82 protein-coding genes and 1 tRNA gene (2 of these 83 running past the window's edge) are annotated in these 115,343 nt (G+C 68.2%); 43 read left to right on the top strand and 40 right to left on the bottom strand.

Annotated elements, in window-relative coordinates:
• From ACQHGV_RS10105 to ACQHGV_RS10085, 5 genes are all read right to left on the bottom strand, one after another.
• On the bottom strand, window positions 1–40 hold the beginning of the coding sequence (locus ACQHGV_RS10105) for a winged helix DNA-binding protein (RefSeq protein WP_183951660.1). The gene continues 422 nt to the left of window position 1, outside the view; the window shows 40 of its 462 coding nt (coding positions 1–40); its start codon is at window positions 38–40; the stop codon falls past the left edge of the window.
• A gap of 84 nt (window positions 41–124) precedes the next feature.
• On the bottom strand, window positions 125–1,312 hold the full coding sequence (locus ACQHGV_RS10100) for an HlyD family efflux transporter periplasmic adaptor subunit (RefSeq protein ID WP_440978098.1): 1,188 nt from the start codon (window positions 1,310–1,312) through the stop codon (window positions 125–127).
• Entirely contained in the window at window positions 1,309–3,459 is a 2,151-nt protein-coding gene (locus tag ACQHGV_RS10095) for a type I secretion system permease/ATPase (RefSeq protein ID WP_440978097.1), read from the bottom strand. The genes ACQHGV_RS10100 and ACQHGV_RS10095 overlap by 4 nt, the downstream gene beginning before the upstream one ends.
• Window positions 3,456–4,709 carry a TolC family protein gene (locus ACQHGV_RS10090; RefSeq protein ID WP_440978096.1) on the bottom strand — a complete coding sequence of 418 codons (1,254 nt, stop codon included), beginning with the start codon at window positions 4,707–4,709 and terminating at the stop codon, window positions 3,456–3,458. The genes ACQHGV_RS10095 and ACQHGV_RS10090 overlap by 4 nt, the downstream gene beginning before the upstream one ends.
• Before the next feature lie 204 nt (window positions 4,710–4,913).
• The gene (locus ACQHGV_RS10085) at window positions 4,914–17,900 is read right to left on the bottom strand and encodes a BapA/Bap/LapF family large adhesin (protein WP_440978095.1); all 12,987 of its coding nucleotides are present in this window, start codon (window positions 17,898–17,900) and stop codon (window positions 4,914–4,916) included.
• A 354-nt stretch (window positions 17,901–18,254) separates the two neighbouring features.
• Here ACQHGV_RS10085 and ACQHGV_RS10080 point away from each other — a divergent pair, with 354 nt between their 5' ends.
• From ACQHGV_RS10080 to ACQHGV_RS10070, 3 genes are all read left to right on the top strand, one after another.
• Entirely contained in the window at window positions 18,255–19,802 is a 1,548-nt protein-coding gene (locus ACQHGV_RS10080; RefSeq protein ID WP_440978094.1) for a L,D-transpeptidase family protein, read from the top strand.
• Between the two features lie 20 nt (window positions 19,803–19,822).
• Window positions 19,823–20,185, top strand: a complete 363-nt coding sequence (locus ACQHGV_RS10075; protein WP_183951654.1) for a hypothetical protein — start codon at window positions 19,823–19,825, stop codon at window positions 20,183–20,185.
• A gap of 297 nt (window positions 20,186–20,482) precedes the next feature.
• Entirely contained in the window at window positions 20,483–22,306 is a 1,824-nt protein-coding gene (locus ACQHGV_RS10070) for a glycoside hydrolase family 35 protein (RefSeq protein WP_440978093.1), read from the top strand.
• 342 nt (window positions 22,307–22,648) lie between these two features.
• On the opposite strand, the gene ACQHGV_RS10065 is transcribed toward ACQHGV_RS10070, so the two are convergent.
• The 11 genes from ACQHGV_RS10065 to ACQHGV_RS10015 all read right to left on the bottom strand — a co-directional run bounded on the left by ACQHGV_RS10065 (window position 22,649) and on the right by ACQHGV_RS10015 (window position 35,484).
• Entirely contained in the window at window positions 22,649–23,593 is a 945-nt protein-coding gene (locus ACQHGV_RS10065; RefSeq protein WP_440978092.1) for an IS5 family transposase, read from the bottom strand.
• Between the two features lie 151 nt (window positions 23,594–23,744).
• Window positions 23,745–25,109 (bottom strand): glycoside hydrolase family 27 protein, encoded by a 1,365-nt coding sequence (locus ACQHGV_RS10060; protein ID WP_440978091.1) that lies wholly within the window; start codon window positions 25,107–25,109, stop codon window positions 23,745–23,747.
• Between the two features lie 70 nt (window positions 25,110–25,179).
• The gene (locus ACQHGV_RS10055) at window positions 25,180–26,223 is read right to left on the bottom strand and encodes a c-type cytochrome (protein WP_440978090.1); all 1,044 of its coding nucleotides are present in this window, start codon (window positions 26,221–26,223) and stop codon (window positions 25,180–25,182) included.
• Complete coding sequence (locus tag ACQHGV_RS10050; RefSeq protein WP_183953085.1) at window positions 26,220–26,798, bottom strand: cytochrome c oxidase assembly protein; 579 nt, start codon at window positions 26,796–26,798, stop codon at window positions 26,220–26,222. Before ACQHGV_RS10050 ends, ACQHGV_RS10055 begins: the two co-directional genes overlap by 4 nt.
• Window positions 26,795–27,172: a hypothetical protein gene (locus ACQHGV_RS10045; protein WP_183953086.1), complete on the bottom strand. Its 378-nt coding sequence runs from the start codon at window positions 27,170–27,172 to the stop codon at window positions 26,795–26,797. The genes ACQHGV_RS10050 and ACQHGV_RS10045 overlap by 4 nt, the downstream gene beginning before the upstream one ends.
• Window positions 27,169–29,679 (bottom strand): cytochrome c oxidase subunit I, encoded by a 2,511-nt coding sequence (ctaD, locus tag ACQHGV_RS10040; RefSeq protein ID WP_440978089.1) that lies wholly within the window; start codon window positions 29,677–29,679, stop codon window positions 27,169–27,171. Before ctaD ends, ACQHGV_RS10045 begins: the two co-directional genes overlap by 4 nt.
• Window positions 29,676–30,644 (bottom strand): cytochrome c oxidase subunit II, encoded by a 969-nt coding sequence (gene coxB, locus ACQHGV_RS10035; RefSeq protein WP_440978088.1) that lies wholly within the window; start codon window positions 30,642–30,644, stop codon window positions 29,676–29,678. The genes ctaD and coxB overlap by 4 nt, the downstream gene beginning before the upstream one ends.
• A gap of 66 nt (window positions 30,645–30,710) precedes the next feature.
• A complete protein-coding gene (locus ACQHGV_RS10030) occupies window positions 30,711–31,235 on the bottom strand; it encodes a TspO/MBR family protein (protein WP_440978087.1) in 525 nt (174 codons plus the stop codon).
• A 71-nt stretch (window positions 31,236–31,306) separates the two neighbouring features.
• Window positions 31,307–32,746: a PepSY-associated TM helix domain-containing protein gene (locus ACQHGV_RS10025; protein WP_440978086.1), complete on the bottom strand. Its 1,440-nt coding sequence runs from the start codon at window positions 32,744–32,746 to the stop codon at window positions 31,307–31,309.
• Window positions 32,747–32,757: 11 nt separating this feature from the next.
• A complete protein-coding gene (locus ACQHGV_RS10020) occupies window positions 32,758–34,944 on the bottom strand; it encodes a TonB-dependent receptor (RefSeq protein WP_440978085.1) in 2,187 nt (728 codons plus the stop codon).
• Window positions 34,945–35,031: 87 nt separating this feature from the next.
• The gene (locus ACQHGV_RS10015) at window positions 35,032–35,484 is read right to left on the bottom strand and encodes a hypothetical protein (RefSeq protein WP_440978084.1); all 453 of its coding nucleotides are present in this window, start codon (window positions 35,482–35,484) and stop codon (window positions 35,032–35,034) included.
• Between the two features lie 146 nt (window positions 35,485–35,630).
• On the opposite strand from ACQHGV_RS10015, the gene ACQHGV_RS10010 reads away from it, so the two are divergent.
• The 3 genes from ACQHGV_RS10010 to ACQHGV_RS10000 all read left to right on the top strand — a co-directional run bounded on the left by ACQHGV_RS10010 (window position 35,631) and on the right by ACQHGV_RS10000 (window position 39,724).
• Window positions 35,631–38,201, top strand: coding sequence for a PAS domain-containing protein (locus ACQHGV_RS10010; protein WP_440978083.1), 2,571 nt, complete (start codon window positions 35,631–35,633; stop codon window positions 38,199–38,201).
• 106 nt (window positions 38,202–38,307) lie between these two features.
• A complete protein-coding gene (locus ACQHGV_RS10005; protein WP_440978082.1) occupies window positions 38,308–38,994 on the top strand; it encodes a hypothetical protein in 687 nt (228 codons plus the stop codon).
• Window positions 38,995–39,025: 31 nt separating this feature from the next.
• Window positions 39,026–39,724, top strand: coding sequence for an HAD family hydrolase (locus tag ACQHGV_RS10000; RefSeq protein WP_409788065.1), 699 nt, complete (start codon window positions 39,026–39,028; stop codon window positions 39,722–39,724).
• Window positions 39,725–40,045: 321 nt separating this feature from the next.
• On the opposite strand, the gene ACQHGV_RS09995 is transcribed toward ACQHGV_RS10000, so the two are convergent.
• Both ACQHGV_RS09995 and ACQHGV_RS09990 read right to left on the bottom strand, forming a co-directional pair.
• A complete protein-coding gene (locus tag ACQHGV_RS09995; RefSeq protein ID WP_440978081.1) occupies window positions 40,046–40,924 on the bottom strand; it encodes a cell wall hydrolase in 879 nt (292 codons plus the stop codon).
• A gap of 109 nt (window positions 40,925–41,033) precedes the next feature.
• On the bottom strand, window positions 41,034–43,466 hold the full coding sequence (locus ACQHGV_RS09990) for a TonB-dependent receptor (RefSeq protein ID WP_440978080.1): 2,433 nt from the start codon (window positions 43,464–43,466) through the stop codon (window positions 41,034–41,036).
• A gap of 184 nt (window positions 43,467–43,650) precedes the next feature.
• Here ACQHGV_RS09990 and ACQHGV_RS09985 point away from each other — a divergent pair, with 184 nt between their 5' ends.
• On the top strand, window positions 43,651–45,330 hold the full coding sequence (locus tag ACQHGV_RS09985) for an alkaline phosphatase D family protein (protein ID WP_440978079.1): 1,680 nt from the start codon (window positions 43,651–43,653) through the stop codon (window positions 45,328–45,330).
• Here the strand turns inward: ACQHGV_RS09985 and ACQHGV_RS09980 are convergent.
• Window positions 45,320–46,102, bottom strand: a complete 783-nt coding sequence (locus tag ACQHGV_RS09980) for an AcvB/VirJ family lysyl-phosphatidylglycerol hydrolase (RefSeq protein WP_440978078.1) — start codon at window positions 46,100–46,102, stop codon at window positions 45,320–45,322. The two genes, ACQHGV_RS09985 and ACQHGV_RS09980, sit on opposite strands and share 11 nt — an antisense overlap.
• A 188-nt stretch (window positions 46,103–46,290) precedes the next feature.
• On the opposite strand from ACQHGV_RS09980, the gene ACQHGV_RS09975 reads away from it, so the two are divergent.
• From ACQHGV_RS09975 to ACQHGV_RS09965, 3 genes are all read left to right on the top strand, one after another.
• Window positions 46,291–49,590 (top strand): glycosyltransferase, encoded by a 3,300-nt coding sequence (locus ACQHGV_RS09975; RefSeq protein ID WP_440978077.1) that lies wholly within the window; start codon window positions 46,291–46,293, stop codon window positions 49,588–49,590.
• Window positions 49,591–49,749: 159 nt separating this feature from the next.
• On the top strand, window positions 49,750–50,088 hold the full coding sequence (locus tag ACQHGV_RS09970) for an IS1/IS1595 family N-terminal zinc-binding domain-containing protein (protein ID WP_440978076.1): 339 nt from the start codon (window positions 49,750–49,752) through the stop codon (window positions 50,086–50,088).
• Entirely contained in the window at window positions 50,085–50,444 is a 360-nt protein-coding gene (locus ACQHGV_RS09965) for an IS1 family transposase (RefSeq protein ID WP_440978075.1), read from the top strand. The genes ACQHGV_RS09970 and ACQHGV_RS09965 overlap by 4 nt, the downstream gene beginning before the upstream one ends.
• Before the next feature lie 73 nt (window positions 50,445–50,517).
• On the opposite strand, the gene ACQHGV_RS09960 is transcribed toward ACQHGV_RS09965, so the two are convergent.
• The 3 genes from ACQHGV_RS09960 to ACQHGV_RS09950 all read right to left on the bottom strand — a co-directional run bounded on the left by ACQHGV_RS09960 (window position 50,518) and on the right by ACQHGV_RS09950 (window position 53,010).
• Complete coding sequence (locus ACQHGV_RS09960) at window positions 50,518–51,783, bottom strand: sensor histidine kinase (protein ID WP_440978074.1); 1,266 nt, start codon at window positions 51,781–51,783, stop codon at window positions 50,518–50,520.
• Window positions 51,784–51,860: 77 nt separating this feature from the next.
• Window positions 51,861–52,550 carry a winged helix-turn-helix domain-containing protein gene (locus ACQHGV_RS09955; RefSeq protein WP_440978073.1) on the bottom strand — a complete coding sequence of 230 codons (690 nt, stop codon included), beginning with the start codon at window positions 52,548–52,550 and terminating at the stop codon, window positions 51,861–51,863.
• Window positions 52,525–53,010 (bottom strand): hypothetical protein, encoded by a 486-nt coding sequence (locus ACQHGV_RS09950; RefSeq protein WP_440978072.1) that lies wholly within the window; start codon window positions 53,008–53,010, stop codon window positions 52,525–52,527. The genes ACQHGV_RS09955 and ACQHGV_RS09950 overlap by 26 nt, the downstream gene beginning before the upstream one ends.
• Window positions 53,011–53,280: 270 nt before the next feature.
• On the opposite strand from ACQHGV_RS09950, the gene mprF reads away from it, so the two are divergent.
• Window positions 53,281–55,863 (top strand): bifunctional lysylphosphatidylglycerol flippase/synthetase MprF, encoded by a 2,583-nt coding sequence (mprF, locus tag ACQHGV_RS09945; protein WP_440978071.1) that lies wholly within the window; start codon window positions 53,281–53,283, stop codon window positions 55,861–55,863.
• Between the two features lie 129 nt (window positions 55,864–55,992).
• Here the strand turns inward: mprF and ACQHGV_RS09940 are convergent, their stop codons facing one another.
• The gene (locus ACQHGV_RS09940; protein ID WP_440978070.1) at window positions 55,993–57,024 is read right to left on the bottom strand and encodes a N(4)-(beta-N-acetylglucosaminyl)-L-asparaginase; all 1,032 of its coding nucleotides are present in this window, start codon (window positions 57,022–57,024) and stop codon (window positions 55,993–55,995) included.
• Window positions 57,025–57,356: 332 nt separating this feature from the next.
• On the opposite strand from ACQHGV_RS09940, the gene ACQHGV_RS09935 reads away from it, so the two are divergent.
• Window positions 57,357–60,458 carry a TonB-dependent receptor plug domain-containing protein gene (locus ACQHGV_RS09935; RefSeq protein ID WP_440978069.1) on the top strand — a complete coding sequence of 1,034 codons (3,102 nt, stop codon included), beginning with the start codon at window positions 57,357–57,359 and terminating at the stop codon, window positions 60,456–60,458.
• A gap of 179 nt (window positions 60,459–60,637) precedes the next feature.
• On the opposite strand, the gene ACQHGV_RS09930 is transcribed toward ACQHGV_RS09935, so the two are convergent.
• From ACQHGV_RS09930 to ACQHGV_RS09920, 3 genes are read right to left on the bottom strand one after another with little or no spacing between them, the layout of a single operon-like run.
• Window positions 60,638–61,579 carry a Gfo/Idh/MocA family protein gene (locus ACQHGV_RS09930; protein ID WP_440978068.1) on the bottom strand — a complete coding sequence of 314 codons (942 nt, stop codon included), beginning with the start codon at window positions 61,577–61,579 and terminating at the stop codon, window positions 60,638–60,640.
• A gap of 5 nt (window positions 61,580–61,584) precedes the next feature.
• On the bottom strand, window positions 61,585–62,214 hold the full coding sequence (locus ACQHGV_RS09925; protein ID WP_440978067.1) for a 2-dehydro-3-deoxy-6-phosphogalactonate aldolase: 630 nt from the start codon (window positions 62,212–62,214) through the stop codon (window positions 61,585–61,587).
• On the bottom strand, window positions 62,211–63,101 hold the full coding sequence (locus ACQHGV_RS09920; protein ID WP_440978066.1) for a 2-dehydro-3-deoxygalactonokinase: 891 nt from the start codon (window positions 63,099–63,101) through the stop codon (window positions 62,211–62,213). The genes ACQHGV_RS09925 and ACQHGV_RS09920 overlap by 4 nt, the downstream gene beginning before the upstream one ends.
• Before the next feature lie 337 nt (window positions 63,102–63,438).
• Here ACQHGV_RS09920 and ACQHGV_RS09915 point away from each other — a divergent pair, with 337 nt between their 5' ends.
• Together ACQHGV_RS09915 and mqo are read left to right on the top strand one after the other, a co-directional pair.
• Complete coding sequence (locus ACQHGV_RS09915) at window positions 63,439–63,582, top strand: hypothetical protein (RefSeq protein WP_183952129.1); 144 nt, start codon at window positions 63,439–63,441, stop codon at window positions 63,580–63,582.
• 70 nt (window positions 63,583–63,652) lie between these two features.
• Window positions 63,653–65,296: a malate dehydrogenase (quinone) gene (mqo, locus tag ACQHGV_RS09910; RefSeq protein ID WP_440978065.1), complete on the top strand. Its 1,644-nt coding sequence runs from the start codon at window positions 63,653–63,655 to the stop codon at window positions 65,294–65,296.
• A gap of 73 nt (window positions 65,297–65,369) precedes the next feature.
• Here the strand turns inward: mqo and ACQHGV_RS09905 are convergent, their stop codons facing one another.
• Window positions 65,370–65,747: a hypothetical protein gene (locus ACQHGV_RS09905; protein WP_409788041.1), complete on the bottom strand. Its 378-nt coding sequence runs from the start codon at window positions 65,745–65,747 to the stop codon at window positions 65,370–65,372.
• A 125-nt stretch (window positions 65,748–65,872) separates the two neighbouring features.
• Between ACQHGV_RS09905 and ACQHGV_RS09900 the strand changes: the two genes are divergently transcribed.
• The 7 genes from ACQHGV_RS09900 (at window position 65,873) to ACQHGV_RS09870 (ending at window position 74,644) form a co-directional block, all read left to right on the top strand.
• The gene (locus ACQHGV_RS09900; protein ID WP_440978064.1) at window positions 65,873–66,835 is read left to right on the top strand and encodes an ArsR/SmtB family transcription factor; all 963 of its coding nucleotides are present in this window, start codon (window positions 65,873–65,875) and stop codon (window positions 66,833–66,835) included.
• Entirely contained in the window at window positions 66,832–67,773 is a 942-nt protein-coding gene (metF, locus tag ACQHGV_RS09895) for a methylenetetrahydrofolate reductase (protein ID WP_440978063.1), read from the top strand. Before ACQHGV_RS09900 ends, metF begins: the two co-directional genes overlap by 4 nt.
• 271 nt (window positions 67,774–68,044) lie before the next feature.
• A complete protein-coding gene (locus tag ACQHGV_RS09890; RefSeq protein WP_440978062.1) occupies window positions 68,045–69,091 on the top strand; it encodes a homocysteine S-methyltransferase family protein in 1,047 nt (348 codons plus the stop codon).
• A 140-nt stretch (window positions 69,092–69,231) separates the two neighbouring features.
• The gene (gene metH / locus ACQHGV_RS09885; protein WP_440978061.1) at window positions 69,232–71,832 is read left to right on the top strand and encodes a methionine synthase; all 2,601 of its coding nucleotides are present in this window, start codon (window positions 69,232–69,234) and stop codon (window positions 71,830–71,832) included.
• A gap of 208 nt (window positions 71,833–72,040) precedes the next feature.
• Entirely contained in the window at window positions 72,041–73,219 is a 1,179-nt protein-coding gene (locus tag ACQHGV_RS09880; protein ID WP_440978060.1) for an EAL domain-containing protein, read from the top strand.
• 91 nt (window positions 73,220–73,310) lie between these two features.
• The gene (gntA, locus tag ACQHGV_RS09875; RefSeq protein ID WP_440980187.1) at window positions 73,311–74,030 is read left to right on the top strand and encodes a guanitoxin biosynthesis heme-dependent pre-guanitoxin N-hydroxylase GntA; all 720 of its coding nucleotides are present in this window, start codon (window positions 73,311–73,313) and stop codon (window positions 74,028–74,030) included.
• The gene (locus ACQHGV_RS09870; protein ID WP_440978059.1) at window positions 74,027–74,644 is read left to right on the top strand and encodes a DUF1989 domain-containing protein; all 618 of its coding nucleotides are present in this window, start codon (window positions 74,027–74,029) and stop codon (window positions 74,642–74,644) included. The genes gntA and ACQHGV_RS09870 overlap by 4 nt, the downstream gene beginning before the upstream one ends.
• Before the next feature lie 111 nt (window positions 74,645–74,755).
• Here the strand turns inward: ACQHGV_RS09870 and ACQHGV_RS09865 are convergent, their stop codons facing one another.
• A complete protein-coding gene (locus tag ACQHGV_RS09865; RefSeq protein WP_440978058.1) occupies window positions 74,756–76,468 on the bottom strand; it encodes an alkaline phosphatase family protein in 1,713 nt (570 codons plus the stop codon).
• Between the two features lie 67 nt (window positions 76,469–76,535).
• Between ACQHGV_RS09865 and ACQHGV_RS09860 the strand changes: the two genes are divergently transcribed.
• From ACQHGV_RS09860 to ACQHGV_RS09845, 4 genes are all read left to right on the top strand, one after another.
• Window positions 76,536–78,560, top strand: coding sequence for a protein-disulfide reductase DsbD family protein (locus ACQHGV_RS09860; protein WP_440978057.1), 2,025 nt, complete (start codon window positions 76,536–76,538; stop codon window positions 78,558–78,560).
• 207 nt (window positions 78,561–78,767) lie between these two features.
• A complete protein-coding gene (locus tag ACQHGV_RS09855) occupies window positions 78,768–80,261 on the top strand; it encodes a circularly permuted type 2 ATP-grasp protein (RefSeq protein ID WP_440978056.1) in 1,494 nt (497 codons plus the stop codon).
• Window positions 80,261–81,196 carry an alpha-E domain-containing protein gene (locus ACQHGV_RS09850; protein ID WP_183952041.1) on the top strand — a complete coding sequence of 312 codons (936 nt, stop codon included), beginning with the start codon at window positions 80,261–80,263 and terminating at the stop codon, window positions 81,194–81,196. The genes ACQHGV_RS09855 and ACQHGV_RS09850 overlap by 1 nt, the downstream gene beginning before the upstream one ends.
• A complete protein-coding gene (locus tag ACQHGV_RS09845) occupies window positions 81,196–81,957 on the top strand; it encodes a transglutaminase family protein (protein ID WP_440978055.1) in 762 nt (253 codons plus the stop codon). Before ACQHGV_RS09850 ends, ACQHGV_RS09845 begins: the two co-directional genes overlap by 1 nt.
• Window positions 81,958–82,132: 175 nt before the next feature.
• On the opposite strand, the gene ACQHGV_RS09840 is transcribed toward ACQHGV_RS09845, so the two are convergent.
• On the bottom strand, window positions 82,133–82,930 hold the full coding sequence (locus ACQHGV_RS09840; protein ID WP_183952043.1) for an arginyltransferase: 798 nt from the start codon (window positions 82,928–82,930) through the stop codon (window positions 82,133–82,135).
• A 146-nt stretch (window positions 82,931–83,076) separates the two neighbouring features.
• A complete protein-coding gene (locus tag ACQHGV_RS09835) occupies window positions 83,077–84,354 on the bottom strand; it encodes a threonine ammonia-lyase (RefSeq protein WP_221211491.1) in 1,278 nt (425 codons plus the stop codon).
• Between the two features lie 387 nt (window positions 84,355–84,741).
• Between ACQHGV_RS09835 and ACQHGV_RS09830 the strand changes: the two genes are divergently transcribed.
• From ACQHGV_RS09830 to ACQHGV_RS09815, 4 genes are all read left to right on the top strand, one after another.
• Window positions 84,742–86,664, top strand: a complete 1,923-nt coding sequence (locus ACQHGV_RS09830; RefSeq protein ID WP_440978054.1) for a potassium transporter Kup — start codon at window positions 84,742–84,744, stop codon at window positions 86,662–86,664.
• Between the two features lie 17 nt (window positions 86,665–86,681).
• On the top strand, window positions 86,682–87,185 hold the full coding sequence (locus tag ACQHGV_RS09825) for a 2'-5' RNA ligase family protein (protein ID WP_440978053.1): 504 nt from the start codon (window positions 86,682–86,684) through the stop codon (window positions 87,183–87,185).
• A 56-nt stretch (window positions 87,186–87,241) separates the two neighbouring features.
• Window positions 87,242–87,318: transfer RNA gene (locus tag ACQHGV_RS09820), tRNA-Met, on the top strand.
• 390 nt (window positions 87,319–87,708) lie between these two features.
• Window positions 87,709–88,860: a GGDEF domain-containing protein gene (locus ACQHGV_RS09815; RefSeq protein ID WP_440978052.1), complete on the top strand. Its 1,152-nt coding sequence runs from the start codon at window positions 87,709–87,711 to the stop codon at window positions 88,858–88,860.
• 27 nt (window positions 88,861–88,887) lie between these two features.
• On the opposite strand, the gene fdhD is transcribed toward ACQHGV_RS09815, so the two are convergent.
• From fdhD to ACQHGV_RS09800, 3 genes are read right to left on the bottom strand one after another with little or no spacing between them, the layout of a single operon-like run.
• Window positions 88,888–89,694 (bottom strand): formate dehydrogenase accessory sulfurtransferase FdhD, encoded by an 807-nt coding sequence (gene fdhD, locus ACQHGV_RS09810; RefSeq protein WP_440978051.1) that lies wholly within the window; start codon window positions 89,692–89,694, stop codon window positions 88,888–88,890.
• A gap of 7 nt (window positions 89,695–89,701) precedes the next feature.
• Window positions 89,702–90,208, bottom strand: coding sequence for a molybdenum cofactor guanylyltransferase (gene mobA / locus ACQHGV_RS09805; RefSeq protein WP_440978050.1), 507 nt, complete (start codon window positions 90,206–90,208; stop codon window positions 89,702–89,704).
• Complete coding sequence (locus ACQHGV_RS09800; protein WP_440978049.1) at window positions 90,205–92,493, bottom strand: FdhF/YdeP family oxidoreductase; 2,289 nt, start codon at window positions 92,491–92,493, stop codon at window positions 90,205–90,207. The genes mobA and ACQHGV_RS09800 overlap by 4 nt, the downstream gene beginning before the upstream one ends.
• Window positions 92,494–92,615: 122 nt before the next feature.
• On the opposite strand from ACQHGV_RS09800, the gene trxB reads away from it, so the two are divergent.
• Entirely contained in the window at window positions 92,616–93,584 is a 969-nt protein-coding gene (gene trxB, locus ACQHGV_RS09795; RefSeq protein ID WP_440978048.1) for a thioredoxin-disulfide reductase, read from the top strand.
• A gap of 224 nt (window positions 93,585–93,808) precedes the next feature.
• Window positions 93,809–94,186 (top strand): hypothetical protein, encoded by a 378-nt coding sequence (locus ACQHGV_RS09790; protein ID WP_440978047.1) that lies wholly within the window; start codon window positions 93,809–93,811, stop codon window positions 94,184–94,186.
• A gap of 183 nt (window positions 94,187–94,369) precedes the next feature.
• Here ACQHGV_RS09790 and ACQHGV_RS09785 read toward each other — a convergent pair whose 3' ends face one another.
• The 6 genes from ACQHGV_RS09785 to ACQHGV_RS09760 form a co-directional block, all read right to left on the bottom strand.
• Window positions 94,370–95,236, bottom strand: a complete 867-nt coding sequence (locus ACQHGV_RS09785) for a manganese catalase family protein (RefSeq protein ID WP_440978046.1) — start codon at window positions 95,234–95,236, stop codon at window positions 94,370–94,372.
• Between the two features lie 28 nt (window positions 95,237–95,264).
• Complete coding sequence (locus ACQHGV_RS09780; RefSeq protein ID WP_440978045.1) at window positions 95,265–95,786, bottom strand: ferritin-like domain-containing protein; 522 nt, start codon at window positions 95,784–95,786, stop codon at window positions 95,265–95,267.
• Between the two features lie 23 nt (window positions 95,787–95,809).
• Entirely contained in the window at window positions 95,810–96,667 is an 858-nt protein-coding gene (locus ACQHGV_RS09775; protein ID WP_440978044.1) for an SDR family oxidoreductase, read from the bottom strand.
• Window positions 96,668–96,743: 76 nt separating this feature from the next.
• Window positions 96,744–97,568, bottom strand: coding sequence for a hydrolase 1, exosortase A system-associated (locus ACQHGV_RS09770; protein ID WP_440978043.1), 825 nt, complete (start codon window positions 97,566–97,568; stop codon window positions 96,744–96,746).
• A complete protein-coding gene (locus ACQHGV_RS09765; RefSeq protein WP_440978042.1) occupies window positions 97,556–98,251 on the bottom strand; it encodes a hypothetical protein in 696 nt (231 codons plus the stop codon). Before ACQHGV_RS09765 ends, ACQHGV_RS09770 begins: the two co-directional genes overlap by 13 nt.
• On the bottom strand, window positions 98,248–98,520 hold the full coding sequence (locus ACQHGV_RS09760) for an acyl carrier protein (RefSeq protein WP_183952055.1): 273 nt from the start codon (window positions 98,518–98,520) through the stop codon (window positions 98,248–98,250). The genes ACQHGV_RS09765 and ACQHGV_RS09760 overlap by 4 nt, the downstream gene beginning before the upstream one ends.
• Window positions 98,521–99,214: 694 nt before the next feature.
• Between ACQHGV_RS09760 and ACQHGV_RS09755 the strand changes: the two genes are divergently transcribed.
• The 12 genes from ACQHGV_RS09755 to ACQHGV_RS09700 all read left to right on the top strand — a co-directional run bounded on the left by ACQHGV_RS09755 (window position 99,215) and on the right by ACQHGV_RS09700 (window position 114,868).
• On the top strand, window positions 99,215–100,714 hold the full coding sequence (locus ACQHGV_RS09755; RefSeq protein WP_440978041.1) for an AMP-binding protein: 1,500 nt from the start codon (window positions 99,215–99,217) through the stop codon (window positions 100,712–100,714).
• Window positions 100,711–101,925 (top strand): pyridoxal-dependent decarboxylase, exosortase A system-associated, encoded by a 1,215-nt coding sequence (locus ACQHGV_RS09750; protein WP_440978040.1) that lies wholly within the window; start codon window positions 100,711–100,713, stop codon window positions 101,923–101,925. Before ACQHGV_RS09755 ends, ACQHGV_RS09750 begins: the two co-directional genes overlap by 4 nt.
• Before the next feature lie 118 nt (window positions 101,926–102,043).
• Window positions 102,044–102,682, top strand: coding sequence for an XrtA/PEP-CTERM system exopolysaccharide export protein (locus tag ACQHGV_RS09745; protein ID WP_409792238.1), 639 nt, complete (start codon window positions 102,044–102,046; stop codon window positions 102,680–102,682).
• 15 nt (window positions 102,683–102,697) lie between these two features.
• Entirely contained in the window at window positions 102,698–104,206 is a 1,509-nt protein-coding gene (locus ACQHGV_RS09740) for an XrtA system polysaccharide chain length determinant (protein ID WP_440978039.1), read from the top strand.
• A gap of 62 nt (window positions 104,207–104,268) precedes the next feature.
• Complete coding sequence (locus ACQHGV_RS09735) at window positions 104,269–105,354, top strand: AAA family ATPase (protein ID WP_440978038.1); 1,086 nt, start codon at window positions 104,269–104,271, stop codon at window positions 105,352–105,354.
• 2 nt (window positions 105,355–105,356) lie between these two features.
• Window positions 105,357–107,057 (top strand): hypothetical protein, encoded by a 1,701-nt coding sequence (locus tag ACQHGV_RS09730; protein WP_440978037.1) that lies wholly within the window; start codon window positions 105,357–105,359, stop codon window positions 107,055–107,057.
• 19 nt (window positions 107,058–107,076) lie between these two features.
• Window positions 107,077–108,435 carry an ExeA family protein gene (locus ACQHGV_RS09725; RefSeq protein ID WP_440978036.1) on the top strand — a complete coding sequence of 453 codons (1,359 nt, stop codon included), beginning with the start codon at window positions 107,077–107,079 and terminating at the stop codon, window positions 108,433–108,435.
• Window positions 108,425–109,291, top strand: a complete 867-nt coding sequence (locus ACQHGV_RS09720; protein ID WP_440978035.1) for an XrtA system polysaccharide deacetylase — start codon at window positions 108,425–108,427, stop codon at window positions 109,289–109,291. The genes ACQHGV_RS09725 and ACQHGV_RS09720 overlap by 11 nt, the downstream gene beginning before the upstream one ends.
• Window positions 109,288–110,325, top strand: coding sequence for a FemAB family XrtA/PEP-CTERM system-associated protein (locus tag ACQHGV_RS09715; protein ID WP_440978034.1), 1,038 nt, complete (start codon window positions 109,288–109,290; stop codon window positions 110,323–110,325). Before ACQHGV_RS09720 ends, ACQHGV_RS09715 begins: the two co-directional genes overlap by 4 nt.
• A complete protein-coding gene (locus tag ACQHGV_RS09710; RefSeq protein WP_440978033.1) occupies window positions 110,322–111,476 on the top strand; it encodes a TIGR03087 family PEP-CTERM/XrtA system glycosyltransferase in 1,155 nt (384 codons plus the stop codon). The genes ACQHGV_RS09715 and ACQHGV_RS09710 overlap by 4 nt, the downstream gene beginning before the upstream one ends.
• A complete protein-coding gene (gene xrtA, locus ACQHGV_RS09705; RefSeq protein ID WP_440978032.1) occupies window positions 111,473–112,978 on the top strand; it encodes an exosortase A in 1,506 nt (501 codons plus the stop codon). The genes ACQHGV_RS09710 and xrtA overlap by 4 nt, the downstream gene beginning before the upstream one ends.
• Window positions 112,979–112,984: 6 nt before the next feature.
• The gene (locus tag ACQHGV_RS09700) at window positions 112,985–114,868 is read left to right on the top strand and encodes an XrtA/PEP-CTERM system amidotransferase (protein ID WP_440978031.1); all 1,884 of its coding nucleotides are present in this window, start codon (window positions 112,985–112,987) and stop codon (window positions 114,866–114,868) included.
• Window positions 114,869–115,285: 417 nt separating this feature from the next.
• Here ACQHGV_RS09700 and ACQHGV_RS09695 read toward each other — a convergent pair whose 3' ends face one another.
• Window positions 115,286–115,343, bottom strand: partial view of an alpha/beta hydrolase gene (locus ACQHGV_RS09695; RefSeq protein WP_440978030.1) — the 3' portion only. The gene runs 929 nt beyond the window's last position; the window shows 58 of its 987 coding nt (coding positions 930–987); its start codon lies off the right edge, out of view; its stop codon occupies window positions 115,286–115,288.

The raw sequence follows: 115,343 nt of genomic DNA, 5'->3' as shown, positions 1-115,343 counted from the left end.
AGGCCGGGGGGAAATAGCGGATGGCGCTACTCTTGGGCATGGGCATGATCCTGTGCTGATGCCGGGGGAAATCCCGGGATGTGGCGTGGGATGGGAGCGGCGTGGGAGTGGGTGAAAGACATTCTCATCGCTCGCGCATCGCTTCGCGTGCGCGGTTGAGCGGTTTCAGGAGATATTGCAGCACGGTCTTGCTGCCGGTGTGGATGTCGGCGGTGGCGATCATGCCGGGCACGATCGGGAAGCGCTTGCCCGCCTTGTTGACCAGCGAGTCCGACCGGGTGCGGATGAAGACGCGGTAATAATAGACGTCCGGATTGACCTCATCGCGGATGGTGTCGGGCGAGATGCTGCTGACCTGCCCCTCCAGCCCGCCATAGATCGCATAGTCGTATGCGGTGATCTTGACGCTGGCGCGCTGGCCGGGGCGGATGAAGGCGATGTCGCGCGGCGACATCCGCGCCTCGACCAGCAGGCGTTCGTCGAGCGGCACGATCTCCATGATCTTGCCATTGGGCGGGATGACGCCGCCGATCGTCGACACCTCGATATTCTTGACCACGCCGCGCACCGGCGAGCGCAGGGTCAGGCGGCTGAGCGTATCAGACCGGCCGCGCACCACGGGCGCCAGCGCCTCGACTTCCTCGCTGACCTTGGCCAGATCCTGCCGCGCCTCGACGATATATTGCGAGCGCAGGTCGGATTTCTTCAGGTCCAGCTCGGCGCGCTGGCGCTTCAGGCGTAGCACCTCGACATTGCTGGCGGCCCCGACCTGGATCAGCGACTCGCCGATGCCGACCTCACGCCCGATCAGCGCCAGCGATTCGTCGATCAGCCCGATCGAGCTGGACAGGCTGCTGCGCCGGGCATTGTAGAGCCGCTGTTGCTCGGCCTTCAGATCGGGGAAGGCGGCGAGTTCGGGGGAGAAGGTGAGGGGCGTACCGTTCACCTCGGCCTGCAACCGCGCCTGTGCGGCCAGCGCGGCACGGTATTTGGCGGCGCTTTCCTCGACGGTCGATCCGGCCTGGGTCGGGTCGAGCTGGGCGAGGATCTGGCCCGGTTTCACGATATCGTCCTGCCGCACCAGCATCTTGGCCAGGATGCCGCCCTCCAGCGATTGCAGCACCTGTTCGCGGCTGGTCGGCACCACCTTGCCGCTGCCCGTCGCGACCTCGTCGAGCGTCGCGAACCAGGCCCAGCCGAGCGCGACGACGAACAGCGCGGTCAGCACCCAGGTCATCCGCTTGGCCGCCAGCAGCGGCGCGCCGCCCTCATCGGCGAAGGGCAGATCGGCGGGGGTGGTCAGCGCGCTCATGCCGCCTGGCTCCGTCCACCACCGCGTAGCGTCTCGAGCGCTGCAGCCTTGGATTTGTCGAGCAGGATCTGGCCGTTGTCGATGACGATGATCCGGTCGACCAGATCGAGGACGCGCATCCGATGGGTGGCGACGACGATGGTGCGATCACGGCTCCAGTCTCGGAAACGGTCGATGAACAGCCGCTCGGAGGTTTCGTCCATCGCCGCCGTCGGCTCGTCGAGCAGCATGACCTGGGGCTGGCGGATCAGCAGCCGGGCGAGCAGCAGCGCCTGTTGCTGGCCACCGGACAGGCCCAGCCCGCCCTCCAGCACGACATGCTCCAGCCCGTCGCGCAGCCGGCGGACGAAGTCGATCGCTCCCACCATGTCGAGCGCGCGGATGATCTCCTCATTGGAGGCCATCGGCGCGCCCATGGTCAGGTTCTCGCGCAAGGTGCCGTGGAACAGCCGGCTGTTCTGGGTCAGCAGGGCGACGTCGCGGCGGACATCGGCGGGGTCGATCTGATGCAGCGTCAGGTCGTCGAGCAGCACCTCGCCCGCCAGCGGCTGGAGCATCCCCGACAGGCCCTGGAGCAGCGTCGACTTGCCCGCGCCGTTGCGGCCCAGCAGCGCGACCTTCTCGCCCGCCGCGATCTCCAGTTGCGGCACGGTCAGCGCGGGCGGGGCGTTGGGATCGGCATAGCCGAACACCGCCGAGCGAAGCGCGAAGCGGCCGCTGACCGAGGGCAGGGGGATGCGATGCTCGGCATCGGGGTTGTCGACCGGCAGGCCCATGATCTGGTCCAGGCTGCCCGCCGCGACCTTGGCATGCTGATAGCGGCCGAGCAGGTGCGACACCTGGCCCATCGGCGCCATCATCCGGCTGGCCAGCATCGAGGTGGCGACCAGCGCGCCGGTCGTGATGTCGCCGGCGATCACCATCGGCGCGCCGACGAAGATCACGGTGGCATAGACCGCATTCTGCACGCTCTGCGCCCAGGTCGACAGGCTGGCGGTCAGGCCGCGCAGCCGCAGCTGCGCCTCGCCCGCCACCGCGTTGCAATGGTTCCACTGGCGCTGGAAGCGTTCCTCGGCCTGCAGCGTCTTGATATCCTCGATCCCCTGCACCGCCTCGACCAGCAGGGCGTTGCGCAGCGAGGTTTCGCGCATCGACTCCGTGGCATGCGCGCGCAACCGGCGCTGGGCGAGCAGGCTGGGCAGCAGCAGGGCGACGAGCGCGACCACCGGCACCAGCGCCAGCGCGCCGCCGATGAAGGCCAGGATGACCAGGAACAGGATGAAGAAGGGCAGGTCGGCGATCGCCGCGACCGTGGTCGAGGTCAGCATATCGCGCACCTGGTCCAGATCGCGGAGCTGCGCGATGAAGGTCCCCGTCGAGGTCGGCCGCGCCCGGTTGCGAACGCGCAGCGCATGGCCGAAGACCCGGTCCGACAGCCGCAGGTCGGCCCGCTTGCCAAGGATGTCGGTTATGCTGACCCGCAACCGCCGTAGCACGAAGTCGAACCCCGTCGCCAGGATCACGCCCAGGAACAGAATGTAGAGCGTCGGCATCGACTGGGCGGGAACCACCCGGTCATACACCTGCATCGAGAACAGCACGCCCGCCAGCCCCAGGCAGTTGGTGACGACCGAGGCGATGGCGACATGGCCATAACCCTTGGCATCCTGCAACAGCAGGGTGCGCAGCCAATGCTGCTCGAAGGGGCGGATATAGCTGTCGACGCGGATGTCGGTCGCCGAGCGGGCGGGACGGGGGACGACGAACAGCCGGGTCTGTTCGACCAGTGCGGATAGCGGGCGCTGCACCGGCGATCCGCCTTCGCCCGCGACCGAGAAGATCGCCTCGCCATCGGCATCGATCGCGGTGATCAGCGCCAGCTCGCCATCGGTCAGGCAGGCGATCACCGGCAGCCGCCAGCTCGTCAGCCGGATCGCGCTGGGCGCGACGAAGCGGACCGACAGGCCGGAGGCGCGGGCGAGCGCGCGGACCCGCGTCTCCTCGTCGCCGCCACCCTGCCAAAGCGTGGTCAGGCGGGCGCGCTGCTCGGCGAAAGGCATGCGGAAATGACGCGCGACCTGGCCGAGCATGTCGATCCAGGCGAAGGGATCGGTCGGCGGGGCGGCGGACAGGGTGGCGGGGTTCACAGCGTCACCCCGCGAATGGTCGTGCCGGTCAGCTTGAAATCGTCGCGCGCGCGCCCCGAATAATAGAGGCAGTCGATCTCCAGCCGGCGCAGGTCGTGCGTCGTGTTGACGCCGTCGAAGCGCGCCTGCTGCAACTCCTGCTCGGCGTTGAGCAGGTCGACCAGCGTGCGCGTGCCCATGTCGAGATATTGCAGACGGTAGAGTTTGCCCGTCTCGATCATATTCTCCTGCCGCTCGGACAGAGTGCCGAGCAGCTCGGTCAGCCCGGCGATCTGCTGCTGCGCCTCGGCCAAGCGCTGGCCGATCTCGACGCGCGCCTGCCGCTCGGCGGCTTCGGCGGCGCGCAGGGCATAATCGGCGCCGCGCACGCGGGCGCGCACCGCGCTGCCCCCGAACACGTCGCTGCTGACGTTCAGCCCGAAATTATAGATGCTGCGGTCGGAAAAGGGCGAGGATATGTCCGCCGCCGCATCGCCCGCCAGCGCCACCGTCGGCAGGCGGTTGGCGCGCGCGCGGCGCTGTTCGGCGGTGGCCTGTTCATATTGCGCCTTGGCGCGCATGATGACGGGGATGTCGGCCCAGTCGACCTGGGCCGCCTGGCGACAGCTGCGCATCAGCCAGTCGGGTACGTCGGGATCGACGATGGGCGCGGTATCGCGACCCAGCAGGAAGGCGAGGCTGGTGGTCCAGCGGCGCTGCTCCGCCTCGATCCGGGTCAGCGAGGCTTGCGCGGCGGCGACGCGCGACTGCGCCTGAAGCGTGTCGGAGCGGGTGGTCGCACCCTTGCCGAAACGTTTTTCGACCAGCGCGCTGATCTCCTGGATGCGCGACAATTGCTCGAGCGCGACGGCACGCAGCGCGGCGTTGCGCTGCACCTCGACGATCGCATAGCCCGTCTCGCGGATCAGCCCGTCGATCGCCAGCAGCATGTCGGCGCGGCCCAGCCGCGTGCCGGCACGGGCATAGTCGACCGCGCTGGCGACCTTGCCGAAATCGAAGAGCATCTGCGAGGCCGAGACCTGCGGCCGGGGACGCCAGATATTGCCCAGCCGGCTGTCATAGCCGCTGCCGACCCCGGCGCTGATGCGGGGGAGGTAGCCCGCGCGCGCCACCGTCACATCCTCGCCGCGCGCATCGAGCGTGGAGGCGGCCTGCACGACCGTGGGGTGCCAGGACAGCACCTCCTGCATCGCGCGTTCCATGGTGACGGGGGCCGAATTACCGCTAACCGGGGTGGCGATCGACGCCATGACGAAAAGGGCGCCGGCGGTTCGCCAAACCCGTTTCCCTCGATCCTGGTAGCGTCCCTGCCGCCGTCCCGTCATCGATCGCCCCGTTAATCCGCTTGGCCGCTACATTCGGCTAAGCCGTTTTATTTCAACAAAATAGGTGCCGAAACGGAGCGGTTTCGGCACCCATAATCAAGTCCGTTTCCGGACCAATGACGGTGATGGTCACATAATATGCATGGTGCTCAACTTCTCCTGATCGGGATCGACCGAAACGGTCAGGTACGACAGGGGGTCGTCCATAATCGGGGCACTTATGCTGGTATCGGTAGCGGCATGGGTGAAGTCCGTATTGTCATTTGCTGTTGCTGATTCCGTTACGGTTTCCTGGTTGTCGAGATAACGGCCCAGCACATCCTCGATGCTGTCGCCCTGTCCTTCCATCAGCGAGAAGGCGAGGCGGGCATCCCCCTGATCGAGCGTTGGTGCGTCCGCCTGGGTCGTGTGGTCCGCCGCCAGCGACAGCGGCACGACATCGGCATCGAGCGTCAGCGAGGCGTCGGCCGACAGCGCGGTGACCGTGGCGGTCGGGAAGACCGGTGCCACGCCGTTGTTGATGTTCACCGCCACATCCAGTCGCGCGGTCGAGAACTGGCCGTCGGGCTGGATCAGCTGATAGGTGAAGCTGTCGATCGGATCGGTCGCCGAATAGGTCACGCCGATCGGGGTATAGGTGTACCCCCCGGTTTCGTTGACGACCAGCTGGCCATGCGCGCCGGTCAGGGTGATCGGCGTCTCCCCGACCTCCTGGAAGCCGGCGGCGGTCAGCACCTTGATGCCGATGAACGGGCTGCCCAGCGTGTCGTTCGCGGTCAACTGGCCGCTGACCGGTGTGGTGACCGGCGGGTTATACTCGTTCAGCCGGGTCACCGTCTCGGCGACATAGACATTGGTGTTGAGCTGGAGCGGCGCGCCGTTCGTGCCGGTGACCGTATAGTTGTAGGTGCCCGAGGCCAGGTTGTTCAGCGTGACGCTGATCCCGCTGCCGATCAGCCCGCCGACCCCGGCGACGGCGGTGCCCGACGCGGTGCCGACCACCGTGCCCGCCGAATTGGTGACGGTGATGGTGTAGCTGGGCAGGACCGCCAGCGCCGATGTGGTGACCGCCGACAGCGTGACGGTCGAGCTGGAATTGGCGTCGACGGTGAAGCTATCATTGACGCGGGTCGTCTGCGCCGACCCGAGCAGCGGCACCGCCGGGGTGGAGAAGAACGAGTCCACCACCGCCGGCCGGTTGACCACGACATTGGTGAAGTTGGCGGTTGCGATAGCGGTGTCGTTCACCGCGATCGGGGCGCCGGTGATGTCCGGGCTGCCGATCGAGATGGTCAGGCGCGCGCTCTCACGCTCGTTATCGCTGGCGTCGAGCAGCGTGTAGGTGAAGCTGTCGACCTTGCCGATCGATGCCGCATTGGCATTGGGGGTGTAGGTGTAGCTGCCATCGCGATCGATGATCAGCGTCCCCCATTGTCCGGTGACCACCGTGTCGTCGACGGTCACCTGCGTCGTCACGCCGTTCAGCGTCACGCTTTCGACCCGGGTCTGCGGGCTGACCACGTCGATCTGGCCGGTGGGGCCGGGATCGGTGATCACGTTGCCGCTGACCGGGGCGGGCACGGCCGAGGCGACATCGGTGAAGTCGGAGTCGACGCCCCGGACGTTCAGGCTGCCGAGCAGGCCGACACCCGCCGTATTGTCGAAGCTGACAAAGGCGCGGTACTGGCCCGGTCCCAGGTCCGCCGTGGCGACCAGGTCGCCGTTGAGCAGCCCGACCTGCAACAGCGAGCTGTTGCCGCCACCATTGACCGCCACCCAGCTGGTGCCGTTGAACCGCTGGATGACGACCGAGTAACCGCTGGCCACGCCGACATTCGCCGTCGCGTCATAGGTGAAGGTCGTTGCCAGCGTATGGCCCGGCTGGACGGTGAACTGGACGTTGGGAACGGCCAGCACCTGGGCGTTGAGGTTGATCAGCCCCAGCGAGACCAAAGCGGTATAGTTGGCGCTGCCGACATTCTGATTGGTCTGGACCGGGTTCAGATCGACCAGCGCGATCGCCGTATTGTCGAAGGCGCTGATGTCGAACGGCGCGGTGACCGCCGTCGAGGGCGACAGATTGCCCGCCGCGTCGCGTGCGCCGACGCCCAGTGCCTGACCCGCCACCTGCGGGCTGGTCAGCGTGACGGCATAGAGGCCGCCCGCCGTCACCGTGCCGGTGCCGATCAGCGTCCCCGCCGCGTTGCGCACCTCGATCCGCGCGCCCGGCTCACCGCTGCCGGTGATGACCGAGCCGGTCGGATCGATGACGGCGGTCGGGGCCGCCGGCGGGGTGATGTCCGGCGCATTGACCGCGACCGTGCCCGAGGCATTGCCCGCCGCATCGGTCTGGCTGAGCGTCAGGACCTGGCCGTTTGCCTGCGGCGTGGTCAGCGTCGCGCTGAAGCTGCCATTGGCGGCGACCACCGCCGTGCCGACCAGCTGGCCCAGCGGGTCGAGGATGCGCACCGTGGCGCCCGCCTCGCCGGTGCCGGTCACGACCGTGCCGGTGCCGTTGACGAAGCCGATCGGCGCCGCCGGCGGGGTGATGTCGGGCGCGCGCACCGCATTGGGCAGCGACGCGTTGCCGGCGGCATCCGCCTGCGTCACCTGCAGCGACTGGCCATTGGCCTGCGGCGTGGTCAGCGTCGCGGTGTAGCTGCCATTGGCGGCGACGACCGTGGTGCCGATCACATTGCCCAGCGGATCGCGGACCGTGACGGTCGCCCCCGCTTCGCCGGTGCCGGTCACCACCGTGCCGAGCCCGTTGATCGTCGAGGTCAGGCCGACCGGCGCGGTGATGTCGGGCGCGGTCGCCTGTCCGATCGGCGAGACATTGCCCGCGACATCGGCCTGGGTCAGCGAGACGATCTGGCCATTGGCCTGGGCCGGGCTGAGCGGCGCGGTGAACGTGCCGTTCGCCGCGACCACCGCCGTGCCCAGCACCGTGCCGTCGGCGGCGCGGATGGTGACCGTCGCGCCCGCCTCACCGGTGCCGGTGATCGAGGTGCCGTTGGTCGCCACGATCCCGACCGGTGCCAGCGGCGCGGTGAGATCGGGGGCGACGACCGTGGCGGGGGCAGAGACATTGCCCGTCGCATCCGCCTGGGTCACGGTCAGCGTCTGGCTGTTCAGCTGCGGCGTGGTCAGGATCGCGGCATAGGTACCGTTGGCCGCGACCACCGTCGTGCCGACGATCGCACCGCCCGCATCGCGGATAGTGACGGTCGCGCCCGCTTCGCCCGCACCCGTCACGAGCGTGCCGGCCGGGTTGATCGCGGCGGTCAGCCCGATCGGTGCGGTAATGTCCGGCGCGGTCGCCTGCGCCACGCCCGAGACGTTGCCCGCCGCATCGGTCTGGGTCAGCGAGACGATCTGGCCGTTCGCCTGCGCCGGGGTAAGGGTGGCGGTGAAGCTGCCATCGCCTGCGACCAGGGCGGTGCCCAGAACCGTGCCGCCCGCGCTGCGGATGGTGACGGTCGCGCCCGGCTCGCCAGTGCCGGTCAGGGTGGTGCCGTTGGCGACGATCGTGCCGACCGGGGCCAGCGGCGCGATCAGATCGGGTGCGGTGACCGGGGCCGGAACCCCGGCATTGCCCGCCCCGTCCGCTTGCGTCGCGGTCAAGGCCTGACCGTTGATCTGCGGCGTGGTCAGCGCGGCGGCATAGGTGCCGTTCGCGGCGACCACCGTCGTGCCCAGCACCGTGCCGGCCGCATCGCGGATGGTCACGGTCGCGCCCGCTTCACCGGTGCCGGTGATCAGCGTACCTGCGCCGTTGATGGCGGCGGTCAGTCCGATCGGGGCGGTGATGTCGGGTGCGAGCGCCTGCGCCACGCCCGAGACATTGCCCGCCGCATCGGTCTGGGTCAGCGAAACGAGCTGGCCGTTGGCCTGTGCCGGCGTCAGCGGGGCGGTGAAGCTGCCGTCGCCAGCGACCACGGCGGTGCCCAGTACCGCGCCGTCGACACCGCGAATGGTGACGGTGGCCCCGGCTTCGCCCGTGCCCGTGATCGTCGTGCCATCGGTCGAGATGGCGCCGACGGGGGCCAGCGGTGCAGTCAGGTCCGGCGCGGTGATCGGGGCGGGGGCCCCGGCATTGCCCGCCGGGTCGGCCTGGGTCGCGGTCAGCGCCTGACCGGCGATCTGCGGCGTATTCAGGACGGCGGCATAGGTGCCGTTCGCCGCGACCACCGCCGTGCCCAGCACCGTGCCGCCGGCATCGCGGATGGTGACGGTCGCGCCCGCCTCACCGGTGCCGGTGACGAGCGTGCCCGCGCCGTTGATCGTGGCGGTCAGCCCGACCGGGATGGTGAAGTCGGGTGCGAGGGCCTGCGCCACGCCCGAGACATTGCCGGCGGCATCGGCTTGGGTCAGCGACAGCAGCTGGCCATTGCCCTGTGCCGGGGTCAGCGTGGCGGTGAAGCTGCTGTCGCCGGCGACCACGGCGGTGCCCAGGATCGTGCCATCGACACCGCGAATGGTGACGGTGGCCCCCGCTTCGCCCGTACCGGTCAGGGTCGTGCCGTCGAGCGACACGGTGCCCGCCGGGGCCAGCGGCGCGGTCAGGTCGGGTGCGGTGACGGCCGCCGGGACCCCGGCATTGCCGGCCGCATCGACCTGGGTGGCACTCAGGATTTCGCCATTGAGCTGCGCCGGGGTCAGGAGTGCGGCATAGGTGCCGGTATCCGCCACGATCGCGGTGCCCAGGATGGTGCCGCCGGCATCGCGGATGGTAACGATCGCCCCGGCCTCACCGGTGCCGGTGACCAGCGTACCCGCGCCGTTGATCGCGGCGGTCAGGCCGACCGGCGCGGTGATGTCGGGCGCGGTCACCTGCGCGATCGGCGAGACATTGCCCGCCGCATCCGCTTGGGCCAGCGTCAGCAGTTCGCCATTGGCCTGCGCCGGGGTCAGGGTCGCGATGAAGCTGCCATCGGCGGCGACCACGGCGGTGCCGATCGCGGTGCCGGTGACATCGCGGATGGTGACGGTCGCGCCGGCCTCACCCGTACCGGTCAGCGTCGTGCCGTCGAGCGACACGATGCCCGCCGGGGCCAGCGGCGCGGTCAGGTCGGGTGCGGTGACGCCCGCGCTCGGCGACGGATTGCCCGCACCGTCCGTCTGGGTGACGGTCAGCGCCTGCCCGTCGATCTGGGCGGGGTTGAGGACGACGGCATAGCTGCCATTGGCCAGCACGGTGGTGGTGCCGATCACCGCGCCGCCGGCGTCGGTGACGGTCAGCGTCGCGCCCGCCTCGCCGGTGCCCGTCACCACCGTGCCGGTCGCGTCGATCGCGGCGGTCGGAAGGGCGGGTGGAGTCAGATCGGGTGCCAGCGCGGTGGCGGGCGGCGAGACATCGCCCTCGGCATCCGTCTGGGTCACACGCACCGTCTCGCCGTTGATCAGCGGGGTGGTCAGGGTCGCGGTATAGCTGCCGTCACCCGCGACCGTGGTGGTGCCGATGATGGCGCCGGTCGCATCGCGGACGGTGATGGTCGTGCCCGCCAGACCGGTGCCGGTCACGCTGGCGCCATCGAGCGCCACCGTCGCGGTCGGCGCACCCGGGGTGTCGTTGGGGACGAGATCGGGTGCGGCGGTGGTGCCGGGCAGCGAGACGTTGCCGGCCGCATCCGCCTGGGTCAGGGTCAGCAGCTGGCCGTTGACCAGCGGTGGGGTGAGGGTAACCGTGAAGCTGCCGTCCGCACCGACCGGCACGGTGGCGATGACGACGCCGACCGGATCGGCGATCGTCACCGTCGCGCCGACCTCGCCCGTGCCGGTCAGGGTCACGCCATCGCCCGAGATGGTCGCCACCGGGGCGGCCGGTGCGGTCTGGTCGAGCGCGGTGACGGTGATGGTGGGCGAGAGGTTGCCCGCCGCATCCGCCTGGCTCACCGACAGAACCTGGCTGTCGAGCTGCGGCGTCGACAGGACCGCCGCATAGGTGCCGTTGGCCGCCACCAGCGCGGTGCCCAGCACCGTGCCGTCGCCTGCGCGCACGGTGATCGTCGCGCCGGCCTCACCGGTGCCGGACACGATGGTCCCGGTCACGTCGAGCGCGGCGACGGGTGCGCCAGGCGCGATGATGTCGGGTGCGGGCGCAGTCGACACGGGCGAGTCGTTGCCGCCCCCATCAGTCAGCGTCGCGCTGAGCGTACCGCCATTGGCCTGGGCCGGGTTGAGCGGGACGGTGAAGCTGCCGTCGCCTGCGACCACGGCGGTGCCGAGCACGGTGCCGGCGGGATCGCGGATGGTGACGGTAGTGCCCGCCTCGCCGCTGCCGCTGACCTCGGTGCCGGTGCCGTTGACGGTGAACAGCGGCGCGTTGGGCGCGGTGATGTCCGGCGCGGTGACCGATGCCGGGAGCGAGGCATTGCCCGCCGCGTCGCTCTGCGTGACGGTCAGCGCTTCGCCATTGGCCTGGGGCGGGTTGATCGCCACCGCATAGTCGCCATTGGCACCCGCCGTGACGGTGCCGATGACGGCGCCGGTGGGATCGCGCACGATGACGGTCGCGCCCGCCTCCGCCTGGCCGCTGACGACCGTGCCGGTGCCGTCGATGCTGGCGGTCGGCGCGGTGGGCAGGGTGATGTCCGGTGCGGTCAGGCCGAGCTGGGGCGAGATATTGCCCGCCGCATCGGTCTGCTCGACGGTCAGGGTCTCGCCATTGACCTGCGCGGTGGCCAGCGGAACGGTGAAGCTGCCATCGGCGGCGACCGTCGCGGTGCCCAGCACGCTGCCATCGGCGGCGCGTACGGTGACGGTCGCGCCTGCCTCACCGGTGCCGGTGACGCTGGCCCCGCCCGCCGCCAGCGCGGCGAGCGGTGCGGTCGGTGCCGTCAGGTCGGGGGCGATCGGGCTGACCGGGGTGGAGGCGTTGCCGGCCGCATCGGCCTGGATCACCTGCAGGACCTCGCCGTTCAGCTGCGCCGGGGTCAGGATGGCGGCATAGCTGCCGTCGCCCGCCACGGTCGCGGTGCCGATGACGTTGCCCGCCGGGTCGCGGATCGTGACGGCCGCACCCGCCTCGCCGGTGCCGGTCATGACGGCGCCGTCGACGCTGACCGTCGCGGTTAGCCCGGTGGGCGCGGTGATGTCGGCCGCGACGACCGCGACGATGGGCGACGTATTGCCCGCCGCGTCGGTCTGCACCAGCGTCAGCGTCTCGCCATTGGCCTGCGGCGTCGCGAGCGGTACCGAGAAGCTGCCATCGGCGGCGACGATCGCGGTGCCCAGGATGGTGCCATCGGCGGCACGCACGGTCACGGTCGCGCCGGCCTCACCCGTGCCGGTCAGCGTCGCGCCGGCATCCACCACGATCCCGGTCGGGGCCGGCGGCGCAGTCAGGTCCGGCGCGGTCAGCGGCACGGGGGCCGAGACATTGCCCGCGGCATCGGCCTGGACGACGCTCAACGCCTCTGCATCGATCTGCGGCGGGGTCAGCGTGACCATGTAGACGCCATTGGCATCGACGGTCGCGGTGCCCAGCGTCGCGCCATTGGCATCGCGGACGGTGACGATCGCACCCTCCTCGCCGGTGCCGGTCACCATGCTGCCATCGCCGCTGATCCCGGCGGTCAGCCCGGTCGGGGCGGTGACATCGGGGGCGACGAGCGTGACGTTCGGCGAGACATTGCCCGCCGCGTCGGCCTGGCTGAACTGCACCGTCTCGCCATTGGCCTGCGCCGGGATCAGCGGCACGGCGAAGCTGCCGTCCGCCGCGACGATGGCGGTGCCCAGCACCGTACCGTCGGGGCTGCGCACCGTGACGGTGGCACCCGCCTCACCCGTGCCCGCCAGCGTCGCGCCGCCGTCGATCACCGATCCGGTGGGGGCGAGCGGGGCGGTCAGGTCGGGCGCCGTCAGCGCCACGGGGGTCGAGACATTGCCGGCCACATCGGCCTGCACGACGCTCAGCGGTTCGGAGTCGATCTGCGGCGGCGTCAGAGTGACGCTATAGGTGCCGTTGGCGGCGACCACCCCCGTGCCCAAGGTCGCGCCGTTCGCATCGCGGACGGTCACGGTCGCACCCGCCTCGCCGGTGCCGGTCACGATGCTGCCATCGCCGCTGATCGCCGCGATCAGCCCGGTGGGGGCGGTGATGTCGGGGGCGGTCAGCGTCGCTTCGGGCGAGGTGTTGCCGCCGCGATCGGTCTGATCGATCGACAGCGTCTCGCCATCCGCCTGCGCCGGGGTCAGCGTCGCGGAGAAGCTGCCGTCCGCCGCGACCACGGCGGTGCCCAGCACCGTGCCGTCGGCGGCGCGGATGGTGACGGTGGCGAAGGGCTCGCCGGTGCCGGTGATGGCCGTGCCGTCGACCGAGACGGTCGCGACCGGCGCGTCGGGGGCGATCACGTCGGGCGCGCCGACCGTGCTCACGGGCGAGATATTGCCCGCCGCATCGGTCTGCGTCGCGCTTAGCGTCTGGCCGTTCACCTGGGGCGGGGTCAGCGTCAGGGTGAAGCTGCTGTCGGCACCGACCACGCCGGTGCCGAGCAGCGTGCCATTGGCATCGACGATCCGGACGGTCGCGCCGGGTTCGCCATTGCCGAACACCGAGGCGCCATCGGCCGCCAGCGTCACGATCGGCGCGGCGGGGGCGGTGATGTCGGGCGCGGTGGCAGTCGCGACCGGCGAGATGTTTCCGGCCGCGTCGGTCTGCGTCGCGGTCAGCGCCTCGCCATTGGCCTGTGCGGGGGTCAGCGTCGCGCTATAACTGCCATCCGCCGCGACGACCGCCGAGCCGAGCAGGGTGCCGTCGGCCGCACGGATCTCGACCGTCGCGCCGGCCTCGCCCGTGCCCGATACGCTCGTGCCGTCGGTCGCGACGGTCAGCGTCGGTGCGCCGGGTGCGATGAGGTCGGGCGTCGCCGCGCTGGTCGCGGGGGATGTGTTGCCAGCGGCATCGGTCTGGGTCACGCTCAGCGGCTGGCCATCGGCCGTACCGGCGGGTAGCGCGACGCTATAGCTGCCATCGGCCGCCACCGTGGCGGTGCCGATCGGCTGGCCATTGGCGTCATTGACCTGAACGGTCGCGCCGGGCTCGCCGGTGCCGGTCAGGGTGGTCCCGTCCGCGCTGACCGTCGCCACCGGAGCGGCAGGCGCGGTCGTATCGGGGGCGGTGACGGTCGTGGCGGGCGAGGCGTTGCCGCCCGCATCGGTCTGGGTGACGGTCAGCGTCTCGCCATTGGCCTGCGCACCGCTCAGCGTCGCGCTGTAGTTGCCGTCGCCCGCCACCGTCGTCGTGCCGAGCAGCGTGCCATCGGCCGCACGGATTTCGAGCGTGGCACCGGGTTCGCCGGTACCGGAGACAGTGATGCCATCGGCACCCAGCGTCGCCGTCGGCGCACCGGGTGCGGCGAGGTCGGGGGTGACCGCATCGGTCGCGGGCGAGACGTTGCCGGCGGCGTCGGCCTGGGTGACGCTCAGCGATTGGCCGGTGGCAGTGCCGGCGGGCAGCGCGATGGTGTAGCTGCCATCGGCGGCCACCGTGGCGGTGCCGATCGGCTGGCCATTGGCATCGGTGACCTGAACGGTCGCGCCCGGCTCGCCGGTGCCGGTCAGAATCGAGCCATCGGCGTTGAGCGTGGCGGTCGGCGCGCCGGGAGCGACGAGATCGGGCGTCGCCGCGCTGGTCGCGGGCGAGACGTTGCCGGCGGCGTCGGTCTGGGTGACGCTCAGCGACTGGCCGGAAGCGGTGCCTGCGGGCAACGCGACGCTGAAGCTGCCATCGGGGCCTGCCGTCGTGGTGGCGACCGGCTGGCCATTGGCGTCGGTCACGCGGATGGTCGCACCGGCCTCACCGGTGCCGGTCAGGGTGGTGCCGTCGGCGCTGACGGTCGCCACGGGTGCATCGGGGGCGGTGGTGTCGTTGGTGACGGCCGTGGTCGGGGGTGAGACATTGCCCGCCGCATCGGTCTGGGTGACGGTCAGCGGACGGCCATCCGCCGTACCCGCAGGCAGCGCGGCGCTATAGCGACCGTCTGCGCCGACGACGGCGGTGCCGACCGGCTGGCCATCGGCATTGGTGACCTGAACGGTCGCTCCGATCTCACCGGTGCCGGTGACGACCGTGCCATCGGCGCTGAGCGCGGCCGTGGGAGCGCCGGGGGCGACAAGGTCAGGAGTAGCTGCGCTGGTGGCGGGCGAGACGTTGCCGGCCGCATCGGCCTGGGTGACGCTCAGCGACTGGCCATCGGCGGTGCCGGCGGGCAGGGTAATGGTAAAGCTGCCATCGGCCGCCACCGTGGCGGTGCCGACTGGCTGGCCGGCGGCATCGGTGACCTGCACCGTGGCACCGGGCTCGCCGGTGCCCGTCAGGGTGGCGCCGTCCGCGCTGACCGTTGCGGCCGGTGCGGCTGGCGCGGTGGTGTCGGCAGCGGTGAGGGTCGTCGCGGGTGAGGCGTTCCCGGCGGCGTCCGTCTGGCCCACGGTCAGCGTCTCGCCATTGGTCTGCGGACTGCTCAGCGTGGTGCTATAGCTGCCATCGGCGGCCACGGTCGCGGTGCCGAGGATGGTGCCATCGGCGGCGCGGACCTGAACGGTCGCACCCGGCTCACCGGTGCCGGTGAGGGTGACGCCATCGGTACCGAGCGTCGCGCTGGGGGCGGCCGGCGCGGCCAAGTCGGGGGTAACGGCGCTGGTCGGAGGCGAGACATTGCCGGCGGCGTCGGCCTGCGTGACCGTCAGCGACTGGCCGGTGGCGGTGCCGGCGGGCAGGGTGATAGTGAAGCTGCCATCCGTGCCGACCGTGGCAGTGCCGATCGGCTGGCCGGCGGCGTCTGTGACCTGCACGGTTGCGCCGGGCTCGCCGGTGCCGGTCAGGGTGGTGCCATCCGCGCTGACCGTCACCACCGGGGCGGCCGGCGGCGTCGTGTCGGGAATGGACGTGTCGGGGGCGGTGATGCTGGTGGCGGGGGAGGCGTTGCCGGCGGCATCGCTCTGCGTGACGGTCAGGGTGCCACCCGCCGTTTGCGGCGTGGTCAGCGGCAGGGTGTAATTGCCCTGTGCATCGACGGTGGCCGTGCCGATGACCTGGCCGGCGGGGTCGCGCACCGTCACTGTCGCGCCCGGCTCGCCGGTGCCGGTGACGGCGGTGCCTTGCCCATCGATCGCGGCGGTCGGCGCGGTCGGCGCGGTCGTGTCGGCGGCGGTCAGCGTCGCGGCGGGCGAGGTGTTGCCCGCGCCATCGACCTGATCGACGCTCAACGTCTCGCCATTGGTCAGTGCGGGGCTGAGCGGCACGGTGAAGCTGCCATCGCTGCCCACAGTGACGGTGCCGATCACCTGGCCGTTCGCGCCGACGACCCGCACCGTCGCACCGGGTTCGCCCGTACCGGTCACGGTCGCGCCGTCACCGGCCAGCGTTGCGACCGGGGTCGCGGGGGCGGTGATGTCGGGCGCGAGCAGGTCGATGGCGGGGGAGGACAGGCCCTGCGTATTGGTCTGCGACACGCTCAGCGTCTCGCCATTGGCCTGGGCGGGGGAGAGGGTGAGAGTGTAGCTGCCGTCCGCCGCCACCACGGCGCTGCCCAGCACCTGGCCCGCCGCGTCGCGCACATTGACGGTCGCGCCGGGCTCGCCGGCACCGGTCACGCTGGTGCCATCGCCGTTGATCGTCGCGGTCGGCGCGGTGGGGGACTCCAGGTCCGAGATGATGACGGTCGCATCGGGCGAGACATTGCCCGCCGCATCGGTCAGCGTCGCCATCAGCATCGTGCCGTTCGCCGGCGGAGTGGCGAGCGTCAGGCTATAGGCCCCTTGTGCATCGACGACCGCCGTGCCCAACACCGCACCCGATCCGTCACGGATGGTCAGGGTGGTGCCCGGCTCGCCGGTGCCGCTGACGGACACGCCGTCCGCCGCGATCGTGACCGTGGGCGCGGCCGGCGGCGTGATGTCGGGCGCGGTCAGCGGCACGGTCGGCGAGGGATTGCCCGCCGCGTCGCTCTGCGTGACGGTCAGCGCCTCGCCATTGGCCTGCGGCACGTCGAGCGTCAGGCTGTAATTGCCCTGCGCATCGACGGTGGTGGACCCCAGCACGACGCCGGCGGCGTCGCGCACCGCGACGACCGCGCCGGGTTCGCCGGTGCCGGCGATGATCGCACCTTCATCGTCGATCGAGGCGGTCGGCGCGGCGGGCGGGGTGAGATCGGGCGCGGTGACGCTGGCGGCGGGGGAGACATTGCCGGCGGCATCGCTCTGGGTGACGGTCAGGGTGCCGCCATTGGCCTGCGCGGTGGTCAGCGTCAGGCTGTAATTGCCCTGCGCATCGACCGTGGCGGTGCCCAGCACCTGACCGGCGGCGTTGCGCACGGTGACGGTCGCACCCGGCTCACCGGTGCCGGTGATGGTCGTGCCCTGGCCGTTGATCGCGGCGGTGGGGACGTTCGGTGCGGTCAGGTCGGGCGCGGTGACCGGGGTGGTGGGCGAGACGTTGCCGGCCGCGTCGGTCTGCGTCACCGTCAGCTGCTGGCCGTTGGTCTGGGGCGGGTTGAGCGGGATGCTGTAATTGCCGTCCGACCCGACCGTGCCGGTGCCCAGCACGGTGCCGTTGCCGCCGATGACGCGCACGGTCGCGCCCGCCTCGCCGGTGCCGGTGACGACGCCACCGTTCGAGCCGAACAGCGCGGTCGGGCGCGCCGGGGCGCTGGTGTCGGGCGGGGTGGTCGGCGTCTGCGAATCATTGTCGTCATCGCCGCCGCTCGCCACCGCCGCGATCAGGCCGCCGGCCCCCGCCAGACCCAGGATCGCGGGCAGCACGAAAGACGAGCCGCCGCCCTGCGCGGCCTGCGCCGCCAGCAGATCGTCGAGATTGGTCAGCGTCGTGAACCGGCCCGCACCGCTGGCGTTCGGGTTGGCCAGCCATTGGCCACCATTATCCTCGCGCAGCACCAGGTCGCTGCCCACGCCGCGCTGGTCGGCATAGAAATTGTCGATGCGAATGGTCCGACCGTCGGTCAGGCGAATGACCAGATCATTGCCGTCCCGCTCCATGCTCGCCACCCGATCGCGGTTCAGATCGAGGCGGACGACGCTGGGCGTGGTGAGATCGATGACATTGGCGGTGGTGGTCGTGGTGGTGCCGGTTGCCTTTGCGATGATCTCGGTCTGCATGGCGTGATCCTCCCTTTTCGCATGTCACTGGACCGACGCGTCGGCGTCGGCGGGAGAAGGGCCGTGAACCCGTGTCATGCCGTGCGGGCGCACGACCTCCTCCCATTGCTGGCATGCTAACCGGGTCGGCCGCGCCTGAGATGCTACCTGTCCGCAATCGGAACTGATTCAGTTGGTTAACGCCCATTATGTCCGTCGCTTGGGAAGCGGATCGAAGGCGATCCGGCAGGGGCCGGCCGGTAAAAAAATTAATCGGGGGCGGGACCGATCGGTTCAGCTTGGCGTAGGATAGGATGGTGCAATAGGCCGCGTTTGCCGAGGGGCACCATGTCGAGAAGGGGCAATCCTGATATTATGACCGCATCGCCTTTCCCTGTTTCTGGCCGTTCGGTTACCCGTTGGATCGGCGCGCTGGCGAGCGGATCGCTCGTCGCGACGCCGCTGATGGCGCAGGTGTCGCCGCCACCCGTGCCCGTACCCGCCGCGACACCGCAGGCGACCATGCCGCCCGCGGCCCAAGCGCCGGCCACCACGCCCCGGATCGCCACCCCGACCCAGATCGCAGCCCCGGTGGCGATGCCGACGCTCAGCGAGGCGCAGGCGCGCCAGCTCGCGACGCTGATCGCCAAGGGGGAGGTGGCCAACGGCCTGCGACAGGGCGCGCCGCGCGACCTGTCGGGCATGGCCCCGGACGCGATCGCGCGTATCGCCCTCGATTACGCGCATGCCGTGCATGTCGGGCGGCTCGACACCGCCGACTTCACCAAGGACTGGGGTATCCGGCCGCAATCCTACGACCCGCTGCCCGGCTTTGCCGACGCGGTGCAACAGGACCGGATCGCCGACTGGATCGCATCGCTGCCGCCGCCCTATGCCGGTTACGACACGCTGGTCGCCGGGCTCGCCCGCTATCGCGCGATGGCGGAGGCGGGCGGCTGGACCGCGCTGCCGGCCAACGCCACCATCCCCTATCAGTCGAGCGGGCCGCTGGTCGCCCAACTGCGCAAGCGCCTCGCGATGGAGGACCCGACGGTCAGCGCGACCGGCGCGACCTTCGACGAACCGCTGCTGGCGGCGGTGCGCCGTGCCCAGCGTCGTTACGGCCTGAACCCCGTCGGCACGGTGGGGGCGCAGACGATCGCCGCGCTGAACGTGCCCGTGTCGCAGCGCATCCGCCAGATCATGGCGAATATGGAGCGCTGGCGCTGGCTGCCCCAGCAGCTGGAGGCCAAGCGGGTGCAGGTGAACATCGCCGCCGCCGTGCTGACCGTGTTCGAGGGCGACAATCCCGTCATGTCGATGAAGGCGGTGACGGGGCGGCCGGGCAACGAGACGCCGATGCTGGTGTCCTCGATCCACAGTGTCGTGCTCAATCCGCCGTGGAACGTGCCCAGTTCGATCGCGAACAAGGAATTATGGCCCAAGGAGCGCGCCAATCCCGGCTATCTGAAGCGCGCGGGCTTCCGCATCATCGACAATGGCGACGGCTCCAAGCGCCTCCAGCAATCCTCGGAAAAGAGTGCGCTGGGGCGGTTCAAGTTCGACTTCCCAAACGACTTCGCCGTGTATCTGCACGATACGCCGGCGCAGTCGGGCTTTTCGAAGTTCGACCGGCTGGCCAGCCATGGCTGCGTCCGGCTGGAAAAGCCCGCCGAACTGGCCGACTGGGTGCTGAAGACCACGCCCGAATGGCAGCCGGCGGCGGTCGATGCGACGCTGGCGTCGGGCAAAACGGTACGTGCCAGCATGGCCGAGCCGGTGGCGGTCTATCTGCTCTACTGGACGGCCTTCGCCAATAATGACGGGCAGGTCGGGTTCCGCGAAGATCCCTATGGCTGGGACAGCCAGCTGGCGAGCAAGATCGAGGCACGCTCGGCCGAGCGCGCGCAGTCGACCAAGTAATAGAAAAGAGGGGTAAAGCCATGACCATCAAGACCTATCGCCGCCACGGCCTGGCGCTTGTCGCGGCGGGGCTGCTGCTGCCGGCGCTGGCCGGTTGCTCGCGCTCCGAGCCGGAGGAACAGCCGGCCGCGATGACCGAAAACGACACGGGCGTGATCGAGACGAAGCCCGAAGACGTGATGCCGGCGATGGAGAACCAGGCCGCACCGGTCGCGGACATGAACGCTGTCGAGGAAACCCTGCCGCCCCCGCCGCCCGAGCGGACGGTCGACCAGCAGGTGCTCGACGACGCCTCGGCCACCGGCATGACGTCGCGCGTGACGCGCGGTCGTGCGTCGTCGGACGAAGCGGCGCCCGAAGAGGCTCCGACGAACGAACAGTGACCTTCTAAAAATCCTCCCCGGCGCGGGGAGGGGGACCATGCTAAGCATGGTGGAGGGGGGGGCCGCAAAGGGTGTCCTGTGCTGAAGCCCCCCTCCGTCAGGCCTGACGGCCTGCCACCTCCTTGTATCGGGGAGGATGTGCTCGTCGACTTTTTAGGTCTGACAAATTGACGCGCGCGCTTCCGCCTGTCACCTTGCCGCCGAACGACGACATCATCGCGCGACCCCGGCCAAGGGGGCGGCGGGGGCAAAGGGCAGGAGAGGCGCGTGAAGCGGGTAATGCGATCGGCTTTGGGAATGATGGTGGCGGCATCGGCATTGGTGCCGGCGATCGCCTCGGCGCAAGGGACGACGCCGGCACACAGCTTCGCCGTCCAGGGCAACGGCTTTCTGAAGGACGGCAAGCCCTATCAGGTCATCTCCGCCGAGATGCACTATACCCGCATCCCGCGCGCCTATTGGCGCGACCGGTTGCGCAAGGCCAAGGCGATGGGGCTGAACACCATCACCACCTATTCCTTCTGGAACGCGCATGAGCCGCGCCCCGGCACCTATGATTTCAGCGGGCAGAACGACATCGCCGCCTTCATCCGCGATGCGCAGGCCGAGGGGCTCGACGTCATCCTGCGCCCCGGCCCCTATGTCTGTGCGGAATGGGAATTGGGCGGCTATCCGTCCTGGCTGCTGAAGGATCGCTCGCTGCTGCTGCGCTCGACCGATCCGAAATACACTGCCGCCGTCGACCGCTGGCTGGCGCGGTTGGGGCAGGAGGTGAAGCCGCTGCTGCTGCGCAATGGCGGGCCGATCGTCGCGATCCAGCTGGAGAATGAATATGGCGCGTTCGGCAGCGACAAGGCGTATCTGGAGGGGTTGAAGGCCAGCTATCAGCGTGCCGGCCTCGCCGATGGCGTGCTGTTCACCTCCAATCAGGCAGGCGATCTGGCCAAGGGCTCGCTGCCCGACGTGCCGTCGGTCGTCAATTTCGGTTCGGGCGGGGCGCAGAACGCGGTCGCCAAGCTGGAGGCATTCCGCCCCGAGGGCCTGCGCATGGTCGGCGAATATTGGGCGGGCTGGTTCGACAAATGGGGCGAGGACCATCACGAAACCGATGGCCAGAAAGAGGCCGAGGAACTCGGCTTCATGCTCAAGCGCGGCTATTCGGTGTCACTCTACATGTTCCATGGCGGCACCACCTTCGGCTGGATGAATGGCGCGGATTCGCACACCGGCACCGACTATCATCCCGACACGACCAGCTATGACTATAACGCCCCGCTCGATGAGGCGGGCAATCCGCGCTATAAATACGGCCTGCTCGCCTCGGTGATCGCCGAGGTGACGGGCAAGCCCGCCGCACCGACGCCCGCCGCGACCAAGGCGGTGAGCTTCCCCGTCTCGCCCGTGCGGCGCAGCGCCTCGCTCTGGCGCAACCTGCCGCAGCCGGTGCGCGCCGACCTGCCCATGACGTTCGAGGAACTCGACCAGAATTACGGCTATGTCCTCTACCGCGTGGCGCTGCCGGCGGGGAAAGGCGGAGCGCTCGTCCTGAAGAACATGCACAGCTATGCGCAGGTCTATGTCGATCAGAAGCTGATCGGCACGATCGACCGGCGGCTGGGGCAGGAGCGGGTCGACATCACGCCGCAGGACAAGCCGGCGACGATCGACATCCTCGTCGAGAATACCGGCCGCGTGAACTATTCGCATGCCATCCGCACCGAGCAGACCGGTTTGACCGGCGCGGTGACGCTGGACGGCCGCGTGCTGCGCGACTGGCGGATGTACCGTCTGCCGATGGACGATGTCGCCAAGCTGCCGATGACCGCCGAGCCCTGCTCGGGGCCGTGCTTCTACGAGGTCGAGATGACGGTCGACCGGCCGGGCGACACCTATCTCGACATGCGCGGGGCGCATAAGGGGCAGTTGTGGCTGGGCGAGCATAATCTGGGCCGCTTCTGGTCGATCGGGCCGGTGCACACGCTGTTCACGCCGGCGCCGTGGTTGCAGACGGGGGTGAACAAGATCCGCTTCTTCGACCTGACCGGGGACGACAAGGTCCGCGTGTCCACGGTTACCGCTCCGATCTGGGGCAACATCACCAACAAGCGCGAGGCGCAGTAAATATTGTCCCTTCCTCCTCTGTAAGGGGAGGCGGCAGCCCGCAGGGCTGACGGAGGGGTGTCACCGCCAGCGAAGGCACCCTCCCCATGCCGGGCTGACCGGCAACGCGATGATTCAAAACACAATCACCCCTCCCCTTCAGGGGAGGGGACGGGGGTGGGGCGCTTCCACAAGCCCTGCGCCAGGGGGAGAAGCCCCACCCCAACCCCTCCCCTGAAGGGGATCATTGCAAAACCCGATTGGGGTGAACCGGGCGGGTATTTCGGATTGGCTGGCGGTCAGCGGGCGGTGGATGGCGGGGTAGTCGAGCCCTGGTGAGCAGGTTCGAGGGGCGGATCGGGTTCAGGTGAGACGCAGCACGGTGGTCATGTTGTACGCCAGGGCAAGCAGAAAGCTGTCGTTGCGGTTCCTGGCCAGCCCCTTGTAGCGTACGCAGTCGAAGCCCCGCCATCGCTTGAGGGTGGCAAAGACGCCCTCGACCTGGGCGCGGATCGGCGCGATCAGGGCATTGTGTCGTTGTTGCCGCCGGGTCAGCGGCGGGCCGCCACCCCAGCTCTTGTGCATGATCCGCGGCTTGATGCCCTGCGCGCCCAGCCACTGGCGGCGGGCGCGTTTGGCATAGGCCTTGTCGGCATAGACCGCCCTTTCGTCGCCGCAAACCAGATCGTCGGCGGGCACGGTGTCGTTGACATTGGCCGGGGTCAGCACCAGCCGGCGGATCAGCCGACTGCCATGATCCACCCCGATATGCAGCTTGTAGCCGAAATGCCCGCCCGGCCTGCCCTTGCGGGCGGTATTGGCCTCATCGCCGTCGACCGGTGCCCGGCGACCATCGCGCGACCCCGGGCGAAACGGTGTCGCCACCAGCGAGGCGTCGACTATCGTGCCCTGTCTCAGGATCAGTCCGCGCGCCGCCAGTTGCCGCTCGAAGGCGACGAACAACGCCTCGCCCAGGTCCGCCTCCAAAAGCCGGTTGCGGAACCGGCAGATGGTGCTGTGGTCGGGCGGCGCATCCTCCAGCGACAGCCCGACAAAGCGGCGAAACGACACCCGGTCGTCCAGCGCTTCCTCCAGCCCATGGTCCGACAGCGCATAGATACGCTGCAACACCAGCGCCTTGACCATCAGCAGCGCATCAAAGAGCGGGCGACCGCCCCGCTCGGCACGCAGCGGCGACAACAGCGACCCCAGATCCGCCCAGTCCACTTCCCGCGCCAACCGCTCCAGCCGGACATTGCGACCCAGACGCGGCGACACCAGGCCATCCACCAAGCAACCCTGATCCATCGCAAACGCCCCCCCACCTCGCGATAATGAATCACCTGCGCAGGTCTTTTGCAACGATCTCCTGAAGGGGAGGGGCTTGTTTGGGCAATGCAGACCCTTCTCGCCGGCCGTGACACCCCCCGTCCACCTCCCCCTTGCAGGGGAGGAATAGTCATGCCCGCAGACGGTAGAGTGCCGCGCCGTGCGGCGGCAGAGTGGCGGCGATGCGGCCGGTCGCGCGGCCCAGGTCGCGGCTTTCCCACAGGTCGCTTACCGCGACCGTACCCGTCAGGCCCAGATAACGGAGCGACAGCCCCACCTCCTTCGCCTTGTCGCCGGTGTTGAACAGCGCCAGATAGCGATCGTTCGGCACGCCGTCGGGCTTGGCGGACCAGATGCGCGCGCCGTCCTCGACGAAATGTGGCTGGTTGTCGGTCGAGGCCTGGTTCACTGCGATCACCGCGCGGTTGGTCAGCAGCGCGAGCGTCGGCGTGTCGAGATGGCGTAGGTCACCGCCCATGATCAGCGGTGAGCGCGCGATCGACCACAGAGTCATCAGCGTACGCTGCTCGTCGGGCGTGAACTTGGTATCGCGCTTGCCCAGCGCCAGCCGGCCGAGCGGCAGCATGTCGGCATCGGGCCACGCCCCTGGGCGACGCCACGGGTTCCAATTCTCCAGCCGCGTGAACTGCGCCGCCAGCATTGACCATTCGTCCCAGAAATCGTCGGAGATGCGCCACATCTGCGCATGACGGCGAACATGGTCGCCGCGAATGACCGGTGTCTCGCCCGGCGACAGGCTGAGCATCATCGGCCGGCCGCTATTCTGGATGGCGCGGTGCGCCGCCTCGATCTCGGGCGCATGCGCATCATAGGGGCGGCTCATGTCGTCCATCTTGATGAAGTCGACGCCCCAGGAGGCATAGAGCCGGAACACGCTGTCATAATAGGCCTGCGCGCCGGGTTTGGTCATGTCGACGCCATACATGTCCGGGTTCCACGAACAGATGCTCGACGTATCGGCGATGTCGGAGGCATGATAGCGGGTGCCCAGGATCGGCAGGTTACGCTCCACCGCCAGGCGGGGGATGCCGCGCATCAGGTGGATGCCGAACTTCATCCCCATCGCATGGACATCGGTCGCCAGCTTGGTGAAGCCCGAACCATCGGCACTTGACGGGAAACGATTGGGCGCGGGGATCAGCCGGCCATAACCGTCCATCGCCGGCATCGGCTTGGCGCTATATTCATAGCTGCTGGCATTGGGTTCATACCATTGGATGTCGACGGTGAAGATGTCATAGCCGAAGGGCAGCAGCTTCTCGCGCATGATCGCGGCGGTCTCGCGCGCCTGTGCTTCGGTGATGGTGGTGGCAAAGCTGTTCCAGCTGTTCCAGCCCATCGGCGGGCGCGGCGCGAGCAGGCCGGGGGTGGCGGGCGTGACCTGCGCCGCCGCTCCTCCAGCCGCCAGCATCGCCGTGCCCGTCCATGCCGCCCCGGCCAGCGCCTGGCGCCGGTTGATCCCCTTGTCCGTCATTCATCCGCTCCCGCATGTCTTTGTGCCTATTAGTCAGGCAAATGGAGCGGGTTGCAAGCGAAGACTTCGGTTAGGAACGCGGCGGGGCCGCCCCGTTCCCCGCCAGATAGCGAGCGATGGGGTCGATCATGTCCTTCGGGATGCGGCGCGCGATGACCGGCATCGTCGCATGGCTCTTGCGTGCATCGACGACATTCTTGTCGCCCTGCCAATGGCGCAGCCGCTCGGCGATATAGGTCGCGCGTTGGCCGGCGAGGACCGGATAGGGCTTGCCGGGGGCGTGGCAGCTGACACAGGCGGGCAGCTGCTTTTCGGGCAGACCGCGCTCGACGATGCGGGCGGCTTCGGCGCTGCCGCTGGGCCGTGCACCCAGGCCCGGCATGGCGGCGAAGCGGCGTGCGGCGGCGGCCATTTCGGCGGGCTCCATCCGCATCGCGACCTGCTGCATCACCGCGCTCGATCGGGTGCCGTTCGCATAGCCCTGTAGCGCGGCGAGCAGATAGGCGGGGTTCTGGCCGCCTAGCACGGGAATGTCGGGTGACCCGCGCCCACGCCCGTCGGTGCCATGGCATCCGGTGCAATTGTCGGGATCGGTCGCGGGCGAGCCCTCGGCGACCAGTGCGCGATACTGGGCCGGGGTCATGTCGGGCAGGCGGCGGACGAAGGCGACCATGCGGCGGACCTCGTCCTTACGGTCCTGCACCGCCCAGGCGGGCATGCCGGTATATTTGACGCCGTGCTGGAGAATCCAGAACAGCTGCTTGTCGGTCCATTCGCGCGCATTGACCGCCAGATCGGGTGCGGGCGGGGTGGCGGCCTGCATGACAGGGGCCGGCTTCTGCCCCGGCGCGCCGTGGCACACCGCGCAGCTATTGGCGAAATGGCCCGCCGCGCTGACCAGTCCGGTCGCGTCGCTGGGGTCGTCAGGTGCGGTGAAGGCGGCATGGGTCTTCACCGAATTGCGCATCGCCCAGTGCAGGAACCAGTCGGTGATCGCCCAGTGTCCGCTCGACGCGGCCAGGTTCATCACGCCCGACCAGGCAAAGGCCATGCCCAGCGCGAACAGGCCGATCAGCGTGACGATCACGCGTTTCCAGGTGATACGGATCGTCATGCGTGCGCCTCCTGACGGGTCTGGAGCAGCCGGCCGAGCATCGCCAGCCCGCCGACGAGATAGGCGATGCCGCCGACCAGCAGCATCACCACGCCCGCCATCTGCTGATCCTCCAGCGCGCCCGCGCCGTGATGACTGTAGAGCGGCCGGGGGGCCAGGCCGATCAGCGCGCCGAGCAGGGTCATGTGCATCGAGGTGACGAGCAGCGCCATCACGCCCGCCGCGCGGTGACGCGGCGCCAGCACGGCGGACCAGAGCAGCAGGCCGGCGGCCAGGAAGCTCGCCTGTTCAGCGACCAGCCACAGCGGCTGATGATCGGCCAGTCGCCGGAGAGCGGGCACATGCCATCCCCAGACGATCACCGCCTCGACCATGGCGGCAACCAGTGGCGAGGCGAAACGCGGCCACCGTTCGGCCGGGTCGAACCGATGCCCCTGTATCGCCAGCGCCAGCAAGGGGGCGGCGACCGCGACCGCGATCATGTGCGCCGCCATATGCCCCGTCATGCCCCAGCGGCTGAGCGACCAGCCGAGGGGGAGCAGGGCCAGGCCCGCGATCAGGCTGGCGCGCCTCACCGGCAATCGCCCAGCATGATCACCGGCAACGCGGTGAAGAGCACCGCGACGAAGCTGAGGCCCGCCAGCAGCATCGTCGAATAGGCCAGGAAGCGCAGCCGGTCGATGTCGGTACCCTCCTGATGCGGCGGCGGATCGCCGGGCGTGCGCGACTGCTGCCAGGCGATCACGCCCGATGCGACGATCAGGACCAGCGCGATGACCGTGCCGATGGCGAAGGCGGTGGGGAACAGCGCCCACTCCCCGATCTTCTCGCAACTGATGGCCGCCCAGAGATAGGAGAACAGGAAATGCACCGCCCAGACGGTCGGCGGCACGATCAGCGTCCACAGCGTGACGCGCAGCCGGCTGGCGCGTTGCAGCCAGCGCTTCACAGCCCCGTCTCCGGGAACCAGCCGATGGTCATATAGGTGACGATCGCGGTCAGCGCGAAGAAGTGCATATAGACGGTGATGTTGCGCAGATCGGCATCATGGGTGGGGTCCATCTTTCCGGCCAGGCTGCGTACCAGCGTGTAAAGCTGCATGACGACCGCGACGGCGGCGTGCGCGACCGTCCAGATCACCAGCACCCAGATGATGGCGGGATAGACATTGGCCTGCGGATCGAGGCCGTCGAGGCACCGCAGGCCGGCGAACAGTCCCGCGACCGCCATCGCCGCGCCGCCGATCAGCAGCAGGCGGGCGAGCATCACGCGCCCGCGCGCATGGACCTCGCGTGCGATCAGCGTCAGCGCCCAGCTGGCCAGCGAGGGGGCCAGCGCGATCATCGGCGCGGCGATCCCCGGCCCGGTAAAGCCCTCGCCGAAATCGGGATGGACGGTCCAGTAGAAATAATAGCCGAAGACGAGCCCCGAATAGGCGGTGGCATCGGCCATCATCGTGATGAACATCGCCCACCAGCCGGGTGCCGCTGGCCCCGAGCGATAGAGCGACAGGTGCATGCCGTGCCCGATCGGCTTTTCGGGCTTTTCGGGGATTTCGGCGGTGTCCCACAGCCACCACAGCACGCAGGCGAGCGTCGCCACCCCGCCCAGCGCCGCGAGCAGATAGAGGTGATAGGTGGTCAGGATGAACACCGAACCGAGCGCGACGGCGGTGATCATCGGCTTGACGCTGGGACCGCCCAGTCGGATCACCGAGACGGGCTTGGCATCCAGGACCGAGGTCACGATCGTCTCGCGCCGGCCCTCCTCGGCATCGGGCAGGAAGAAGCGGCCTTCGTCGACCTTGGCGACGAAATCCTTCTGGTCCCAGATCGGATAGCGGCTTTCGATCAGCGGGACCGAGCGGATGCCCCAATCCTCGTCATCGGGCAGCGCCAGCCATTCCAGCGTGCCGGCGTTCCACGGATTGCGCGGCGCCTTGGCGCGGGTGGGCGATAGCGCCAGATCGACGACCAATACCAGCACGCCGGCAGCGAACAGATAGGAACCGGCGGTCGAGGCGAGGTTCAGCCAGCCGATATTGAGCTCGGCCGGATAGGTGAATACGCGGCGCGGCATGCCCTCCAGCCCCGAAAGGTGCATCGGGAAGAAGGTGAGGTTGATGCCGACGAACATGATCCAGAAGGCGATACGCCCCAGCCGGTCGGACAGCTTCTTGCCGGTGATCAGCGGCCAGTAATAATACAGCCCGCCGAACAGCGGCAGCAGCGTGCCGCCGATCAGCACGTAATGAAGATGCGCGACGACGAAATAGGTGTCGTGCGCCTGCCAGTCGAACGGCGCGATCGCCACCATCACGCCGGTCAGCCCGCCGATGACGAACACCGCGAGACTGCCGCTCGCATAGAGCAATGGCGTCGACCATTTCACCTTGCCCGCCCAGAGCGTGGCGATGAAGGCGAAAATCTGCACGCCGGTCGGGATAGCGACCGCCTCGGACGCGGCGGAGAAGAAGGCAAGGCTGATCTTGGGCAAACCGGTCGCGAACATGTGGTGGACCCACAGCCCGAACGAGAGGAAAGCGGTGCCGACCGCCGCCAGCACGATCCAGGGATAGCCCAGCAGGTGCCTTTGAGCGAAGGTGGGGATCATCATCGCGAACAGCGCGATGGAGGGGAGGAAGACGATATAGACTTCCGGGTGGCCGAAGATCCAGAACAGGTGCTGCCACAAAAGCGGATCGCCCCCGCGCGCGACATCAAAGAACGGCCAGTTCAGCAGCCGTTCCATCTCGAACAACAGGTCGCCCGCGATCAGCGGTGGGAAGGCGAACAGGATCATCACCGCCACGACCAGGATATACCAGGCGTAGAGCGGCATCAGGTTCAGCCGCATACCCGGCGGGCGGCACTTCAGCACGCCGACGATCAGCTCGACGGCGGCGGCGACCGACGACACCTCGATGAAGGACAGGCCCAGCATCCAGATGTCTGCACCCAGCCCGCTGAGGTCGGTGCGGGTGGTCAGCGGCGGATACATGAACCAGCCGCCATCGGGCGCGGCGTTGAAGAAGATCGAGCCCGCGACGAAGACGCCGCCGATCAGGAAGCTCCAATACCCGAACGCCGACAGGCGCGGGAAGGGCAGGTCGCGCGCGCCCAGCAGCTGGGGCAGGAGGATGATCGACACCGCCTCGAACATCGGCACGGCGAACAGGAACATCATCACCGAGCCGTGCAGCGTGAACAGCTGGTTGAAGGTGTTCGCCGAGACGAGGTCGTTGTCGGGCACCGCCAGCTGGGTGCGCATGATCAGCGCCAGCACACCGGCGAACAGCATGAAGCCGAACGCGGTCAGCGTGTACCACACGCCGACGCGGTTGTTGTTGGTATCGGTCCAGCGCAGGAACAGGCCGCTGGGCGGCTTCCACACTTCGCGCAGCCTGTCCTCCTGCGCGGCGCGAAGGGCGGGATCGTCCTGGGCGTGGAGGCTCATTTCAGGCCTTGCAGATAGCGGGCGAGGGCCAAGGCCTGGTCATCCGACAATTGGGGAAAGGACGGCATGCGCACGCCCGGCTTGGTCTTTTCGGGGTGGCGGATGAAGGCGGCGACATGGCCTTCCGTCATCGGCAGGATGCCGGCGGCCAGCGTGCGTCGCGATCCGAAATGGGTGAGGTCGGGGCCGATCCGTGTCGGGGCGGTCACCCCGGCAATGGCGTGGCAGCCGTTGCAGCCATTGGCGGCGAACAGGCGAGCGCCTTCGCCATCGCCGGCTTGTACCGGCCGTCGCTGTCCGGCCAGCCAGGCGTCGAAGGCGGCGGGCGGCATGGCGATGACGTCGAACGCCATCAGCGCATGGCTGAGGCCGCAGAATTCGGCGCATTGCCCGCGATAGCGGCCGGGCTTGTCGGCGCGGACGATCAGATCGTTGGTGCGGCCGGGGATCATGTCCATCTTGCCCGCCAGCCCGGGTATCCAGAAGCTGTGCACCACATCGCTTGCGCTCAGGCGGAAGGCGACCGTGCGCCCCGTGGGGATGCGGATTTCGTTGGCGCTATCGACCGGTGTCGCGCCGGCGGGGCGATAGGTGACGCGCCACCAGAATTGCTCGCCATCGACCGCGATCTGCAGGTCGGCGGGCGCGACGGGGCGCGGGCGCATATAGGGCAGCGAATAGGCGAGCAGCCCCATCAGCACGACCGTGGGAATGATCCCGCCCAGCCAGAGGACGATACGCATCCCCTTCTGATGGCTGATCGCCCCTTCGGGCGCGCGCACGGCGTGCCGCATCAGCAGCGCGACCGCACCGGCGATGATCACCGCGCCGACCAGCATGATGATGAACAGGTGGCGAATGTCGACGGCATCGGCCCCGAACGGCGCCAGGGTCGATTGATGCCGGTTGCATGCCGATAACAGGCATGCCGGCAGGACGGCGATGGCGACGTGCTTCCCCCTCATTCCGCCCGAACGCTTCGGTCGCGAAACGGTTCACGTTGCCGTCATCTAAATTATAACTTCGGATAATTATTCTGCGGCAGGCGGGGCCGATCCGTTACGCCGCCAGACCTCACCCGCCAGCACGGTGGCGAAACCCAGCCAGCCGGCGAGTGGGATCACGCTGATCGCCGCCGGCCGGTCGATCGGCCAGGCGGTCGCCGCCAGCGCGACCGTGCCGCCGGTCATCGCCGCCGCCGCCACGGTGCCGGTATCGGGGCGATGCTCGCGGAAGAACAGCTCGGTCCAGCCGCCGATCATCGCGCTGTTGCCCAGCCACAAGGCGATGGCGGCGTTGCGGCGGGGCGAGGCGGGCTGGCGCAGGATGCGATACCCGCCAAAGGCCGCCAGGCTCTCCAGCACCGGCCACACCGCGCCGAAGACCTTGTCGGGTGGGGTGAAGCCGGGCTTGTCGAGCCGGCGATACCAGTGGCGGATGCCGGGATGCGAGGGGTCGGGTGCGTTGCGCCGGCCGACCAGCGCGCTGAGGCCCAGCACGCCGGCGGCGATCCCGCCCGCGACCCAGGGCGACATGCCGTTTCGCTTCTCGTCCATCGCCCGTCTCATCCTTACGCCTGACATTCCATGTTGCGGACACAACGGACCGCCGCCGCGCAAGGTTTCCATCACGCCATGGCGCGCCGCCGCGTCGCCATCGCGAGCCCCCGGTCGAGCGCCGCCACGACCAGCAGCGAGGCGCCGAACAACGGCAGCAGTAGAGCCAGGATCGCCAGCGCGACGATCAGCCCGCCGACCCGCGCGCCCGACAGCGGCGGTGGTGCGCCCACGCGGCCGGCCGGGCGTCGCTTCCACCACATGGCGACCCCGCTGATCGCCAGCACCCAGACGCCGATACAGGCGAACAGCATCAGCACCTGGTTCGCGCGGCCGAAATAATTGCCCATATGCACCTGCACGCCCCATTCGACCGCACGGCCGACCGCGCCATAATCGGCGAAGCGGACCTCGCGACCGATCGGGCGCAGCGTGTAGCGATCGACATAGATGGTCCGCTGACCCTGCGGGCGATCGGGATAGGTGAAGGCGGTGTAGACCCCGGTCGGGCCGCCGGGCAGGAACAGGCGATAACCGTTCGTCCACCCCAGCCCGGCGGTGATCCGGTCGACCTGATCGGTGCCGCGAATGACCGCCGGATCGCGCGTCGCACCCGGCGATCCGGGGCCGTGCGCGCGGTGCTCGGCATGCTCGTCGGGCGGCATCGCGGCGTGGCCGTGCGCCGCCATGTCCGATCCGGGCCTGCGGGATTGGGGGAGGGGCGCGTCCTCCAGCGTCCAGGGCGCGCTGCCCAGCGCGACCTTGGCGGGCAGGCTGTGCGGGATGTTGTACTGGCGGTAGGAGGTCGGATAGCCGACGCCGAGCGCACCGCTGACCCGGTGGAGCAGCGGCCCGGTCACCCCCGCCCAAGGGAGGCCGGTCAGCACCAGAAAACCGATCACTCCGCCGGTCCACAGCCCCACCGGGCCATGTAGGTCGCGCCAGAAGCGCCGCCCCCTCCCCGACAGGCGCGGCCACAGGGTGCCGCTCGCGCGCCAGCCGCCGCGCGGCCACCACAGGATCACGCCCGTCGCCAGCAGGACTAGCGCCCAGCAGGCGGCCAGTTCGACCAGCCGTTCGCCGAATACGCCCATCAGCATCGAGCGGTGCATGGCGTCCGCCCAGCCGACCAGCGTCCGGTCATAGACGACGCTGCCCAGCACGCGGCCCGTTCCCGGATCGACCGCGACGCGGCGTGGCGGCCCTTGGTCGGGATTGACGAAGACCACCGCCGACCGATCCGCCCGGCCCGGCATGTCGACGCGCGACGCCGTGCCCGGATAGGCGACCAGCGCGGCCTGGATCATCCGCGAGACGGGCACATGGCCGGCCCGCGGCACGACCAGCCGCTGTTCCGGATAGATCGCGTCGTTCAGCTCGTCATTGAACAGATAGATCGCGCCGGTCAGGCTGAGCATCAGCAGGATCGGCAGGACCAGCAAACCGGCCCAGAAATGCCAGCGCCAGATGGTGCGGTGAAAGGTGACCCGGTCATGCGGCATGGATGTCATGGCCCGTCTCCTCACAGCCGGGCCGACAGCGCGATGTCGAAGGATCGCGGTGCGCCGATATAGACATTGGTCGTCGGATAGCCCGAATATTCGCCGTAGAAGCGGTCGGTCAGGTTGCGTCCGCGAAGGGTCAGCGTCGCATGCTCGCCCACCGGCACCGACAGGCTGGCATCGACCAGTGCATGGCCGGCGACCCGGATGCTGTTGGCCGTATCGGTGAAGAAACCACCGGCATGGCGCAGATAGCCGCCCAGCGTCACCTTATGCGCGATGGTGTAGAGCGCGGAGGCGAACAGGGTGGTGTCGGGCACGTTGATCGGCCGGTTGCCGCTGCGATTGACCGTTGTGCCGCCGATCAGCTCGGACAGCCGGTCATAGCGCGCATCGGTGTACGACCCGCCCGCCGTCAATCGCAGCGCGGGGAAGGGGGTGACATCGGCCGACAGCTCCAGCCCGCGCGACGATTGCTGCCCACCCTGGACACTGAGGCTGGGGTTCGTCGGATCGCGGGTCAGGATGTCGGACTGGACGATATGATAGGCCGCCCCCGTCACGGTGGCACGACCACCCCAGCCGCTGGCCTTGAACCCCGCCTCGACCGCGCGGCCATGGGTCAGGCGGAAGCGGCTGTTGGCGATCGAGGCGAGCAGGATCGACGACACCGGCGACACCGCCGTCGTATATTGCGCATAGAGCGTGATTCCTGGCGTGGCCGCCCAGCTGGTCCCCGCGCGCCACGAGACCGGATCGAAGCGCGGCGCATGGCCGTCGCGCGTGCCGCTCCGGTTCTGGATCGTCACCCGATCGAGCGCGATATGGTCCCAGCGGATACCGCCGACCAACAGCCAGCGCGGCGTCAGATTGACCGCATCCTCGGCGAACAGCGCAGTCTGCTTCAGTCGCGAATCGAACGTCACGTCGCCGCTGGTGAAGACAGCCGGCGAGGTCGGGGCCGCGATGACGCCCGGATCGCGCAGATCGAGCGCAGGCAGGGTGCCGAGCGGTGCCTGACGGCGGAGCGAGACGAAATGCGTGCCGTTATGCTCCGCGCCCAGCGTCATCCGGTGCCGCATCCCCGCGATCCGCCCGTCGCGCGCGACTTGCCCGCGCGTGTTCCAAAAATGCTGGTCGTGGCGGAAGTCCTGATAGCTTTGCCGGATGCTGCCATTGGGGAAGCCCGCGCCGGGTGCCACGAAGCTCTGCGTATCGGCGAGCAGGAAGGCGCGGTCGGCGGTATAGCCGGTCAGGTCGAGCGCGGCGGTCCAGCCATCGCCGATCGTCCAGTCCAGCCGGGAGCGGATCGTGGTCTCGTCCGCGCCCGACCATGCGCCGCGCGGGTTGTAGTTCCGCCGGCGCAGCGATCGGTCGGCGACCAGCCCGCTGGCGCTGCGCACCGCATCGCTGGGGTCCAGCGCATAGCGCGCCGAGATCAGCGGCAGGCCCTGATAGCTGGAATCATAGCGATCCTCGAAATGATCGATCGCGATCAGCAGCGACAGCCGGTCGCTGGGTTTGATGAGCGCGCTGGCGGTCAGTCCCGCCGATCGGGTCGCGTTGCGATCGACATCGTACAGGCTGTCCGAGCGCCGATAGCTGGCATCGGCGCGGATCGCGATTGCGGCCGAGACGGGCAGATTGACCCCGCCCGCGCCGTAAACGGTGCCGAAGCTGCCGCCCGAGATCATCAGATCGACGGCGCGTTCGCCCAGCACGGGCTTGCGCGTCACTTTGTTGATGACGCCGGCCAGCGCACCCTCGCCATAAAGGACCGAGGCCGGGCCTTTCAGCACCTCGATCCGGTCGTAATGCCACAGGTTCGTGTCGCGCTGGACGACAGTCGAGGTGGACACGCGCACGCCGTCCTGCAGGATCGACACCGCGCTGCCGGCAAAGCCGCGCAGCGACACGACCGCCGGATTGCCCGGCACATTGCCCGCGATCGCACCGACGACGCCGTCGAACGCCTCACGCGCGGTGCGCAGGCCGCGACGTTGCAGCTCGTCCTGGGTCAGGACCTCCAGCGTGGCGGGAGTTTCGCGGATGGTCAGCGGCAGGCGGCTGCCCGCGCCGGTGGGCGCGTCGAGGGCGGCGGGCGTTCGTGCGCCCTGGACGATGACGGTCGCGGATGGCTGGTTCTGGTCGTCGGGGGGTGCTGGCCGGGACAGCATCGTGTCCGGCAGGGCGGGTGGCATGAACATGGAAATGCGCTTTCGACCGGCCCCGCGGGAAGGCGGGGCCGAGGATCAGAACGGCCGCGACCAAAGGCCGCGCGCCGGATGACTTGGTCAGGAAAGCGCCGGTGGTCCCCGCAAAGGCGGCCGCAGATAAGTTGGCGCGGGCCGGACGTTCGCTGTGACCGCCACGAAGCCGGTGGCGAGGACGAAGGCCAGCAGCGCGACCAGCTGGATCGGATCGACCGCCGCCAGCGCGGGCGCCGACAGGCCGGCAAAGGCGCAGGGCATCTCCGGGCGGCTGTGCTGCCCGTCGCGATGATCGCTCCGGTCGTGATCGGCCATGACGCCATGGGGCATGCCATGCATCGTCGTCATGTCACCGGAGGGCGCGTGCGACATGGCGTCCGCCACCGGCATCGTGCCGGGGCAAAGGACGATCGCCATATGCCCCTGCGCCTCGCCGATCATATAGCCGGACGGGATGACGAGCTTGAGCAGCAGCGCCGCCACGCACAGCAGCGCGGCCAGATGGCGTTGCGCGATAAGGCTGCGGATGGCCGTCACGCCGCCCGACCTAGACCGTGCGGCGGGGCTTGTCACTCGCACAGGTCAGGTTTGGGGATGATCAGAAAATCCAATCCCCTTATCATGGTAATAGGACAGCGCGTCCGCCGCTGGCTATCGCGACGCGCCTGATGCACAACACGTCCATGGCGATTTCCAAGTCTTTCGATTTCCTGCGCGGCGTATCGGGACGGGTGGTGGACGAGATCGTCGCGCTGGACTGGGCCGCGACGTCGCTGGGCTCGCCCGATGGCTGGCCGGTCGCGCTGCGCAGCCAGCTGGCGACGATGCTGGCCTGCCCGGCGCCGATGTACATGGTCTGGGGCCCCGACCTCGTGTCCTTCTACAACGACGCCTATCGCCCCATATTGGGCTACCGCGCCGACACCGCGATGGGCACGCCGTTCAAGGTGTTGTGGGGCAGCATCTGGGACGAGATCGAACCGCTGGTCGCCACGGCTTTGTCGGGACAGGTTGCCAAGGTCACCGACATGCGGCTGGACCTGGCGCGCACCGGCCAGCCCGAGGAAAGCTACTGGACCTTTTCCTACTCGCCCGTCTTCGACGATCGGGGCGACATCGCCGGCATGATCTGCGTGACCGGCGAGACGACCGACCGCGTGCTGGCCGAGCGGCGCCAGCGGGCGTCGGACGAGCGGCTGGAACTGGCGCTCAGCTCGGGCGCGCATGTCGGGCTATGGGACTGGGACGTGCTGAACGACTCGGTCCGCTCGGACGCGCGCTTCGCCGCCATGTATGGCGTCGATCCGACAGCGGCCGAGGCGGGGATGCCGATCGGCGACTTTTTTCGCGGTATCCACCCCGATGATCGCGAGCGGGTCAATGGTGAGATCCAGGTCGCGATGGCGCAGGTCGCGGCGGGCGGCGCGCCGCATCGCTTCGTCTCCGAATACCGGCTGGTCCAGGCGGACGGCACGGTACACTGGGTATCGGCGCAAGGGCGCTGTATCCCCGACGAGACCGGGCGCTGCGTCCGCTTCCCCGGCGTCAGCTTCGACATCACCGAGCGCGTCCGCATCGAGCAGCAGCTGCGCGAGAGCGAGGCGCGCGCGCGCCTGAACGCCGAGCGGGTGCAGCTGGCGCTGGAGGCCGGCGCGATCATCGGCACCTGGTTCTGGGACCTGCCCACCGACCGCTTCACCGTCGACGAGCCGTTTGCGCGCACATTCGGGCTGGACCCGGCGCTCGGCCATGAGGGGCTGAGCCTGGCGCAGGTGGTGGAGACGGTCCACCCCGACGACCAGGCCGGCTTGGCGCAGGCGATCGAGGCCGTCATCGCCTCGGGCGGGGCCTATGCGCATCAATATCGCGTGCGCCGGCATGACGGCTGCTATCACTGGCTGGAGGCCAATGGCCGGGTCGAGCATGCGCCCGACGGTACGCCGCTCTACTTCCCGGGCGTGCTGATCGATGTCGGCGTCCGCCGCGCGCTGGAGGCCGAGCGCGACAGCGCCATCGCCGAGCTGCGCGCGCTGACCGACCAGCTCGAACAGCGCGTCGCCGACCGCACGGCCGAGCTGATGCGCGCCGAGGAGGCGCTGCGCCAGTCGCAGAAGATGGAGGCGGTCGGCCAGTTGACCGGCGGACTGGCGCATGACTTCAACAATCTGCTCGCGGGCATTTCGGGATCGCTGGAGCTGATGGCGCTGCGCCTGTCGCAGGGGCGTGCGGGCGAGATCGATCGTTACATGGATGCGGCGCAGGGGGCGACGCGGCGCGCGGCGGCACTGACCCACCGGCTGCTCGCCTTTTCGCGGCGGCAGACGCTGGCGCCGCGCCCGACCGACATCGTCGCGCTGGTCGCCGGAATGAGCGACCTGATCCAGCGCACCGTGGGCCCGGGCATCACCGTCGAGACGCCGGCACCCGATGACTGGTGGACGGTGCTGGTCGATGCGCCGCAGCTGGAAAACGCGCTGCTCAACCTGTGCATCAACGCGCGCGACGCCATGCCCGATGGCGGGCGGATCACCATCGCCATCCGCAATCGCCCGTCCGGCTGCCGCGACGACCTGCACCATGACATCCCCAAGGGCGAGTATCTGGTGCTCAGCGTCACCGATACCGGCACCGGCATGACCCCCGACGTCATCGAAAAGGCGTTCGACCCCTTCTTCACCACCAAGCCGCTGGGGCAGGGGACGGGGCTGGGCCTCAGCATGATCTACGGCTTTGCCCGCCAGTCGGACGGGCAGGTCCGCATCGCCTCGACCGTGGGGAAGGGGACGACCGTCTCGCTCTATCTGCCGCGCCATGACGGTCCGGCCGAGCCGGAGGAACCGGCGCGCGCCGCCCTGCCCGATGGGGCCGGCGGATCGGGGGAGACGGTGCTGGTGGTCGACGACGAATCGACTGTCCGGCTGATGATCGCCGACGTCCTGCGCGACATGGGCCACCGGGTGATCGAGGCGGCGGACAGCGCCGCCGCGCTGCCGCTGCTGCGTTCGGACCGGCGCATCGACCTGCTGATCACCGATGTCGGCCTGCCGGGCGGGATGAACGGTCGCCAGCTGGCCGAGGCGGCGCGCGAGGTCAGACATGAATTGAATGTCATGTTCGTTACCGGCTATGCGGAAAGCGCGGTGCTGAACAGCGGCCATCTGGCGCCGGGCATGCAGTTGCTCACCAAGCCGTTCACGGTGGACGCGCTGGTCACGGGGGTCCAGGCGGCCCTGGGCCATCCGCGCGGGCGATAGCGCGGGGGCGCTCGCGCCGGCGGCCCGGCATCGCATGAGGTGAAACGACCGGAGTGCGAGAGTTTTGAAACTGCGACATCGACTGGCCGGCGCATGGACGATCGCCATGGCCCTGATGCTGATGCCTGCCATCGCGGAGGCCGCCCCGACACAGGATGGGCCGGACATCCCCGAGCCGATGGTGTTCGACATGATCCGCCCCCTGACCGCCAAACGCGGCGAGGTGGAGGTCAACGCCCTGGTCCAGCGCGATCTTTCCGGCCCGCGTGGCGAGGTGGAATGGGCCCCCGAGATCGAGGTGGCGGTGGCGGACGGCTTCGCGGTCGAGCTGGAACTGCCGCTGATCGATACGCGCGTGGTGCAGTGTAAGATGGGGCTTCAGGGCAAGCTCGGCACCTTTCGCGGCGGGCGCGGCATTCACGGCGTCCAGTATCTGGGGCTGTACGACCGTGAGAGCGGCCAATGGCAATCGACCCTGGTCTGGCTGCTGGGCAACCGCTTCGGCGAGCGGTGGAGCACCATGACGATGCTGGGTATCGGCGACGTCACTTTGCGCGAGGGCAACCAGACCGGCTTCGTGGTCAACCATTCGACCTTCTACGACCTGAACCGCGACACGGTGCTGGGGCTGGAGGTCAATCGGCAGAATGGCGACGGCGCCTATTGGCTGCTGATGCCGCAGGCGCATCGCAGCTTCGGCAAGCTGAGCCTGCAGGGCGGCATCGGCGCCGAGCGGGCACGCGGCGAGCCGTTCCGGCCGCGTCTGGGCTTGCGTCTGATCCGCGAATTATGATGGCGGTGGTGCATCAATAGGGAGAAGGACCATGGCGATCGAACTGATCTGTCTCGATGCCGATGACACGCTCTGGCACAATATGCGCCACTTCGTCGAAACCGAGGAAGCGCTGGTCGGCCTGCTCGCCCCCTTTGCCGAGGCGCGGGTGGCGCGTGCGACGCTGGAGGCGTGCGAGGCGCGTAACCTGCGCCTCTATGGCTACGGCGCCAAGGGCTTCACCCTGTCGATGATCGAGACGGCGGTGGAACTGGCCGGGCCGACGCTGCCCACCGATCTGATCGCGCGGCTGCTGGAGGCGGGGCGGCAGTTGCTGGCGCATCCGGTCGAACTGCTCGACGGGATCGGCGATACCATGGCGGCGCTGGCCGAGCGGGGCCGGCTGGTGCTGGTGACCAAGGGTGACCTGCTGCATCAGGAGGCCAAGCTGGCCGCGTCCGGACTGGGCGCGCATTTCGCCGATGTGGCGATCGTCAGCGACAAGACGCCCGACACATTCGCGCGCATCTTCGACCGCCACGGCGTCGCGCCCGAGGCGGCGGTGATGGCCGGGGATTCGATGCGGTCGGACGTGCTGCCGGCACTGAAGGCGGGGGCGTGGGCGGCCTATATCCCGCAACCACTCGCCTGGAGCCATGAGGCGGGGGAGGAACCGATGGACCATCCCCGCTTCCGCCGTTTGGCGAGACTGGGCGACCTGCCGGGATGGATCGACACAATCGGGGGGTGAGTTCCGCCATCGCCCCGTGCACGTCCGTCCCGCAGCGGGAGGGCGATCTACGGGCGATGGTCTCTGCGAGGCACCTTGCCCTCCCCCGGCCCCTCCCGCCTGCGGGAGGGGAGAAGATGGTCCTCGCCGACCATTCTCGCTTCCGTTGTCTCGTGAGGTTGGGCGACCGGCCCGCCTTGATCGACACGACCGAACGTTAAGCCCCGCCCTCACCCCAAGCACGCCCCTCCCGCAGGCGGGAGGGGATGGGGGAGGGAAAGGCCGCGGGCGATGCCCCCGCAACGTGCCATACTCCTTCCCCACATACGGGAGGGGGAGAAATCAGCTCGGGTCGCTTTCCTCGCCGACGATCACGTCCTGCACCGCCTCGGCCGGATCATGCGCGGCGCCATTGCGGTGGATACGCACGCCCGCCATCGTCACCGGCGCGGCAGCGGCGGCAGCACGTTCCTGTTCGCCGCGATGGATCGTCACGCCGTGCAGCGCTTCGGGCACGGCCATGTCGGTACTCGCCGCGATCCGCGTCGGAACCGCCGGCTCCACCCCCGCATAATCCTGCCGGAACGACAGCCCGCGTTCCAGCGCACCGCGCCAGCGGTAGAAGATGTGGCTGCCGACCGACCCGATCCGGTTGAGGCTGGAGGCCCACCAGGGCAGCACGTAATTGGCGTGATAGAAGGTCGCCGCCCCCACCGGCGCATAGACCAGCCCGGCCAGCGCGCCCTGCGCCACGGCGGCGGCGCGCGCCCAGGCGGCGGGGTCGCGCGGGTGCAGCATCGATCCGTCACAGGTGAAGCTGAACTGGCAGCCGGTGGAGCGCTCCGACCCCTGATAGACGACGCCGCAGATGCTCTTGGGAAAGGCGCGGTCGCGGACGCGGTTCAGCACGACCTGCGCCACCGCGCGCTGGCCGTCGACGGGTTCGGACCGGGCCTCGTAATAAATGGCGGCGGTCAGGCATTCGGCGGCGCGGGCGGCGTCACGCGCCGAGCGGGCGATGCCGTTGAAGGCCGGCGCGGCGGCCATTTCAATCCGTGTGTCGGCGACCGGGCGACCGGGCACGACATCGTCGGGAACGTCGAGCGCCAGCTGGCGCAGCAGTGTGCGCGGTGTCGGCGGCGGGATGTCGAGCGTCACATGCGGCGGCGCCCGGTGCACGGGCGTGCACGATGTCGCGATCGCGAGCGTCGCCACCAACATCCACCAACGCCACACTATATCCGAGTCCTGCCCCCGTGACCGATGCCGTGGTCCTACGGGGGCAGGGTTAGGAAGCCGTTAAGTCACGGAAGCGGCAACGATGACCGGATCAGAATCGCGCGCCCAGTTCCACGCCGTAGAAGCGCGGCTCGCCCGCGATATAGGTCGGCGCGCCGAAGCTGCCCCCGGTATTGCCCGCATCGATCAGATAGCGCGCATTGGTCAGGTTGCGCGCGAAGCCGCCGATATGGAAGCGGCCCTGGTCGCCGAACTCCATGCCGGCACGCAGGTTCACCAGCGTATAGCCGCCTTGCGAAATCGCATCGCGGTTGGGCAGTTCGAAGAACACCTTGGAGCGATAGGTGACGCTTGGCGTCGCATAGAAGGTTGCCGACGATCCCACCGGCACGCGCAGCGTCACGCCGCCCGAGGCGGTGGTGTCGGGTTGCAGGCGGAAGCGGTTGCCCGCGAAAACGCCATTGGCGGGATCGTCGGCGATGCCGCCATCGATATAGGCGAAAGTCGCGAACAGGCTGAGCCAGCGATGGACCACCAGATTGCCCTCCAGCTCGACCCCCAGATTATTGGCCGAGCCGGCGCTGCGCGTGACGGTCGCACCATTTTCGATCACTGACACCTGGAAGCCCTTGTACCGCTGATAGAACACCGACGCCGCGCCGGTGAACGGACCGACCCGCCCCTTGATGCCGCCCTCGTAATTCCAGACATTTTCTTCCGGCACGATCTGTAGCCGGGGGATGGCGCCCGAATTGGCGACGCTGAGCGGCACGATCCGGCGGCCCTCCAGCTGGACGACGGGCGAGCGGCGGCCCTTGCTGACCGTGGCATAGAGATTGACCGCGTCGCTGACCCGGTAGAGCGCGTTGAAGCGCGGCAGGAAGGCGGCATAGCTGCGCTGCGCCTCGAACTTCTGCCCCTTGGTATTGGCGGCCCCCAGCAGGCTGGTGAAGATGCCCGCGCCCGCCAGCAACCGGCTGTCGGGCATGACCGAGCTGTAACCCGACTGGCGATCCTCGATCAGGACGCGTGCGCCGGCGGTCAGCTCCAGCGCGGGCGTCGGAATCCAGGTGGCGTCGCCGAAGACCGAATAGGTGTCGTTATTGCCGTAATTGGCGAAGCTGGCGCTGTAGGGCAGGCTGGCCAGCGCACCGCGCGACAGGATGGCGGTGGCGCGGGTCGCGGGGATCGTGCCGTTGGCGGCGACGCAGGCGGTGCCGGTCGGGATGCCGACCGAATTCAGCAACTGGCGGACGGCGGCGAAGTCGGGCGTGACCGAGCAGGCGAGATAGGTGCCTTCCTCGGTGGAGAAGGGCACGCGCTGCTGGCCATTTTCGAAAAAGGCGTTCCAGCCGAACGAGGCGCGGTACTTCGGGCCATCGAAGGCGAAGCGGCTCTCATGGCTCCACTGGTCGCCCTTGGCATCCTCGCCGAACTCCAGATACCAGGCGGGGCCGCCATCGGCGTCGAACACTTCGCGCGAATCGAACCGGCGATAGCCGTTGACCGTGGTGAAGGTGATGCCCGGCGCGACATCGACCGCGACCGTCAGATTGGCATCATAGACGTCGCGGTGCAGCCCCAGCTTGCGCGCGCCCAGTATCTCGGCGGAGAAGGGTGAGCCCGACAGCTCGGCATAGCCGAAATCGCCGGTCTGCCCGCCGGTGGGGGCGAAGGCGCGGCTCTTGAACGCGGTGCCGGGGTTGCGCTGTCCGTCATAGGTCAGCACCAGATCGGCGGTGACCGAACCGTTGGGCCGCCAGCGCAGCGATCCGCGCAGGCCGCGCTGGTCCTGGCCGTTCAGATCGTCCTGGTCGACGCGCCCCTGATTCTGGTTGGCGACATCGGGATCGCCCGCGATGTTGCTGACATAGCCGTCGCGATATTTGTATGCGAACGCCAATCGGCCGGCGAGCGTCTCGTTGCCGGCGTTCAGATAGCCCGACACCTGGGTCCGGTTGAAATTGCCATAGGAGGCGACGATCCCGGCATCGGTGCCGGGTTGGGGGCGGGCCGAGATGATGCTGATCGCGCCGACCGCCGCGGCGGTACCGAACAGCGTCGCCTGCGGCCCCTTGGCCACTTCGATCCGCTCTATGTCGAACAGGTCCTGATAGGCGCCGCGCGTCCGGCTGATGTCGATGCCGTTGTAATAGAGGGTGACGCGCGCGCCCTGCTGCGCCGAGCCGGAGTCCGAGGTGATGCCACGGATCACGAAGCCGGGGTTATTCGCGCTCTGTTCTTGGATCTGAAGGCCGGGAATATATTGCGCCACTTCGGCCAGCGAGTTGACGCCCAGATTGGCCATGCGCGCGCCGGTGACGGCCGAGACGGTCAGCGGCACGTCCGCGATCCGCTGCTCGCGCTTCTGCGCGGTGACGATGACCTCGGCCGTGTCATCGGCGTCGCGCGGGCCGTCCTGCGGCTGGATCATGGCCTGGGCATGGGCCGACTGGATGATGGCGGCCTGCGACAGGCCGGCCAGCAGCGTGGCCACCGTCAGGCGGCGCAGCGTGGTGATCATGGATTTCCCCCCGAAATTATCCGTGTGTCGGCGCCGCTTAAGCAGAAGCCATTACCGATTGGCGTCCTGAATGTTTCGCCTTGATGACGATAGGCGGAAAAGTGTCGCGGAACCGTCATGGACCCGCCATCGCCCTGTCGTGGGTCGGGGATAGCGCTGCGCGCCGACGAAAGGACCCGATAGAATGACCATGATCAACCGACGCCGCGCCATGACCCTGATGGGAAGCGGGGCGGCGCTGGCCATGCCCGCCGGCCTGGCCGAGGCGGCGGCGCCGTCGCCCGTCCGCTTCGCGCATGGCGTGGCGAGCGGCGATCCCGCCGCCGATGGCGCGATTCTGTGGACCCGCGCGACCCCGGCCGAGACCGATGCCGCCCAGGACATCGCACTGACCTGGCATGTCGCGGCGCTGGATGGCGGCGATGCGATCGGGCTGCGCACCGGCCGCGTGACCGCGCGGGCCGCGCGCGACTTCACCGCTAAGGTCGATGTGACCGGCCTGCGACCGGGGCGCGAATATCGCTATTGGTTCGAGACGGCGGCTGGCGAACGCTCGCCCGAGGGCCGGTTCCGTACCCTGCCGCGCGGGCGCATCGAGGATTTGGTGCTGGCCGTCGTCTCCTGCCAGCTTTATCCCGGCGGGCTCTACAATGCATATGACGCGATCGCGAAGAGCGAGCGGCTGGATGCCGTGCTGCACCTGGGCGATTACATCTATGAATATGGCGCCGATGGCTATGGCACCAAGACCGGCCATCAGCTCGGCCGCCTGCCCGAGCCGGCGCATGAGATCGTCTCGCTGGCCGATTACCGCCAGCGCCATGCCCAGGTGAAGCGCGACCCCGACATGCAGGCCGCGCACGCCCGCGCCGCCTTCATCTGCGTTTGGGACGACCATGAGGTCGCCAATGACGGCTGGGTGGGCGGCGCGGAAAATCATCAGCCGGCGCAGGAAGGCGACTGGGGCAAGCGCAAGGCGGCGGCGATGCAGGCCTATTTCGAATGGATGCCGATCCGCGATCCCAAGCCCGGCCAGCCTTGGGCGGCGATCAATCGCAGCTTCGATTTCGGCGATCTGGCGACGATCGTCATGCTGGAATCGCGGCTGCTCGCCCGCTCGCAACAGGTGCATGCCAAGGGCGAGACGGCCGAGCCGTCCGAATATGCCGCGATGATGGCCGAGCGCGCGCGGCCCGATCGTGTGCTGCTCGGTCCCGGCCAGATGGACTGGGTCGAGCGGACGCTGACCGGCTCGGTCAAGGCGGGGCGGCCGTGGCAGGTGATCGGCAGCCAGGTGGTCATGGCGCGGATCGACGGCCCCGACCTCGAAAAACAGATGGGCCCGGCCGGCTTTGCTACGCTGACCCGGAATCTGAGCGACGGCGAACGCGCGCATCTGCGAGAAGCGCAGGCGGGCTATCGGGCCGGCCTGCCGCTGAACTTCGACAGCTGGGATGGCTATCCGGCCGAGCGCGAGCGGCTCTACGCGGCCTTTGCGCGGGCGGGCAGCCATCCGGTGGTGGTGTCGGGCGACAGCCATGCCGCCTGGGCCAACGACCTGTACGATGCCAAGGGCAATCTGGTCGCCGCCGAGTTCGGCGGCACCGCGATCACCAGCCCGTCCTGGGGCGACCTGATGCCCGGCATCGGGCGCGAGATCGCGGCGGCCAATCCCAAGGTCGTCCGTTTCTGCGATCAGGATGCCAAGGGCTATCTGCACCTGACTCTGACCCGCGAGGCGGCGACCGCACGGTTCATGACCGTCTCGACCGTGCTCGCCAAACCCTATGATCAGGCCTGCGCCGCCACCTGGCGGACCGAGGTCGGCGTGCGGGCGCCGATCGCCCCGGTCGTCAGCGCCTGACCGCCGGCGCTTTCCCCGTCCCCCGCGCTGGCGGGACGGGGAAGGAATCGCTCCGCACCGCCGCCTCGACCTGTGAGACCAGCGTGGCATCGTCATGGTTCAGATAATGCCCGCCCGGCAGGCCGATGACGCGTGCCGGGCCGCCCTTCAGCAGCGGGCACAGGCTGTCCTTCTCCGCGATGCCGTAGATGCAGGTGAGGGGCGCCCAGTCGATCGTCCTGGCGGTCGTGATCCCCATGCTGTCGGGCCTGCCCAGATAGGCCAGGCCGCTGGGGTCGGAGCGGAAGAACACCGTCTCGCCCGGCACGACCAGCACGATGGCGGACACCCGCGCGCGCAGATCGGCGGGCAGATGCGCCAGCCCGGTCTGGAGAATGTCCGCGCCGTAGGACTGGCCGAGCAGGACCAGCCGCCGGTCGCCCGCCTCGGTCGCGGCGCGACGGACGAAGTCGGCGACGATCGCGTCGATCTCGGCACGGGTCCGGCCGACCCGGAACAGCACCGGCGAGTTGATGCCGGTGACGGCGATGCCCGACGCGCTCAGCGCCCGCGCGATCACGCCGCCGGTGCCATAGTGCAGACCCATATCCCCCGAGAAGGACAGGACGAGGATCGGTTGCGGCCGCCCCTGCGCCGGGAATCGGGTTACGGGATCGCGCGCGAAATAGCTGCCCGAGAACAGCAGGATGGCGGGCGCCAATATCAGGATACCGATCAGTCCCGCCAGGATGCGGCGGCGACGGCGGCGAAGATGCGAGAAGAGAACGGCCATGGCCAATCCTGGAAGAGGGGACGGCCTGTCTGCCACGTCCCGGCCGTTCGATTCACGAACTCCTCATGAAAAATCTGTAATGCGGCGCACACGCGCCCGTCGCGCGGCCTCTGCCATCGGGGGATGGTGGAGCCGGGGCACGCCAGCGGCCCGCCTGTGCAGCGTTGTTACTTCCGGGGATTATGACTGTGACCAACCCGATCTTCTTCGACCCGACCGGACGGCGGGGCGCCTGGGCGCGGCGGTCCGTCGCGGTCATGATCCTGGCGGTGGTGATCGCGGCGATCGCCTTCGCCACGACGCTGGTCGCGGTGCCGCGTTCGGGCCTGTTGCCGCTGCCCTTCGCGCGGCGACAGGCGATGACGCTGGAGCCGACCGCGCAGTTGAAGGGGCGGCGCGGCGACTGGCTGCCGCGCAAGGCGGCGGCGCCGTCGCACACTCCGCTGACCGTCGCCTTCTATCAGCCCGGCGACGAGGCGGGCCTCGCCTCGCTCCACGCGCATATGCGCCAGATCGACTGGCTGGTGCCCGCGTTGATGAACGTGACGGGGCCGAAGGGGCAGTTGCAGGTCAACAACGACCCCAAGCTGGCCAGCCTGTTGTCGGGCGTCGCCAAGCCGCCCCGTCTGCTGCCGATGGTGCAGAACCTGGCCGAGGATCACTGGGATGGCGACGCGATCGCGCGGATCATCGCCAATCCGGCCGCGTCCGAACGGCTGGCGACGCAGCTTGGCGAGTCGGTCACCGCCAACCGGCAATCGGGTCTGGTCATCGACTTCGAGAACCTGCCGGCCAGCGCCATGGCGGGCTATCCCCGGCTGCTCCAGCGGATCAAGGCGCACCTGCCCAAGGGCGCCGAACTGTCGGTGACGGTGCCCGCCGATGACGAGAGCTGGCAGCTCGGCCGGCTGGCCAAGGTCGTCGACCGGGTCATGCTGATGGCCTATGACGAGCATTGGGAAACCGGCAGCGCGGGGCCGATCGCCTCGCAACCCTGGTTCCTCCACGCGGTCGAGGACGCCATCCGCCGGGTCGGCCGCGACCGCCTGATCGTCGCGCTGGGCAGCTATGCCTATGACTGGCACGGGCAGGGCGCCGACGCGCTGTCGATCGAAGAGGCGTGGCTGATCGCGCACGACAGCCAGGCGAAGATCAGCTTCGACCCGGCCAGCGGCAATGCCGGTTTCGCCTATGACGAGAATGGCGAGCATCATGCCGTCTGGATGCTCGACGCCGCCACCAGCTGGAACCAGTTGCAGGCGCTCAAGCGGCTGGGGATCGACGACATCGCCTTCTGGCGGCTGGGCACCGAGGACCCCGGCCTGTGGAACGACTTCGCCGCCTTTCGCAGCACGAAGCCCGGCGTCATCCCCCGGCTGAACACCATCGCGCAGCCGCTGAACGTCGATGTCGAGGGGCCGGGCGAAATCCTGCGCATCACCGCACAGCCGACCGATGGCCGCCGCGCGCTGCAATATGACAAGGATGCGGTGATCCGGAACGAGGTCTATCAGGCCTATCCGACGCCCTATGTCGTGCAGCGCGCGGGCGCCGTCCCCAAGACGCTGGCGCTGACCTTCGACGATGGCCCCGACGCGGTGTGGACGCCCAAGATCCTCGACGTGCTGGAGCGCGAGCATGTGCCCGCGACCTTCTTCGTTATCGGCGAGAATGCGCTGGAGCATCCGCAATTGCTGCGCCGGATCGTCGCCGATGGCAGCGAGCTGGGCAATCACAGCTATACCCACCCCAATCTGGCGACCACGGGCGAGCGTACGACCAAGCTGGAACTGAACGCGACCCAGCGGCTGATCCAGGCCTATACCGGCCGCTCGACGACGCTGTTCCGCGCGCCCTATTTCGGCGATGCCGAGCCGACGACGGGCGACGAGATCGGCCCGGCGCTGCTCGCGCAGAATCTGGGCTATACGGTCGTCGGCCTCCACGTCGATCCCAATGACTGGCAGCGGCCGGGCACCGACGAGATCGTCCAGCAGGTGATCGACCAGGTGCACGGCGCGACGTCCGACAATTCGGCCAATGTCGTCCTGCTCCACGATGGCGGCGGCGACCGGCAGCAGACCGTCGACGCGTTGCCGCGCATCATCGAGACGCTGCGCGCCGAGGGCTATCGCTTCGTTCCCGCCTCGCAACTGGTCGGGGTCAGCCGCGATCAGGCGATGCCGCTGGTCAAGGGCCGCGACCTGCTGGCGGTGCGGACCGATGTCGCGATCTTCGTGGCGCTCGCCTTCCTGTCCAAGGCGCTGGCCTGGATCTTCTATCTGGCGATCGCGCTGGGCATCGCGCGCGCGGTGGTGATGGCGGCGCTGGCCTGGTTCCAGGGCCGCAAGTCCAAGCCCGTGCCGCCCGAATATACCCCCAGCGTCTCGGTCATCATCCCCGCCTTCAACGAGGAGCGGGTGATCGCCCAGTCGGTGGCCCGCGTGCTCGCCAGCGACTATCCGGGATTGCAGGTCATCGTCGTCGATGACGGGTCGAAGGACGGAACGAGCGCGGTGGTGCGCGACACCTTCGCGGGCGATCCGCGCGTGCAGTTGCTGACCCTGATCAATGGCGGCAAGGCGGCGGCGCTGAACCGCGCGCTGAAGGACGCGACCGGCGAGGTGCTGATCGCGCTCGACGCCGATACCCAGTTCGAGCCGGAGACGATCGCTAAGCTCGCCCGCTGGTTCGCCGATCCGAAGCTGGGCGCGGTGGCGGGCGATGCGCGGGTGGGCAACCGGGTCAATCTGGTTACCCGCTGGCAGGCGGTCGAATATATCACGGCGCAGAATCTCGAACGCCGCGCATTGGCCGGGTTCGATGCGATGACGGTGGTGCCCGGCGCGGTCGGCGCATGGCGGCGCGCCGCGCTGGATGCGGTAGGCGGCTATCCCGAGGATACGCTGGCCGAGGATCAGGACCTGACCATTGCCATCCAGCGGGCCGGCTGGCGCGTCACCTACGATCCGCGCGCGGTCGCCTGGACCGAAGCGCCCGAGAGCTTCAAGGCGCTCGCCAAGCAGCGTTACCGCTGGGCGTTCGGGACGCTGCAATGCCTGTGGAAGCACCGCGCGGTGATCCGCACCGGTAAGCCCGCCGGCCTGGCGCGGATCGGCCTGCCCCAGGCATGGCTGTTCCAGATCCTGTTCGCCGCGATCTCGCCGCTGATCGACCTGTCGCTGATCCTGTCGGTAGTCGGCACGGCGGTGCGTGTCAGCCAGCATGGCTGGGCACAGACCAGCACCGATGTATGGCAGATGGCGGCCTATTGGCTGATCTTCACCTCGGTCGACGTGCTGTGTGGGTGGCTGGCCTACCGGCTGGACGGCAACCGCGTCCGCTATCCCGCGCATCTGCTGGTCGCGCAGCGGCTGGTCTATCGCCAGATCATGTACTGGGTCGTGATCCGCGCCATCGCCTCGGCGATCGGCGGGTGGATCGTCGGCTGGGGCAAGCTGGAGCGGACGGGCAACGTCGCGGCGTGATCCGGGGCGAATGTCGGGGCTTGGCCTTCGACTTCGCTCAGGCGGAACGGAGGAGGGACATGTTTCCTCCCCTTGCAGGGGGACTGTTCACCATGGCTGCTTTTCGGGTTCTTCTTCGTTCTGGTGATTTGGGACAAGGAGGATAGCATGCGATGTCCGGTGTGTGAGGGAACGGACCTGATCAAGCGGGGATGGAAGTCGGGCCATCAGCGCTATGTGTGCCGGGCCTGTGGTCGATACTGCACCGACAGCCAGCCCAAGTTCAGTGCCCAGACCAAGGCGATGGCGATCGAGATGTACATGAACAGCATGGGCATCCGGGCGATCGGCCGTGTGCTGGGTGCATCGCCAGCGGCGGTGCTCAAGTGGATCGCCAAGGAGCATGCGGTGCTGCAGGACAAGCTTGCGGATGCCGCCCCGCTCGACACCGGGGCGGCCGACGTGATCGAGATGGACGAGATCTACACCTACATTCAAAAAAACGGCAGCGAGCGGTGATCTGGACGGCGTACAGCCGCCGGCACCGGCGCGTCATCGCCTATCATGTGGGTGATGCCGGTGTCAGAAGCGCGACCGCCATCTACACCCTGGCCAAGGCCGCCGTCGGCCAGATCAGCGCCATCTTCACCGACGCCAACTCCTGCTACCACCTCGCCTTCAAGCGGATCGGCGCGCCCGAACCTCACCAGCAAACCAAGGCGCAGACGCATCTAATCGAATCATCCAACGCCTCGTTCCGCGACATGCTGGCCCGCTTCAACCGACGAACCAAACGCGCCTCCAAGACCCAGCACATACTCGAGGTCACCCTCGACATCTTCCTCGCCAGAAAACGCTTGCAGAGTTCAAAGTGAACACTCCCCCTGTAAGGGGAGGTGGCAGGGCAAAGCCCTGACGGAGGGGTGTCGCTGCCAGCGGGGGCACCCCTCAGCCCCGCCCCCCTAAGTCCAACCGCACCACCAACCCCGGCGCATGATCCTCCAGCGACAGCGTGCCGCCATGCAGATGCGCCACCGCGCTGGCGAGCGACAGGCCCAGCCCCGCACCGCTCTCCGTCCGCGCCGCGTCCAGCCGCCCGAAGCGCTTGAGCGCCTCCTCGCGGCGGTCGGGCGGGATGCCGGGGCCGTCATCGGCGACGCTCAGCACCGGCCCCGCCTCGACCCGGATCGTCACCGCGCCCGACCCATATTTCAGCGCATTGTCGACCAGATTGGCAATCGCCTGACCCAGCAGCTCGCGGTGGACCAGCGCGACCAGCGTCTCGGGCGCCTCCGCGCGGATGGTCATGCCGCGATCCTCGGCCAGCGGCTCGAACATGTCGGCCACATCACGCGCCATCGCCGCCAGATCGGCCTCGACAAAGGCGTCGCGGCCCAGCCCCGCCTCGGCGCGGCTGATGCGCAGCGCGGTGTCGAGCATCGCCAGCAGCCGGTCGCCCTCGTCCAGCGCGCGGACGACGCCGGCCCGTGCCGTCTCGTCCGGGCAATCGGCCAGCGCACGCTCCAGCGTGGCGCGCAGGCGGGTGAGGGGAGAGCGCAGGTCATGCGCCAGCCCGTCGGTCGCGATCTTGAGTTCGGTCATCAGCAGCGCGATCCGGTCGAGCATCGCATTGACCGCCTGCGCCAGCGCGTCGAAGGCGTCATCGCCGCCTTTGGGAATGACCCGGCGCGACAGGTCGCCCGCCGCCACCGCATGCGCGGTCGCGACCGTATCCTCCAGCCGGCGTTCGATCATCCGTGCCGCGATCCAGGCGGCGAGCGCGGCGAGAATGATCGCCGCCGCCATGCCGACCGCCATTGCCTCTTCCATCGCGCGCGCGACGCGCAATTCGCTCTCGACGACATGGCCCGCCAGCATCCGCGATCCATCGGGCAGGCGCACCGACAGCACGCGCATGCGTTCGGGCTGCGAATGGCCGATGCGGAAGATCTCGATCGTCGCGGCACCGGGCAGCGGCACGTTGGGCGGCCACTCGGCGATATTGCCGGTGACAAAGCGGCCTTGCGGATCGGTCAGCAGGATCACCGACAGCGGAACCCGGTCGGTGGTCAGCCGCCGCACGACCGCCTGGCGCACCGCCTCGCGTCCGCCGGCCAGCCAGACGCCCGACAGTTCGTCGCGCAGGTCGCTGGCCGCGTCCTCGGCCTGGTCGGCGATCTCGCTGCGCGTCAGATGGCGGACGGTCGCCACCATCGCGCCTGCACCGACCAGTTGCAGCGCGAAGACCAGCAGCGCGAAGCGCAGCGTGGTCGAGCGGAGGACGCCGGGCGCTATTTCTCGATCCCCAGCTTATAGCCCGAGCCGCGCACCGTATGGAGCAGCGGCCGGGCGAAGCCCTCGTCGATCTTCTTGCGCAGCCGGCTGATATGCACGTCGGTGACGTTGGTGTTGGGATCGAAATGGAAATCCCACACGCCCTCCAGCAACATGGTGCGCGTCACGACCTGGTCGACATGCTGGAGCAGGAATTCCAGTAGCCGGTATTCGCGCGGTTGCAGATCGATCGCCTTGCCCGCGCGGCGCACGCGGTGGGCGAGCAGGTCCATCTCCAGATCGTCGCACACCAGCTTGGTCTGCGGCGCGTTGGTGGTCACGCCACCCCGCCGGATCAGCAGGCGGACCCGGGCGAGCAGTTCGGCGAAGACGAAGGGCTTGGTCAGATAATCGTCCGACCCGGATGTCAGCCCCGCGACCCGGTCCTCGGGCGAGGAGAGGGCGGACAGGATCAGGACCGGCGAGGTGATCCCGGCGGCACGGATCGCGGCCAGCGCCGCCATGCCGTCCATGCCGGGCAGCATCCGGTCGAGGATGATGCAGTCGTAACTGCCATCGGTCGCATGGAACAGGCCGTCACGGCCGTTGGCGGCATGATCGACGAGGAAACCTTCTTCCCGCAGCCCGTTGGCGATGTAATCCGCCGTCGAGCGATCATCCTCAATCAATAAGATCCTGTTGGCCACGAAGTCCTCCCGGACCGGTCCTTAGCAGCGTGATCGTGACCAGGCCATGGTCACGCGCGACGCGCAGGCGAACGGGAGAATTGGCGTGGCGGGCGGCCTCGTCCCGCAGCTGGCCGAAGGACATGGCGGGTTGGTCGTCGATCGCCAGGACGGTGTCGCCGACCCGGAGCGGCGGCTCTGCGAAGGCCGCGGGCGCATCCTCGGCATGGCTGCGCAGGCTGGTCACGACCAGCCCCGGCCGGTCGCCGCCCAGGGGTGCGAAGGTCGCACCATATAGGGTCGGCTTCTGCCGGCCACCGGCGTGGAGCGGCATATGCCCGACCAGCATCGCGATGGCCGCCCCGCCGAGCAGCGCCGCGCTGCCCGCGCTCCAGCCGACGAGCCGCAGTCCCTTCACGGGCGCAGCGGGCGGGCGGCGCGGTGCGACGATCGCTTGGCGGTCACGGCGGGCATCATCCATCCTTTCACACTGATGGTTGTACCCGACGTCACCTGAGCGAAGCGTGGGCGATGCATGACGCTTCTGTCATCATGGTCGGTCCATGGCGGATGACGAACTTGTCATGCGGCCGAAATGCCTCGACCGCCGTGGCGGTCCTATGGCCGGGCGCATGGCTTTGCCGGGGGGTGGCGAAGCGGGTGAGAGGCGTGGCGATGACGGGGTTGGCAGCGGTCGGAATACCGGCAGGATCATGGACAGCGACCCGCCCTATGATGGCGGGCGTGTCGCATGGTTGAGCAGGCCGCTCGCACGGGCTGGATGGCGCGGATCGTCGCCTATGCGCAGGCCCGTCGCGGCTATCTGGCGGTCGGGGCGGTCGTCCTGCTGGTCGCGCTGGGCCTGTCGGCGCTGCACCATCTGACGCGGCAGGTGCGGCTGGCCGATGTCCGGGCCGCCTTCTACGCGATCGATCCGCGCCAGATCGCGCTGTCGGTCCTGCTGACCGTCGCCAGCTATATCGCGCTGACCTTCTATGACGTCATCGCGCTGCGCGTCATCGGGCGGCCGCTGCGCTGGCGGACGGCGGCGATGGCGTCCTTCACCAGCTATACGCTCAGCCATAATCTGGGGCTGGCGCTGCTGACCGGCGGGTCGGCGCGTTACCGTGTCTATGCCGCCGCCGGGCTGGACGGGCCGGACATCGCGCGAGTGGTCGCGATCGCCAGCGCGACCTTCTGGTTCGGGGTGTTCACCGTGACCGGCATCGGGCTGGTCCTGCATGACGGTGCGGTCACGCTCGACGCGCTGGTCCTTGGCCAGGATGTCGTGCGCGTGCTGGGGGCGGCGGTGGTCGCGGGCGCGCTGCTGCTGATCCTGTTGTGCGCGCTGCGGCCCGGCAAGCGGATCGGCTGGCGCGCCTGGAGCGTACCCTTGCCGACGCCGAGGCAGGCAATGGCGCAGATCGGCATCGCCACGCTCGACCTCGCCTGCGCCAGTGCCGCGCTGTTCGTCCTGCTGCCCGGCGCCTCGCCCGCGCTGCTGCCCGCCTTCGTGCTCGCTTATGCGCTCGCGATCATCGTGGCGTTGATCAGCCATGTGCCCGGCGGCATCGGCGTGTTCGAGGCGGTGGTCCTCGCCACCGTGCCGGTGGACCGGACCGCGTTGTTCGCCGCGCTGATCGCCTATCGCGTCCTCTATTATCTGATGCCGCTGGCGCTCGGCATCGGCTTGCTGGCCTGGGACGAGGCGCGGCGGCGGCCGATCAAGGCTTTGCGCGACATTCGTCGCGTGCTGCTGGGCATCGCGCCGACGATCCTGGCGGCGGCCTGTTTCGGGGGCGGTGCGATCCTGCTGCTGTCGGGCTCGCTGCCCGCCATTCCGCAGCGCGTGCATCAGCTGGTCCATATCGTCCCGCTGCCCTTTATCGAGGCGTCGCATTTCGCCGCCAGCCTGGTCGGCACCGGCCTCTTGCTGCTCGCGCCGGGCCTATACCGCCGGCTCGACGGGGCCAGCCTGGCGGCGCGCGCGCTGCTGGTGGCGGGCGCGGTCTTCTCGCTCGCCAAGGGCATTGATTATGAGGAAGCGGCGGTCTGCCTGACGATCGCGCTGCTGCTCCAGGCGAGCCGCAAGGGCTTTTACCGGCGCACTTCGCTCGTCGCGCGCCCGCTGTCGCCCACTTGGCTGTTCAGCGTGGCGGTGGTGATCGTCGGCACCGGATGGATCGGCTTCTTCGCCTATAAGCATGTCGACTATCAGGAATCGCTGTGGTGGCGGTTCGCGCTGTCCGACGATGCCTCGCGCTTCCTGCGTGCGGGGCTGGGCGTGGCGGTGATGCTGGCCGGGGCCGGGCTGTGGCGGCTGTTCCTCGCCGCACCGCAGGGCGAGGCCGACCATCCCCCGATCGCGCAGGTGCTGGGCGTGGTCGAACAGGCCGAGCGGACCGACGCGTCACTGGCGTTGCTGGGCGACAAGCGGTTCCTGTTCTCGCCGGAGGGCGACGCCTTCGTCATGTATCAGGTGCGGGGCAGCAGCTGGATCGCGATGGGCGATCCGGTCGGCCTGCGCCCGGCCTGGGCCGATCTGCTCTGGCAGCTCCGCTCGCTGGCCGACGCCGCGCAAGGGCGGCTGATGCTGTATCAGATCACCCCCGATTGCCTCGAAATCGCGATCGAGATGGGGCTGCAGATCATCAAATATGGCGAGGAGGCTTTGATCGACCTCAGCCGCTTCGCACTGGAGGGCGGGCGCATGCGCGGGCTTCGCCAGACGCTCAACCGGTTCCGCACGCGCGAGAATGCGAGTTTCGCGATTCTTCCCGCCGCCGAGGTGCCGGCGATCCTGCCCGAATTGCAGGCGGTGTCCGACGACTGGCTGCTGGCCAAGGGGCATGGCGAGAAGGGGTTCAGCCTCGGCCGCTTCGATCCCGACTATCTGGTGCTGACCGATTGTGCGGTGGTGCGCGTCGAAGAGCGGATCGTCGCCTTCGCCAATCTGTGGAAGGCCGGCGAGCGGCGCGAGCTGTCGGTCGACCTGATGCGCCATGTCGAGGACGCGCCCGGCGGCGTCATGGATTATCTGTTCGTCGAGCTGATGCTGTGGGGGCAGGCGCAGGGCTATGCCCGCTTCGCCCTCGGGCTGGCGCCGCTGTCGGGCGTCGGCGGGCGGCGGATGGCCCCCACCTGGGCCAAGATCGCGGCGCTGGTATTCCGGCATGGCGAGCGCTTTTACGGCTTTCGCGGTCTGCGCGCTTATAAGGAGAAGTTCCAGCCGGAATGGGCGCCGCGCTACATCGCCGGGCCCGGGGGGCTGGGGCTGGTCAAGGCGCTGCGCGACCTGAACGCGCTGATCGCCGATGGGGGTGAGCCTTCTTGAATTCCTCCCCTGTAAGGGGAGGGGAACCATGCGTAGCATGGTGGAGGGGTGTCGACCTCTCGATAGCGGGACACCCCTCCGTCAGGCCTTCGGCCTGCCACCTCCCCTTCAAGGGGAGGAATAAGTTGATTACGCCTTGAACAGCGACGGCGCCTTTTCCACCCGCGTGCGCCCGGCGGCATCGGTCACCGCATAGGTGAAGCCGGGCAACAGGCAGAAGGCCCCGATCCGCCCGGCCGGGTCCATCGCCAGGAAGCCGACCTGCACCCCCTTGATCGCGTCGCCACGCAGGGCGGCGATGTGCCTGGCCGCCTCCTCGCACGCCGCTTGCGGGGCCATCCCACCACGCATCGAGGCGACGACGCGCGCCGTGCCGCATATACGCGTCACCTCCTCGCCCAGCCCGGTCGAGGTCGCGCCGCCGACCCCCCGCTCGACATAGAGCCCCGAGCCGACCTGCGGCGAGTCGCCGACCCGTCCGCGCATCTTGAACGCCATACCGGAGGTCGTGCAGGCACCCGCCATCCGCCCCTTGGCATCGCGCGCCAGCATGCCGATCGTGTCATGGTCGAGCGCGCCGCCGGGCGTGCCGGGGCGACCCGCGCCATAGGTGCCCGTCTCGCTATTGGCGACCGGCCGATAATTCTGCGCCTTCATCCACTCGCGCCACGCCTTTTCCGCCTCGGGTGTCAGCAGGTTGACGCGGGGAAAGCCCCGGTCGCGGGCGAAGCGCGTCGCGCCCTCGCCGACCAGGAAGGTGTGCGGTGTATGTTCCATCACCGCGCGCGCGACCGAGATGGCGTGAACCGTATCCTCCAGCGCGGCGACCGCGCCGACGCCGCCGGCATCGTCCATGATCACGGCATCGAGCGTCACATGCCCGTCGCGGTCGGGATAGCCGCTATAGCCGACCGAGTGGTTGTTCGGATCGGCCTCGGGCACCTTCACGCCCGCCTCCACCATGTCGATCAGCGAGCCGCCCGCGCGGCCGGCGGCGAAGGCGGCGTCGTTGGCCGGCGCGCCGAAGTCCCAGGTCGACAGGATCGTCGCGCGTGGGGCGGCGGCCTGTGCGAAGATGCGGCCCGGCGCCGCCGCCAGCCCCGCCACGATACCCGCCCCGCGCAGGAATGCCCGCCGCCCATCCTTCGTCCCGTTCATCATCCTGTCATGTCCCGACTGCGATATTGCTGTTCGACGCCGATAGTGCGGCCACGCTGGGCCAAGCGCAAGCGGGGCATAGACCGATTGCGAACCAATCCGATTTGCCGTTCGTCGCTGACCGGCGCTCTTTGCGCTGGGTGGTCTCCGCTGGCGATCGCTATTATGACCCAAGATATTGAAATCGTTTGCTGATGTGGCTTTTTGGTCACGTCGGTCGGCAATGTATGCCTTGGCCGCAAATAGGTATGGTTTAGGTATTGACCTATTAACGTAACTGATTTGTCTTTTTCCCCAAGCCCGACACGAGATCATTCGGGGCAAAGGGGAGATTTATGAAGATCCATCAATCCGCATCCTGGTTGGCGCTTTCGGCCGCGACCATGATGTTCGCGGCACCCGCCTTCGCGCAGCAGGTCGGCCCGACGGATACCCAGGACGCCGCCGCGCAAGGTGGCACCGATCAGGATCGCGACGCGTCGATCAGCGCGAACGCCGCCGCCACCCGCTCCGCCGCGATCACCGGCACGCCGCAGGCCTCCAGCGGCGGCGAGGTCATCGTGACCGGCACCCGGATCAGCCGCCCCAATCTGGCCTCCGCCGCGCCGATCACCTCGGTCACGCGCCAGGACATCCAGGCGCAGGCGCCGCTGAACGTCGAGGAGGTGCTGAACCGCCTGCCGCAGGTCGCCCCCGACGCCCAGTCCAACTATGCCGATTCCGATGGCCGCCAGCGGATCAAGCTGCGCAGCCTGGGCTTCGAGCGCACGCTGGTGCTGGTCGACGGCAAGCGTCTGGGCACCCAGAACGGCCAGGATACCGGCATCATCCCCGCCAGCCTGCTCGAGCGTGTCGACGTGCTGTCGGGCGGCGCGTCGTCGGTCTATGGCTCGGACGCCATTTCGGGCGTGGTCAACTTCGTCCTGCGCAAGGATTTCGAGGGCCTGCGCGTCGACGGCAATTACAATTTCTACAACCACAACAACACCGGCAACCTGGTCACGCCGATCGCCAACGCCGCCGGGTTCAGCAGCCCGCGCGGCCTGACCAATGACGGCGGTCGTTCGGACATCACCGTGACGGCGGGCAAGAAGCTGCTCGACGACCGGCTGAACATCTCGGGCTTCTTCAACTATCGCCAGGCCGATCTCGTGCGCAACGGCGCGCGCTCTTACGCCGCCTGCCCGATCGCGCAGTTGTCGAAGGACTCGGCGCTGTCCTGCTCGCCGCTGTCGACCTATTCGCGCAGCGGCTTCGTCTCGCCCACGTCGGGGCCGAACGCCAACGCACAATATGTCAACAATCCCGATGGCACGCGCAGCTTCGTGCCCTTCGGTCCGGGGCCGGGTCTGGCCGCCAACCCCTATGACGACGTGTCGTTCCAGCGCGCCAATGAGCGCTACACGGCGGGCGGCTTCGTCAACTTCAAGATCGCGCCCGAGGCCGAGATTTACGGCGACGGTATCTGGTTCCGCGACACCTCCGAGAACCCGACGCCCCGTCGCGTCTATTCCTACACCGTTGCGGGCACGACGCCCTATCAGGTGAATTGCGACAATCCCTTCCTGTCGGCTGGACAGGCGGGTGCGCTGGGCTGCACCGGCACCACTGGCTATGTGCCGCTCGACGTCCGCTATCGCTTCGACGGACAGCCGTCGCAGGCCGACCGCTTCGTCAATATGGGCTTCCGGGCTACCGGCGGCGTGCGCGGCAAGATCGGCGAGGCCTGGTCCTATGATGTCGGCGGCGTGTACGCCCGCAACCAGCAGGACTGGTATCTCGGGCCGACGTCGCAGAACGACCGCGTCAACCGCGCGCTCGATGTCGTCAACGTCAACGGCGTGGCCACCTGCCGCTCGGTCGTGAACGGCACCGATCCGTCCTGCGTCCCCTTCGACGCGTTCCGCGCCGGATCGGGCAGCACCGCGCTGACCAACTATCTGTTCTCGGACGGCGCGACCGGGCAGCGCCGCACGGTCACCCAACTGTTCGACGCCATCGCGGTCGTCAATGGCGACCTGACCAGCTATGGCATCAAGACCCCTTGGGCGGATGACGGTCTGGCCGTGTCGCTGGGCACCGAGTATCGCAAGGACCGCCTGATCTCGACCGCCGATGCCGGCTTCGTCGACCAGTTCGGCGAGCAGGACGCGCGGCTGAGCCAGGACGTCTGGGAATCGAATATCGAGCTCCAGGCGCCGCTGATCCAGAACAAGCCGTTCGCGCATCTGCTGCAGACCAATGGCGGCTTCCGCGTGTCGAAGTACAGTTCGAACCCCAAGACCTTCTCGACCTGGAAGATCGAGGGTCTGTACGCGCCGGTCGCCGACCTGACCTTCCGCGCCTCGTACAACAAGGCGCAGCGCGCGCCGACGGTGATCGAGATCCGGCAGGCGACGCAGGTCAATTTCGGTCGCAACACGACGCTGACCGACTTCTGCGCGCCGGTTTCGCGCACCCAGGCGGACGGCACGGTCACCACCGCGCCGATCGGCTCGCGCGAGCTGTGTTCGAAGACGGGGCTGGCCGACAATCTGTACGGCAGCGCCTCGCTGCTGTGCCCGACCGAGGGCTGCACCGTGCGTTCGGGCGGCTTCACCGCCGATCCGGAAACCGCCTATACGCTGACCTATGGCCTGGTGGTGAAGCCCAGCTTCATTCCGGGGCTGGTCTTCTCGGCCGACCGCTATCAGGTGCGGATCGTCAACTCGCTGGGCTATAACGGCGCGGACTATTATCTGCAGGGCTGTCTGGCGTCGAACGGCGACCCGTTCTTCTGCAACGGCATCGTCCGCGATCCGACCACCGGGTCGATCGGCAATGCGCCGGCGGGCAATCCGTCGTCGGGCTTCGTGCGTCAGGGGACGACCAACTATTACCGCACGCTGGCCTATGGCTGGGACTTCCAGGGGCAGTATTCGCTCGACCTGAACAAGGCGGGGCGCTTCGACTGGAGCTTCAACGGTTCGCTGTCGACGCTGGCCGGTGGCCAGGACTCGCCGCTGCGCAGCCAGTATAACTGCGCGGGTTACTTCTCGAATGGCATCTCGTGCGGTCAGCTGGTCCCGAAATGGGCGCACACCCTGCGCACCACCTGGACCACGCCCGATCGGACGTTCAACGCGTCGTTCAACTGGCGCTATACCGGCTCGCTGACCACCGCGAACAATTCGGGCAATGCCGATATCGGCGGCACGCCCGAGCGGTTCCAGAACACGTTCGCCCGCATCGCGCCGCAGAGCTTCTTCGACCTGGCGCTGACCTGGAATGTCGCACGCCAGTTCGCCTTCCGGATCATCGCGAACAACGTGTTCGACAAGACGCCGCCGATCATCCCGAACTCGTATCAGGTCGCCCTGTCGCGCAGCAACACCGCGCCGCAGCGTTACGACGCGCTGGGCCGCCAGATCGCGATCGGGACGACGATCAACTTCTAACGATAGGAGCGGGGCGCTTCGGTGTCCCGTTTCCTATGCGAAAAGGCCGGTCGTCCTGTTGGACAACCGGCCTTCTTTTTCGCTGGGGTTGGCGTGCACTTCGACTTCGCTCAGTGCGAACGGAGGCTGGTACCATTCCCAAATCCGTTCAGCCTGAGCGAAGTCGAAGGCCCAGGGAATTACTCCACGAAGTCTTCGACCTCACGCCGCTTGCCGCGCATGAAGGCGTCGGCGACGTGGCGCAGCGGCGCGATGTCGACGTCTGAGCGGCCGCCCTGCACCAGTTCGGCGAAGCGCGCATAGAGGCCGGGATACTCGCCGTGCAGCCCTTCCTCATGATGCGGTGTCGAGCCATCTGGCAGGGTCAGCACCGCGCCGCCCTCGGCCAGCTTCAGCGTGCCGTCGGTCGTCTCGACGACGATGTCCCAACTCTGATGGCCTTCCTGTCGCCAGTCGAGGTCGAGCGTCACCGGCGTGCCGTCCGTCGTGCGGAAGGCGACATCGGCAGCGATCGGCGCGTCGCGATTGGCGGGGAAGTCGAGCGTCGCCTGCTCGATGAAGAAGGGCTGCGGCATGATATGCGTCGCGATCGACAGCGCGTTGATGCCGGGATCGAACACACCGAAGCCGCCCGCTTCCCAGATCCAGGCCTGGCCCGGATGCCATTGGCGCACATCCTCGCGCCAGGTGATCGCGGCGGACGTGACCTTGCGGGCCGACAGCCATTCACGCGCCGGCTCGACGCCCAGCGCGTAACGCGAGTGCCAGCTGGCGAAGAGGGTGACGTTCGCCTTGGCCGCCAGTTCCTCCAGCACCGCCACTTCGGCCAGCGTCGCGCCGGGCGGCTTTTCGAGGAAGACGTGCCAGTTATTCTCCAGCGCGGCCGCGGCGATGGCGTGGCGGACCTGCGGCGGGGTGCACAGCGCCACCGCATCGACGGCGATGTCGCTCTTGGCCAGTTCGTCAATGTCGTGGAAGTGCGGCACGCCCTCGACCCCGCCCGGCGAGCGGCTGACGGTCGCGACCAGCTCGAAGGCCGGGTTCCCCGCAATGGCGGGGACATGCTGGTCATGGGCGATCTTGCCCATGCCGACCAGCGCGAGACGGATCGTGTCGGTCATCGGTATCAGCGTGCCTTTTCGACATAAGCGCGCGCCGACACGGCGACATCCGCCGCCGGCTTGCCCGCGCGATAGAGATTGGAGCCCAGGCCAAAGCCGTCCGCGCCGTGCGCGCGCCACTCGGCCATGTTGTCGGGGGTGACCCCGCCGACCGCCAGCACCGGGACGTCGCGCGGCAGGACCGCGCGCTGCGCCTTGAGGAAGGTGGGCGAGGCGCCCTCGGCCGGGAACAGCTTCAGGCCATGCGCGCCGGCCTTCAGTGCGGCGAACGCCTCGGACGGGGTGAAATAGCCGGGCAGCGAGATCAGGCCTTGCGCCACGCTGTGCGCGATGACGTCCGTATCGGTGTTGGGCGAGACGATCAGGCGGCCGCCCGCCGCCTTCACCCGGTCGACCTGTTCAGTGGTCAGGACGGTGCCCGCACCGACGATCGCCTTGTCGCCGACATGGGCGGTGATCGCGGCGATGCTGTCATAGGGATCGGGTGAGTTGAGCGGCACCTCGATCAGGGTGAAGCCTGCCTCGACCAGCGCATCGGCGACGGGGATCGCCTCGGCGGGGGTCAGGCCGCGCAGGATGGCGACGAGGGGGCAGGCGGCGAAGGCCTTGGCGAAACTCTGGGCGGGGTCGGTCATGACAAATGCTCCCGAATGGCGTGAAGACCGGCGAGGAAGCCGGCATGGCTGTCGAGCGCGACGACGCGGCCGCCGCGTGCCTCGATCCCGACGGTGTAGAGGTCGGCGAGCAGGCCGCCGGACAGGAGATGGACGGTCCGCCCCGCCATATCGGGCACCGCGCCGATGTCGTTGCCGATCAGCAGCCCGCTGGCATAGGCGGCGGCGTCATGCGGCGCGATCCGCCCGAGCAGGACTGAGGCGCGCACGCCGAACAGCGCCGCCGTCAGGTCGCATGCGCCGAACCCGCGCGTCAGGCCGTCGCGAAAGGCCGCGCCGTCCGCCACCGGGCCGTCGAGCATGCCGGCCAGGATGCCATGCCCCTTGACCAGCGCGAACAGCTCGCCCGTCATGGTCGTGGCGAAGTCGGTGATGCGGCCGTCCCGGCTATGGACCCATTTGTTGTGCGTGCCCGGCTGCGCGAACAGCGCGTCGGCCGGGGCGAGGCCTGCGGCGATCGCGCCCAGCACCTGCACCTCTTCGCCGCGCATCACATCGGCGCGGGTGTCGGTCAGCAGCGAGACGCCGGGGACGATGGTGACGCGCTGCTCGGCGATATGGGTGGCGGCGCCCGCCAGCGTCGCGAGATCGGCGGGGGCGGGGACATAGGCCGCCTCGTGCCAGCCGCGCGTCGAGCCGACCATGCCCGCCGCGATAATGGGCAGGTCGCCCAGCCGATCGCGGATCGCGGCGATCTCCGCCGGGTAATCCCCCGCCGCCATCGCGAGCACGCCGCGATCGTCGCGCACGGTGTCGAGCATCGTACCGTCGTCGGCGATCACATAGATTCGGCGGTTGGTCGTACCCCAGTCGATCGCAAGATAGGCGGGCGTAACGTCTGATGGCACGGCGGGCACGGCCTCTCCTGAAATTTTTATAGGTGATTTGTAGGACAATAAATTTGGCCATGCAAGCCGGGTACGGGCGGCTTTTTGAGCGGTTTGCCGACCAACCGTCCCCCGATCGTGCCAAGCGATGAGCGGAAAATTGCACAAGGTCGACAGCATCGTGTATATTGCGATGCGTTATCGATAGGCGGGCATAGATGGGTCATGGCACTCCTGTTGACTGTCCCGGCAAAGCCGTCGAACAGCGCATTTGGCCAGCATGGACCGGCGGCAGGAGTCGGGTATGCGGGTGGCAGGTATAGGAAGTCGAATTTTAGGGTGAGGATCGGAAGGCCGGTTGTGGCCGCTTTTCCGCGCGCGATTGCGGCTGGTGGAAGGGCTGCCCCCGTTTTTGGACATCGCGGTCATGCCGTTCGTCGCGACCATGGTTGCCGACAGCGCGGATGACCTCAACCGAGAAGGCGTCGAACATGCGGAATGACGATCGAAACCAGCGGGGCCGCGCGCGTGCTCCCGAAGCTATCGGCCAGGGCGGGATCACCCGGCGGGCCATGATGGGCTCCGCGCTGGCGGCGGGCACCGCGTCGGTCGCGCCGTTCGTCGCCGAGGCCGCGGCATCCGAGCACAAGGTCGACGTGTTGCTGATCGGTGGCGGCATCATGAGCGCGACGCTGGGCGTGCTGCTGCGCGAACTGGAACCGGGCTGGACGATCGAGATGGTCGAGCGGCTGGACAAGGTGGCCGAGGAAAGCTCCAATGGCTGGAACAATGCCGGCACCGGTCACTCGGCGCTGTGCGAGCTGAACTATACCCCGGTCAACGAGGCCGACGGGCGGGTCGAGATCAAGAAGGCGATCGAGATCAACGAGCAGTTCCAGGTCACGCGCCAGTTCATGAGCCATCAGCTGCGCACCGGCGTGCTCAAGAACCCGCGCAGCTTCATCAATTCCACCCCGCACATGAACCTGGTGTGGGGCGATGAGAATGTCGCCTTCCTGCAAAGGCGTCACGCCGCGCTGCTCGCCAGCCCGCTCTTCTCCGGCATGGAGTTCACCACCGACCCGCGCCAGATCGCGCAGTGGGTGCCGCTGATGATGGAAGGACGCAAGGGCGGGCAGAAGCTGGCTGCGACCCGCTCGACGCTGGGCACCGATTGCGAATGGGGCGAGGTGACGCGCCAATATATCCGTTCGCTCCAGGGCCAGCCCGGCGTGACGCTGACCACGGGGCATGAGGTCCGCTCGCTGGAACGCAATGCGGACGGCACCTGGCGGGTGACCGCGCGCGACATGAAGACGGGCGACAAGCGGATCATCACCGCGCGCTTCGTCTTCGGCGGGGCGGGTGGCGGTGCGCTGCCCATCCTGCAGAAATCGGGTATCCCCGAAGGGGACGACTATGCCGGCTTCCCGGTCGGCGGCTCGTTCCTGGTGACCGAGAACCCCGCCATCGCGCGGCGTCATCTCGCCAAGGTCTATGGCAAGGCCGCGACCGGATCGCCGCCCATGTCGGTGCCGCATCTCGACACCCGCTATCTGAACGGCAAACAGGTGCTGCTGTTCGGGCCGTTCGCCACCTTCTCGACGAAGTTCCTGAAGGAAGGCTCGTACTTCGACCTGCCCAAGTCGGTGACGCTCGACAATTTCCGGCCGATGCTGTCGGTCGGGTGGAACGAGTTTCAGCTGGTCGAATATCTCGCCGGCCAGCTGATGATGAGCCAGGAAGACCGGATGAACGCGCTGCGGGAATATTTCCCCAACGCCAAGGACGGCGACTGGCGGCTGTGGCAGGCGGGGCAGCGCGTCCAGATCATCAAGCGCGATCCGGACAAGGGCGGCGTGCTGAAGCTGGGCACCGAGATCGTCGCGTCGAAGGACGGATCGATCGCCGCGCTGCTGGGCGCGTCGCCGGGCGCATCGACCGCGCCGTCGATCATGCTGAACCTGATCAAGAAGGTCTTTCCCGACCGGTTGGCGACGCCGGCCTGGCAGGCGAAGATTCGCGAGATCGTGCCGAGCTATGGCACGGCGCTGAACGAGGATCGCGACCTGCTGGCGCATGAATGGCAGGCGACGGCGGAAACCTTGCAGCTGACGATGGCGCCGCCGCCGGTCTCGTCGCCCGCCACCACCGAGGCGCCGCGCCCCGAGGCGACGCGGGTCAGCCCCAACCGGCATCCCGATCTGGCGCTGTAAGCGCCGATCGCGGGCATAAAAAAGGGCCGGCCGTGATACGCCACGGCCGGCCCTTTCTACTTTGGCGTCGCGATCAGCGGCGGACGTCTTCGCCCGCGCGGACCAGGGCGTTGCCGGTCGCCTGACGGGCATTGTCGGCGCCCTGCTCGATCTTGTCGCCCGCACGGTCGAGATTACGGTCGAGATTGTCGCCGGCGCGGTCGGCCTGGGCGGCGGCGCGGTCGCCTGCGCGGTCCAGTTTGTCGCCGGCGCGGTCCATGGTGTTCTCGGCGGAGTTCAGCGCGCGCGCGGTCGCGGCCTGGACATCGTCGGCGGCATTCTGCGTCGTCGCCTTCACGTCCGAGCCGATGGCGTCGGCGGCCTGCTCGGTCTGCTGCTGGGCATTCTCGCTGCACGCGGCCAGCGACAGCGCGGCGGCACCGGTCAGGGCGAGGATCAGGGCCTTCTTCATGGCAAACACTCCCGTTTCAAACATATGATCGGCGTGCCAACGCAGATTATCCGTTTCGGGTCCGTGCCGGCCGAAATCTGTTCGCTCCGTTGACCGCATATAAAGATATCTTTATATCGTGATCCATGGCGAACGCGCTCGAAATCTTTCGCGCTCTGGGCGATCCGACGCGGCTGCGCATCCTGGCGCTACTGCGCTCGATGGAGCTGTCGGTGGGCGAACTGGCGCAGGTGCTGGGCCAGAGCCAGCCGCGCGTCAGCCGCCATGTAAAGATCCTGGTCGACGCCGAACTGGCCGAACGGCGCAAGGAAGGCAGCTGGGTCTTCGTCGCGCTGGGTGACCGTGAGGCGGTCGAGCCGATGACGGCGGCGCTGGATCGCTGGACCGCCGAGACGCCCGACCCCTGGGTCGTGGCCGACGTGGCGCGGCTGGCGGCGGTGCGCGCCGACCGGGCAGCGAGTGCGGCCGCCTGGTTCGAGGATCATGCGGGCGAGTGGGACGCGATCCGCTCGCTTCATGTCGCGGACAGCGAGATCGAGGAGGCGATGGCGGGCCTGATCGGCGAGGGCGATCTGGGCGCGCTGATCGACATCGGTACGGGCACCGGGCGGATGCTGGAGCTGTTCGGCGACCGGGCGGAAAGCGCGCTGGGCATCGATCGTTCGTCGGAGATGCTGCGGCTGGCGCGCGCAAAACTGCATGGACGCGCCAACACCGAGTTGCGGCAGGCCGACCTCTATGCGCTGCCCATGGGCGACGGCGCGGCGGACATCGCGATCCTGCACCATGTCCTGCACTTCGCGCAGCAGCCGGGGGCGGCGATTGCCGAGGCGGCGCGGGTGCTGGGGCCGGGCGGACGGCTGTTGATCGCCGACTTCGCGCCGCATGATCGCGAGGAATTGCGGCAAAAGGCGGCGCATAGCCGTCTGGGCTTTGCCGATGAGCAGATGGCCAGCTGGTTCGGCCCCGCCGGGCTGACGCTGGCCGAGACAAAGACGCTGGAGGGTGGCGAACTGACCGTCAAACTCTGGCTGGGTGTGAAGAAGGGGCTTCGGCCCGTCGAGACGAATAGGGTGAGGGCGGCATGACGAACACGATCCTGACGCGGGCCGAGGCCGCGCTGGCGCATGAGGAACCGCTGTTCGCCGATGTCGGCGGCGATATCGCGGTCAGCTTCGAATTCTTCCCGCCCAAGACGGAGAAGATGGACGCGCAGCTCTGGGATGCGATCCGCACGCTGGAGCCGCTCGACCCGCGTTTCGTGTCGGTGACCTACGGCGCGGGCGGCTCGACCCGTGAGCGGACCCATGCGACCGTCGCGCGCATCCAGCGCGAGACGACGATGGACGCCGCCGCGCACCTGACCTGCGTCGAGGCGACGCGCGAGGAGATCGACCAGGTCGCACAGGAATATTGGGCGGCGGGCGTGCGGCATGTCGTGGCACTGCGCGGGGATCCCCCCGCCGAGGGCGCACGCTTCGTCAGCCATCCGGGCGGCTATGAGAACGCCGCCGATCTGGTCGCTGGCCTGAAGAAGCTGCACCCCTTCGAGATTTCGGTCGCGGCCTATCCCGAATGCCATCCGGACTCGGCCGATCAACAGGCCGACATCGATAACCTCAAGCGCAAGATCGACGCCGGGGCGAACCGGGCGATCACGCAGTTCTTCTTCTCGCCGGAAGCCTATTTCCGCTTCCGCGATGCCGCCGCTGCGGCGGGGATTACGGCGGAGATTGTGCCGGGCATCCTTCCGGTGTCGAACGTCGCGCAGACCCGCAAATTCGCCGCCATGTGCGGAGCGCGTATTCCCGACTGGATGGACCGTCTGTTCGAGGGGCTGGACGACCATCCCGGCGCGCGCCAGCTGGTCGCCGCGACCATCGCCGCCGAGATGTGCCGTCGGCTCTATGCGGGTGGGGTGAAGGGCTTCCACTTCTACACGCTCAACCGTGCCGAGCTGGCCTATGCGATCAGCCATCTGCTGGGCGTGCGCGGCAAGAAGGCTGAGGCGGTCGCGGCGGCGTGACGGTTAGCCCCCTCTCGCAAGCGGGAGGGGGTTGGGGGAGGGCGGTTCGGCAGGCTGTGTCGCCTGTAGCTTTCCCTCCCCCGGCCCCTCCCGCCTGCGGGAGGGGAGAGATGAAATGGAGGTCGGGGGTGGCGAAAGCGCAGGACCGACGACCCAAGCACGCCCCTCCCGTAAACGGGAGGGGATGGGGGAGGGCAAGCCACGGGCGATCACGTCTGCGGTTGGCCGGATCCCGAACAGGACAACCGCTCGCCAGAGCAGGAGCAAGACGATGACGACCCGCGACACATTCCTCGCCGAAGCGGCCAAGCGCATCCTGATCACCGACGGCGCGTTCGGGACCGAGATCCAGAATTGGAAGCTGGACGAGGCGGCCTATGCGGGAACGCTGGGCCTGAGCCACGACCAGAAGGGCAATAACGACATCCTGGCGCTCACCAAGCCCGAGGTGCCCGAGTCCATCCACCGCGCCTATTTCGAGGCGGGGGCGGACATTGCCGAGACCAATACCTTCTCCGCCAACCGGATCAGCCAGGCCGATTACGGCGCCGAACATCTGGTGCGCGAGATCAATGTCGAGAGTGCCAAGCTCGCCCGCCGCCTGGCCGACGAATATCAGGCGAAGGATGGCCGCCCCCGCTTCGTCGCGGGCGCGATCGGGCCGACCAATAAGACGCTGTCGCTGTCGCCGGACGTCAACGATCCTGGCTATCGCGAGATCGACTTCGATTATCTGAAGGACGTGTACCGCGAACAGATCGACGCACTGGTCGAGGGCGGGGCGGACTTCATCCTGATCGAGACGGTATTCGACACGCTGAACGCCAAGGCCGGGATCATGGCCACGATCGAGGCGGGCGAAGCATTGGGTCGCGACATCCCGATCATGCTGTCGATGACGCTGACCGACCTGTCGGGCCGCAACCTGTCGGGCCATACGGTCGAGGCCTTCTGGCACGCGGTGCGTCATGCCAAGCCGCTGACCATCGGGCTGAACTGCTCGTTCGGCGCGGAGCAGCTGCGTCCGCATGTGAAGACGCTCTCCGAAATCTGCGACACGCTCATCATGATCTATCCCAATGCCGGGCTGCCCAACGAACTGGGCGCTTATGACGAGGCGCCCGTCACAACCGCCGGGCTGGTCGGCGAATGGGCGGTCGAGGGGCAGGTCAATGTGCTGGGCGGCTGCTGCGGCTCGACGCCTGCGCATATCAAGGCGATCGCCGACAAGGTGAAGGGCATGAAACCCCGCGCCATCCCGACCCCGCCGGTCGTCACCCGCCTCGCCGGGCTGGAGCCGTTCACCATGGCGGCGTAACTTCGTAATTCCTCCCCTGTAAGGGGAGGGGGACCATGCGAAGCATGGTGGAGGGGTGTCCCCCCTCGATAGCGTGACACCCCTCCGTCAGGGCTTCGCCCTGCCACCTCCCCTGCAAGGGGAGGAATAGAGATCGAAAAATGACCCAGACCGCCTCTTCCACCAATTTCGTCAATGTCGGCGAGCGGACCAACGTCACCGGCTCGGCGGCGTTCAAGAAGATGATCCTGGCGGGCGATTACACCCGCGCGGTGGAGGTGGCCCGCAGCCAGGTCGAGAATGGCGCGCAGGTGGTCGACGTCAACATGGACGAAGGGCTGCTCGACGCCGAATACGCCATGACCACCTTCCTCAAGCTGATCGCCGCCGAGCCCGATATCGCGCGCGTGCCGATCATGATCGACAGCTCGAAATGGAGCGTGATCGAGGCGGGCCTGAAGTGCGTCTCGGGCAAGCCGATCGTCAATTCGATCAGCATGAAGGAAGGCGAGGAGGCGTTCCTTCATTGTGCCCGCCGCTGCATGGCTTACGGCGCGGCGGTCGTCGTCATGGCGTTCGACGAGGTCGGGCAGGCGGATACCAAGGACCGCAAGGTCGAAATCTGCGCGCGCGCCTATGACCTGCTGATGGGAATCGGCTTCCCGCCCGAGGACATCATCTTCGACCCCAATGTCTTCGCGGTCGCGACCGGCATCGAAGAGCATAACAATTACGGCGTCGACTTCATCGAGGCGTGCCGCGAGATCAAGGCGCGCTGCCCGCACGTCCATATCTCGGGCGGCCTGTCGAACCTGTCGTTCAGCTTCCGCGGCAACGAGCCGGTGCGCCGTGCGATGCACTCCGTGTTCCTCTACCACGCCATCCCGGCGGGGATGGACATGGCGATCGTCAATGCGGGGCAGCTCGACGTGTATGACACGATCGATCCCGAACTGCGCACGGCCTGCGAGGATGTCGTCCTCAATCGCGATCCGGACGCGGGCGAGCGGCTGGTGGCGCTGGCCGAGCGGTTCCGGGGCACCGATGCGGTGGCGGAGAAGCAGGCGGCCGAATGGCGCGGCTTCGATGTGCGCAAGCGGCTGGAATATGCGCTGGTCAAGGGCATCGACGCGCATGTCGTCGAGGATACCGAGGAAATGCGCCAGGCGATGGATCGCCCGATCGAGGTGATCGAAGGGCCGCTGATGGACGGCATGAACGTCGTCGGCGACCTGTTTGGCTCCGGCAAGATGTTCCTGCCGCAGGTGGTGAAGTCCGCCCGCGTCATGAAGAAGGCCGTCGCGCACCTGCTGCCCTTCATCGAGGCGGCGAAGGAGCCGGGCGCGAAGGGCAAGGGCAAGATCGTGCTCGCGACCGTGAAGGGTGACGTCCACGATATCGGCAAGAACATCGTCGGCGTCGTGCTCCAGTGCAACGGTTTCGAGGTGGTCGACCTGGGCGTCATGGTCCCCTGGGCGAAGATCATCGAAGCGGCGAACGAGAATGACGCCGACATGATCGGTCTGTCGGGCCTCATCACCCCCTCGCTCGACGAGATGGTGACGGTGGGCGAGGAGATGCAGCGGGCGGGCATGACCATGCCGCTGCTGATCGGCGGCGCGACGACCTCCAAGGTCCACACCGCGCTGCGCATTGCGCCCGCTTATTCGGGGCCGGTGGTGCATGTCCTCGACGCATCCCGCGCGGTCGGCGTCGCGACGACGCTCGTGTCCGACACCCAGCGCGATCCATATGTCGCGCAGGTCGCCGCCGATTACGAAGCCGTCCGTAAGGCGCGCGAGGGCAAGGGGGCCAATGCCCTCCTGCCGCTGGAGGAAGCGCGCGCGCGTGGGTTCGTTGCGGACATGGCGTTGAAGGCGGGCGATCCGAAGCAGCCGGGCGTCCATGTCTATCAGGATTGGGACCTGTCCGACCTGCGCGACTATATCGACTGGACGCCCTTCTTCCGCGCCTGGGAACTGGCGGGCAATTTCCCCGCCATCCTGACCGACGAAGTGGTCGGCGAGAGTGCGAGCGGGCTGTACGCCGATGCGCAGGCGATGCTCGACACGATGATCGCCGAGAAGTGGCTGACCGCGCGCGGTGTCGCCGCGCTCTGGCCCTGTCGCCGCGACGGTGACGACGTGGTGCTGACGGCGGACGGCGAAGAGACCCGCATCCCGTTCCTGCGCCAGCAGATCGCCAAGCGCGAGGGGCGCGCGAACATGTGTCTGGCCGACTTCATCGATCCGGCCGGCGACTGGATCGGCGGCTTCGCGGTCGGCATCCACGGCATCGACGCGCATATCGAACGCTTCCGTAGCAATCACGACGATTACAACGACATTCTGCTTAAAGCGCTGGCCGATCGTCTGGCGGAGGCGTTCGCCGAGCGGCTGCACGCGCATGTCCGCACCGACCTGTGGGGCTATGCGGCGGGGGAGCAGCTGACCAACGACGCGCTGATCCGCGAGCAATATCGCGGCATCCGCCCCGCGCCCGGCTATCCCGCCTGCCCCGAGCACAGCATCAAGCGCACGCTGTTCGACCTGCTGGGCGCGGAAGAGGCGGTCGGGCTGGAACTCACCGACAGCTTCGCGATGCTGCCCACGGCGGCGGTCAGCGGCTTCTACTTCGGCCATGCCCAGGCGGAGTATTTCGGCGTCGCGCGAATCGGCGAGGATCAGGTGGCGGATTATGCGACCCGACGGGGCGTCGACATGCCGCAGGCGACGCGCTGGTTGCGACCCAATCTCGACTGATCACGGGACTATCCCAACCACGAGATTGATCTTCATATATAAAATAAGTTGCAATCGACATTAGGAATCGGTCTCAAAAAGAAGGTTAACGATCCTGCCCCATCTTTATAGCCTATCAAGCCCGTGGTAATTACGCCGGTGTCCTAACACATGCGTTCACTGGGGCGTTGGGGCTTGGTGTTCTGCCTCTTACAGGGGTCGGGGGAAAGTGCCGGAGGGCTATTACGACGTCGAGATCAGCAATCTCGCGTTGATCGAGGCTTGCTGGGGGGCGGCCGTCGCGGATCAGGTGATCGACCATGTCCAGATGCGGCTCCACCATGCCGGGCTGCGGGTCGCGCAGGACGACGCGCGCGGGCGTTTCCGGATCGTCTGCAACATGCGCAGGCCGGGTTTCGTCGATCACCAGCATCTGGCCGATCTGCCCTATCGCCTGTCTGCCGAACCCATCTCGATCGAACGCGCCACCAATGAAAGGGCGGCGGCGCTGCATGCCGTCATATCATGGCAATGCGACAATCTGCCGCGCTATCGCTCTCCGCGTGACATCCAGGTCGATCACCAGGAACGCTGGTTCGCGATCTACAAGAGCGACATGCAGATCGTCGCCTATCTCTTTCGCTGCATGAAGGAGGGGCGGCTCGCCCCGCACTGGCAGGCCGTCCGCGACTATCGCGATCCCGGGCAGGTCCTCTATCACGAAGCGCTGTTGCGGTTCAGCGAGCCCAACGAAGCGCTGTCGCCGGGCGTCGTCTTTCTGGCGCTGGAGCGGACCGGTCTTGCCTCGACCTTCGACTGGCTGATGGTGTCCCATGTCATCGGGGAGCTGGAGGCCCATCCGGGGGTGACGCTGGGCGTGAACATCTCGGCCCATTCCGCGCATCTGCATGGCTGGTGGGGCAGCGTGATCGAGGATCTGCGCGCCCGTCCGGGACTGGCGCAGCGGCTGGTCGTCGAGATCACCGAGACCGAACCGCTGACCCATGTCGCCGACGCGGTGATCTTCGCACGACGCCTGCGCGATTGCGGCGTGACGCTGGCCCTCGACGATTTCGGGACGGGCTATCTATCGATCCGGCATCTCATGGAGCTGATGCCCGCCTTCGTGAAAACGGACGGGTCGTTCGTGAAGCGGGCGATCTGCCCGATCGATCCCTGTTATGCGCTTCCCCATATCGTCGGCCTGGTCCACGCGCTGGGCGGTACGGTGATCGTCGAAGGCGTCGAGACGGCCGGGATGGCGGACCTGGCCTATGTCAGCGGCGCGATATGGCAGCAGGGTTATTTCCATGGCGAGCCCGGTCTGATCCGCAGCGGGATCACCCGACCCCTGCCACGTCTGCCCGACTACGATCAGCGGCAAACACCCGCACAATGGCGACATTGATCTTCATCAACTATCGTCAAAATATGCTATAACTGATTGATCGATGTTGGTTTTAGGAACGACCATCGTCGAGGCGGCGTTGGGGCATCCCATGTCAGATACCGTCAGCAGTCTCTTTCCCGCGCATGACCCCAGCGAGGGGGAATCGGCCGATCTTATGCGCGCCCATATCGCGGCGGCGGACTTTCCATGCGTCGGCGCGAAGTCGGCGATGGCGCGCGGCACGATGGAAATCCTGGGTGCGCGCGACATCGCCAGCGCCTGGGACGACCTGCGCATCCACGACACGCTTCGCCGTTTCGCCGAACAGTATCGCGCCGCGCCGCAACTGTTCCGCAGTCTGGCGGTGGTCTTTGCCGGCCCGACCGAACTGGACGAAGCGGCGTTCGAGCGCGCGGTCTGGGCGCGCATCCAGTCGCTGTCGGACAAGGATGTCTGGCTGGGCCAGGATTGGGACCCGCGCGTCAGCCCCAATCCGGAGGACCCGCATTTCTCGCTGTCCTTTGGCGGCGAGGCGTTCTTCGTCGTCGGGCTGCATCCGCATGCCAGCCGCCCGGCGCGCCGTTTTCCGCGGCCCGCGATGATCTTCAACCTGCACGACCAATTCGAGACGCTGCGCGCGCAGGGGAAGTACGAGACGATGCGCGAAAAGATCATGGTGCGCGATGAAGCCCTGGCGGGGTCGCGCAACCCGATGCTCGCGCGCCACGGCGAGGTCAGCGAGGCGCGCCAGTATAGCGGCCGCGTGGTCGAGGCGGGATGGCGCTGTCCCTTTCATTATGCCGGGCAGCAGGGCGGGGTGGAGTCATGAGCATCGCCCAGCCCGTCGAAATCCCGCCGCGCAGCGGTGACGCGTTCCGCATGGCGAGGGGCGACAGCCTGACCGTCATCGACCCGCGCGGGCGGCAGGTCGCCGATCTGCTGGCGTTCAATGCCGATGATCTGGACGAGGTCATCTCGTCGGGCCGGACGCTCGATTATGCCGAGACGATCCGGCTGACCACGGGGCACAAGCTCTATTCCAACCGATCGCGGGTGATGCTGGAGATCGTCGAGGACACGGTCGGCATGCACGACTTCCTGCTGACGCCCTGCTCGGTCGATACGTTCGACCATTTCTATCCTGATCTGCCGCGCCATCGGGGGTGCTTCGGCAATCTCGCCGCCGCGCTCGCGCCTTACGGGGTCGTGCCCGACCGGATACCGGTGGCGTTCAACTGCTTCATGAACGTGCCGGTCCATGGCGAGACCGGCAAGCTGGAAGTCCTACCGCCGCTGAGCGGGCCGGGGGACTATATCCGCTTCGTCGCGCAGATGGATCTGGTGATCGGGCTGACCGCCTGTTCGGCGCCGGCGTCGAATGGCGGATCGTTCAAGCCGATCCAGTACCGGGTGGACCGGGCGTCGGATATTCCTCCCCTGTAAGGGGAGGTGGCAGTCCGCAGGACTGACGGAGGGGTGTCACCACCGGCGGGGACACCCCTCCACCACCGCTTCGCGGCGGTCGTCCTTCCCTTACAGGGGAGGAATAGCGGCTTACCGCTTACATGTATCCGCGACACCTGGGTCGAGGTCCAGGCAGCGCCCGTCGACGCCCGTCATCGGCAGACCGATCGTCGCGGCCAGCGTGGGCGCGATGTCGACCGTCTCGACCGACAGCGGCTGTTCGAAGCCGGCCATCCCCTTGCGCCAGAACAGGATCGGCACGCGGCGGTCATAGTCCCAGGGCGAGCCATGTGTCTCGACATAGCCCGGCGTCGGCTCCTCGATCGTCGTCACGCGCGGGTTGAGCAGGATCAGCAGATCGCCCGAGCGCGTGGGATCATAGGAGGAGCGCGCCTTTTCTTTCAACGTCCAGGTCTCGGGCGGCGTGGTCGGCCAGGGCGTCGCGGCGATCTCGTCGCGGGTCAGCGCGGCGGCGACCTGCGGCAATGCCTCGAACCGGCGCTTCGCCTCGGCCAGCACCTTGGCGCGCGTCGCGGCGGGCAGGTCGCGGTTGATATAGATGTCGCCTTCCGCGCTCATCATGATCGGCGGCGTGTTGGACAGGCCCAGGTCGCGCGCGATCGCGGCGGCCATCGCCTTGGTCTTGGCCTCGGGCGCGACATGGCTTTCCATCGGCATGGCGCGGATCTGCTGCCGCTCGGTCATGTCGTGCGCGCCGTGGTCGGCGGTCAGCATCACCTCATAATCGACGCCGGTCTGGTCGAGCACCTCGAAGAAGCCCGCCAGCGAACGGTCGAGTTCGGCCATCTGGATGCACATCTCGGTGCCCTGGGTGCCCAGCGCATGGCCGATATAGTCGGTCGCCGACAGGCCCACCGACAGGATGTCGGTCGCCGGCCCCTTGCCGAGCTGCATGTCCTGCACGAAGCCCGCCGCCATCGCCAGCACCGCCGCATCGGCGGCGGGCGAGACGCGGAACGCCTTCAGATCGCCCGCCGCGCGCTGGAAACGGCCGGTGCCGATCGTCTGGCCGCCGACGGTGATCGGCCGGTCGAGCGGCTTGCAGAAACCGGGCAGCGGCAGCGCGTCCTGCGGGCGGGCGACCAGATCGGCGACCGCCTTGCGCGTGCGCTCGACCACCGGGGGCACCGTGCGGCCGGCATAGGAGACATAGGTCTTGCCGTCCCACCACCAGATCTCGTCCATCTTGTGGCCGCCCATCATCACCGCGGCGCGGTCCTTGCCCGCGACCGAGACGGTGCGCACGCGGCTGTCGGCGGTCTTCATCCGCTCGCCCAGCGTCGGCACCTTCAGATGCTTGTCGGAGACGGTGTAGTTGTTGTGGTCGTTGCCCGCGACGCTTTCGTCCTCCGAGCAATAGACGATCTTGTCGGCGCGGTTCACCGACTGGTCGACCCAGTTGTTGGCGATGATGCCGGTATGCGCGGGGCGATAGCCGGTCAGGATGGTCGAGTGGCCCGGGCACGTCTCGGTCGCGGCATGGCTCTGATAGCCTGAGGGAAAGACCGCGCCGGTCAGCAGCCGCGCCATGCCGCCGGTGAAGCGGTTGCGATACTGTGCGAACAGATCGGCTGAGAACTGGTCGACCGAGATGGCCACGATCAGCTTGGGCGGAGTCGTGGGGAAGGGGGGCAGCGGCGTCGTCGCCGGACGGTTGGTCAGGCTGGCGGGTGCGGGGCCGGGCTCCGGGCTGGCCTGCTGGGCAATGGCCGGGGCGGAGGCGGCGAGCATCGCGGCCGAGGCGAGGAGTGCGGTGCGAAGCGCGACGGGGAGCGGCGTCATGGGCATCCTTGATGCAAAGCGGGAACGGCGGCGCTATGGAACGCCAAACGGGTATAGGGCAAGGTCGATGCGCGGTTGGTTTTACATCCTGATGACGGCGCTGTTCATGATGGTCGCCACCGCGCCCGTCATGGCCGACAGCGCGCCGCCGCCGGCGCCCGGCGCGATCCATCTGCCGATGCGGCTGGTCCCCGAAAGTGCTGCGCCGCGTGCCGGATCGACGGTCACGCTCGCCATCGCCGCCACGCCCGACAAAGGCTGGCATGGCTATTGGAAGAATGGCGGCGATGCCGGCCTGCCGACCGAGGCGCATTGGACCTTGCCCACAGGCGTCACGGCGGGGGGCTTGCGCTATCCGGTGCCGGGACGGCTGAAGATCGCGGGCCTGATGAACTATGTCTATGAGCGGCCCTTCGCGCTACTCGTCGACTTGTCCGTGCCCGCCGGGCTGACGGCCGGCACCGCGCTGCCCGTGTCGGTCAAGCTCGACTATCTCGTGTGCACCGACACGATCTGCGTGCCCGAGAGCCAGACCCTGTCGACCCGGCTGACCATCGGCGACGGGGCGATCGACCCGTCGGTGCGCGCCGAGTTCGACCGCTGGCGCGCGGCCTTGCCCAAGCCGCTGGGCGGCGAGGGCGTGATCGAGACACGGGGCAAGACGGTGCGCATCGCCGTGCCGCTCCCCGCCGCGGTGGCGGTCAAGGACGTCTATTTCTTCCCCGATCGGAGCGGCATCATCGACCATGCCGCCGATCAGGCGCTGGCGCGGCAGGGTGATCAGGCGATCCTGACCATCCCGGCCGCCGCCGTGCCGACGCCGGGACCGGTGTCAGGCGTGCTGTCAATCGGCGAGGGCAAGGGGCTGGCCTTCACCGCCAAGCCGGGGACGATCGCGGGTGCCAGCGATACGAGCAGGGGGGTCGGCGCGATCGTGCTGGCCTTTCTGGGAGCGGTGCTGGGCGGGTTGCTGCTCAACATCATGCCCTGCGTCTTCCCGATCCTAAGCCTGAAGGCGCTGAGTCTGGCGCGCGGCGGGGGCGACGAACGCCATGCCCGGACTGAGGCGCTGGCTTATACGGCGGGCGTGGTGCTGGTCTGTGTCGGGCTGGGCGTCATCCTGCTGGCCCTGCGCGCCGGCGGCCAGAGCGCGGGTTGGGCGTTCCAGTTGCAGGACCCGCGCGTGATCGGCGTGCTGCTGCTGCTGGTCGCGGGCATCGCCTTCAATCTGGCGGGGCTGTTCGAACTGCCGACCCCCGCCTTTGCCGGGCGTTCGGGCGCGATGGGATCGTTTGCGACCGGCGCGCTGGCGGCGTTCGTCGCGACGCCCTGTTCGGGGCCGTTCATGGCCGGTGCGCTGGGCGCGGCGCTGGTCCTGCCCGCCGCCGCCGCGCTGGCGGTGTTCGCCGGGCTGGGGATCGGCATCGCGCTGCCCTTCCTGGCGATCGGCTTTATCCCCGCGCTGCGGCGGCGGCTGCCCAAGCCGGGGATATGGATGGTGCGGCTGCGCCATATCCTGTCGGTGCCGATGTTCCTGACCGCGCTCGCGCTGGCCTGGATATTGGGGCAGGAGGCGGGGGTGACCGGCATGACGCTAGGGCTGGCCGCCACGCTACTCGCCTCGCTGGGTTTCTGGTGGACGGGGTTGCGGCAGCATGGCGGCAAGGCGCGCGCCTTCTGGCCGGCGCTCGTCATGCTGGTGTTGGCGGTCGCGATCGTCGTGACGGTCAAGCCCGCCGCCGCCGTCGCCAAGTCGGCGGCCGACACCGCCTTTACCGAGGCCAAGCTGGACTCGCTGCGCAAGGAGGGGCGGCCGGTCTTCGCCTATTTCACCGCCGACTGGTGCCTCAGCTGCAAGGTCAACGAAGCCGCCGCGATCGAGCGCTCCTCGGTCCGCGACGCGTTCGCCCGCAACAAGGTGGCGGTGCTGGTCGGCGACTGGACCGATGGCGATCCCGTGCTGGGACGGTTTATCGAGCGGCATAACCGGGCGGGGGTGCCGCTATACCTCTATTACGCACCGGGCGCGAAAGAGCCGCAGGTGCTGCCCCAGGTGCTGACGCCGTCGATGCTGGAGAAGCTGGGGGCGTAAGTCTCTGTAATTCCTCCCCTGGAAGGGGAGGTGGCGCGCGGAGCGCGACGGAGGGGTGTCGCCCTCTCGATAGCGGGACACCCCTCCGTCAGGCCTGACGGCCTGCCACCTCCCCTTCCAGGGGAGGAATTCTTTGCCGCCCCCTTGTGTACCCCCATCATGCGGTGCAGCATGGAACCCGGCCGACAGGGGGAGCGTAACAACCGGATGGGGACTATCGCCGCGTTCGACGAAATCATGGGGGGGCTGGATGCTGCGGCGCCGCGCCCCGAACTGGCCGCCTTGCAACGCTGGCTCGATCACACACCCGACACCGAACTTCGCCGCCGCCAGCAATCGGCCGAGGCGACCTTCCGCCAGCTGGGCATCACCTTCGCGGTCTATGGCGAGAGCGACGCGGCCGAGCGGATCATCCCGTTCGACATCGTGCCGCGCGTCTTCCTGCACGACGAATGGGCGCGCCTGTCCGAGGGGCTGGTACAGCGGGTCGAGGCGATCAACGCCTTTCTCGACGACATTTACGGCGAGCGGAAGATCCTGCGCGACGGCATCCTGCCGCCCGACCTGATCTTCGGCAATCCGCAGTTCCGCCCCGAGATCGCAGGGATGCGCCCGCCGCACGGCGTCTGGGCGCATATCTGCGGCATCGACTTGGTCCGCACCGGGCCGGACGATTTCTTCGTGCTGGAGGACAATGCCCGCACCCCCTCGGGCGTCAGCTATATGCTGGAGAATCGCGAGGCGATGCTGCGGCTGTGCCCCGAGCTGTTCCGCCAGTTCCGGGTGGCGGCGGTGGACAGCTATCCCGACCGTCTGCTCGCCACGATGAAGTCGGTCGCGCCGCACGGCGTCGGCGAGCCGACCTGCGTCGTGCTGACCCCGGGTCATTACAACTCGGCCTATTACGAACACAGCTTCCTGGCGGATTCGATGGGGGTCGAGCTGGTCGAGGCGGCCGATCTGGTGGTCGATGACGACATCGTCTGGATGCGCACCATCGCGGGGCGGGTGAAGGTCGACGTCATCTATCGCCGCGTCGATGACGACTTCCTCGATCCGCTGGTCTTCCGCCCGGACTCGATGCTGGGCGTGCCGGGGCTGATCGCGGCCTATGCGGCGGGCAATGTCGCCATTCTCAACGCACCGGGCAACGGCATCGCCGACGACAAGGCGATCTACAGCTATATGCCCGACATCGTCCGCTATTATTCGGGTGCCGAGCCCAAGCTGAAGAATGTCGACACCTGGCGCTGTCGCGAGCCGGAATCGCTGGCTTATGTCCTCGACCATCTGAGCGAGCTGGTGGTCAAGCTGGTCGACGGGTCGGGCGGCTATGGCATGCTGGTCGGCCCCACCGCGACCAGGGCGCAGATCGAGCATTTCCGCGCCGCGCTGATCGCCGAGCCGCATCGCTACATCGCGCAGCCGACGCTGGCGCTGTCGACCGTGCCGACATTGGTCGAAAGCGGGGTCGCGCCGCGCCATGTCGATTTCCGCCCCTTCGTCCTCACCGGCCGCAACGGGGTAGAGGTGACGCCGGGCGGGCTGACCCGGGTCGCGCTGCGCGAGGGCTCGCTGGTCGTCAATTCCAGCCAGGGCGGGGGTACCAAGGACAGTTTCGTCCTGATGCCGCCCGAGCCCGATAATTGGGTGCAGACCCAGACCCAGATGTCGCAGATCCAGATGCAGGGGGACCGCTGATGCTGTCGCGGACCGCGTCCTCGCTCTACTGGCTGGGGCGCTATTTCGAACGGGCCGACTTCATCGCCCGGCTGGTCGAGGCGACGGTGCGGCTGGATGTCCTGTCGCCGCGATCGGCCGGGCTGGCCGCCTGGGGATCGGCGCTGGCCGTGACCGATACCGCCAGCGCCTTTGCCGAGGGCGGGCGCGAGTTGCGGCGGCGTGAGGTCGCCCGCTTCCTGACCGTCGAGACCTGTCACCCCGGCTCGATCGTCCGCTGCATCGACATGGCGCGCACCAATGCGCGTGCGGTGCGCACCGCGCTGACCCGTGAGGCGTGGAGCGCGATCAACCGCGCCTGGCTGCATTTCGAAGCCCGACCCGGCGCCGAGGACCCGACCGCCGTCCTCAGCCTGGTCGAGGCGGTGAAGAACGAGACGCGCGGCTTCGAGGGTGCGGTCCACCGCATGCTGCGCAACCAAACGACCTGGTTCATCCGGCTGGGCCAGGCGGTCGAGCGCGCGGACAATACCGCGCGGCTGCTCGACGTGAAATATCACATCCTGCTGCCGGCGGGCGAGCGGATCGGCGGCGTCGTCGATCGTGACCAGTGGACGACGATCCTTCAGACCGTGTCCGCCGTCACCGCCTATCGCTGGCTCTATTCGGACGGGCTCAAGCCCTCGAACGTCATCGACCTGCTGATCGCACGCGCCGAACTGCCGCGCAGCCTGGCGGCGTCGGTGGAGGAAACGGTGGACGTGCTGGGGCAGCTCGCCCGGCGGACGGGGCAGCATGGGGAGGCGGATCGAATGGCGAGAGTGCGTGCGAACCGGATGAGCAAGACCCGCTCGGGCGATGTGATCGCGGGCGGGCTCCACCAATATCTCGAAGCCTTCATCCTGGAGAATGCCCAGCTGCACGGCGCGATCGGCCGCCAGTTCAAGTTCGCCTGATGCGTATCGCCATCGAGCACCAGATCGTCCACCGCCCGACGCTGCGCGGCAAGGCCGTGGTCCAGATGCTGCGGCTGACGCCCGACAATAGCGACGACCAGACGGTCGCGCATTGGCGGATCGACGTCGATTGCGACGCACGGATGCGATCGGGCCGCGACGGGTTTGGCAATGCAGTGACGATGCTCTATATCGAGGAGCCGGTCGAGACGGTGACGATCACCGCCACCGGCGACGTGCTGACCAGCGACGCGCATGGCATCGTTCGTGGCAGCAACGAGACGCTGCCGCCCGCGCTCTACTTGCGCGGCACCGCCGCCACGCCGGCGAGCGAGGCGGTCACCGCCTTTGCCGCGGAGGCGGTCCGGGACTGTGATGGCCCCCTGGCGATGCTCCACGGCCTGAACGCCGCGATCCATCGCCGCTTCGCGGACGACGGCAAAGCGGCGGCGGCGCTGCTTGGTACGGAGGAAGCGGGGCCGTGCGATCTCGCGCATCTGTTCTGCACCGGTGCGCGGTCGCTCGGTCTGCCGGCGCGGTTCGTGTCGGGCTTCGTCGCCGGGGAGCATGACGCGCGACCGCATTGCTGGGCGGAGGCCTATGTCGCGGAGATCGGCTGGGTCGGCTTCGATCCGGTAATCGGCCTGTCTCCGACCGACACGCATGTCCGGGTCGCCGCCGCACTGGACGCCGCCGGCGCCGCACCGGTCGCGGGCGAGGCTTGGGGGGATCTGGTGCCCTTGACGGCCGAAACCCAATAAAGCGCACAAGCCCCTCCCCTTCAGGGGAGGGGTTGGGGTGGGGCGTCTCAATAGGCGGAGCGCTTGGGGATACGCCCCACCCCCGTCCCCTCCCCTGAAGGGGAGGGGCTGGTTTGAATATGCATCGTCATCGCGCTTTGACGGAAGGGGTTGGGAAGAGGCCCCATCCCCTCGGCTATTCCTCGCCCGCCTCGATCGCGGTTTCGACGGCGGGCGGGCCGCCGATGTCGAGATTGTCGGGCGACAGCAGCGACCAGCCGCGCGGCCCGAGCGCCTCCAGCGGCTGATACCGGGTCTTGTACGCCATGCGCGGCGACCCCTTCACCCAATAGCCGAGATAGACATAGGGCAGACCCGCCGCGCGCGCGCGCAGGATGTGATCCATGATGATGAAATTGCCCAGCCCCGGGCGGCTCTCATCCTCGGTATCGAAGAAGCTGTAGATCATCGACAACCCGTCGCCTTGCCGATCGGTCAGGCACGCGCCGAGCAGCCGCCCGCGCTCGCCATCCGGGCCGGTCGGCGCGCGATATTCGACCACGACCGACTGGACGGGGGACAGCTCGACCATGTCGGCATAATCGCTCTCGTCCATCGCCGCCATGCCGCCGCCGGGGTGGCGGCGGCCGAGATAGCGGCGCAGCAGCTCGAACTGTTCGGCGGTCGCCCAGGGCTGGCAGGCGGTGACCTCCAGATCGGCATGACGGCGCAGCAGCTTGCGCTGGGTGCCGTTGGCGCGGAAGCCGTCGGCCACGACGCGCACCGAAACGCAGGCGGTGCAGCCCGCGCAGGAGGGGCGATAGGCGACCCCCTGGCTGCGGCGGAAACCGATACGGCTCAGCGCCTCGTTCAGCTCGCCGGCATGCTCGCCATTGAGTTCGGTGAACACCTTGCGCTCCTCACGTCCCGCCAGATAGGGGCAGGGGGCGGGGCTGGTGACGAAAAAGCGCGGAAAACGGAAAGGCGCGGTCACCGCCGGGAACTTCCTTCAAGGATTCGGGAACAGGAGTTTCTTAACGAATTTCCCCGCCAAGGGGATGGTCAGAAGCTGTTCGGAAACGGGACGATTGTCGAGAGCCGTGGTCGGGGGCGGGCATGGGACGCCGCCCCCGCCGGTCCTCAGGCCAGTTCCACCTGCGTGGTCTCGTAACCGGCGGCGCGCAGCGCCTCGATCAGGCGGTGCAGGTGCAGCGCGTCGCGTGTCTCGCACTCGATGTCGGTGATCAGGCCCTTGGCGGGCAGGGTGGTGAAGACGCGCTGGTGATAGACCTCGATGATGTTCACCCGCTCGCGATCGAAGATGCGCGCGACGTTGAACAGCGCCCCCGGCTGGTCCTGCAAGCGGATGCGCAGGCGGGCGAGCCGGCCCGAACGCGCCAGATCGCGCAGCAGGACATTGGCAAGCAGCCGCGTGTCGATATTGCCGCCGCACAGCACGATGCCGACCGTCTTGCCGCGAAAGCGTTCGGGATGCGACATCAGCGCGGCGAGACCCGCCGCGCCCGCGCCCTCGACCACGGTCTTCTCGATCTGGAGCAGCGCGCTGACCGATTCTTCCAGATGGCGTTCGTCGACCAGCACGATCTCGCGCACCAGCTGCGCCACCAACTGCGACGTGAGGCCGCCCGGCACCTTGACCGCGATACCCTCGGCCAGCGTATCGCCGGCGCAGGGCAGGTCGGTGCCGTTCAGCTTGTTGTACATCGACGGGAACAGCTCGGCCTGGACGCCGACCACCTCGACCGGCGGGGTGGCGGCCGCCGCGACCGTGGCCATGCCCGAGATCAGGCCGCCGCCGCCGATCGGCACGATCAGCGTGTCGATGTCGGGCGCATCCTCCAGCATCTCGAGCGCCACCGTCCCCTGACCGGCGATGACGCGCGCATCGTCGAAGGGATGGACGAAGGTATAGCCGCGCTCCGCCTCCAGCTCGCGGGCATGGGCATAGGCCGCGTCGAAGGTATCGCCTTCCAACACCACGGTGGCGCCGTGGCCCTCGGTCTGGACGACCTTCACGATCGGCGTGGTGCGTGGCATCACGATGGTCGCGGGCACGCCCAGCCGGTTGGCGTGATAGGCCAGCCCCTGCGCATGATTGCCGGCCGAGGCGGCGATCACGCCCTTGGCGCGCGCCTCGTCGGACAGTTGCAGCAGCGTGTTGAGCGCGCCGCGTTCCTTGTAGGCGGCGGTGAACTGAAGATTTTCGAACTTGAGGTAGACGGTGGCGCCGGTCAGTTGCGACAGGGTGCGGCTGATCATCGTCGGCGTGCGGACGATCCGGTCCGAAATCCGGGCATGCGCGGCGCGGACATCGTCGATCGTGACGATGGGCGCGGCCTGCACGGGTGCGGCGGACGGGGTTACCGGAGCGGCCTCTTGGGCGGAACGACTGACCATCACGCAGCCCTAGCCGATCGGGGGGCGGAGGTGAACCGTTTCGGAAAGAGTATAATGCTAGAGCCGTGCATCTTCTCCCCTCCCGCAGGCGGGAGGGGCCGGGGGAGGGCAGGGAGTCTCACCGAGACCATCGCCCGTGGCTTTCCCTCCCCCATCCCCTCCCGCCTGCGGGAGGGGCGTGCTTGCGGCGGGCGCTTGGTGCCTCCAGCCGCCGACCGACTGTTGCAACATCGCATCGCCCCGGCCACCAAATCTCCTTGCCGCGAAACAAGCGCAATGCGTCCGCGTTGCTGGCCTTTCAGGGCCATGCTAGGGGGCGGCGATGATCGAAGGGTTGCCACGGACAGTGCCGATGTTCCCGCCAATCGTCAGCCCGGCCACGTCGCGATGAGCGTCGCACCCACCGGAATCGCGACGACCGCCTCCGAGGACCAGCATCAGCAACATCATCAGAACGGTATCGCCCGGCTCGCGCTGGGGGCGATCGGGGTCGTGTTCGGCGATATCGGCACCAGTCCGATCTACGCCTTTCGCGAAACCTTCGCCAATCCGCACCATCCCCTGCCGCTCGACACCGCGCATATCCTGGGCGTCGTCAGCCTGATCTTCTGGTCGATGATGATCGTGGTGTCGGTCAAATATGTCGCGATCATCATGCGCGCCGACAATAAGGGCGAGGGGGGCAGCCTGGCCCTGCTGGCGCTGGTGTCGGGGCAGACCAAGACGCGGCGCTGGTCGCGCGGCATCATCCTGCTGGGCGTGTTCGCCACCGCGCTCTTCTACGGCGACAGCATGATCACGCCCGCCGTCACCGTGCTCAGCGCGGTGGAGGGGCTGGCCGTCGCGGCGCCCGCCTTTGGCAGTTTCGTGCTGCCGATCGCGATCACGATCCTGATCATCCTGTTCAAGATCCAGCGATCGGGCACCGAGCGCGTCGGGTTGCTGTTCGGTCCGATCATGCTCCTGTATTTCGGGACCATCGCGGTCTTGGGCGTCATCAGCTTCGTCGAGACGCCGGGCATCCTGCGCGCGCTGTCGCCGCATTATGCGGTCCAGTTCTTCTTCATCGATCCGGTACGCGGCTTCCTGGCGCTCGGCTCGGTGGTGCTGGCGGTGACAGGGGCGGAGGCGCTCTACGCCGATATGGGGCATTTCGGGCGGCGGCCGATCGGGTTGTCCTGGCTGTGCTTCGTGCTGCCAGCGTTGATGCTCAACTATATGGGGCAGGGGGCGCTGCTGTTCCGCGAAGGGGCCGCCGCGCTCGAAAGCCCCTTCTATATGCTGGCGCCCGAGGGGTTGCAGCTGCCGCTCGTCATCCTGGCGACGGCGGCGGCGGTCATCGCCAGCCAGGCGGTCATCACCGGTGCCTTCTCGGTCACGCAACAGGCGATCCAGCTGGGCTTCATGCCGCGCCTGCGGATCGAGCATACCTCGGCGGCGACCGCCGGACAAATCTACATCCCGCTCATCAACTGGATGCTGATGGTGATGGTGATCCTGCTGGTGCTGTTCTTCCGCTCCTCGTCCAACCTGACCTCGGCATACGGGATCGCGGTGACGGGGGCGATGCTGATCGACACCTGTCTGCTCGGCGTGGCGCTGACCCGTTTGTGGAAGTGGCCGACCTTCGCCGCCGTGCCGCTGCTGGGGCTCTTCTTCCTGGTCGACGGGGCCTATTTCCTCGCCAATCTGACCAAGGTGCCGGCCGGCGGCTGGTTCCCGCTGCTGGTCGGGTTCATCATCTTCACCTTCCTCACCACCTGGTCGACGGGGCGCAAGCTGATGATCCAGCGGCTGCGCGAGGGAACGATGCCGATCCACATCTTCATCGAATCGGCCTCCAATACCGCCAGCCGCGTGTCGGGCACGGCGATCTTCATGACCTCCTCGCCCGATGGCGTGCCGCATGCGCTGCTCCACAACCTCAAGCACAACAAGGTGCTGCACGAGCGGATCATCCTGCTGACCGTCAAGATCATGAGCCAGCCCTATTGGCCCGATGCGGAGCGCGCCAAGCTCGACGATCTGGGCCATGGCTTCCACCGCCTGATCCTGCGCTTCGGCTTCATGGAGGAGGCGGACGTCCCGGCGGCGCTCAAGCGGGTCGAGATGGACGGCGGCGCGTTCAAGATGATGGACACCAGCTTCTTCCTGTCGCGCCAGACGCTGCTCGCGGCCGAGCGGCCCGGCATGTCGCTATGGCGGGAAAAGCTGTTCTCCTGGATGCTGCGCAACGCCGAAAGCGCGATGGAGTTCTTCCGCCTGCCGACCAACCGTGTGGTCGAGTTGGGCAGTCAGGTGGAAATCTGACCGCGCCAATCGCCCCCATGCCGGCCCCGATCATCGTCACCGCCCTGTTCGGCCGCGCCGATCAGGGTTGGTTCGATGGCCTGCGTCGCCAGCATTTTCCGCCCGAGCGCAATGTGCTCGACGCGCATTGCACGCTGTTCCATCACCTGCCGCCCAGCGTAGAGGCGGAGTTGAAGCACCGGCTGAACGGCATGACGCGCGGCGTGCGTGCGCCGGAGACAAAGGCGGCCGGGCTGATGTCGCTGGGCCGGGGCGTGGCCATCCGGATCGAATCGCCGGGGCTCGTCGCGATCCGACGCGAACTGGTCGACGCCTTTGCCGGCATGCTCACCCCGCAGGACGCGGGCGGCTGGCGGCCGCATGTCACCATCCAGAACAAGGTGACCCCCGCCACCGCCAAGCTGCTGCTCCAGCAGATGGAGCGGGATTTTCGGGCGCGTCCGGTCGAACTGATCGGCCTGGGCGCCTGGTGGTATCGCGGCGGACCCTGGGAAATGATTTCTCGTCATTTGTTCGCTTGACGCCCGAAAAACCCCTGTCTATAGGCGCGCCTCCACCGGGTGGAACGCCACGGCATGGCGAAGTAGCTCAGCTGGTTAGAGCAGCGGAATCATAATCCGCGTGTCGGGGGTTCAAGTCCCTCCTTCGCTACCACCCGGTGTATTTTCTCTGAAATCGATAGAGACGGCTCGATACGGATAAGATGTCCCGCGCGTCCGTTCATGATGTCGATGTACCTTGGCCTCATCAGAACGGCTGCTTCCCAATCATCGCTTGCAAGGCTTGCCTCTGATGATCACGGCATCCTGAATTGATAGCATGTCGCCGACGAATGAGTAGTTGTGCGATCGCGGCCCAAAGCAGCGAACTTCATGCCATATGATCGGAACAAATAGTATAAAATACGATTTTGGTCGTCGAAATGGCCATCAGGACTTTAACGCTTCGTTTGCGATCCCATCGTAGGCTATCCTTCGAAGGGCCATTGGAGGCAAGGTTCGACTTGTGAGCGTTGCTGTCTATGCCCTTGCCCTCGATGCCTGCATGGCGATGCTGTTCATCATTGCCTATGCTGCGGTGTCGGTGTCGCAGGTTCGGGAACGGGCGCCCCGATGGTTTCTGCTCGGCTACGCCCTGTGTTTCGTGACGACGATTTGTCAGTTGGTGAACCAGCTGAACGTTCCTTCCAGCCTCGTCGCGCTGACCGGCTATGGCGCGTTTTTGGGAACCGTCATCGCGATCTGGGGCGGGATCAAGGTCATGGCCGGCCGCGCGTCGCCTCATCGGCACGCGCTGGTGATATGGGGCCTGGGCATGGTGTTGCGTCTTGGCCTGCTGGCCGGGACGCCGCGAAGCCTGGTTTACGAACTGCTCTTTCAACTGCCCTTCGCGTTCATGGCGGGGCGGTCGGCGATCGCGGTGCGGCATCTCGATCGGCGGGGGCCGATCGCTTCGCTCCTCCTGGGAATTTTTGCCCTCATCTGCGTGCATTTCGCTGCCAAGCCATTTCTCGTCGTGTCGCTCGTCGCGCGCGTGCAGGATGCCGTTCACACCTATATACTCGTGTCCTCCATCTCGACCGGGGTGCTGCTGGTCGCGGCGGGGCTGTTCCTGCTGCTGCTGGTGATCGAGAAGGCGCTTGAGGAGACGATCGTCGATGCGCAGACCGACACCCTGACCCGGCTCGCCAATCGTCTTGCATTGTCGCGGGTGGGCCCACGGCTATTGGCGCAGGCCGCCACCACCGGTCGGCCGCTCTTTGCGATGGTCCTCGATCTCGATCACTTCAAACGGATCAACGACACATGGGGCCATGCCACGGGCGACCGGGTGCTGATGGCATTTGCCGATGTGCTGCGGCGGCTGGTGCCGGCGGACACGCTTGCGGTCCGCATGGGGGGCGAGGAGTTCGCCTTGCTCCTGCCGCTCGAGGTAGGGGACGACACGAAAGCGCAGGACACTGTGTCGCATCTGGCTGAGGCGATCCGTCAGGCCTTGCAGAGCGTCGCCGACCATGGCCTGCCGGCCGTTACGGTCAGCAGCGGCATCGCGCGTTACGTGCCGGGGGAGACGCTGGATGCGCTGCTGGGGCGAGCGGATACACTGGCTTATCGGGCAAAACAGGATGGGCGTGATCGTTCCTGCAGCGACCGTGACGATGCGCTCCACCGACAACCGTTGACGCGCGCGGCCTGACGCCGCCTTTCGCGACGAGGGAACGCGTCAGGCAAAACGTCCATGCGGGTCATGCGCGACCAGCATTGCGTCGGGGCGTGCGAGTGCGATCAGGGTCAGACCATGCGCGCGGGCGTGGTCGATCGCCAGACTCGTCGGCGCGGAGATGCCCACCAGCAGTCCGACCCCGGCCACCAGCGCCTTGTCGACCATCTCATAGCTGATCCGCGAGGTGACGAGGATGAAGTCCACCGCCATGTCCGGCCGGCGCGCCAGCATGCCGACCAGCTTGTCGAGTGCATTGTGCCGGCCGACATCCTCGGCGCTGGCCACGATGTCGCCGCTCGGGGCACAGGCGACGGCGGCATGGACCGCCCCGGTTTCAGCATTGAGCGGCTGATGCGCGCGCAGGTCCCGCAGCACCGCGAACAGGGTTTCGGCCGTGGCGCGGGGCGCCGGGGGGCGGGCGGCGACAGGGCGGTCGATCTGCTCCAGGCCCGACAGGCCGCATAGTCCGCAGCTGGTGTCGCTGGTCCGGTGGCGTACCCGGTCGCGGATACGACCGCGCACCCGCTGAGCCAAGACGATGCGGACGATCCATCCCGCCTCGGCCGCGAAGGGTTCGATGTCGATGATGTCGTCCGCCCGGTCGATCAGCCGTTCGGTCAGCAGGAAGCCGGTGGCGAAATCCTCCAGCCGTTCGGGCGTCATCATCATGACGGCATAGCCGAACCCGTCCACCTCGATCGCGACCGGACATTCGACCGCGACCATGCGCTCGATCTCGCTCCGCCCACCATCCGGCGTCAGGCGGCCGAGCGTCAGCAGCCGCGCCGGCGCGTGCGAGACGCTCACGACAGGCTCACAGGGCGGCAAGATCGGCGGGGGTGTTCACATTGGCGATCGGATGCGGAGAGGCGATGGGAATGGCCCCGATCGCGCGCGCCCAGCCGCGCATCGACCGGTCATGGCCGAGCGACAGATGCGCCATCAGATGCGCGCCCAGTGCGGCGGGCCACAGGCCCAGCACGGGCGCATCCGCGCAATAGCTGGGTTCGCGTCGCATCAGCGCCTCGATCAATCCGTCGGGCAGCCGGGGCATGTCGCACCCGATGGTCAGCACGCAGCGGAAACCATGCGCGGCGGCATAGTCCAGCGCGCCGGCGATCCCGCCCAACGGGCCCAGACCGGGTTCGGGCTGATCGGGGATACCGTCCGCGCCGCCGACCTGGATCACCTCCGCGCAATAGGGGCGGATCGCGGCGCGCGCATGCGATGCCAGGCTGTCCCCGGCCAGCATCGCAAAGGCCTTGTTCGACCCGAACCGGGAGGATCGCCCCCCGGTCAATACGGCACCCAATATGCTCATGCCGGAACGCGCACCTTCACCGGCACCGACTTGCCCGCCGGCACATGGCTTTCCAGCGCATGATGCTCCAGCGGGATCAGGTAATTGAGCTCGGGATAATAGCCGCCGATGCAGCCTTCGGGGATGTTGTATTCGACGACGCGCAAGTCCTCGACCACGCGCTCCTCGCCATCGCCCGCATCGCTTTCCAGCGCGATCGTCTGGCCGTCGGTGAGGCCCAGCCTGGCGATGTCGGCCTTGTTCATCATCGCCACCATCCGCGTGCCGCTGATCCCCCGGAAGCGATCGTCATAGCCATAGATGGTCGTGTTGAACTGGTCGTTCGAGCGCAGCGTGATCAGGCGCATCCGCCCTTCGGCCGGTTCGATGCCCGAGGCATCCATGGCGCGCGGCACGTTGAACTCGGCCTTGCCGCTCTCTGTCTCCCATTGGCGGTGCGCGGCGGGGTTGCCCTTCCAGAAGCCGCCCGGCTCGAACAGCCGTTCGTTGAAGTTGGCGAACTTATCCGGATAGACATTCTCGATCGCGGTGCGGACCAGGCCGTAATCGCCGACCCATTCGTCCCACGGCACATTGGGGTTCGGCTCCAGCACCGCCTTGGCGATGCCGGCAACGATCGCGGGTTCTGACAGCAGGGTGTCGGCGGCGGGCGTCGCCTTGCCGACCGAGCCATAGATATGGCTGAACGAATCCTCCATCGACACCGCCTGACGGCCGCCCGCCTGCATGTCCGTTTCCAACCGGCCGAGGCAGGGGAGGATATAGCTCTCTTCGCCGGGCACCAGATGGCTCTTGTTGAGCTTGGTCGCGATATGGACGGTGATGGGCAGTTTCGCCCAGGCGGCCTTCATCTTGGCATGTTCGGGCGTGGCGCGCAGGAAGTTGCCGCCGAGCTGGACGAAGCCCTGTGCCGTCCCGGCGATGATTTGGCGGCACGCCTCGACCGTGTCCCAGCCGTCCTCGGTCGGCGGCTCGAACTCGAACAATTCCTTCAGCCGCTCGACGGGGGCGAGTTCGGTCTTTTCGGTGATGCCGACGGTGCGCTGGCCCTGCACGTTGCTGTGCCCGCGTACCGGCCCCGGCCCCGCGCCCTCGCGCCCGATATTGCCGCGCAGCAACAGCAGGTTGACGATCATGTGCAGCGCATCGATGCCATAGCGGTGCTGGGTGATGCCCATGCCGTACACCGCGATGACGCGTTCGGACTTCATATAGACGCGTGCCGCCTGCTCGATCGCGTCGCGGGTCAGCCCCGAATCGCGAATGATCTCGCTCCATGCGGCATTGCGGCAGTAATTGGCGAAATCCTCGAACCGCGTCGTGTGCTGCTCGATGAAATGATGGTCGAGGATGCGGCCAGTGCCCTTGGCCACCGCACGATCATCCTCCTCGATCACCAGCTTGCAGATGCCGGTCAGCGCGGCGATGTCGCCGCCCGCCTTGACCTGATGATATTGGCTGGAGATGTCGGTCGAACTGCCGGTCAGCATCTGCACCGGATTCTGCGGCGAGGCGAACCGCTCCCAGCCGCGCTCGCGCAGCGGGTTGAAGGTCACGATCTCCACCCCGCGCTTGGCGCACGCCTGGAGGTTGTGGAGCATGCGCGGCGCGTTGGTCGCGACATTCTGCCCGAAGGAGAAGATCGCGTCGCACTTGTCGTAATCCTCCATCTGGATCGTCGCGACGGGCGATCCGATGGCGGACTTCAGGCCGACCGAGGTCGTCTCGTGGCACATGTTCGAGCTGTCGGGCAGGTTCTGCTGCCCCCAGAGCCGCGCGAACAGCGAATACATGAACGAGGTTTCGAGGGACGCGCGACCCGAGGCGTAGAGCACCACCTTGGTCGGGTCGCAGCTCTTCAGCTTGGCGCCGATCGCGGCGAACGCCTCGTCCCAGCTGACCGCGACATAGCGGTCGGTCGCGCGGTCATAGCGCATTGGATGGGTCAGGCGACCCGCCTGTTCCAGGTCATGGTCGGGCCATGCCTCCAGTTCGGTGACGCTATGCTTGGCGAAGAAGTCCGGCGTGACGCGGAGGCTGCTGAGTTCCCAGGCGGTCGCCTTGGCGCCGTTTTCGCAGAATTCGGCAATATGTGGCTTGGCCGGTTTGCCCCAGGCGCAGCTGACGCACATGACGCCGCCGGGCTTGTTCTGGCGCCGCAGCGTGTCGAGCGTATCCGGCCCCAGTCCCTCCTTGGGAAGGACCTTGGCCATGCCCTTCATCGAACCCCAGCCGCCGGCCGGTGCCGTATAATCGGTGATCTTCACATCGTCTTCGTCACGCATCGGGCAAACCTCCACCTTGAACGGCTAACGAAGCAGGCGCGGATTGGCCGCATGAGAAGCGGTTCATTTTTGTCGCCGCTGCGACTATCTAGAGGCCAAACAGCGTTTCACAGGACGACGACATGACCACCCATTCCACCCGTATGCTCATCCTCGGTTCCGGCCCGGCGGGGCTGTCGGCCGCCATCTATGGCGCGCGCGCGGGGATGCAGCCGATCGTGGTGCAGGGGATTCAGCCCGGCGGTCAGCTGACCACGACGACGGATGTCGAGAATTATCCCGGCTTCGCCGACGTCATCCAGGGCCCCTGGCTGATGGAGCAGATGCAGAAACAGGCCGAGCATGTCGGCGCGCGGATGATGTGGGACACGATTACCCAGGTCGACCTGACCAGCCGTCCGTTCCGCCTGATCGGTGACGGCGGTGATGTGTATGAGGGCGAGGTGCTGGTCATCGCGACGGGTGCGCAGGCCAAGTGGCTGGGCCTGGACAGCGAGGACGCGATGAAGGGCAAGGGCGTGTCGGCCTGCGCGACCTGCGACGGCTTCTTCTATCGCGGCAAGAAGGTCGCGGTGATCGGCGGCGGCAACACCGCGGTCGAGGAAGCGCTGTACCTGACCAACCATTCGGACGACGTGACGCTGATCCACCGCCGTGACAGCTTGCGTGCCGAGCGCATCCTGCAGGAGCGGCTGTTCGCGCACCCCAACGTCAAGGTGCTGTGGAACAAGGAAGTGCGCGAGTTCGTCGACGGCGGCGGCAATGCGGGCCTGGTCGCGCTCGATCTGGTCGATACGGTGACCGGCGAGCATAGCCGCCTGGATGTCGAGGGCGGCTTCGTCGCGATCGGCCATCACCCGGCGACCGAGCTGTTCCGGGGCCATCTGGAGCTGGACTCGGACGGCTATATCGCGGTCGAGACGGGATCGACCCGGACCAGCGTGCCCGGCGTCTTCGCGTGCGGCGACGTGGCGGACAAGGTCTATCGCCAGGCGGTGACGGCGGCGGGCACCGGCTGCATGGCCGCACTCGACGCCGAGCGGTTCCTGGCGGCGGCCGAGTTCGAGGACATGGCCAAGGCGGCGGAATGATCCGTTCGTTTTTTAAAGCCCCTCTCCTTCAGGGGAGGGGTTGGGGTGGGGCCTATCCACCGGCGTTGCGCTTGCCGAACCGCCCCACCCCCGGCCCCTCCCCTGAAGAGGAGGGGAGAGGTTTGCGGCAAAGGATGTTGCTTAACACCCTGATTTAGATCGATTTGTGGACCGGCCGGCGGGCCATGGCGTTGATCGGTGATCCATCACATCGGAGGATCATCATGAACGCCAAATCCGCCAGCTGGGGCCTCGGCCTGTTTTCGCTCGCGCTCGGGGCGGCCGAGTTGTTCGCCGCGCGCCATATCGCCGATCGCCTGTCGGTCCCCGGCGGTGCGACGACCGTCAAGGCCTATGGCATGCGCGAGGTTGTCGCCGGGGTCGGCCTGGTCCAGGCACCGGCGCATTCGGCGCGGGTGTGGAACCGGGTGGTGGGGGACATGCTCGATCTAGGCACGCTGGCGGTCGCGGCGCGCCGGTCGTCGCAGCGCAAGGCGGTGTGGGGCGCGATCGGCTTCGTCGCGGTGGCGACGGCGCTGGACCTGATCGTCGCGCGGTCGTTGGACCAGTCGACCGGCAAGACCCTTCCACTGGGGGCCTGATAAGACGATGCCCCGAGCCTGACGGTTCGGGGCACCAAATCCTCCCCTGCAAGGGGAGGGGGACCAGCGAAGCTGGTGGAGGGGTGTCACGCGTGGCGAGGGAGTACCTCATAACCGCCCGTGACACCCCTCCGTCAGGCCTTCGGCCTGCCACCTCCCCTTACAGGGGAGGAATGTTCCTCGTTACACCACCGGCTTTTCCCCGATCTGCTCGGCCTGCGCGCCGCTGTCCGGGCGTGCCGGGCCGAGGATCGGTTCCTCGCCCATCGGCTCGTTGCGGAACACGGTGAACGCGCCCTTGCCGTCGACGCTCGGCCCTTGTGTCCAGCGCCCTTCGGGATAGGTGCCGTCGACCGAGGTGACGAAGAAGTCGTAATTATGCTCGGGATGCTCATTGGCCTGCGGGAAGGAGTTGGGGATGGGGAGCGAACCCTCGGCGCCCAGTTCCTCGATCACCGCGAGCCATTGCTCCTGATGCATGGTGTCGCGTGCGATCATGAAGTGGAGCATGTCCTTCATGCCCTGATCATGCGCGGCGTTGTAGAGCCGCGTCGCCAGCACCCGGCCGGTGCTCTCGGCGGCGACGTTGCAATACATGTCGGCGGCGACGTTCCCGCTGGCATAGATATGGCTCATGTTGAACGGCACGCCGTCCGAGTCCACGGGCTGTGCGGCAAGGCCGGTCGACAGGATGTGCTTGTGCAGCGTCCCCTCGATCGCGTGGCGGGCATTGCCGCCACCTATCACCGCGCCGACGATACCGTCCGCCGCACCCTCTTCCTGAAGCGAGGCGGGGGCCTTGTCGAGATTGAGCGCGACGGCGGTCGCCAGCATCTCGATATGCCCGATCTCCTCGGTGGCGGTGTGGAGCAGCATGTCGCGGTACTTCGGCGTCGGTGCGCGATTGCCCCAGGCCTGGAAGAAATATTGCATGCAGACGCGGATCTCGCCCTCCACGCCGCCGATCGCCTGTTGCAGCATGCGCGCGAATAGGGGGTCGGGATTCTCGCAGCGGACGGGATATTGCAGGCGTTTGTCGTGATAATACATGATCGGTCTCGCTGGCTGGCTGTCGGGATCAGTGGCTGGCGGTTTCGCCCGCGGCGCGGCGTTCGAGATAGCGGCGGGTCAGCGCGGCATTATTCTCGTCGACCCAGGCCGCCATCGCGAGCTCTTCGTCCAGCGAGCGGGTGAGGAGCGGTGTCGCGCTACTGAGGTTGCCGGCATCGGCGATGGTGATCAGCGATTTGTAGCTGGCCGCCTCGAAATTCTCGAAGGCGAAGTTGGCGAAGCTGTTTTTGAGTATCTCATCGGGCGCGAAGACATGGCCCAGCGCCGCCATATTGCCCGAGAAGGTCAGCGCGGCGTCCTTCAGCATCGATCGGCTTTCGTTGAAGCCATCGAGGATTTCCTCCAGCCGCTCGATCTGTTGCTCGGTCTCGCCGCGATGCAGCCGCAGGCGGTCGGCGACGTCGGGGTAGTTGGCCAGGTGGTCGAGTTGCCGGTCGATCAGCGCCAGCGCCTGATGCTCGACGGCATGGGCATTCTTCAGGCCGGTGACGAACACCGACAGGATGACATCTTGGGGCAGGGAAGCCATGGGCATCACTCCTGTAGTTTGGATCAAAGGAAGGGGGTGCCGCCCGTAACCGGAATGGTCGCACCGGTAATGTAGCTGGCCTCGTCGCTGGCCAGCATCACATAGGGCGGGGCGAGCTCGGCGGGCTGTGCGGCGCGACCCATCGGCGTCTGCTGGCCGAAGGTCTTGACCGCTTCGGGCGGCATCGTCGACGGAATCAGCGGGGTCCAGACCGGCCCCGGCGCAACCGCGTTCACGCGGATGTTCCGCTCGGCGAGCATCTGCGCCAAGCCGGCGGTGAAATTGTGGATCGCGCCCTTGGTCGTCGCATAGGCGAGCAGCTGTTCGCTCGGCTTGTCGGCGTTGATCGAAGTCGTGTTGATGATCGACGCGCCTTCGCCCATGTGCGGCAGCGCGGCTTTCACCAGATAGAACATCGCATGGATGTTGGTGGCGAAGGTGATGTCCCATTCCTCGTCGGGAATGTCCTCGACCGCCTGGAAGGTCGCCTGATGCGCGGCGTTGTTGACCAATATGTCGACCCGGCCGAAGGTCTGCACCGCGCGCTCGACGATGGTGCGGCAATGCGTCGGGTCGCTGACATCGCCGGGGATCAGCAACGCCTTGCGGCCGGCCTGTTCGACCAGCCGCTGGGTCTCGGCGGCATCCTCGTCCTCGGACAGATAGGATATGACGACATCGGCACCCTCGCGGGCGAAGGCGATGGCGACCGCGCGACCGATGCCGCTATCGGCGCCGGTGATGATCGCCTTCTTGTCGGTCAGCTTGCCATGGCCGACATAGCTGTGCTCGCCATGATCGGGGCGCGGGTCCATCGCCTCGGTCTGACCGGGCATGTCCTGCTGCTGTTCGGGTTGTGGTGGGGTGGGGCGTTCGTTCATGGACCGTCTCTCCTCGCGGCCTCAATGGGCAGGGCGAGGCAGGCGTTCCGGCAAAAAAGCGTTATCTTAAAACGTATTAATCGGTATTTTTGAGTTCCGATACGTCGTCGTGCGACAGGCTCGCTTCGTCCGATGCGGCGCATGCCAGGCCGTTCAGGATGGTACGTTCCAAGGCATCCATCGCATCGGCATAGCTGTGCGAGTCCGTCGCGATCGTCTCCATCGCGAAGTCATGCCCGCGCGCGGCGGCGCGAAAGGCCACCCCGGTGGCATCGCCGCGTGCGACGATGACCGTGGCATCCTCGCCCCAGGCATGGATCGCCTCGAGCAACGGCGCGGCGGCGTCCCCCAGCGGAGCGGGCGGGGCGGCGATCTTGCCGAGGCCCTGGCGCAGCTTGCCCAGGTCGACCGCGCCGCGCGCCAGCCGCCACCATTCGCCCGGACTGGCGAGCTTGCGCGCATAATGACGGCGGATCGCGGCGGCGGGGGGCAAGGCGTCGGGTTCGTCCGACAGCCAGGGATTGGACAGCAGCATCGCGCTCAGTTGCGCCTCCGCGCCGAACATCGCGACGGCGGTGGCCGCATCGCAATTGCCGAAGCCGATGACGCGGCGGAGATGGGCGCTATGGGCGAAGGCGTCGACCGCCGCCGCGATGTCGGGGCCGCTCGATTCCCAGCCGCCATTCACACCCTCGCTATCGCCGACGCCGCGCCGGTCGAAACGGAACACGGGATAGCCGCGCGCCGCGATCCGCGCCGCCAGAATGGCCTGCCCGCGATGCGCGCCCATGCGCGGCTCGTTGCCGCCAGAGACGATCAGCAGGCCGGTATCGGACGGCGCCTCGTCCAGCGTGCCGATCAGCGTCGCGCCCTCGCACGGAAAGGAGATCAGCCTTCGCATGTGGCGATCCATTGCGCGATGTCCTCGGCCAGGGTGGCGGCGAGTTCGGGGTCTTCCTGCGGTTCGGCGCGGCGCCAGGGGGGCACGGCATCGATCGTCCGGTCGGCGGGCGCACGGTCATGGCCCAGCCGGACGACGCGATAGGGTATGGCTTCGGGGGCGAGCGGCGTGGCCCCGGCCAGCTCGGCCAAGAAGTGCGGCGACACCCGGTTGCCGGCGACACGCACCGGCGACTCCGCGCCGAACACGCCATGTTCGTCACCGCGCAAGCCCGCCGCGGCGCGCAGGCGGATGACGTCGCGCAGCACCGCCTCGCCCGTCATCGGCGCAAGGTGCCAGCGCCCCGCCAGATCGGCCAGGCCATCGACCAGCGTCCCGCCGCGCATCGACACGCCGTAGCAGCGCCGGGCGGCGAGCATCTCGGCGACCGATCGGTGCGCCAGACGCCACTGCGCGAAGCTGGCCTTTTCGGTTTCGACCAGGCTTTCGCCCGTGCCCGGCCAGTCGGGCAGCACGCCGCCGATACCGTGTCGGGCGAGCGCGCGCAGCATGGCGACCGCCACCACGCGCGTCCGGTTCGCCTCCTCCCAGAAGGGCAGCGCGACCAGCACGACCGGTCCCTGCGCGGGCCCGAGGCATAGCATCGCCTCGCGCCCGCCGGGGCCGTCGTAGAAATCGATCAACCTTGCGCCTTGGCGTTGGCGAAGGCGACCAGCTGGCCGAAGGTCTCCAGCATCTCGCCATCGACCTCGTCATCCTCGATCAGGATGCCCAGGCGGTCCTCCAGCTCGGTCAGGACCCCTGCGACCGCCATCGAGTCCAGTTCGGGCAGCGCGCCGAACAGCGGCGTCTCGGCGTCGAACCCCGCCACACGCTCCTGCGACAGCCCCAGCACATCGGCGAGCACGCCGCGCACCGTTGCTTCCACCTCACTGCCCGCCTGGAGTTCCAAACCCTGTCGCCTTGCTGTTCGTGTCGTTGCGACTGCGTTAGAGCGGCGGACCGCGTTGGGCAACCGGGGGGCGGGGACGGGACACGCTACGTTAGCATGTCCAGCAAAAGGCCTGGGAAGGATTTAGGGCCTCGGGGCATTTCGACAGGTTCCGGAGTCCCAAGCCCTCCCCCAGCCCCTCCCGCTTGCGGGAGGGGAGTAGAAGGGGACGCGTTTCAGCTCAGCAAAGCCCCCTCCCGCAGGCGGGAGGGGGTTGGGGGAGGGGACGCGCTATGTTGCTGTGCCCAGGATAAGGTTGGGCAGGATTTGGGGGCTTGTGGCATTCCTGCGGTCAGGAGTCCCAAGCCCTCCCCCAGCCCCTCCCGCCTGCGGGAGGGGGGTAGAAGGGGACGCGTTTCAGCTCAGCAAAGCCCCCTCCCGCAGGCGGGAGGGGGTTGGGGGAGGGGACGCGCTATGTTGCTGTGCCCAGGATAAGGTTGGGTAGGATTTGGGGGCTTGTGGCATTCCTGCAGTCAGGAGTCCCAAGCCCTCCCCCAGCCCGTCCCGCCTGCGGGAGGGGAGTAGAAGGGCGCGCGTCTCGGCTCTGCAAAGCCCCCTCCCGCAGGCGGGAGGGGGGTTGGGGGAGGGCTTGGCCGCATGCGGACCCCGTATGTCCCATTCCCTCGGCTCGACTTTCTACAACCCCCGGCTGTAGATGATCGCTATGTCCCCCGAACCCGTCGCCCTGCCCATCGACCATGCCTTACGCGGTGCCCCCGATGCGCCGGCGCTGCTGGACCGCGACGGCGGGCTGAGCTTCGCCGAGGCCGAGGAACGGGTCGCGCGGCTGGCGGGGTGGCTGGCCGGACAGGGGTTCGAACCCGGCGCGCGGGTGGCGAGCTGGCTGCCCAAGACGCGGATCGCCGCGCTGATGCCGCTGGCGGCACCGCGCGCGGGGCTGGTCCATGTGCCGATCAATCCGCTGCTGAAGCGCGCGCAGGTGGCGCATATCCTGGCCGATAGCGGCGCGGTGATGCTGTTGACCCACGCCCCCCGTGCCGCCACGCTGGAGCCGGGCGACGTGCCGGCGGACATGCGGCTGGAGGTCGAGGCAGGGGAGGGCGATGCGTTGCCCCGGTCGCAGGCCGATCCCGATACGCTGGCGGCGATCCTTTATACCTCGGGGTCGACGGGACGGCCCAAGGGGGTGATGCTCAGCCACGCCAATCTGTGGCTCGGGGCGGTGTCGGTGGCGCATTATCTGCGGCTGACTCTGGATGACCGGGTGCTGGGCGTGCTGCCCTTCAGCTTCGATTATGGCCAGAACCAGCTTTTCTCGACCTGGGTCGCCGGGGGCGCGGTCGCGCCGCTCGACTATCTGACGCCGCGTGACGTGGTGAAGGCGGTCGCGCGGCACGGCGCGACGACGCTGGCCGGCGTGCCGCCGCTCTGGACGCAGCTGCTGGCCACGGGCTGGCCCGAAGAGGCGGTCGCGCCGATCCGACGGCTGACCAATTCGGGCGGCGCGCTGACCCCCTCGCTGGTCCGGGGCCTGCGCACGCGTTTCCCCGCGGCCGATCTCTACGCCATGTATGGGCTGACCGAGGCGTTTCGTTCGACCTATCTCGATCCTGCGCTGATCGACGCCAATCCTGACGCGATCGGTGGCGCCATTCCCTTTGCCGAGATCATGGTGCTGCGCCCCGATGGCAGCCCGGCGGTTGCGGGCGAGCCGGGGGAGCTGGTCCATGCCGGGCCGCTGGTCGCGCAGGGTTATTGGCGCGATGCCGATCGGACCGCGCAGCGCTTTCGCCCCGCGCCGGGGCATGACCGGGCGGTATGGTCGGGGGACAAAGTCGTGCTGGGCGCGGACGGACTGCTCCGCTTCGTCGGGCGCGATGACGAGATGATCAAGGTCGCCGGCAACCGGATCAGTCCACAGGAGATCGAGGAAGCCGCATTGTCGGGCGGCGAAGCGCGCGAGGCGGTGGCGATCGGCGTGCCCGACCCGGTGCAGGGGCAGACGATCGTGCTGGTGCTGGCGGGCGATGCCGCATCGGAGCCGGCGCTGCGCATGCGCCTGAAGGCCGAGCTTCCCAATTTCATGCAGCCCGCGCGGATCGTTTGGCACGACGAACTGCCGCGCAACGCCAATGGCAAGCTGGACCGCAGCGGCCTGCGCCGTACGGTTCTGGATAAGGATATGACGGCATGAAGCCGATGGGCCCCATCCCCCCCGAATTCGCCGCGCAGCAGGGTGCGCTGGTCATCGGCGGGCGGAGCGCCACTGACTGGATGAAGGGGCGCGACGGGCCGTTGTTCGTCTATGATCCCGCCATCGTCGCGGCGCGGGTAGCGCGGTTTCGGGCGGCCTTTCCGACGATCGACCTTCATTATGCGATCAAGGCCAATCCCTTTCCGCCGTTGCTCGCTGCGATGGCGGCGATGGTCGACGGCTTCGATGTCGCATCGGCGGGCGAGCTGGCGAAGGTGGCGGACCTCGGCCGGCCGGTCAGCTTCGCCGGGCCGGGCAAGCGCGATGCCGAACTGACCGCCGCGATCACGGCGGGGATCACGCTGAACCTGGAGTCGGAGGGCGAAGCGAGGCGCGCGCTGGCCATCGCCGATCGGCTGGGGCGGACACCGCGCCTGGCGGTGCGGGTCAACCCGGATGTGGAGTTGCGCGGGTCGGGGATGAAGATGGGCGGCCGGCCATCGCCCTTCGGCATCGATGCCGAGCGGGTGCCGGCACTGGTCCGCGACCTGATCGCGGCCGGCGCGGACTGGCGCGGCTTTCATATCTATGCCGGCAGCCAGGCGCTCGATCCGCAGGCGATCATCGATACGCAAGCCGCCACCATCGCGCTCGCCGCGCGCCTTGCCGAGGCGGCGGGGCAGGCGCCGCCGCTGGTCAATCTGGGTGGCGGCTTCGGCATTCCCTATTTCGCCGGCGACACAGCCCTCGACATCGAGCGGGTCGGGGCGGCGCTGACCGAGGCGCTGGATGCGCGAGCCGCGATCTTGCGCGACACGCGCTTCGCGATCGAACTTGGCCGCTGGCTGGTGGCGGAGGCGGGCGTCTATCTGGCGCATGTCGTCGACATCAAGGACAGCGGCGGCGAGCGGTTCGCGATCCTCGACGGCGGGCTCAACCACCAGCTGGCGGCCAGCGGTAATTTCGGCACGGTCGTGCGGCGCAACTATCCGCTGGCGCTGGCGCATGCGATGGGTGCGGCGGCGGACCAGACGCTGTCGGTCGTCGGCCCGCTCTGCACCCCCCTCGACCGGCTGGGCGACCGCATCGCGCTGCCCCGTCCCGATATGGGCGACATCGTCGCGATCTTTCTGGCGGGAGCCTATGGAGCCAGTGCCAGCCCTGCGGCGTTTCTGGGGCACGGGCCGGCCGACGAAGTGCTGGCCCGATGAAATATCGGCAGCGTCTACCGGGGCATAACCCTATGTTCACCTCTTGGACGGCATAGCGACGCTGCGCAATTTGCCTTGTCGCCCCGGCCGGGGTGCAGGGTTCAGGAGTAACGTTCGCATGGCATCCTTCGCCCGCCCCCTCTTGATCGCAGGGCTCGCCGCCTCGACGCTGACCGCCTGTTCGACCGCGAAAAGCGGCCCCGAACTGCCGCCGGCGGGCTATGTCGCCAAGAAGGACGTGCCGGGTGAAGAATATGTCATCGGCCCGCTCGACCAGCTGAACATCTTCGTCTGGCGCAATCCCGACCTGTCGGCCAAGGTGCAGGTGCGCCCCGATGGCCGTATCACCACGCCCCTGGTCAACGACATGCCGGCGGTGGGCAAGACGCCCGCGATGCTGGCCGACGACATGAAGAAGGCGCTGTCGGAATATGTCTCCAACCCGATTGTGTCGGTGATCGTCGAGAATTTTGCCGGCACCTACAGCCAGCAGGTGCGCATCGTCGGCGCGACCGAGCGGCCCGCCTCGATCCCCTATCGCGCCAATATGACGCTGCTCGACGCGATGATCGCGGTCGGCGGGTTGAACCAATATGCGGCGGGCAACAAGGCCAAGCTGGTCCGCACCGAGCGCGACACCGGCAAGCAGCGCGAATATGCGCTCCAGATCAACGACCTGCTGCGCAAGGGCGATTCGAAGGCGAATGTCCGGCTGGAACCCGGTGACGTCATCATCATCCCCGAGTCGATGTTCTAAGGGGGGTCGGCGCGCGTGTCCGCCATTCAGGACGAAATCCGCATTGCGATCCATGCGATCTGGACCCGGCGCTGGCTGGCGCTGGCGGTCGCCTGGGCCGTGTGCATCCTGGGCTGGCTGTTCGTGTCGCAGATCCCCAGCCGATACGAATCGACCGCGCGCATCGCGGTGCAGACCTCGCAGCTTTTGCCCGACGGCATGGGCAGCGGCCCCAATGCCCAGATGCAATCGGTCGATCAGGTCCGCCAGACGCTGATCTCGGCGATCAACCTGCAAAAGGTGGTGCGCGGCACTGATCTGGCCGCCACGGTATCGACCGATGCCGATGTCGCCGCGCGCGTCGCCGGGCTGGCCCAGTCGATCAAGATCGAGAACCAGCAGGACACGATCTTCAAGCTGACCGTCACGCAAGGGAGCCCCAAGCTGGCGCAGCAGGTGGCGCAGAAGCTAATCGACATCTTCGTCGAATCCAATCTGGTCGGCGATCGCAACACCACCAGCCAGAGCCTGAGCTTCCTCGACCGCCAGCTCGACGAGCGGCAGAAGCAGTTGCAGGCGGCGGAGGCCAAGCGCGCGCAATATCAGAACCAGTTCATGGGCGGCCTGCCGGGCAGCGGTTCGGTCGCGGACCGCATCGGGCTGGCGCGCTCGCAGATGGCGCAGGTGGACAGCGACCTCGCCGCCGCCCAGTCGAGCGTGGCGGCGGTGCAGGGACAGCTGGCGGCGACGCCGCGCACCGTGGCGGAGGGCGGCGGCAGCGTCGGTCCAGCCCGCGCCCGACTGGCGACGCTGCAGGGGCAACTGGCCGATGCGCGTGCGCGGGGCTTCACCGACAATCACCCCGATGTGATCGCCCTCAAGAGCCAGCTGGGCGCGGCGCAGGCGGCGGCCAGGGCGGAAGGCTCCGGCGGCGGCGCGGGCGGACAGCCCAATCCGCTCTATATGTCGCTACAGTCGATGGCGGCGGAAAAGCAGGCGCAGCTCGCCAGTCTGAAGGTGCGCAAGGCGCAGTTGCAGGGCGACCTCGACCGGCTGAACGCGAGCCTGTCGACCAACCCGGAGACGGCGGCGCAGCAGGGTGCGATCGACCGCGACTATCAGGTGCTGAAGGACAGCTATGACCAGTTGCTGCGCCAGCGCGAGCAGGTGGCGCTGCGCGGACAGGCGCAGAACCAGACGGACTCGATGCGCTTCTCGGTCATCGATCCGCCGACCTATCCGCGCGCGCCGACCGCGCCCAACCGCATCCTGTTGCTGACCGGCGTGTTTCTCGCCGGGCTGGGGCTGGGCGTGGGCAGCGCTTTCGCCCTGTCCAAGCTGCGCCAGACCTTCACCACCGCCCAGTCGCTCCAGCGGACGATGGGGATGCCGGTGATCGGATCGATCGGCGAAGTCGTCACCCGTGCGCAGGCCGAGGTGCGCGCGAGCCGGCTGAAACTGTTCCTGGGTGGGACGGCGGCGCTTGCCGCGGCCTATGGGATGGTCCTGGGTATCGAGCTATTGCAACGGGGTATGGCGGCGTGAGCAACAGCGTGAAACCTCCCAGACCCCGCCGGGAACCGTCGCTGCTCGAACGGGCGGCCAATGTGTACGACTTCCAGGCCTATGTCCGTGCGCCCGCGCCCGTCGAGGAACCGCGCCCGGCGCCGGTCGAACAGGCCGCGCCGATTGCCGAACCGGTCGCCGCACCCGCCGCGCCGCCGCCCGTCGCGACGGCTCCGGTCGAGCAACCCGCTCCCATCGCGCCGCCCGAGGCCGTGGCCCCCTTCGTCGCGCCTGCGATGTCCGAGCCGGCCTGGACCCCGCCGGGCTTGATCGAAGAGGACGACGCCGCCGCGCCGGCGGTGGCCGAACCCGCGCTGGCGGGCATTCCGGCGGAGTTCCTGGCGCAGCCGGGCGACGATGATTTTCTCGCCAGCGAATATAATCCGGGGTTCAGCGATGTCGCGACCGTCGACCGCGCGCTGCTCGCGGAAAACGGCATGATCGTGCCCGGCGCGCCAATCGGCCCGCTCGCCGAGGAGTTCCGGCTGGTCAAGCGCCAGCTGATCATCACCAGCCAGCGGCTGATCGAGACGGGCGACGCCGACAAGGCGCGCACCGTCCTGATCTGCTCGGCGCGGCCGCAGGACGGCAAGACCTTCTGCTCGGTCAATCTCGCTTTGTCGTTGGCGGCGGAGCGCGATACCGAGGTGCTGCTGGTCGATGCCGATGTCGCCAAGCCCGACGTGCTCGCCCGGCTTGGCCTGGCCGAGGGGCCGGGGCTGCTCGACGCGCTCGACGACAGCAATATCGATGTCGAGGATCTGGTGATCCGCACCGATGTGCCGCATCTGTCGGTGCTGGCCTGCGGCACGCGCAAGGCGAGCGATACCGAACTGCTCGCCTCGGCACGCACCCGCACAGTCCTGCAGCGGCTGTTGTCGGCCAATCCGCGCCGGCTGGTCATCTTCGACTCGCCGCCCGCGCTGGCGGCGTCGCCCGCCTCGGTACTGGCGATGCTGGCGGGGCAGGTGATGATGGTCGTACGCGCCGACAAGACGCCCGAAAGCGAGGTGACCGCCGCGATCAACCTGCTCGACGCGTGCGAGCATATCCAGCTGGTGCTCAACAGCGTCGCCTTCGTGCCGGGCAGCCGGCGCTTCGGCTATTATGGTAAGGATGTCGGCTGAGCATGGTGGCGCGGCCGATCCTGACGGGCTGTCTGGGGCTGGCGATGCTGCCGGCCGCGGCCTTTGCCCAAACGCAGGACCTGCCGCCGCCGTCGGGCGTTGCACCCGGTGCGGGCAATGCGCCGCCCGCCGGTTCGGCACCCGCGCCGGCCGCCGATGGCCCCGACCGACCCCGTGCGCGCGTGTCGCCCTATATCGAGGTGGGTCAGCTGTTCAGCGCCGATCTGAACGGCGGCGACTCGGTGACCTTCACCACGCTGGCGGCGGGCGTCAACGCGCAGGTCGACACCGCGCGGGCGCAGGGGCAGGTCAGCTATCGCTACGAACATCGCATCGCGTGGAATGACGGCTATGGCGGCGGCGACGTGCATAGCGGCCTGGCGCGCGGGCTGTATCGCATCACGCCCGAACTGAGCATCGACGGCGGCGCGCTGGCGACGCGGACGCGATCCGATATTCGCGGGGCCGCACCGGGCGTGCTGGTCGGCAATCCGGGCAATATCTCGCAGCTCTACTCCGCTTATGTCGGCCCCGTCCTGCGCACCCGTGCCGGGCCGGTGCAGCTGCTGGCCAATTACCGGCTGGGCTATACCCGCGCGGAGACGCCGGGGCTGGGTGGGCTCGCCCCGGATCAGCCCCGGCTCGACTATTTCAGCGACAGCTGGAACCACATGGCGACGGTCAACGCCTCGACGCGTCCCGGCACCATCCTGCCCGTCGGCCTGAGCGCCAGCGGCCTCTACGAGCGCGACGACGCCCGCCAGTTGGCGCAGCGTTACGAGGGCTGGTTCGCGCGCGGCGACGTGCTCTATCCCGTCTCGCCGTACGTCGCGCTGACCGCCGGTGTCGGTTATGAACGGATCGAGAGCAGCCAGCGCGATGCGGCGGTCGATGCGGCGGGACGCCCGCTGGTCGACAGCAGCGGCCGCTTCGTGATCGCGCCCGACAGCCCACGCCGCATCGCCTATCGCACCGACGGCGTCTATTACGACGCGGGCGTCATCTGGCGGCCCAATCGCCGCACTTCGGTCGAGGGGCATATCGGCGAACGCTACGGCTCGCTCAGCATCACCGGCACCGCGCAATATGAGGCGGCGCGCGGCGTCTTCTTTCGCGCCTCGGTCTATGACGGTATCCAGACGTTCGGCCGGCAGATGCGCAACGGCCTGTCGGGGCTGCCCACCCAGTTCGTCGAGACGCGCGACGCCTTTTCGCAGCAGTTCAACGGCTGCGTCTTCTCGACCAGCGGGGCGACGCCGGGCGGGTGCCTGAACGACGTGCTGCAATCGGTGCAGACCGCCGTTTACCGGGCGCGCGGCGTGGATGCGACGCTGACCATGGCGCGGGGCCGCTCCACGCTGGGCTTCGGACTGGGCTATAGCAACCGCCGGCTGTTCGCGCCCGACGCCGCGCCGGGGCTGATCGTCGGTGGGGCCGATGACGAAAGCTGGTACGCGCAGATTTTCTTCGGACGGTCGTTAAGTCGTGACTCGGGGCTTAACGTGAATGGCTTCGTTAACTATTATGCCAGTAGGTTGGCGGGCGCCGAGGACGTGGTATCGGTTGGCACGACGGCCAGCTATTTCCACAACTTCGGTCGGCTGGGAACAACCGCGTCGGTTGGATTGTACCACTTCTCGGTCGGGGACCTGACCAACGCCCTGTCGGCGCAGGCCCTGATCGCCGCACGGTATCAATTCTGACCGGCCGAAAGGCACGATAATGTACGAGACCCATTTCGGTCTGGGCGAACGCCCGTTTCAGCTGACCCCGGACCCGCGTTTCTGGTTCGAGACGGCGACGCATGGCAAGGCAATGGCCTATCTGGGCTATGGCCTGGCGCAGGGTGAGGGCTTCATCGTCATCACCGGCGATGTCGGCGCGGGCAAGACGACGCTGGTCGGCCATCTGGTCGAGACGCTCGACACGCGCCGCGTCCGCGTGCTCCACATCGTGTCGACCGCGATCGATCCGGATGACCTGCTGCGCGTGGTCGCCGGGCAGCTGGGCGTCGATGCGCAGGGCCTGTCCAAGGCCGCGCTGCTGGCCGCAACCGAGCGCGCGCTGAACGGCGTCGCGCGCGAGGGCCGCCGTGTGCTGCTGATCGTCGACGAGGCGCAGGCGCTGCCGCTCGCCTCGCTCGAAGAGCTGCGCATGCTCTCCAATTTCCAGGCGGGCGGCCATGCGCTGCTTCAAATCCTGCTGGTCGGCCAGCCCGAGTTTCGCGACCGCCTGCTGGGCTCGGGCGCGGTCGAGCAGCTGCGCCAGCGGGTCATCGCCATCCATCACCTCGACCCGATGGACCCGGAGGAAGTCCCCGATTACATCGCGCACCGCCTGGCGGTAGCGGGCTGGACGGGGCGTCCCGACTTCGCCGCCGACGCGTTCGATGCGCTCTACGATGCCTCGGGCGGTGTGCCGCGTCGGCTGAACGTGCTGGCCGGCCGCGTGCTGCTCCAGGCGGCGATCGAGGGTGTCGAGCTGATCGGGCAGGATACGGTGCGCAGCGTCGCCGCCGACATGGCCGCCGATATGGGGGCGGACCGGATCACCTCGTCGCAACCCGAATCGCAGGCCGATCCGATCATCACCCGCGTCGCGCCGATCGCCGCCCCGGCCTCCTATGACCCGCCGGTCTTTGGTGCCGGCACGCTGGGCGCGCTGAACGGCACGGCGGCGGGTATCGCCGCGACGGCGGGCACGCTTCGCTCCGGCCTGTATGCCAATGGCCATGCCGCGCCCGAGCCGATCGTCCGCGCGGCCGGCATGGACACCGAACGCGGGGCGCACCGCGTCGTGGCCCCACCGCCCGCGCCCGAACCCGTCTCGCTGCGTCCGATGGCGCCGTCCGCACCCGAACAGGTCGAACCGGCCAAGCCCGCCGAACCGGCTCAGCCGAGCGCGACCGCCGCCTTGGAGGACCGCGTCGCCCGGCTCGAAGCCCGTCTGGAGCAGCAGGAGGCGGCGCTGCGCCGTGTCCTGACCCTGCTGGTCGACTGGACCGACCAGGACGATCGTGGCGAGGCCAAGCAGGAAGGCGCGACCATCCGCCCGGCAGGAGCGTGGGGCCATGCCGCCTGAGCCAAAGGCGGCCGCGCCCCTGAACGGCATGTCGGTCGATGTCGAGGAGTGGTTCCAGGTCGGCGCGTTCGAGAAGACGATCGACAAGGCGGATTGGGACCGGCTGGACAGCCGGGTCGAGGCCAATACCGATGCGGTGCTGTCGCTGTTCGCCGAGACGGGCACGCGCGCGACCTTCTTCACGCTCGGTTGGGTCGCGCATCGCCATCCCGGCCTGATCCGGCGCATCGTCGCGGCCGGGCATGAGATGGCCAGCCATGGCTGGGACCATCAGCGCGTCTTCACCATGACCGCCGACCAGTTCCGCGCCGACCTCGCCCGCGCCAAGGCGGCGATCGAGGATGCCGGCGGGCAGGCAGTGACCGGTTATCGCGCGCCCAGCTTCTCGATCGACAAGCGCACGCCCTGGGCGCATCCGGTGCTGGCCGAGGCGGGCTATCGCTATTCGTCCAGCGTCGCGCCGTTGCGGCACGACCATTATGGCTGGGCGGAATCGCCGCGTTACGCCTGGCGGCCGCTCGCCGATGCCGATCTGATCGAATTGCCGGTGACGGTGGCTGAGTGGGGCAAGCGACGGCTGGCGACCGGCGGCGGCTTTTTCCGCATGCTGCCCGCCAAGCTGACCGATGTCGCGGTCGGGCAGGTCAATCGCGACCGGCACGGCGCGATCTTCTATTTCCACCCCTGGGAGGTCGATCCAGACCAGCCGCGCGTCGCCGATGCGCCGCTGCGCTCCAAGCTCCGGCATTACAGCCGGCTGGGGGCGATGGCGGGCAAGCTGCGCGGGCTGCTCGGCCGGCATGACTGGGGCCGGGTGGATGCGGTCGCGGCCGAGGAAGCGGCGCGGCTCGCATGACCGCACCGGACTTGGCCGTCCGCGTCGCCGATCTGGGGCGCGGGGATGAGCGCGTGCGGATCGATGCCTTCGTCCGGTCGGCCGAGGCGGGCACGCCCTTTCATCTGACCGGCTGGCTGTTGGCGGGCGCGGCGGGATGCGGGCAGAAGGCGCATTATCTCGTCGCCGAGCGGCTGGACGGGACGATCGCCGGGGTCCTGCCGCTGAGCGAAATCCGCTCGCCTTTGTTCGGCGCGGCGATGGTTTCGACCGGGTTCGGCGTCGATGGCGGCGTGCTGGGCGAGGGCGCGGACCTGCTGGCGGAAGTCGCTTGGCAGTCGGCGCGCGCGCGCGGGATCGAGTCGGTCGAGTTGCGCGGCGGTCCGGCCCCAGGCGGCTGGGCGGTCGATACCGACAGCTATCTGGGCTTCGTCCGCCCGATCGCGAGCGATGACGAAGCTGAACTGAAGGCGATCCCGCGCAAGCAACGCGCCGAGGTGCGCAAGGCGCTCGCCAACGAGCTGACCGTCGAGACCGGATCGAGCGACGCGATGCTCACCGAGCATTACCGCATCTATGCCGAGTCCGTCCGCAACCTGGGCACCCCGGTCTTTCCGGCCAGGCTGTTTCGCGAGGCGGTGGCGCGGCTCGACGCCGATGTGCTGACCGTGCGGCATCAGGGCCGGGAGGTGGCGAGCGTGTTGAGCCTCTATCACGCTGGCACCGTCTATCCCTATTGGGGCGGCGGCACCCAGGCCGCACGGGGCCTGCGCGCCAACGACCTGATGTACTTCGCGCTGATGCGCCATGCCCGTGCGCGCGGTTGCCGCAGTTTCGATTTCGGCCGGTCCAAGGTCGGCACCGGCGCGGCCGCGTTCAAGAAGAATTGGGGGTTCGAGGGGCAGCCGCTGGCCTATGCCAGCCGCAGCGTGCACGGACCGCGCGCGATCAACCCGCTGAACCCCAAATATGCGCTGATGATCGCGGTGTGGAAACGCCTGCCGGTCTGGGCGGCGAAGCTGGCCGGGCCACCGATCGCACGGGGCCTGGGGTGAGGGACCTGCTGTTCCTGGCGCACCGCGTGCCGTTCCCGCCCGATCGTGGCGACAAGATTCGCAGCTACCACATCCTCCGCCATCTCAGCCGCGACTGGAGCGTGCACCTGTGCACCTTTGGCGAGAGCGAGGCGGACCTCGATCCGCCCGCCGCCTTCACCGATCTGCTGGCCGGTTGCCATATCATCCGCCGGTCCAAATCGACCCCGGTCGCCGCGCTTCAGGCGCTGGCGACGGGCGCCCCCGTATCGCTTACCGCCTTCGCCCATCCCGCCATGACGAAAGCCGTGCGGACCGTGCGACGGCAGGGTGTGGCGGCGGCCTACATCTTTTCCGGTCAGATGGCGCAATATGCCGGCGAGGAACCGACGATCATGGACATGGTCGATGTCGACTCCGCCAAGTTCGCCGCGCTCGCCGAGCGTGCCGCTGGCCCCAAGCGAATCATGCTGGCCCGCGAAGCGCGGCTGCTCGGCGGTTTCGAGCGTCGCGTGGCGGCCGGCATGGCCGCGACCCTGTTCGTCAGCGAGGCGGAGGCCGCCCTGTTCCGCGCCGGTGGCGGCGAAGGTCGGATCGTCGCGGTCGAGAACGGTATCGATGCCGCCGTCCATGACCCTGCCCTCGTCACCCCCGTCGCCAAGGCGGGGCCGCTGATCGTCTTCACCGGGCAGATGGATTATCAGCCCAATATCGACGCGGTGACGCATTTCGCCAAAGCCATATTGCCGCTGGTCCGCGAGGCGCATCCCGCCACGCGCTTCGCGATCGTCGGCCGCGCGCCGATGCCGGCTGTGCGCCGGTTGGCGGGTGAGGCGGTGATCGTCACCGGCGAGGTGCCCGACACGCGGATATGGCTGGCCGCCGCCGCCGTCTGCGTCGCCCCGCTGATGCTGGCGCGTGGTATCCAGAACAAGGTGTTGGAGGCGATGGCCATGGCGCGGCCGATCGTCGCCTCGCGCGCGGCGGCCGAGGGGATTGATCATGGCGGCACCATCGCGGTCGCGGACGGCGACCACGATTTCGCCGACAAGGTCATCGCCGCGCTGTCCGGCCCCGCCGCCAATCCGGCGGCGCGTGCGCAAGTGCTTGACCGCTATGACTGGAACGCGAGACTGGCACCGCTCGACCAGCTGTTGAAGGATATTGCGTGACTGTGGGGGATCGGATGCGGCCGGGACGCTGGCCCTATCATCTGGCGCTGCTTGGCACGGCGGCGGCGCTGATCCTCGCCCTGTTCTGGCGCGACGTCACCCATCTGGTCGAGATTTGGTGGACCAGCACGACCTATGGCCATTGCCTGTTCATCGGCCCGGTCGTCGGCTGGCTGGTGTGGCAGCGGCGGCCCGAACTGTCGAAGCTGACGCCCGCCGCCTGGTGGCCCGGACTGATCCTGGTCGCGGCCGGCGGGTTCCTGTGGCTGTTGGGCGAGTCCGCGACCGTGGCGCTCGTCCGGCAGATGGGGCTGGTCGCGACGCTGGAGGGGCTGGTCGTCACGCTGCTGGGGCCGATGGTCGCGCGCGGGCTGCTCTTCCCGCTGGTCTATGCCTGGTTCCTGGTGCCGTTCGGGGCGGAGCTGGAAAAGCCGTTGCAGCAGATCACCGTCGCCATCGTCATGCCGCTGCTCGACTGGAGCGGCATCCCGGCGTCGGCGGACGGCGTCCTGATCCATGCCGGCCGCTATTGGTTCGAGGTGGCGGAGGCCTGTTCGGGGTCGAAGTTCGTGCTCGCGATGATCGCCTTTGCCGCGCTCGTCGCCAATCTCTGCTTCCGGTCGCCCTGGCGGCGCGCGATCTTCATGATCGTGTCGGTGATCGTGCCGATCCTCGCCAATGGCGTCCGCGCCTGGGGCACGATCTTCGCCGCCGACCTGACCTCGATCGAGGTGGCGGGGGGCGTCGACCATATCATCTTCGGCTGGGTGTTCTTCGCGTTAGTGATGGCGGCGGTGCTGGCGATCGGCTGGCAGTTTTTCGATCGTTCGCCCGATGATCCCGCCTTCGACCCCGCCAAATTGTCGGCCACGCCCGGGCATCGCATCGACCCGCTGTTGGCGGCTGTACTCGCGCTCGCGATCACCGCCGTCTTCCCGAGCTGGAGCGGCTATGCCGGCAGCCGCGCGGCGTTGCTGCCCGCGCAGATGGCGCTGCCCGACGTGCCCGGCTGGACCCCGGCGCAGCAGCGCAGCAACTGGGCGCCGCATTATCCGGGTGCCGATGCGACCATGCTGCGCACCTATACGGACGGGCAGGGGCATCAGGTCGATCTGGCGGTCGCCGTCTTCTCCCGCCAGCGCGAGGGCGGCAAGCTTGGCGCGTTCGGCACGGGCGTGTTGCAGGAGGATGATCGGTGGATACGCGTCGCCGATCTCGGGCCGATCGCCGGGGGCGGCGCGATGCGGATGATCACGACCGGACCGCTCGGCCAGTCGATGCAGCGCGATGTTGCGACCTGGTATCGGATCGGCGATAGCCTGACGCCCAATATGCGACAGGTGAAGATCGAGACGATGAAGGCCCGGTTGCTGGGCCAGCGCCAGATGGCGGTCGCGGTGCATGTGTCGAGCGAGGGCGACGACCCGCAGGCGATCGAGGCCTTCGTCCGCGCGCTGGGGCCGATCGATCGCTTCGCCGACCGCCTGACCGGGCGGCGCTGACGCCGTATGTGCGGCATCGCCGGCCTGTTCCATCCCGCCACGCCCAAGCCGGTCGATCCCGCCCGGCTGCGCGCGATGATCGGCGTACAGGCGCATCGCGGACCCGACGGGCAGGGGGTGTGGACCGCGCCGGGTGTCGGCTTCGCCCATGCCCGGCTGTCGATCATCGATGTCGCCGGATCGCCCCAGCCGATGGTCGATGGCGAGGTCGCGGTCTGCTTCAACGGCGAGATCTATAATTACCGTGCCCTGCGCGACGAATTGCGCGAGCGCGGCGCGGTCTTCCACACCGATGGCGATACCGAGGTGCTGCTGCACGGCTGGCGCCATTGGGGGCCGGCGATGCTCGACCGGCTGGTCGGCATGTTCGCCTTCGCCGTGCATGATGCCAGGGCGGGCAAGCTGTTCCTGGCGCGTGACCGGCTGGGGGTGAAGCCGCTTCACTGGGCCGAACTGCCCGATGGCGCGATCGCCTTCGCGTCCGAGATGAAGGGTATCCTCGCCCATCCGCTGTTCCGGCGGCGGCCCGATATTCGCGCGGTCGAGGATTATCTGGCGCTGGGCTATGTCCCCGACGACGCCAGCATCGTCGCGGGCGTGCACAAGCTGCCCGCCGGGCATTTCCTGCTGATCGAGCGGGGTCGGTCGATCCCCCGGCCCCGGCAATGGTGGGACGTTGATTTCTCCGAGCGCGAGAGCGGTTCGGCGGCGACGCTGGGCGAGGGGCTGCTCGCCCATATGCGCGCGGGCGTCACCAGCCGCATGGTCGCCGACGTGCCGCTGGGCGCGTTCCTGTCGGGCGGGGTCGATAGTTCGGGCGTCGTCGCGCTGATGGCGGAGGCGTCCCCGCGCGCCGTGCGGACCTGCACCATCGGCTTCGAAGAGGCGGGGCATGACGAGCGCGGCTATGCCCGCACCATCGCGCAGCGTTTCGCCACCGATCATGTCGAGCGGGTCGTCCGCGCCGACGATTTCGCGCTGATCGACACGCTGGTCGGCCAGTTCGACGAGCCCTTTGCCGATGCCTCGGCACTCGCCACCTATCGGCTGTGCCAGCTGGCGCGCGAGCATGTCGCCGTGGCGCTGTCGGGTGACGGCGCGGACGAGGCGTTGGCGGGCTATCGCCGTCATGTCTTCCATGCGGGCGAGGAGCGGGTGCGGGGGCTGTTCCCGGCAGAGCTGCGTGGTCGTCTGTTCGGCACGCTGGGGCGCTATTACCCCAAGGCCGACTGGGCGCCGCGTCCCTTGCGCGCGAAGACGACCCTGCTGGCGCTGGGGATGGACGGGGCGGAGGCCTATGCCCGCGCGGTCGGCGTCACCAGCCCGGAATGGCGCGCGCGACTGTTCTCGGCCGAGGCGCGCTCGGCGCTGGGCGGGCACCGGGCGGAGGATCGCTATGTCGCCGCCATGCGGGACGCGCCCGCGCGCGATGCCATCGACCGTGCGCAATATGCCGATCTGAAGATCTGGCTGCCCGGCGACATCCTGACCAAGACCGACCGCACCTCGATGGCGGTAGGGCTGGAGGCGCGCGAGCCGCTGCTCGACCATCGGCTGGTACAATATGCCGCGCGCCTGCCCGCCGCGATGCGGGTGCGGGGCGGGCAGGGCAAATGGCTGATGAAGAAGGCGCTCGAGCCCTATCTGCCGCGCGACATCCTGTACCGGCCGAAAATGGGGTTCGTCACACCGATCAGCGCGTGGTTCCGGGGGGCTTTGGCGGATGAGGCCGCAAGCCTGTCGCAATCGGGACTGCTGCGCGAGACGGGCTGGTTCGAGCTGGCCGAATTGGGCCGTTTAGCCGCGGACCACCGCGCCGGGCGGGCGGATCACGGCCGAACGCTGTGGCAGATGCTGATGCTGGAGCGGAGTTTGAAGCGGCTGTTTTGAGGTCGTGGCCGGCCGCGCTGCCCTCGACCCTCGTTCGCACTGAGCGAAGTCGAAGCGTAGGCCCTGCGGTGGCCGTCTCGCGTGGCCTTCGACTGCGCTCAGGCTGAACGGGGCGAGGGAGTGTGGTGCTGGCGGGGGCGGATGTTCTCCATGTGCGAGCAATGCTCATTCCCCGGCCTCCGTTCGCGCTGAGTGAAGTCGAAGCGTATGCCCTGTGGTGGCCGTCTCGCGTGGCCTTCGACTACGCTCAGGCTGAACGGAGCGGTGGAGGGGGCACGGGTAGAGGCGGATGTTCTCGACGCGCGAGCAACGCTTACTCCCCAACCTCCGTTCACGCTGAGCGAAGTCGAAGCGCACGCCGTGTCATGCCGTCTGGCGTAAGCCGAGCAAAGCGAAGCCGCCGCCGCGCCCCGGCGATCACCCCTTCAACGTCTGCGCGATCCAGCGGTCGAACAGGTCGGGCCACAGTCGTGCC

This window comes from Sphingomonas pseudosanguinis (assembly GCF_052056765.1).
GTDB lineage: Bacteria > Pseudomonadota > Alphaproteobacteria > Sphingomonadales > Sphingomonadaceae > Sphingomonas > Sphingomonas pseudosanguinis.
Note: the sequence above shows the minus strand (reverse complement) of the source record. Positions and strands in the feature narration are given on the sequence as shown.

Bases quoted from the DNA above. Each gene is read 5' to 3' on its own strand.
- ACQHGV_RS10100 (WP_440978098.1), bottom strand. From the start codon at position 1,312: ATGAGCGCGCTGACCACCCCCGCCGATCTGCCCTTCGCCGATGAGGGC.
- ACQHGV_RS10090 (WP_440978096.1), bottom strand. From the start codon at position 4,709: ATGGCGTCGATCGCCACCCCGGTTAGCGGTAATTCGGCCCCCGTCACC.
- ACQHGV_RS10085 (WP_440978095.1), bottom strand. From the start codon at position 17,900: ATGCAGACCGAGATCATCGCAAAGGCAACCGGCACCACCACGACCACC.
- ACQHGV_RS10080 (WP_440978094.1), top strand. From the start codon at position 18,255: ATGACCGCATCGCCTTTCCCTGTTTCTGGCCGTTCGGTTACCCGTTGG.
- ACQHGV_RS10075 (WP_183951654.1), top strand. From the start codon at position 19,823: ATGACCATCAAGACCTATCGCCGCCACGGCCTGGCGCTTGTCGCGGCG.
- ACQHGV_RS10070 (WP_440978093.1), top strand. From the start codon at position 20,483: ATGATGGTGGCGGCATCGGCATTGGTGCCGGCGATCGCCTCGGCGCAA.
- ACQHGV_RS10065 (WP_440978092.1), bottom strand. From the start codon at position 23,593: ATGGATCAGGGTTGCTTGGTGGATGGCCTGGTGTCGCCGCGTCTGGGT.
- ACQHGV_RS10060 (WP_440978091.1), bottom strand. From the start codon at position 25,109: ATGACGGACAAGGGGATCAACCGGCGCCAGGCGCTGGCCGGGGCGGCA.
- ACQHGV_RS10055 (WP_440978090.1), bottom strand. From the start codon at position 26,223: ATGACGATCCGTATCACCTGGAAACGCGTGATCGTCACGCTGATCGGC.
- ctaD (WP_440978089.1), bottom strand. From the start codon at position 29,679: ATGAGCCTCCACGCCCAGGACGATCCCGCCCTTCGCGCCGCGCAGGAG.
- coxB (WP_440978088.1), bottom strand. From the start codon at position 30,644: ATGAGGGGGAAGCACGTCGCCATCGCCGTCCTGCCGGCATGCCTGTTA.
- ACQHGV_RS10030 (WP_440978087.1), bottom strand. From the start codon at position 31,235: ATGGACGAGAAGCGAAACGGCATGTCGCCCTGGGTCGCGGGCGGGATC.
- ACQHGV_RS10025 (WP_440978086.1), bottom strand. From the start codon at position 32,746: ATGACATCCATGCCGCATGACCGGGTCACCTTTCACCGCACCATCTGG.
- ACQHGV_RS10020 (WP_440978085.1), bottom strand. From the start codon at position 34,944: ATGTTCATGCCACCCGCCCTGCCGGACACGATGCTGTCCCGGCCAGCA.
- ACQHGV_RS10010 (WP_440978083.1), top strand. From the start codon at position 35,631: ATGGCGATTTCCAAGTCTTTCGATTTCCTGCGCGGCGTATCGGGACGG.
- ACQHGV_RS10005 (WP_440978082.1), top strand. From the start codon at position 38,308: ATGGCCCTGATGCTGATGCCTGCCATCGCGGAGGCCGCCCCGACACAG.
- ACQHGV_RS10000 (WP_409788065.1), top strand. From the start codon at position 39,026: ATGGCGATCGAACTGATCTGTCTCGATGCCGATGACACGCTCTGGCAC.
- ACQHGV_RS09995 (WP_440978081.1), bottom strand. From the start codon at position 40,924: ATGTTGGTGGCGACGCTCGCGATCGCGACATCGTGCACGCCCGTGCAC.
- ACQHGV_RS09990 (WP_440978080.1), bottom strand. From the start codon at position 43,466: ATGATCACCACGCTGCGCCGCCTGACGGTGGCCACGCTGCTGGCCGGC.
- ACQHGV_RS09985 (WP_440978079.1), top strand. From the start codon at position 43,651: ATGACCATGATCAACCGACGCCGCGCCATGACCCTGATGGGAAGCGGG.
- ACQHGV_RS09980 (WP_440978078.1), bottom strand. From the start codon at position 46,102: ATGGCCGTTCTCTTCTCGCATCTTCGCCGCCGTCGCCGCCGCATCCTG.
- ACQHGV_RS09960 (WP_440978074.1), bottom strand. From the start codon at position 51,783: ATGGTGGCGACCGTCCGCCATCTGACGCGCAGCGAGATCGCCGACCAG.
- ACQHGV_RS09950 (WP_440978072.1), bottom strand. From the start codon at position 53,010: ATGGATGATGCCCGCCGTGACCGCCAAGCGATCGTCGCACCGCGCCGC.
- mprF (WP_440978071.1), top strand. From the start codon at position 53,281: ATGGTTGAGCAGGCCGCTCGCACGGGCTGGATGGCGCGGATCGTCGCC.
- ACQHGV_RS09940 (WP_440978070.1), bottom strand. From the start codon at position 57,024: ATGATGAACGGGACGAAGGATGGGCGGCGGGCATTCCTGCGCGGGGCG.
- ACQHGV_RS09935 (WP_440978069.1), top strand. From the start codon at position 57,357: ATGAAGATCCATCAATCCGCATCCTGGTTGGCGCTTTCGGCCGCGACC.
- ACQHGV_RS09930 (WP_440978068.1), bottom strand. From the start codon at position 61,579: ATGACCGACACGATCCGTCTCGCGCTGGTCGGCATGGGCAAGATCGCC.
- ACQHGV_RS09925 (WP_440978067.1), bottom strand. From the start codon at position 62,214: ATGACCGACCCCGCCCAGAGTTTCGCCAAGGCCTTCGCCGCCTGCCCC.
- mqo (WP_440978065.1), top strand. From the start codon at position 63,653: ATGATGGGCTCCGCGCTGGCGGCGGGCACCGCGTCGGTCGCGCCGTTC.
- ACQHGV_RS09905 (WP_409788041.1), bottom strand. From the start codon at position 65,747: ATGAAGAAGGCCCTGATCCTCGCCCTGACCGGTGCCGCCGCGCTGTCG.
- ACQHGV_RS09900 (WP_440978064.1), top strand. From the start codon at position 65,873: ATGGCGAACGCGCTCGAAATCTTTCGCGCTCTGGGCGATCCGACGCGG.
- metF (WP_440978063.1), top strand. From the start codon at position 66,832: ATGACGAACACGATCCTGACGCGGGCCGAGGCCGCGCTGGCGCATGAG.
- ACQHGV_RS09890 (WP_440978062.1), top strand. From the start codon at position 68,045: ATGACGACCCGCGACACATTCCTCGCCGAAGCGGCCAAGCGCATCCTG.
- metH (WP_440978061.1), top strand. From the start codon at position 69,232: ATGACCCAGACCGCCTCTTCCACCAATTTCGTCAATGTCGGCGAGCGG.
- gntA (WP_440980187.1), top strand. From the start codon at position 73,311: ATGTCAGATACCGTCAGCAGTCTCTTTCCCGCGCATGACCCCAGCGAG.
- ACQHGV_RS09870 (WP_440978059.1), top strand. From the start codon at position 74,027: ATGAGCATCGCCCAGCCCGTCGAAATCCCGCCGCGCAGCGGTGACGCG.
- ACQHGV_RS09865 (WP_440978058.1), bottom strand. From the start codon at position 76,468: ATGACGCCGCTCCCCGTCGCGCTTCGCACCGCACTCCTCGCCTCGGCC.
- ACQHGV_RS09860 (WP_440978057.1), top strand. From the start codon at position 76,536: ATGCGCGGTTGGTTTTACATCCTGATGACGGCGCTGTTCATGATGGTC.
- ACQHGV_RS09855 (WP_440978056.1), top strand. From the start codon at position 78,768: ATGGGGACTATCGCCGCGTTCGACGAAATCATGGGGGGGCTGGATGCT.
- ACQHGV_RS09850 (WP_183952041.1), top strand. From the start codon at position 80,261: ATGCTGTCGCGGACCGCGTCCTCGCTCTACTGGCTGGGGCGCTATTTC.
- ACQHGV_RS09845 (WP_440978055.1), top strand. From the start codon at position 81,196: ATGCGTATCGCCATCGAGCACCAGATCGTCCACCGCCCGACGCTGCGC.
- ACQHGV_RS09835 (WP_221211491.1), bottom strand. From the start codon at position 84,354: ATGGTCAGTCGTTCCGCCCAAGAGGCCGCTCCGGTAACCCCGTCCGCC.
- ACQHGV_RS09830 (WP_440978054.1), top strand. From the start codon at position 84,742: ATGAGCGTCGCACCCACCGGAATCGCGACGACCGCCTCCGAGGACCAG.
- ACQHGV_RS09825 (WP_440978053.1), top strand. From the start codon at position 86,682: ATGCCGGCCCCGATCATCGTCACCGCCCTGTTCGGCCGCGCCGATCAG.
- ACQHGV_RS09815 (WP_440978052.1), top strand. From the start codon at position 87,709: ATGGCGATGCTGTTCATCATTGCCTATGCTGCGGTGTCGGTGTCGCAG.
- mobA (WP_440978050.1), bottom strand. From the start codon at position 90,208: ATGAGCATATTGGGTGCCGTATTGACCGGGGGGCGATCCTCCCGGTTC.
- ACQHGV_RS09800 (WP_440978049.1), bottom strand. From the start codon at position 92,493: ATGCGTGACGAAGACGATGTGAAGATCACCGATTATACGGCACCGGCC.
- trxB (WP_440978048.1), top strand. From the start codon at position 92,616: ATGACCACCCATTCCACCCGTATGCTCATCCTCGGTTCCGGCCCGGCG.
- ACQHGV_RS09790 (WP_440978047.1), top strand. From the start codon at position 93,809: ATGAACGCCAAATCCGCCAGCTGGGGCCTCGGCCTGTTTTCGCTCGCG.
- ACQHGV_RS09785 (WP_440978046.1), bottom strand. From the start codon at position 95,236: ATGTATTATCACGACAAACGCCTGCAATATCCCGTCCGCTGCGAGAAT.
- ACQHGV_RS09780 (WP_440978045.1), bottom strand. From the start codon at position 95,786: ATGGCTTCCCTGCCCCAAGATGTCATCCTGTCGGTGTTCGTCACCGGC.
- ACQHGV_RS09775 (WP_440978044.1), bottom strand. From the start codon at position 96,667: ATGAACGAACGCCCCACCCCACCACAACCCGAACAGCAGCAGGACATG.
- ACQHGV_RS09770 (WP_440978043.1), bottom strand. From the start codon at position 97,568: ATGCGAAGGCTGATCTCCTTTCCGTGCGAGGGCGCGACGCTGATCGGC.
- ACQHGV_RS09755 (WP_440978041.1), top strand. From the start codon at position 99,215: ATGATCGCTATGTCCCCCGAACCCGTCGCCCTGCCCATCGACCATGCC.
- ACQHGV_RS09750 (WP_440978040.1), top strand. From the start codon at position 100,711: ATGAAGCCGATGGGCCCCATCCCCCCCGAATTCGCCGCGCAGCAGGGT.
- ACQHGV_RS09745 (WP_409792238.1), top strand. From the start codon at position 102,044: ATGGCATCCTTCGCCCGCCCCCTCTTGATCGCAGGGCTCGCCGCCTCG.
- ACQHGV_RS09730 (WP_440978037.1), top strand. From the start codon at position 105,357: ATGGTGGCGCGGCCGATCCTGACGGGCTGTCTGGGGCTGGCGATGCTG.
- ACQHGV_RS09725 (WP_440978036.1), top strand. From the start codon at position 107,077: ATGTACGAGACCCATTTCGGTCTGGGCGAACGCCCGTTTCAGCTGACC.
- ACQHGV_RS09720 (WP_440978035.1), top strand. From the start codon at position 108,425: ATGCCGCCTGAGCCAAAGGCGGCCGCGCCCCTGAACGGCATGTCGGTC.
- ACQHGV_RS09715 (WP_440978034.1), top strand. From the start codon at position 109,288: ATGACCGCACCGGACTTGGCCGTCCGCGTCGCCGATCTGGGGCGCGGG.
- ACQHGV_RS09700 (WP_440978031.1), top strand. From the start codon at position 112,985: ATGTGCGGCATCGCCGGCCTGTTCCATCCCGCCACGCCCAAGCCGGTC.